Annotated in this window: 78 protein-coding genes, 1 tRNA gene and 5 pseudogenes; 32 read left to right on the top strand and 52 right to left on the bottom strand. The window is 68.7% G+C overall.

Annotation, left to right across the window (positions count from 1 at the left end):
- The 4 genes from ACZ6CV_RS35275 to ACZ6CV_RS35260 all read right to left on the bottom strand — a co-directional run.
- A partial coding sequence (locus tag ACZ6CV_RS35275) for a leucine-rich repeat domain-containing protein (RefSeq protein WP_469255735.1) occupies positions 1-499 on the bottom strand: 499 nt, incomplete at its 3' end.
- Positions 496-1863 carry an SDR family oxidoreductase gene (locus ACZ6CV_RS35270; RefSeq protein WP_469255733.1) on the bottom strand — a complete coding sequence of 456 codons (1368 nt, stop codon included), beginning with the start codon at positions 1861-1863 and terminating at the stop codon, positions 496-498. The genes ACZ6CV_RS35270 and ACZ6CV_RS35275, both read right to left, overlap by 4 nt.
- 106 nt (positions 1864-1969) lie before the next feature.
- A tRNA-Glu gene (locus ACZ6CV_RS35265) sits at positions 1970-2041 on the bottom strand.
- A gap of 110 nt (positions 2042-2151) precedes the next feature.
- On the bottom strand, positions 2152-2559 hold the full coding sequence (locus ACZ6CV_RS35260; RefSeq protein WP_469255731.1) for a VOC family protein: 408 nt from the start codon (positions 2557-2559) through the stop codon (positions 2152-2154).
- Positions 2560-2641: 82 nt separating this feature from the next.
- Between ACZ6CV_RS35260 and ACZ6CV_RS35255 the strand changes: the two genes are divergently transcribed.
- The gene (locus ACZ6CV_RS35255; protein ID WP_469255729.1) at positions 2642-3232 is read left to right on the top strand and encodes an SMI1/KNR4 family protein; all 591 of its coding nucleotides are present in this window, start codon (positions 2642-2644) and stop codon (positions 3230-3232) included.
- On the opposite strand, the pseudogene ACZ6CV_RS35250 reads toward ACZ6CV_RS35255, so the two are convergent.
- The 3 genes and pseudogenes from ACZ6CV_RS35250 to ACZ6CV_RS35240 form a co-directional block, all read right to left on the bottom strand.
- Positions 3222-3389: pseudogene (locus ACZ6CV_RS35250) on the bottom strand (IS5/IS1182 family transposase); the annotation flags it as partial. The gene ACZ6CV_RS35255 and the pseudogene ACZ6CV_RS35250 sit on opposite strands and share 11 nt — an antisense overlap.
- Before the next feature lie 67 nt (positions 3390-3456).
- Entirely contained in the window at positions 3457-4440 is a 984-nt protein-coding gene (locus ACZ6CV_RS35245) for an alpha-ketoacid dehydrogenase subunit beta (RefSeq protein ID WP_469255727.1), read from the bottom strand.
- Positions 4433-5419, bottom strand: a complete 987-nt coding sequence (locus tag ACZ6CV_RS35240) for a thiamine pyrophosphate-dependent dehydrogenase E1 component subunit alpha (protein WP_469255725.1) — start codon at positions 5417-5419, stop codon at positions 4433-4435. The genes ACZ6CV_RS35245 and ACZ6CV_RS35240 overlap by 8 nt, the downstream gene beginning before the upstream one ends.
- 598 nt (positions 5420-6017) lie before the next feature.
- Between ACZ6CV_RS35240 and ACZ6CV_RS35235 the strand changes: the two genes are divergently transcribed.
- The gene (locus ACZ6CV_RS35235; RefSeq protein ID WP_469255723.1) at positions 6018-9998 is read left to right on the top strand and encodes an amino acid adenylation domain-containing protein; all 3981 of its coding nucleotides are present in this window, start codon (positions 6018-6020) and stop codon (positions 9996-9998) included.
- A gap of 89 nt (positions 9999-10087) precedes the next feature.
- Here the strand turns inward: ACZ6CV_RS35235 and ACZ6CV_RS35230 are convergent, their stop codons facing one another.
- Positions 10088-11389: an aminotransferase family protein gene (locus ACZ6CV_RS35230; RefSeq protein ID WP_469255721.1), complete on the bottom strand. Its 1302-nt coding sequence runs from the start codon at positions 11387-11389 to the stop codon at positions 10088-10090.
- 43 nt (positions 11390-11432) lie between these two features.
- The gene (locus tag ACZ6CV_RS35225) at positions 11433-12464 is read right to left on the bottom strand and encodes a methyltransferase (protein WP_469255719.1); all 1032 of its coding nucleotides are present in this window, start codon (positions 12462-12464) and stop codon (positions 11433-11435) included.
- Positions 12465-13013: 549 nt separating this feature from the next.
- On the opposite strand from ACZ6CV_RS35225, the gene ACZ6CV_RS35220 reads away from it, so the two are divergent.
- The 7 genes from ACZ6CV_RS35220 to ACZ6CV_RS35190 all read left to right on the top strand — a co-directional run bounded on the left by ACZ6CV_RS35220 (position 13014) and on the right by ACZ6CV_RS35190 (position 19992).
- The gene (locus ACZ6CV_RS35220) at positions 13014-13901 is read left to right on the top strand and encodes a fatty acid desaturase family protein (protein ID WP_469255717.1); all 888 of its coding nucleotides are present in this window, start codon (positions 13014-13016) and stop codon (positions 13899-13901) included.
- Between the two features lie 76 nt (positions 13902-13977).
- A complete protein-coding gene (locus ACZ6CV_RS35215; protein WP_469255715.1) occupies positions 13978-14643 on the top strand; it encodes a GNAT family N-acetyltransferase in 666 nt (221 codons plus the stop codon).
- Entirely contained in the window at positions 14615-16297 is a 1683-nt protein-coding gene (locus ACZ6CV_RS35210) for an aspartate aminotransferase family protein (protein WP_469255713.1), read from the top strand. The genes ACZ6CV_RS35215 and ACZ6CV_RS35210 overlap by 29 nt, the downstream gene beginning before the upstream one ends.
- 2 nt (positions 16298-16299) lie before the next feature.
- Positions 16300-17805 (top strand): AMP-binding protein, encoded by a 1506-nt coding sequence (locus tag ACZ6CV_RS35205; protein WP_469255738.1) that lies wholly within the window; start codon positions 16300-16302, stop codon positions 17803-17805.
- Positions 17802-18782, top strand: coding sequence for an amidohydrolase family protein (locus tag ACZ6CV_RS35200; RefSeq protein WP_469255711.1), 981 nt, complete (start codon positions 17802-17804; stop codon positions 18780-18782). The genes ACZ6CV_RS35205 and ACZ6CV_RS35200 overlap by 4 nt, the downstream gene beginning before the upstream one ends.
- Entirely contained in the window at positions 18779-19027 is a 249-nt protein-coding gene (locus ACZ6CV_RS35195) for an acyl carrier protein (protein WP_362362000.1), read from the top strand. Before ACZ6CV_RS35200 ends, ACZ6CV_RS35195 begins: the two co-directional genes overlap by 4 nt.
- Positions 19024-19992, top strand: coding sequence for an amidohydrolase family protein (locus ACZ6CV_RS35190; protein ID WP_469255709.1), 969 nt, complete (start codon positions 19024-19026; stop codon positions 19990-19992). Before ACZ6CV_RS35195 ends, ACZ6CV_RS35190 begins: the two co-directional genes overlap by 4 nt.
- Before the next feature lie 26 nt (positions 19993-20018).
- On the opposite strand, the gene ACZ6CV_RS35185 is transcribed toward ACZ6CV_RS35190, so the two are convergent.
- Positions 20019-20894 carry a phenylalanine 4-monooxygenase gene (locus ACZ6CV_RS35185; RefSeq protein ID WP_469255706.1) on the bottom strand — a complete coding sequence of 292 codons (876 nt, stop codon included), beginning with the start codon at positions 20892-20894 and terminating at the stop codon, positions 20019-20021.
- Positions 20895-21040: 146 nt separating this feature from the next.
- On the opposite strand from ACZ6CV_RS35185, the gene ACZ6CV_RS35180 reads away from it, so the two are divergent.
- A complete protein-coding gene (locus ACZ6CV_RS35180) occupies positions 21041-23158 on the top strand; it encodes a cytochrome P450 (RefSeq protein WP_469255704.1) in 2118 nt (705 codons plus the stop codon).
- Between the two features lie 43 nt (positions 23159-23201).
- On the opposite strand, the gene ACZ6CV_RS35175 is transcribed toward ACZ6CV_RS35180, so the two are convergent.
- Both ACZ6CV_RS35175 and ACZ6CV_RS35170 read right to left on the bottom strand, forming a co-directional pair.
- On the bottom strand, positions 23202-27164 hold the full coding sequence (locus ACZ6CV_RS35175; protein ID WP_469255702.1) for a non-ribosomal peptide synthetase: 3963 nt from the start codon (positions 27162-27164) through the stop codon (positions 23202-23204).
- Positions 27165-27189: 25 nt separating this feature from the next.
- On the bottom strand, positions 27190-28491 hold the full coding sequence (locus ACZ6CV_RS35170) for an MFS transporter (RefSeq protein ID WP_362362015.1): 1302 nt from the start codon (positions 28489-28491) through the stop codon (positions 27190-27192).
- 195 nt (positions 28492-28686) lie between these two features.
- Between ACZ6CV_RS35170 and ACZ6CV_RS35165 the strand changes: the two genes are divergently transcribed.
- The 4 genes from ACZ6CV_RS35165 to ACZ6CV_RS35150 all read left to right on the top strand — a co-directional run bounded on the left by ACZ6CV_RS35165 (position 28687) and on the right by ACZ6CV_RS35150 (position 32761).
- A complete protein-coding gene (locus ACZ6CV_RS35165; RefSeq protein WP_469255700.1) occupies positions 28687-29607 on the top strand; it encodes an EamA family transporter in 921 nt (306 codons plus the stop codon).
- A gap of 63 nt (positions 29608-29670) precedes the next feature.
- A complete protein-coding gene (locus ACZ6CV_RS35160; RefSeq protein ID WP_469255698.1) occupies positions 29671-30375 on the top strand; it encodes a helix-turn-helix transcriptional regulator in 705 nt (234 codons plus the stop codon).
- 32 nt (positions 30376-30407) lie between these two features.
- A complete protein-coding gene (locus ACZ6CV_RS35155) occupies positions 30408-30947 on the top strand; it encodes a DUF3291 domain-containing protein (protein ID WP_469255697.1) in 540 nt (179 codons plus the stop codon).
- 869 nt (positions 30948-31816) lie between these two features.
- Positions 31817-32761, top strand: coding sequence for an MBL fold metallo-hydrolase (locus tag ACZ6CV_RS35150; protein ID WP_469255695.1), 945 nt, complete (start codon positions 31817-31819; stop codon positions 32759-32761).
- Between the two features lie 277 nt (positions 32762-33038).
- On the opposite strand, the gene ACZ6CV_RS35145 is transcribed toward ACZ6CV_RS35150, so the two are convergent.
- The gene (locus ACZ6CV_RS35145) at positions 33039-34010 is read right to left on the bottom strand and encodes a helix-turn-helix domain-containing protein (protein WP_469255694.1); all 972 of its coding nucleotides are present in this window, start codon (positions 34008-34010) and stop codon (positions 33039-33041) included.
- 190 nt (positions 34011-34200) lie between these two features.
- Here ACZ6CV_RS35145 and ACZ6CV_RS35140 point away from each other — a divergent pair, with 190 nt between their 5' ends.
- The 4 genes from ACZ6CV_RS35140 to ACZ6CV_RS35125 all read left to right on the top strand — a co-directional run bounded on the left by ACZ6CV_RS35140 (position 34201) and on the right by ACZ6CV_RS35125 (position 38859).
- On the top strand, positions 34201-34992 hold the full coding sequence (locus tag ACZ6CV_RS35140; protein ID WP_469255692.1) for a helix-turn-helix domain-containing protein: 792 nt from the start codon (positions 34201-34203) through the stop codon (positions 34990-34992).
- 50 nt (positions 34993-35042) lie between these two features.
- Positions 35043-35747: a 3-oxoacyl-ACP reductase FabG gene (gene fabG / locus ACZ6CV_RS35135; RefSeq protein WP_469255690.1), complete on the top strand. Its 705-nt coding sequence runs from the start codon at positions 35043-35045 to the stop codon at positions 35745-35747.
- A 226-nt stretch (positions 35748-35973) separates the two neighbouring features.
- On the top strand, positions 35974-36576 hold the full coding sequence (locus ACZ6CV_RS35130) for an MmyB family transcriptional regulator (RefSeq protein WP_469255688.1): 603 nt from the start codon (positions 35974-35976) through the stop codon (positions 36574-36576).
- Positions 36577-37776: 1200 nt separating this feature from the next.
- Positions 37777-38859, top strand: coding sequence for a polyprenyl synthetase family protein (locus ACZ6CV_RS35125; protein ID WP_469255686.1), 1083 nt, complete (start codon positions 37777-37779; stop codon positions 38857-38859).
- A 63-nt stretch (positions 38860-38922) separates the two neighbouring features.
- Here ACZ6CV_RS35125 and ACZ6CV_RS35120 read toward each other — a convergent pair whose 3' ends face one another.
- Complete coding sequence (locus ACZ6CV_RS35120) at positions 38923-39555, bottom strand: LysE family translocator (protein ID WP_469255684.1); 633 nt, start codon at positions 39553-39555, stop codon at positions 38923-38925.
- A 162-nt stretch (positions 39556-39717) separates the two neighbouring features.
- Between ACZ6CV_RS35120 and ACZ6CV_RS35115 the strand changes: the two genes are divergently transcribed.
- The gene (locus tag ACZ6CV_RS35115) at positions 39718-40254 is read left to right on the top strand and encodes a CGNR zinc finger domain-containing protein (RefSeq protein WP_469255682.1); all 537 of its coding nucleotides are present in this window, start codon (positions 39718-39720) and stop codon (positions 40252-40254) included.
- 152 nt (positions 40255-40406) lie between these two features.
- On the opposite strand, the pseudogene ACZ6CV_RS35110 reads toward ACZ6CV_RS35115, so the two are convergent.
- Positions 40407-40571 (bottom strand): annotated as a pseudogene (locus ACZ6CV_RS35110) (pirin family protein); the annotation flags it as partial.
- Between the two features lie 265 nt (positions 40572-40836).
- On the opposite strand from ACZ6CV_RS35110, the gene ACZ6CV_RS35105 reads away from it, so the two are divergent.
- Positions 40837-41814, top strand: coding sequence for a tyrosine-type recombinase/integrase (locus ACZ6CV_RS35105; protein WP_469255681.1), 978 nt, complete (start codon positions 40837-40839; stop codon positions 41812-41814).
- Positions 41815-42046: 232 nt separating this feature from the next.
- Here the strand turns inward: ACZ6CV_RS35105 and ACZ6CV_RS35100 are convergent, their stop codons facing one another.
- A complete protein-coding gene (locus ACZ6CV_RS35100; protein ID WP_469255679.1) occupies positions 42047-43171 on the bottom strand; it encodes a tyrosine-type recombinase/integrase in 1125 nt (374 codons plus the stop codon).
- A 102-nt stretch (positions 43172-43273) separates the two neighbouring features.
- Entirely contained in the window at positions 43274-43444 is a 171-nt protein-coding gene (locus tag ACZ6CV_RS35095) for a helix-turn-helix domain-containing protein (RefSeq protein ID WP_388666047.1), read from the bottom strand.
- A 477-nt stretch (positions 43445-43921) separates the two neighbouring features.
- Between ACZ6CV_RS35095 and ACZ6CV_RS35090 the strand changes: the two are divergent.
- Positions 43922-44120, top strand: a pseudogene (locus ACZ6CV_RS35090) (mycothiol transferase); the annotation flags it as partial.
- 384 nt (positions 44121-44504) lie between these two features.
- Here ACZ6CV_RS35090 and ACZ6CV_RS35085 read toward each other — a convergent pair.
- From ACZ6CV_RS35085 to ACZ6CV_RS35000, 18 genes are all read right to left on the bottom strand, one after another.
- Complete coding sequence (locus tag ACZ6CV_RS35085) at positions 44505-46685, bottom strand: PP2C family protein-serine/threonine phosphatase (protein WP_469255677.1); 2181 nt, start codon at positions 46683-46685, stop codon at positions 44505-44507.
- Positions 46686-46757: 72 nt separating this feature from the next.
- The gene (locus ACZ6CV_RS35080) at positions 46758-47624 is read right to left on the bottom strand and encodes a phytanoyl-CoA dioxygenase family protein (protein WP_469255675.1); all 867 of its coding nucleotides are present in this window, start codon (positions 47622-47624) and stop codon (positions 46758-46760) included.
- A gap of 251 nt (positions 47625-47875) precedes the next feature.
- Positions 47876-48439, bottom strand: coding sequence for a hypothetical protein (locus ACZ6CV_RS35075; RefSeq protein ID WP_469255673.1), 564 nt, complete (start codon positions 48437-48439; stop codon positions 47876-47878).
- A 20-nt stretch (positions 48440-48459) separates the two neighbouring features.
- On the bottom strand, positions 48460-48714 hold the full coding sequence (locus tag ACZ6CV_RS35070; protein WP_469255671.1) for a hypothetical protein: 255 nt from the start codon (positions 48712-48714) through the stop codon (positions 48460-48462).
- Positions 48715-48742: 28 nt separating this feature from the next.
- Positions 48743-49522 carry a sodium:solute symporter family transporter gene (locus tag ACZ6CV_RS35065; RefSeq protein WP_469255669.1) on the bottom strand — a complete coding sequence of 260 codons (780 nt, stop codon included), beginning with the start codon at positions 49520-49522 and terminating at the stop codon, positions 48743-48745.
- Positions 49519-49674, bottom strand: coding sequence for a hypothetical protein (locus ACZ6CV_RS35060; protein ID WP_469255667.1), 156 nt, complete (start codon positions 49672-49674; stop codon positions 49519-49521). The genes ACZ6CV_RS35065 and ACZ6CV_RS35060 overlap by 4 nt, the downstream gene beginning before the upstream one ends.
- 280 nt (positions 49675-49954) lie before the next feature.
- Positions 49955-51055 carry a phosphotransferase family protein gene (locus ACZ6CV_RS35055; RefSeq protein WP_469255665.1) on the bottom strand — a complete coding sequence of 367 codons (1101 nt, stop codon included), beginning with the start codon at positions 51053-51055 and terminating at the stop codon, positions 49955-49957.
- Complete coding sequence (locus ACZ6CV_RS35050) at positions 51055-52293, bottom strand: acyl-CoA dehydrogenase family protein (protein WP_469255663.1); 1239 nt, start codon at positions 52291-52293, stop codon at positions 51055-51057. The genes ACZ6CV_RS35055 and ACZ6CV_RS35050 overlap by 1 nt, the downstream gene beginning before the upstream one ends.
- 29 nt (positions 52294-52322) lie before the next feature.
- Entirely contained in the window at positions 52323-53099 is a 777-nt protein-coding gene (locus ACZ6CV_RS35045) for an SDR family oxidoreductase (protein WP_469255661.1), read from the bottom strand.
- A 3-nt stretch (positions 53100-53102) separates the two neighbouring features.
- Positions 53103-54782 carry a class I adenylate-forming enzyme family protein gene (locus ACZ6CV_RS35040; protein WP_469255659.1) on the bottom strand — a complete coding sequence of 560 codons (1680 nt, stop codon included), beginning with the start codon at positions 54780-54782 and terminating at the stop codon, positions 53103-53105.
- Between the two features lie 41 nt (positions 54783-54823).
- Positions 54824-56380: a long-chain-fatty-acid--CoA ligase gene (locus ACZ6CV_RS35035; RefSeq protein ID WP_469255657.1), complete on the bottom strand. Its 1557-nt coding sequence runs from the start codon at positions 56378-56380 to the stop codon at positions 54824-54826.
- Between the two features lie 101 nt (positions 56381-56481).
- On the bottom strand, positions 56482-57738 hold the full coding sequence (locus tag ACZ6CV_RS35030) for an aspartate aminotransferase family protein (protein ID WP_469255655.1): 1257 nt from the start codon (positions 57736-57738) through the stop codon (positions 56482-56484).
- A 17-nt stretch (positions 57739-57755) separates the two neighbouring features.
- The gene (locus ACZ6CV_RS35025) at positions 57756-58871 is read right to left on the bottom strand and encodes a Zn-dependent alcohol dehydrogenase (RefSeq protein WP_469255653.1); all 1116 of its coding nucleotides are present in this window, start codon (positions 58869-58871) and stop codon (positions 57756-57758) included.
- A 28-nt stretch (positions 58872-58899) separates the two neighbouring features.
- Entirely contained in the window at positions 58900-60258 is a 1359-nt protein-coding gene (locus ACZ6CV_RS35020; RefSeq protein WP_469255652.1) for an NAD-dependent succinate-semialdehyde dehydrogenase, read from the bottom strand.
- A gap of 26 nt (positions 60259-60284) precedes the next feature.
- Positions 60285-60989 carry a transporter gene (locus tag ACZ6CV_RS35015; RefSeq protein WP_469255650.1) on the bottom strand — a complete coding sequence of 235 codons (705 nt, stop codon included), beginning with the start codon at positions 60987-60989 and terminating at the stop codon, positions 60285-60287.
- Entirely contained in the window at positions 60986-62380 is a 1395-nt protein-coding gene (locus ACZ6CV_RS35010; RefSeq protein ID WP_469255648.1) for a flavin monoamine oxidase family protein, read from the bottom strand. The genes ACZ6CV_RS35015 and ACZ6CV_RS35010 overlap by 4 nt, the downstream gene beginning before the upstream one ends.
- Positions 62364-63299, bottom strand: a complete 936-nt coding sequence (locus ACZ6CV_RS35005; RefSeq protein WP_469255646.1) for an alpha/beta fold hydrolase — start codon at positions 63297-63299, stop codon at positions 62364-62366. The genes ACZ6CV_RS35010 and ACZ6CV_RS35005 overlap by 17 nt, the downstream gene beginning before the upstream one ends.
- Positions 63292-64827, bottom strand: a complete 1536-nt coding sequence (locus tag ACZ6CV_RS35000; protein ID WP_469255645.1) for a flavin-containing monooxygenase — start codon at positions 64825-64827, stop codon at positions 63292-63294. Before ACZ6CV_RS35000 ends, ACZ6CV_RS35005 begins: the two co-directional genes overlap by 8 nt.
- Before the next feature lie 610 nt (positions 64828-65437).
- Between ACZ6CV_RS35000 and ACZ6CV_RS34995 the strand changes: the two genes are divergently transcribed.
- From ACZ6CV_RS34995 to ACZ6CV_RS34985, 3 genes are all read left to right on the top strand, one after another.
- A complete protein-coding gene (locus tag ACZ6CV_RS34995) occupies positions 65438-66886 on the top strand; it encodes an APC family permease (RefSeq protein ID WP_469255643.1) in 1449 nt (482 codons plus the stop codon).
- 207 nt (positions 66887-67093) lie between these two features.
- Positions 67094-68284, top strand: a complete 1191-nt coding sequence (locus ACZ6CV_RS34990) for a dihydrodipicolinate reductase (RefSeq protein ID WP_469255641.1) — start codon at positions 67094-67096, stop codon at positions 68282-68284.
- Positions 68202-69566, top strand: coding sequence for an NAD(P)/FAD-dependent oxidoreductase (locus ACZ6CV_RS34985; RefSeq protein WP_469255639.1), 1365 nt, complete (start codon positions 68202-68204; stop codon positions 69564-69566). Before ACZ6CV_RS34990 ends, ACZ6CV_RS34985 begins: the two co-directional genes overlap by 83 nt.
- Positions 69567-69652: 86 nt before the next feature.
- Here ACZ6CV_RS34985 and ACZ6CV_RS34980 read toward each other — a convergent pair whose 3' ends face one another.
- On the bottom strand, positions 69653-70261 hold the full coding sequence (locus ACZ6CV_RS34980) for a helix-turn-helix domain-containing protein (RefSeq protein WP_469255637.1): 609 nt from the start codon (positions 70259-70261) through the stop codon (positions 69653-69655).
- A 318-nt stretch (positions 70262-70579) separates the two neighbouring features.
- On the opposite strand from ACZ6CV_RS34980, the gene ACZ6CV_RS34975 reads away from it, so the two are divergent.
- Entirely contained in the window at positions 70580-71815 is a 1236-nt protein-coding gene (locus ACZ6CV_RS34975) for a PucR family transcriptional regulator (protein ID WP_469255635.1), read from the top strand.
- Positions 71816-72662: 847 nt separating this feature from the next.
- Here ACZ6CV_RS34975 and ACZ6CV_RS34970 read toward each other — a convergent pair.
- The 6 genes and pseudogenes from ACZ6CV_RS34970 to ACZ6CV_RS34945 form a co-directional block, all read right to left on the bottom strand.
- Positions 72663-73805 (bottom strand): competence protein CoiA family protein, encoded by a 1143-nt coding sequence (locus ACZ6CV_RS34970; protein ID WP_469255633.1) that lies wholly within the window; start codon positions 73803-73805, stop codon positions 72663-72665.
- Positions 73806-74048: 243 nt separating this feature from the next.
- Positions 74049-76211 (bottom strand): ATP-dependent nuclease, encoded by a 2163-nt coding sequence (locus ACZ6CV_RS34965; protein ID WP_469255631.1) that lies wholly within the window; start codon positions 76209-76211, stop codon positions 74049-74051.
- A 113-nt stretch (positions 76212-76324) separates the two neighbouring features.
- Complete coding sequence (locus ACZ6CV_RS34960) at positions 76325-77749, bottom strand: phytoene desaturase family protein (RefSeq protein ID WP_469255630.1); 1425 nt, start codon at positions 77747-77749, stop codon at positions 76325-76327.
- Positions 77746-78087 (bottom strand): AMP-binding enzyme, encoded by a 342-nt coding sequence (locus ACZ6CV_RS34955; RefSeq protein WP_469255737.1) that lies wholly within the window; start codon positions 78085-78087, stop codon positions 77746-77748. The genes ACZ6CV_RS34960 and ACZ6CV_RS34955 overlap by 4 nt, the downstream gene beginning before the upstream one ends.
- Positions 78088-78258: 171 nt before the next feature.
- Positions 78259-79241: pseudogene (locus ACZ6CV_RS34950) on the bottom strand (class I adenylate-forming enzyme family protein); the annotation flags it as partial.
- Between the two features lie 37 nt (positions 79242-79278).
- Entirely contained in the window at positions 79279-81117 is a 1839-nt protein-coding gene (locus ACZ6CV_RS34945; protein ID WP_469255628.1) for a DUF3556 domain-containing protein, read from the bottom strand.
- Positions 81118-81332: 215 nt separating this feature from the next.
- On the opposite strand from ACZ6CV_RS34945, the gene ACZ6CV_RS34940 reads away from it, so the two are divergent.
- Both ACZ6CV_RS34940 and ACZ6CV_RS34935 read left to right on the top strand, forming a co-directional pair.
- On the top strand, positions 81333-82673 hold the full coding sequence (locus tag ACZ6CV_RS34940) for a PucR family transcriptional regulator (protein ID WP_469255626.1): 1341 nt from the start codon (positions 81333-81335) through the stop codon (positions 82671-82673).
- Positions 82674-83016: 343 nt separating this feature from the next.
- Positions 83017-83958, top strand: a complete 942-nt coding sequence (locus ACZ6CV_RS34935) for an alpha/beta hydrolase (protein WP_469255625.1) — start codon at positions 83017-83019, stop codon at positions 83956-83958.
- A 27-nt stretch (positions 83959-83985) separates the two neighbouring features.
- On the opposite strand, the gene ACZ6CV_RS34930 is transcribed toward ACZ6CV_RS34935, so the two are convergent.
- Both ACZ6CV_RS34930 and ACZ6CV_RS34925 read right to left on the bottom strand, forming a co-directional pair.
- Positions 83986-84776, bottom strand: a protein-coding gene (locus tag ACZ6CV_RS34930) for an IS5 family transposase (RefSeq protein ID WP_469255624.1) whose coding sequence is annotated in 2 segments (ribosomal slippage) — positions 83986-84458 and positions 84458-84776 — 792 coding nt in all. Because the reading frame shifts where the segments join, the coding sequence is not laid out codon by codon here.
- A gap of 380 nt (positions 84777-85156) precedes the next feature.
- Positions 85157-85462: a hypothetical protein gene (locus tag ACZ6CV_RS34925; protein WP_469255623.1), complete on the bottom strand. Its 306-nt coding sequence runs from the start codon at positions 85460-85462 to the stop codon at positions 85157-85159.
- 237 nt (positions 85463-85699) lie between these two features.
- Here ACZ6CV_RS34925 and ACZ6CV_RS34920 point away from each other — a divergent pair, with 237 nt between their 5' ends.
- On the top strand, positions 85700-86596 hold the full coding sequence (locus tag ACZ6CV_RS34920; protein ID WP_469255621.1) for a DUF5655 domain-containing protein: 897 nt from the start codon (positions 85700-85702) through the stop codon (positions 86594-86596).
- 178 nt (positions 86597-86774) lie between these two features.
- Here the strand turns inward: ACZ6CV_RS34920 and ACZ6CV_RS34915 are convergent, their stop codons facing one another.
- Positions 86775-87164: a hypothetical protein gene (locus ACZ6CV_RS34915; protein WP_469255620.1), complete on the bottom strand. Its 390-nt coding sequence runs from the start codon at positions 87162-87164 to the stop codon at positions 86775-86777.
- Positions 87165-87170: 6 nt separating this feature from the next.
- Between ACZ6CV_RS34915 and ACZ6CV_RS34910 the strand changes: the two genes are divergently transcribed.
- Complete coding sequence (locus ACZ6CV_RS34910) at positions 87171-87596, top strand: STAS domain-containing protein (protein WP_469255618.1); 426 nt, start codon at positions 87171-87173, stop codon at positions 87594-87596.
- 91 nt (positions 87597-87687) lie between these two features.
- Here the strand turns inward: ACZ6CV_RS34910 and ACZ6CV_RS34905 are convergent, their stop codons facing one another.
- Complete coding sequence (locus ACZ6CV_RS34905; protein WP_469255616.1) at positions 87688-89160, bottom strand: MFS transporter; 1473 nt, start codon at positions 89158-89160, stop codon at positions 87688-87690.
- A 191-nt stretch (positions 89161-89351) separates the two neighbouring features.
- On the opposite strand from ACZ6CV_RS34905, the gene ACZ6CV_RS34900 reads away from it, so the two are divergent.
- Positions 89352-89717 carry a winged helix-turn-helix transcriptional regulator gene (locus tag ACZ6CV_RS34900; protein ID WP_469255614.1) on the top strand — a complete coding sequence of 122 codons (366 nt, stop codon included), beginning with the start codon at positions 89352-89354 and terminating at the stop codon, positions 89715-89717.
- 28 nt (positions 89718-89745) lie between these two features.
- Here the strand turns inward: ACZ6CV_RS34900 and ACZ6CV_RS34895 are convergent, their stop codons facing one another.
- The 6 genes from ACZ6CV_RS34895 to ACZ6CV_RS34870 form a co-directional block, all read right to left on the bottom strand.
- Positions 89746-90357 (bottom strand): malonic semialdehyde reductase, encoded by a 612-nt coding sequence (locus ACZ6CV_RS34895; protein WP_469255612.1) that lies wholly within the window; start codon positions 90355-90357, stop codon positions 89746-89748.
- A gap of 12 nt (positions 90358-90369) precedes the next feature.
- Positions 90370-91683, bottom strand: a complete 1314-nt coding sequence (locus ACZ6CV_RS34890) for an NtaA/DmoA family FMN-dependent monooxygenase (RefSeq protein WP_469255610.1) — start codon at positions 91681-91683, stop codon at positions 90370-90372.
- The gene (locus ACZ6CV_RS34885; protein WP_469255608.1) at positions 91680-92528 is read right to left on the bottom strand and encodes a creatininase family protein; all 849 of its coding nucleotides are present in this window, start codon (positions 92526-92528) and stop codon (positions 91680-91682) included. The genes ACZ6CV_RS34890 and ACZ6CV_RS34885 overlap by 4 nt, the downstream gene beginning before the upstream one ends.
- Positions 92525-93421 carry a beta/alpha barrel domain-containing protein gene (locus tag ACZ6CV_RS34880; protein ID WP_469255607.1) on the bottom strand — a complete coding sequence of 299 codons (897 nt, stop codon included), beginning with the start codon at positions 93419-93421 and terminating at the stop codon, positions 92525-92527. The genes ACZ6CV_RS34885 and ACZ6CV_RS34880 overlap by 4 nt, the downstream gene beginning before the upstream one ends.
- A gap of 42 nt (positions 93422-93463) precedes the next feature.
- A complete protein-coding gene (locus tag ACZ6CV_RS34875) occupies positions 93464-94030 on the bottom strand; it encodes a hypothetical protein (protein WP_469255606.1) in 567 nt (188 codons plus the stop codon).
- Between the two features lie 206 nt (positions 94031-94236).
- Positions 94237-94689 (bottom strand): flavin reductase family protein, encoded by a 453-nt coding sequence (locus tag ACZ6CV_RS34870; protein WP_469255604.1) that lies wholly within the window; start codon positions 94687-94689, stop codon positions 94237-94239.
- Between the two features lie 211 nt (positions 94690-94900).
- Between ACZ6CV_RS34870 and ACZ6CV_RS34865 the strand changes: the two genes are divergently transcribed.
- Together ACZ6CV_RS34865 and ACZ6CV_RS34860 are read left to right on the top strand one after the other, a co-directional pair.
- The gene (locus tag ACZ6CV_RS34865) at positions 94901-95893 is read left to right on the top strand and encodes an Lrp/AsnC family transcriptional regulator (protein WP_469255602.1); all 993 of its coding nucleotides are present in this window, start codon (positions 94901-94903) and stop codon (positions 95891-95893) included.
- A gap of 54 nt (positions 95894-95947) precedes the next feature.
- Positions 95948-96300, top strand: a pseudogene (locus ACZ6CV_RS34860) (CTP synthase); the annotation flags it as partial.

Raw genomic sequence — 96300 nt, 5'->3', positions numbered from 1 at the left:
GGTCCAGGGTGCGCAACTCCCGTGCGGCGTCGATCAGTTCGGCCGCCGCTCGGCCGCCCGGCGGCCCCAGCGGATTGCGCTTCAGCCAGACGCCGGACACGACCTGCGGCGAGGCTCGCAACTGGTCCGCGATGCGGCAGGCGCCGCCCGCGGTGATGCCGTTGCAGCCGAGGTAGAGGGTGGCGATGGGCGCCTCGCCCGTCACGCCCGCCACCTGGGCCGCCCCGGTGTCACCGAGGCCGTCGGTGCCGAGCAGCAGGTGGCGTACGGGCGTGGCGTCGCGGGCCTCGCGGAGCGCTCCGGCTACGAGGGCCGCGCCGCGCGCGCCCAGCGCCTGCTTGCACAGGTCGAGCCGTCCGTCGGGCAGCACCGTGCCCGCCGCGAAGTCGAGACGCTCGCCGGCCGGGACGCCGCCCCGCAACCAGTCGAGCAGCGGCGCCAGTTCGGCGACGGGCCGGGGGACGACGTGGGGCACCCCGGCCGACGGCGCCTCGCTCACCACTGCGCCTCCCGGTAGTCCTTGAGGAAGACGCCGGAGAGCGGTGACCCGGCCTCGCCCCGCACGATGGGGTCGTAGATCCGGGCGGCGCCGTCCACGATGTCGAGCGGCGTCCGGAAACCGGCGCCGGCGATGCGGTCCTTCTTGGGCGCGGGGTTCTCGTCCGTGATCCAGCCCGTGTCGACGGCGCACATGTGCACGCCCTGCTCGGCGAGTTCGGCGGCGCTGGTGCGGGTGAGCATGTTCAGGGCGGCTTTGGCCATGTTGGTGTGGGGGTGGCCGCCGGTCTTGTTGCGCACGGCGAAGCGGCCCTCGACCGCCGTGACGTTCACGATGTACCTGCGCGGGCGGGGCGATGCGAGGAGCAGGGGCAGCAGCCGGTCGCAGAGCAGCGCCGGGGCGAGCGCGTTGACGAGCTGGGTCTCCAGGAGCTCGGCGGGGTCGAGGGCGCCGAGCCGGGCGGACCAGGAGTTCTCCGGGGACGGGTCGGGGAGCAGGCCCGCCTCGTCGGCCCCGCTCGGCAGGCCCGGCCCGCCGGCGTCGCGGAGGACCAGGTCGAGCGCGGCCTGCCCGGCGGGGTCCGCCGTCGTCCGCATCGGCCGGAATCCCGGGGCGCTCCGGGCGAGTGCGGGCAGCCGCGCCGACTCGCCGGCCGCGAGCGCCGCGTACGAGGCGGGGGGCCGCCGGACCGTCTGGGCGGCGTTGTTGACCAGGATGTCGAGCGGCTCGCCCGTCCGGCGCAACTCCTCGCAGAGGCCGAGCACTTGGCGTGGGTCGCGCAGGTCGACGGCGAGCACGGTGAGGCGGTCGAGCCACTCCCCGCTGCCGGGCACCGCGCGGAAGCGGCGCTCGGTGTCGTGCGGGAAGCGGCTGGTGACCAGGAGCTCGGCGCCGTCCCGCAGCAGCATCAGGGCGAGCTGGAAGCCGATCTTCACCCGGCCTCCGGTGAGCAGCGCGCGCCGTCCGCGCAGATCTGTGGTGAGCGCGCGCCGGGCGCGGTTGTCGGCCGCGCAGTCCGGACAGAGCCGGTGATAGAAGGAGTCGACCTGTCGATACGACGCCTTGCAGACGTAACAGGGGCGCGGGCGCAGGAAGACCCCGCCCGTGCCGTCGGCGGTCAGCGGAGCGTCCTCGCGCCGGTCGCCCGCGCCGGTCGCGGTGGCGGCCATGGCGGCGGCGTCGGCCGCGGAGAGTTCGGCGCCGCGCACCTTGCGTCTGCGCAGCCGCCCGTCGCGGGCGAAGGACGCGGCGACCTGCTCGGCGCGCAACCGCACCGGGTCGTCGACCGGCAACTCCCGAAGTCTGCCGATCACATCGTGGAAGGCCAGGAGGTCCGTCTCACTGATCCCGCCGCTCGCACCCATACGTTCCCGCCCGCGTGTCCGTGCCCATGCTCGGGCCGGTTCCCGCCCCGCGAGTCTGTCCGTGCCCATGGCTCCGGCCGGAACTGGCCCCGCGCGTCCGTGCCCGTGGTCCCGGCCGGATTCGAACCGGCGTATCCGCCTTGAGAGGGCGGCGAGTCTGCCTCTGCTCTACAGGACCCACTGCGCACGCCCCGCGTGCGACCCCCGGATGGTAGCCAGGTCAGCGCGCCGCTGTCGCATCGATTTACGAACGGTGGGCCCTGCGGACACCGATCAGCTCCTCCTGAACTACCGGTCCCGGCTGGGTGACTCGGACAGTTGGATGAGATCCCACCGGTTCCCGTACAGGTCCTCGAAGACGGCGACCGTCCCGTACGGCTCCTGCCGTGGCGGCCCTTCGAAGACGACCCCGGCTGCCCGCATGCGCTCGTAGTCGCGGTCGAACGCCTCGGTGTTCAGGAACCAGCCGACACGGCCGCCGGTCTGGTCGCCGACACGGAGCTCCTGCTCACCGGAGGCGGCCCGAGCCAGGAGCACCGCCGCTTCCCTCGCTCCGGGCGGAGCCACGACGACCCAGCGTTTGGCGTCGTCGATCCGCGTGTCCTCCCGGAGTTCGAACCCCAGGACGCCCACATAGAAGGCGATGGCCTCGTCGTAGTCACGAACGACCACGGTCACCAGTCCGAGATAGGTCATACGCCAATCCTCCACCACGTCGGCGAACGTCAATGTCTGTGCGAGGGGTCCGATGGTCTACTCACACCCTTAGGCTCGTCCCATGACAGAGCCGCCCCTCACCGAAGCAGAGATCATCGAGGCCGAAAGGGAACTCGGTGTTTCCTTTCCCGATGCGTACCGGGTGTATCTGCGCGAGGTGAGCGCCGGCGGGGCACTCTTCCGGCTTGAGCGGACCGGGCGTGGTTGGTGGTGGGGCGGGAACGATGAGGGGCGGCGCGAGCTGCTGGCTACTCCTTTTCCGCATCCCGACTCCTACGTCGAGGCGGACGACGAGCTGATGGCGCGTGAGCCACAGCCTGATGCGTTCGAGGACGTTGCCGCGTATCGGGAGGCTTGGCGTGCCTGGGACGACGAGGCCGGGAGGTTCGAGGACCTGAAGACGGCCGGTGCGGTCGTCATCCAGGAGCACGGCTGCGGCTTCTCCACCTTGCTGGCTCTGACCGGTTCTCTGGCCGGCACGGTCTGGTGGGATGGACGGGCTACCTGTGACTTGATCGTCCCGCTGTCCTTGGATCATGTCGGCGGCGCCCGGCCCGTTCAATTCGGGCAGTGGTTGGGCTACGGTTCCTGGGCGCTGTTGCCGCCGGACTGGGGGCCATCCTTTCCACCGAGTCCTGTTGTCCAGTACTAAGTGTTGACTGCGGTCGGCGTCGGCTCCAGATGAGGATGCCCGCGAGTTGGAGTGCGGCCTGGTAGGCGATCACGAGTTCGTCGGTTCGTGTGGCCAGGCCGCATCACTGTTTCAGGCGGTTGATGCAGCGCTCCACTGTGTTGCGCTGCTTGTATGCGCATCAACTGATCACTGATCGGACGGACGCATCCGCTCAACTGACCAACCCGGCAAAGAGACACGCGTTAGCCGGACGCCCCCGCCACCCCACACACCCCCCGCACAGCCGCCACCAGTTGGTCCCGTTGCGGCTGGGCCGCGCGGTCGAGTTCCAGGGCGAACGGGAGCACCGTGCCGTCGGGGCGGGTGACGCGTCGGGGTGGTGCGGTGAGCGTGAGTTCCTCCGCGGCGGTGCTGACGACCTCGGCCGCGAAGCCGCAGAATCGGTTGGTGTCGTCGATGACGATCAGTCGGCCCGTGCGGCCCACGGAAGCGGCGAGTCCGGCCCAGTCGAACGGATACACCGTGCGCGGGTCGAAGACCTCGACGGAGATGTCGGACGCCAGCTCGTCGGCGACCGCGACCGCCTCCGGGACCAGATGGCCGACCGCCACCACCGTGACGTCCGAGCCCGGCCGCACCACATTGCCCACGCCGAGCGGGAGCGGGCCGAGTGCGGCGAGGTCCACGTCCTCACGGTCCGTGGAGGAGGCGGCCGGGGTGAGGACCACCACCGGGTCGTCGTCCCGGATCGCCGAGACGAGCAGACCGTAGGCGTCGGACGGGGTGCTGGGCACGACGGTCTTCAGGCCGACGTGGGCGAACAGGCCGTAGGGCTGGTCGGAGTGCTGACCCGCCCAGCCCACGCGGGAGCCGGAACCCGGTACCAAATAGGTGACAGGGACCTTCGCCTGACCGCCCGTCATGAGCGAGAACTTGTGCGCCTGGTTGGCGATCTGCTCGAAGACCAGGAACAGCAGTGACGGGATCTGGAACTCGATCACCGGACGCTGTCCGACCAGGGCCGCACCGGTGGCGAAACTGGTGAACGCCTGCTCCGAGAGCGGCATGTCGACGATCCGCTCCGGGCCGTACCGGTCCACGAGACCCTTGGTGATGTTGGCGACGCCCACGCGCACGTCCTCGCCGAAGATGCAGACGTCGGGGTCGCGGGCGAGCTCGTCGGAGAGGGCCCGGGAGAGCGCGCCGAGGTAGGAGAGCTTAGGCATGGGACGCCACCCCCGCCCGCGGACGCAGCCCCGTCGCGTACAGGTGGTCGAGCGCGTCGGCGGGGTCGGGCTTGGGGCTTTCCAGGGCGAACTCCCGTGCGGACTCCAGCACTTCTTCCACCTCGCGGTCGATGCGGTCGCGGGCCTCGGGCGGGATGAGCTGCGCCTGGATGAGCAGCGGGTCACGTGAGCGCCCTTCGGCCACTTCCTCTTGCGTCCGGTATCTGACGAACGACCGGTGTTCCCAGGTGTGATGGGCGTCGAAGCGGTACGCGGTGCACTCCAGGAGTACGGGGCCGCCGCCCGAGCGGGCCCGGTCGGCGTGTTCGCGTGTGGCGGCCATGACGGCCTCGGCGTCCGCGCCGTCGAGCTGTACGGCGGGGATGCCGAAGGCGGCGGCCCGGCCGACGATGGTGCCGGCCACCGCGTTGTCCACGGTGAGGGTGGAGGCGTACCCGTTGTTCTCGCAGACGAAGAGCACCGGAAGCCGCCACAGCGCTGCCAGGTTGAACGTTTCCAGGACCACGCCCTGGCTGACCGCGCCGTCCCCGAAAAAGCTGACCGCGACGCGGTCCTCGCCGGCCCGCAGTGCGGCCCAGGCGGCGCCGGCCGCGATCGGGGCCCCGGCCCCCACGATGCCGTTGGCGCCGAGGATGCCGAGGCTGACGTCGGCCGCGTGCATGGAGCCGCCGCGACCCTTGTTGAGACCGGTGACCCGGCCCGTCAACTCGGCCATCATGGCGGCCGGATCGGCCCCCTTGGCCAGGACGTGGCCGTGCCCCCGGTGCGTACTGGTGATGTAGTCGTCGGGACGCAGCGCCGCGCACACCCCGGCCGCGATGGCCTCCTGGCCGATGTAGGGGTGGATGCCGCCCGCGATCTCCCCGGACCGCACCAACTTGATGCAGTACTCCTCGAAGCGGCGGATCAACCGCATGGTCCGGTACAGCCGTTCGCTGGTCGAGTACTGCTCACTCAAGGCGTGCTCCTCGTGGTCGAACCCGACGCCCGAAGACATCGAGGCGGAAAGGACGAGCGCTGCCGCGGAGGCCGCGGCCGGCACGGCGGCCGGAGCGGAGAAGAGAGTGACGGGGAAACAGAGACGGTCCCGAGATTCCACATCGGTCTGATTCCGTGGATGCGCTCCGCCTCGCGGTAAGGAAACCGCCTCATCCGGTCGACGTCATTCCGGTCCGAAGATGCAGGGTGCAGACATACCTGTCTCAGCTGTGGAACTCCGGGATCGTAACCCGCTCTCCGGAACGGCAGCAAGCATCCTTCCGACCGGCGGCGTAAGCACATGGCAGGGGTCAAATGCTGTCGACTGTCACTAAAGCCCGATATGCCCGGCGGGTCGGTCTTTGCCGTGATCCAGCACTCTTCCCAGGTGGTGAGCGTGCTTGCTAGAGTCCCCATTCGCTCGCCCGAAGCTCGCCATGACTTCGCCCGCCACGACTTCGCGCCACGACTTCGAAATCAGGGCCCGTCGGCCGGGTTTATCTCTCCCGTCGGCTGCCGCATCGCCCGAGCAGAGCTTCTGGTTCCCAGGAAACGTGCCACATGTTTCTCATGACCGCATGACGACGAATGCGAGGGACTTCATGCCGGGGCCGCAGGACACAGTAACTCCGGACCGTTCGAGCGAGTTGTTGCCCCTGTTGGCCGCACAACGGGGAATCTGGTTCGCGCAGGCTCTGGCACCCACCGTCACCCACCACAGCATCGCCGACTGCCTCGACATCGAGGGGCCCTTGGACCCCGCCCTCCTCCAGGAGGCCCACCGCCGGGTGGTCGCGGAGATGGAGGCGCTGCGCCTGCGCTTCGTGGAGTCCGCCGACGGCCCCGCGCAGTACGTCGACGACCTGGCGGAGCCACCGGCCCACTACTTCGACGTCAGCTCCGACGCCGACCCCGGAGCCTCGGCGGAGACGTGGATGCGCGCCGACATGGCCAAGGAGGTGAAACTGTCGGAACCGCCGCCGTTCACCACGGCCTTGTTCAAGCTGGCGCCCGACCGGTTCACGCTCTACCGCCGCGTCCACCACCTGCTCCTCGACGGCGGCAGCCTGGGCATGCTCCACCACCGCACGGCGCAGGTCTACACCCAGCTCGCCGCGGGCCGGACCGTCGACGACACCCCCTTTCGGCCCTTCCGCATGCTCGTGGAGAGCGAGACGGCCTACCTCGCGTCGACGCGCCGCGAGCGGGACCGCAAGTACTGGCTGGAGCGGCTGTCCGGCCGGGCCGAACCGGTACGCCTGACCACCCGGCGCACGGCCTGCGGCGAGAACGTACTGCTCCGCAGGGCCGCCATGGAACCGGCGCTGCTGGCGAGGCTGCGCGCGGCCGCCGAGCGATACGCCGTCAGCTGGGTCGAGTTGACCACCGGGCTCACCGCCGCCTACACCGCACGGATGACCAACTCGCCCGAGGTCACCGTCGGCATGCCGGTCGCGGCGCGGCTGACCCGGGTCGAGCGCGACACCCCCGGCATGCTGACCAACCCCGTGCCGCTGCGGATCGCCACCGGCGCGCGGACCTCGCTGTCGGACTTCTTCCGGGAGACCCGGGCCGAGGCGCGCGCCGCGTTCCAGCGCAGCAGGTACCCCTCGGAGGAACTCTCCCGGGAACTGGGGCTGCTCGGCACCGAACGCCGCCTGTGGGGGCCCGCGTTGAACGTCATGGGCTTCTCCCACGACCTCGACTTCGCCGGGTCCCCGGCGCGCGTGCGGGCGCTCTCCCACTCGCACGTCGCCGACCTGATGTTCACCTTCTTCCAGACCTCCGCCGACGGGTCGGTCGAGCTCATCGCCGCCGGCAACGCCGATCTCCACACGTCGGCGGAGATCGGCGCCCACCTCGACCGATTCCTGCACTTCGCGGACGGCCTCGCCGCCGCGGACACCGAGTCGTCGTTGGGCGACCTCCCGCTGCTGCGGGCGCAGGAGCGGGAACAGCTGCTCACCTGGGGCGCCGGGCCCGTACGGGACATCCCGGAGGCAGGGGTGCACACCCTGGTCGAGCAGTGGGCGCAGCGGACTCCGGACGCGCCGGCGGTCGAGCTGCACGGCGACGTCACCTACAGCTACGGCGAACTCAACGCGCAGGCAAGCAGGTTGGCGCGATATCTGGTGTCCCGCGGCATCGGCCCCGGCAGTGTGGTGGGCCTCTCCCTGCCCAGGTCCGCGGAGGTGGTGGCCGCGGTGCTCGGCGTGCTGAAGACCGGCGCCGCCTTCCTGCCGCTCGACTCGGCCTACCCCGTGGAACGCCTCGCCTTCATGGTCGGCGACGCCTCGCCCGCACTGTTGCTGCTGCACTCGTCGACCGCGCACCTCGCCGAAGCCCTCGGCACCGAGAGTGTCCTGCTGGACGACCTGAGCCTGCGACGGACGCTCTCCGACCTGCCGGGGCACGACCTCACCGACGCCGAACGGACCGGCGCGTTCGACCCCGGGCTCCCCGCGTATCTGATCTACACCTCGGGCTCCACCGGACGCCCCAAGGGAGTCGTGGTGCCCCACCGCGGCGTCGTCAACATCACCGGCGCCATGCTCGACCGGCTCGGCTCCGGGCCCGGGAGCCGCACCCTGCAGTTCGCCTCCGCGAGCTTCGACGCGTCGGTGGGGGAGATGACGCAGTCGGTGCTGGTCGGCGGCACGCTGGTAGTGGCAGCGAGCGACCGCCTGGCGCCCGGCCCGGACCTCGCCCGGCTCATCGACGAGGCGGACATCAACGACCTGGTCCTCGCCCCTTCGGTGCTCGAAGTGATGTCGCCGGACGACCTGCCGTCCGGAGTCACCATCACCATCGTGGGTGAGGCGTCCTCCCCGGACGTCGTCAGGCGCTGGTCGCCGGTTTGCCGGCTGATCAACGGTTACGGCCCCACCGAGGCCACCATCTCCACCGCGATGAGCCTCCCGCTCTCACCGGCCGACGCCGAGGCGCCGCCGATCGGCACACCCCTGCGCAACGTCCGCGTCCGCGTACTCGACGAGCGGCTGCGACTGGTGCCCGTCGGAGCCGTGGGCGAGCTGTACGTGGCAGGGGCCGGTGTGACGCAGGGCTACCGGGGGCGCGACGAACTGACCGCGGAACGCTTCGTGCGCGACCCCTACGGGCCCGAGGGCACCCGGATGTACCGCACGGGGGACCTGGTCCGCTGGACGGCCGACGGCGAGCTGGTCTTCGTCGGCCGCAACGACGACCAGGTCTCGCTGCGCGGCCACCGCATCGAGCTCGGCGAGGTCGAGGCCGGGATCAGGGCCGTGCCGGGGGTCGCGAGGGTCGCGGCCACCGTGCTGGAGGACGAGGCCGGCGAACGGCGGCTGATCGGGTACGCCGTGCCCGAACCCGGCCGGCGTCTCGATCCGGCCGCCGTACGCTCCGACGTCGGCGACCGACTGCCCGGCTATATGACACCGAGCCGTCTTGTGATCCTGGACGAACTGCCGCTGACCGCCAGCGGCAAACTGGACCGCAACGCCCTGCCCCCGCCGACCGCGGCAGTCGTCGACCGTGACCAGGTGCCGCGCACCGCGGTCGAGGAGATCCTGGCCGGGCTCTTCGCCCGCATCCTCAAAGTGCCCCAGGTCGACATCGACGACAACTTCTTCGACCTGGGCGGGCATTCGCTCTCCGCCACCCGTCTCCTCGGCCGGATCCGGTCGACGCTGGGCCGGGAACTGTCGGTCGGCGAGCTGTTCGCCAACCCCACCGTGGCCGGCCTCGCGGGACAACTGGGCGACGGCTCCGTGCGGAACCGCGACGCCGTGCTGGTCCCGTTGCGGGCGACGGGCAAGAAGCCGCCCCTGTTCTGCGTCCACCCCGCCGACGGACAGAGCTGGGTGTACCTGCGCCTCGCGGGTCATCTCCCCGCCGACGTGCCCCTGTACGGACTGCAGGCGCGCAGCCTGACCGAGGAGGCCGGGCTACCGGCCACCCTGGAGGAGCTGGCCGACGAGTACCTGGACGCCGTGCGCGGCGTCCAACCAACCGGCCCGTACCGCCTGTTGGGGTGGTCCTTCGGTGCGCGGGCCGCTCACGCCATGGCCGTACGACTGCGGGAACAGGGCGAGGAAGTGGAGTTGCTGGCCCTGTTGGACGGCGACCCCGCCGGGGGAGCGGCGGAGGGGGCGGATAACGGCATGTCGGAGCAGGAGGCGCTCCGCGCGCTCCTCGACCGCTTCGACTGCCCGGTGCCGGACACCTCGGGCGAGCCCCTGACGGTCGCGCGGGTCACCGCCGCCGTGCGGGAGTTCTCCGCCGAACTGGCCGACCTGGCGGAGCTCGACGAGAGCAGGACCGCGGCACTCGTCCGGACGCTCCGGCACACCAGCGCGCTGCTGGGCGGCCGCCGGCCCGAACCCTTCGACGGGGACGCGGTGTTGTTCACGGCCACGCGGGGCGGGCGGCCGGGGGACGCGCCGGTCGAGTCCTGGCGCCCGTTCGTACGAGGCCGGCTGGAGAACCATGACATCGACTGCACCCCCGAGGCGTTGCTGCACGCCGCGCCGCTGGCGGAGGTGGCTCAGGTGCTGGGCGCGCGGCGGGACGCCTGACGGTCCTCAGAAAGCAGCCCGCCCCCAAGCCTCGTGGCCAGGGGCGGGCTGCTGTGGCTGCCGCTGGGAGCCGATGTGGCGCGTAGCGGTCAGTACCGGATGTCCGCCAGCGCCTTGTCCAGCGTCGTGACGATCTCCTCCACGTCGGACGCGGTGACGACGAGGGGCGGGATGATCATGATTGCGGGGACCATGGCGAGCGAGGAGACCAGGACACCCCGCTCCTCCATGGCCAGCCGCAGATGGTCCGCCACGGCGCCCCCCGCGGTGGCCCCGTCCTCGCCCACCGCCATCTCGACCGCCTGCATCAGGCCGGTGCCGCGGACCGCGGCCACCTGGGGATGGCGCGCCGCCACCTCCAGGAGGCCCTCCCGCAGCAGCGCGCCCATGGCCTCGACGTTCTCGAGCACCCCGCCGTCGGCGAGGGTCTCGATGACGGCCATCGACGCGGCGAGGGCGAGGGGGTGGCCGTCGTTGGTCGAGCCGACCAGGAACTTCTGCTCGAAGTCGAGGTCGAAGAGGCGGGCAGAGACCTCGTCGGACAGCACCACGGCTGACAGCGGCGCGTATCCGGCGCTCAGTCCCTTGCCCAGGGTCAGGATGTCGGGGCGGATGCCGACCTGCTCGGTACGGGTGAACGCGCCCGTCCGCCCCATGCCGGTGCTGACCTCGTCGACGATCAGATGGATGCCGTGGCCGCGGCAGAACCGCTCCAGCGAATGCAGATACGCGTCGGACAGGACGTGCCCGCCCTCACCGACGACGAGTTCGAGGACCACAGCGGCGACCCGCTCGGGACCGTAGTCGGTGATGGTCTGCTCGAGCCCGTCACCGGGAGCGGCCGCACCCTCGAACGGGCCGACGACGTGATGGACCTGAGGCAGCAGGGGCCCCGACTGGTCGTGTACGTACGACATGCCGGTCACGGCGCCCGCGCCCGAACCGAGGCCGTGGTAGCCGCGCCACATGCCGAAGACCGCGAGCCGTTCCCGGTCGCCGCCGCTGTGGTGCAGGAAGCGCGAGAGCAGCATGGTCGTCTCCACCGCCTGGGAGCCGTTGCTGCAGTAGCGGATCTTGTTCATGTGCACCGGGAGGTGCGGGAGCAGCGCCTCGGCCGCCTCCACGGCGATCGCGCCCGGGCGGCCGTAGCCGACCAGGTTGGCGAACGGCAGGGTGTGCAGCTGCCGTTCGACGGCTTCCGTCACCGCCGGGTGGTCGTATCCCAGCGTGACGTTCCACAGCCCAGAGCGGGCGTCGAGGAACCACCGTCCCGCGGCGTCGCGCACCCGCACGCCGCGCCCCTCCACCAGCATGTTCTCGCTGGACAAGGTGGTGAGGTAGGCACCCATGCTCGGGCTGTTCCACAGCGGATAGGTGTCTCGATCGATCACGGCCTTGCTCCTTGTCTGCGGTCCGCTGACGCTGGTCTCCCGATCACCGCGCTCCGGCGGCGGGGATCGGACGTGCTTCGATGACACACATCCCGGGCGGCCCCTGGACCACACGCTCGAACCGCCAGCTGGCACGCTCCAGGAGCCGCCGGAACTCCGGCAGCGTCCGTTCCCTGGCGCGGTGGTAGAGGGCGAGCATGGCGACGTCGGCCCAGCCCTGGAGGGCCGACGGAACGGCGTCGTCCGGCAGGACGTCCTCGAAGATCCGCAGCACGGCCGTGCCGTCCCCGCCACGCCGCACGGCGTCGAGGATCGCGGCCACGCTGTCGTCGTCCCAGTCGTGCAGGACACGGGAGAGCACGTAGACGTCGGCCGGGGGCGGCGGGGCGAACAGGTCGCCGGTGCGCACCGTGCAGCGGTCGTCGACACCCTGTTCCGCGAGGTAGGCGCGGGCGCGCCCGAGCACCTCCGGCTGGTCGACGAGGATGCCCCGGGCGCCCGGCGCTTCGTCCAGGATGTCGGCGAGCAGCACCCCGATGCCGCCGGCGACGTCGGCCACCGTGCCGTCGGCGGGCCAGTCCAGGAGCGGCACGCACGGCAGCGTCAGCAGGCGCGCCTGCTCCGCCATCGCCTCGCCGAAGAGCAGTTGTTGGTCGGGGTGCTTCGCCAGGTGCTCCCAGAAGTCGACCCCGAGGGCGTGCCGGGTGGCGGGCCCACCGTCCTTGAGGGTCGCGGTGAGCGCGTTGCCGACGTCCGGGATGCCGAAGGTGGCGAACGTCGCCCACAGCGACAACGGGTGACGGCGGGTCAACACCCTGCCCTGATCGGTGAGTTCCGCGCTGCTTCGGTCCGCGTCGATGTCGACGACCCCGCTGCCCGCGAGGAGCACGAGCACCCGTCGCAGGGCGTCCTCGTCCGTACCGGTCTCCGCGGCGAGTTCGGCGATGCCACGTCTGCCGTCCGCCATGCGGTCGGGGATGGACAGCCGACTGACGGCACTGAGGCAGTGAAAGACGAGGCCCTGCCGATAGACGTCCAACAACGCGGCGACATCGCGTAATGGTTCAGCAGCCAAGAATCCTCCAGCAAGCCGTTGACGTCTGCTTTCGCCGCGATGCGGTGCAGGTCGTCCGTGATGCGGCACAGGATGTTCCGCGGATGCGCTTTGCGTGGGGAGAGCCGGGACCGTACGAGCACCCTTGAGGGGTGATCCGATTACGTCCGGTATACCGAGAGTGACGAATCCGGCTCGGGCAATCGTAGACTATACATGCCGAGTTGAAGGAAAGGGGGCCTTGACTGTGGGCGCCGCCCGCAATGAAGATGGCATGCGGGTGCGCCACTGGTGCACCGGAGATACAGCTGTCCTGGCCGTAGAGATTCCCGACGCACCACGATTTGAGCGTATTCGGAACGCCGGAGAGATGAAGCACATCTCCGTGACCGGACCCTGCCCCGAGGCAGTGGCGATTTCCATGCAGGCGGCTGCAGTCGTCCACCGCAGCCCCGCACTTCACTGCTCCCGACAGTGGTCGGTCGAGAAGGGGGACCAATGGGACGCCCAGCGGACGGAGGGGCGAGAAGTGATGCCCCACCACCGATGGATGCAGTAGCCATTCGTGAAGTGCGAAACGCAATTCGTGGCGAGATCAACGGCCGATTATTCACGTTTAAAGTGCTGGTCTGCGCCGTGATCACGGTGGCGGGATGCTGGCTCGCGCTCCAGTCGCAGGTGCCCCTCCGAGTGATCGGGATCCTGCTGATCGGGCTCATGTTCGCGCACGCCGCGGAGCTGCAGCACGAGACCCTGCACGGTCTCGCCTACCGCGGCCGGCGTGCCAACCGCGTGGTGGGCGTGGCGCTCGGACTGCCGATGCTCATCTCGTTCACCGCGTACCGCGTGGCCCACATGCGCCACCACCGAGACCTCGGCACGCCGGGCAACCGTGAGTTCTTCGACTACGGGGACCAGTACGGCAAGAGCGAGCACCCCAGCCGGTTGGGGACCGCGCTGACCTGGCTCGTCCGCTTCACCATGGCGTACCACTACTGGCAGTTCGCGCTCGGCGTCGGCAGGGCGCTGCGGGGTGGCCCCTTCGACGGGGAGAGTGCCCGCAACACCCGCCGCATCCGCGTCGAGCACCTGCTGGCCCTGGCCGCACTCGTCGCCGCGGTCGCGCTCTCCGTGGCGTACGCGGACACCGCCGCCGTGTGGATCTGGCTGCTTCCGCTGGTCCTGGTGGCGGCACCGGTGCACGCCCTGATCGAACTGCCCGAGCACTTCCGCTGCGACACGCTCGACCGCTCGCCGTTCGCCAACACCCGGACCATCAAGTCCAACGTGCTGCTGACCTGGTACACGAACGGAAACAACTTCCATGTCGAGCACCATCTGATGCCCAACCTTCCCATCGAGCGGCTGCCGGACCTCCATGTCGAGGTGCGCGACCGCCTGCGCCACTACCACTCCGGCTACTTCGCCTACTTCAAGAGCTTCGTCGGCAGCAAGTAGCCCCTCCCCGCGATCCGGACGGCGGAGCTGGACCGTAGACGGACGGACGACGGACGACGGACGGAAGGAAGGGACCATGCTCGACGACATCACCTTCCGCAGGGCGCGCACCCCGGCGGAGGCCGCGGACGTGCTGAGACTGCGGGAAGCGGTGTACGTGCAGGACCAGGAGCGGCTGACCGACACCGCCCAGACCGCCGACACCTTCGACAAGTTCGACGCCCAGGCCTACTACCTCCTCGCGTACGCCGGAACCGAAGCGGTCGGCACGATAAAGATCGTCCCCGACTCACCGGCAGGTCTGCCCTGCGAGGACGTCGCCGACCTCGGCGGGTGGCGCACCGGACACCGGCTCGTGGAGTTCGGCCACCTGATGACGCTGCCGGACGTGCGCCACCACAAGGTGGGCATGCGGCTCATGCGCGAGGCACTGGTGCACAGCGTTCGGACACACCAAGTCACCTGCATCCTGGGCGACTTCTTCGTCGACGACCTCGACGGCCGGCTGCGCGACTTCTACACCGACATCGGCTTCGTACCGGTCCACGGCCCCTACAAGGACCCCCGCTTCACCGGTGCGCCGCTGAGCATGGTGGCCGCGCTCGACGTGCCGGAGGCGGTGCGCCGCTGCAAGGAGCCGGGGGCCGAGGCCAACCGGGTGCTCGGCTATTTCTTCCGGGACTTCGACGGTTACGCGAGGGGGTCCTCCGAGTATGCGGACATACCGGCAGGTACTGGCTGAGGCCAAGGCGGCGCACAACCACCCCACCTATTCGAAGATGGCCTTCGTCATGGGGTGCGGTGTCCAGGGCGTGGGCACCGGGTCCAGCGTCCTCGACGACGCGGGGCGCTCCTTCCTGGCCCTGTTCGACCAGTACGGGAACCAGTCCCTGGGCTACTCCCACCCCCGGATCGTCGCCGCGATCCGCGACCAGCTCGACTCCGGTGTCCTCAACAGCAGCAAGATCATGTTCGAGGAGGTGCAGATCCGCCTCACCGAACGGCTGGCCGAACTCACGGGCCAGCAGCTGCCGTTCGCCTACCTCGCCAACGGCGGCGGCGAGACGGTCGACAACGCCCTGAAGCTGGCCAGGGCTGCCACCGGCCGGCCGCGGTTCATCAGCGCGCTCGGCTGTTTCCACGGCAAGACCTTCGCCACGCTCGGCGCGGCGGCCCGGCCCGAGCACCAGGAGCGTCTCGGCCCGCTCATGTCCGAGTTCCAGCAGGTGCCCTTCGGGGACATCGACGCGCTGGCCGCGGCCCTGGACGGCTCCGTGGCGGCCGTGCTGCTCGAACCCATCCAGGCGGAGGCCGGCGTCGTCCCGCCACCACCGGGCTATCTGCGCGAGGTCCGACGGCTGTGCACCGAGGCCGGCGCGCTGCTCGTGCTCGACGAGATGCAGACCGCGTTCGGCCGGTGCGGCACCTTCTTCGCGTACCAGCGGTACGACATCACCCCGGACCTCGTCTGTGTCGGCAAGGCGTTCGGCGGCGGCATGCTCGCGCTGTCCGCGGTTTTGGGCACCGAGGCCGTCTGGGACGTCCTGCGCGAGCTGCCCTCCACCTTCGGCTCCAGCCTCGGCGGCAACCCCCTGGCGTGCCGGGCCGGCCTGGAGACCATCGCCATCGCCTCCGACGAGGAGTTCCTGGCCGGTGTCCGCGCCAAGGGAGAGCGGATCACCGCCCGGCTGACCGCCGCCGCAGAGCGCTACCCGGAGGTGATCGCGGAACACCGCGGCGTCGGCATGATGCACGGCCTGGAACTCCGCGACGACGCGCTGACCGGTCTTGTCCTCGGGCGCCTCATCGAGGAGGGCGTGACGTCCACGTACTCCCTCTACAACCCCCGAGTACTGCGGGTCCAGCCGCCCCTGGTCATCTCCGACGCCGACCTGGAACGCGGCCTGAGCGTCCTGGAGGGCGTCCTGGCCGAGGCCGACGCGGCCCGGGGGAGCGTACGGACGACGGTGACACCGTCCCCGCTCACCCGCGGCGCCACGCTGGCCCGGCCCGCCGACGCCGTCATCGAGCTCCTGCACGCCCGGCCGCGGCTCCTCGACCCGTTCGCCCGGGACAACCGGGCCGAGCGACCGGGCCCGGAGGAGGAGTTCAGCGGCCGACTCGGACAGGACGAGGTGGTCTGGGCCGACCGCGTCGAACTCCGCGACGACGGCCTCGCGTTGCGAGCGGACCCGTGCTGGCTGTGGCAGGAACTGGACCGCACCACGGTGGTGCGACCGGTGCCCGGCGGCGGCTGCGCCGTCGAGGTCCGCGTCGCCTGGGACACCGGCAGCGGCGGCTACGAGGAGATGCTCGGAGGCCGGGTCGCCCTGTTCGTCGAGGACCGCCTCACCCACCTGCTGGCCCGTCTGGAAAAGGAGTTGGAGAACGCGTGAGCATGAACATCGCGGAGCTCGGCGACCGGTACCGCAAGCACACCGACGCACAGCTGACCGAGATCGACATCTCGGGCGGGCGACGCGTCGTCACGTACAGCCGGCTCCACGAACTCGCCGCGGAGCGCGCGGAACAGCTGGCGGCGGCCGGCGTACGGCCGGGGCAGCTGATCGGCATCCGCGCGCCCGGTTCCATCGACTGGATCACCTGGGACCTCGCGACGCTGATGCACGGCGCGGTGCTCAAGGCGTTACCCGAGGACACCGAGGTGTCCGACCCGGCCGAGTTCGTGGCCCGGCACGAACTCGCCCTGCTGATCGCCGAAGGCCTCGACTCCGACTGCCCCGCGGTGATCGCGCCGGGCGGACGGCCCGGCCCCGGCGTGGTGCCGGCCACGGCAGGACGGGTGGACCGCGAGCAGGTCCACAGCCTCGTCTACTCCTCGGGCACCTCGGGAAAGCTGAAGGGGCTGAACATCAGCGCCAAGGGCACCGAGTACGTCATCAACCGGTTCATCGAGGCGTTCCACCTCACCCCGGACGACCGCCATCTGATCTTCCTGCCGCTCTCCAACTACCAGCAGCGGCTCTCCCTCTACTGCTGCCTGTGGCTCGGCGCCGACCTGACGCTCGCCCCCTACCAGCGTGTCTTCCAGGCCGTCAGAAGCGAACGGCCCACCTTCCTGATCGGCCCCCCGGTCTTCTACGACACGGTGCTGCAGCTGCACCGCAAGTCTCCCGACGCGGGCACGCTCGGTGACTTCCTGGGCGGCGCGATCCGCTTCCTGATCACCGGCATGGCCCCCATCAGGAGGGAGACGCTGGACGCGTTCTGGGACAGGGGCGTCAAGCTCCTGGAGGCCTACGGTCTGACCGAGACCGGAATGGTCGCCTGGAACACCGAGGACCGGCACCGGCTCGGCTCCGTCGGCAGGCTCCTCGACCCGAGCCACGTCCGCCTCCTCGACGACGGCGAGGTGATCCTGGACCGGCCCGCCCCGCTAAGCAGTGGCTACTTCGAAGCTCCCGACGAGGGGGCCGACGAGACCTTCCGCTCCGACGGCACCATCGCCACGGGCGACTACGGCGCGCTCGACGCCGACGGGTTCCTCACCCTCCTCGGCCGCAAGAAGGACGTGATCGCCCTCGGCAACGGGCGCAAGGTGCACCCCGCCCAGATCGAGGAGGCCTTCGCCTCGGTGGACGGGATCGCGGAGATCATCGTCGTGCCCACCCCGGAATCCGGCCGGCTCGGTGCCGTGGTCACCACCACCGACCCCGCGGACCACGACCTGCCGGCCACGGTGCGCACCCGCATCGACCAGGTCAACCGCCGCCTCGACCCGCACCAGCGGATCGTCTCCGTGATCTTCTCCGAACGTCAACTCCGTTCGGACGCACGGTTCATGACCGGAAACCTGAAGCTGAGCAGGGCCAGTGTCGCGCGGCACTTCGCCGACACGGTGCGCGGCGAGGGCGCGGCCGGCGAGGGGGCGGACCCCCGGTGACCCCGCCACCGGAGACGGCACCCGGCGCCCACCGGATCGTCGACGCGCAGGTCAACCTGGCCAGCCTGCTCGCCATCCCCCGGGCCTTCATCGAGCACCAGGCCACCAACGTCCACCACCGGCTCGACGCCTACGGGGTGGGCGGCCGGCCCGACCGCGTACGCAACCAGGTCTTCTCGCTGTACGCGGACGACGACGCGGACCAACTCGTCGCGGAGATGGACGAGGCGGGGGTGGACCAGGCCTTCCTCATCGCGCCCGACTACTCGCACGTGGCGGAGTGCGCGCTGAGCCAGCCCGAACTGGCCGCTCTGCACGACCGGGTGAACCGACGCCACCCCGGAAGGTTCCACGTCTTCTGGGGAGTGGACCCACGCGGCGGACAGGACGGCATCGACCTGTTCGAGCGGTGCGTGAGCGAGTACGGGTTCGCCGGCCTCAAGCTCTATCCGCCCTGCGGGTACGAGCCCAGTGACCCGCGCCTGTACCCGTACTTCGAGCGCTGCGCCCACTACGGCGTCCCGGTGCTCACCCACACCGGCCCCGGCTGGGGGCCGCTGGACTTCACCTTCGGCAGGCCGCTCCTCGTGGACCGGGCGGCCCGCGACTTCCCCGGGGTCGACTTCATCCTCGGGCACGGCGGGGTCACCCATGTCGAGGAGGCCGCGTACCTCTGCGCCCACCGGCCCAACGTCCACCTCGACATCAGCCAGTTCCACTCGGTGCTCAGCGCCGACGGCTGGCAGACCCACGTCAACCGGCTCTTCCGGGCCGGGATAGCGCACAAGATCCTCTTCGGCACCTGCTGGCCGTCCTTCCGCATGTCGGAGTCGCTCGGCGGCCTGCTGAAGGAGTTCGCCCGGGGAGCGCCGGCCGTGGCCGGACTGCGGGAGGCGGAACGCAAGATGATCATGAGCGGCAACAGCCTCCGCCTCGTGGGGCGGAAACCTGCGGAGCAAAGGGGTGGTCGGCCGTGAGCGACGACGTCTCGGCGGTGGAGAAGGATCTCATCGCGTGGGTGGAGAACTGGAACGAGGGGGAGGCGGAGGCCGACGTCGACGCCGAGACGGAGCTCACCCACTCCGGCCTGCTCGACTCGATGGCGCTGGTCGGCCTCATCTCCTATCTGGAGGAGCGCAGCGACCGGGAGTTCGACTACTCGACCTACGACCCGGGTGAGGGCGTCAGCGTCCGCGGTCTGGTGGAGCACTGCTTGCGGTGATCGTCTACGACGGCCACTGCCACGTGGCATCCACCGACTTCGTCCCGTCGGCCTTCGTCGAGGGGGTGTCCCGGAACGTCCACAGCCGGCTCTCCGCGCGAGGCCCGGCCCCGGCTCCGGAGCGGATCGCCGACGGCTATCAGGCGCAGCACCAGGACCACCTCGCCGACGGCCTGGTCGCCGAGATGGACCGGGCAGGGGTCGACCGCTCGGTGCTCCTGGTACCCGACTTCAGCCATCGGATGGCCTGCCCGCTCACTCCGCAGGAGATGGCCGAGCGGCACCACCGGATCCGGCTCAGGCACCCCGGCCGGTTCTGGGTCTACATGGGGGTCGACCCCCGCCACGGCCCCGAGAACCTCCGGTTCTGCGAGACGGTGCTCGACGACTACGGCTTCGACGGCATCAAGCTCTACCCGCCGTGCGGCTACTCGCCGTCGGACCGGAGCCTGTACCCGTATTACGAGACGTGCGCCGCCCGCTCGCTGCCGGTCTTCGTGCACACCGGCCCCAGCGTGCCCTCCCTGGACACGGAGCCGGCCCACCCGCTCAACATCGACCGAGCGGCCCGGGACTTCCCCGGCGTCGACTTCGTCCTCGGCCACGCCGGGGTGACCGATGTGGAGACGGCGGCCTACCTCGCGGCGCACCGGCCCAACGTGTACCTGGACATCGGCGGGTTCGCCAGCTCCGCCACCCTGCCGAGCTGGCCGGACCACCTCAACCGGCTGTTCCGGATGGGCATCAACCACAAGGTGATCTTCGGAACGGACTGGCCGCTCGGACGGATGTCGGGAGGCCTGCGCCGCGCGGTGCACGAGGTGGTGGAGGGGCCGACCGTCTTCGCCGGGGTGCCCCGGCGCGACCGCGAGCTGCTGCTGCACGAGAACCTGCTCCGCGTCCTCGCCCCCTCCAGCCGCCCGACGAGCGGCGCGCCGGAACCGCAGGGCCGGAGCCGGACGTGAACCGGCCGGCCCGGGCCCGCGACGCGCTAGCTCGCGACGAGCTCGCTGTCGTCGTCGACACTGGTCAGGAATTCGCTGAGGAAGTCCTCGAAGTGATTGAAGGACTCGGCGCGGAACAACACCGGCTGGTATTTCTCCACCAGATATCCCTGACGTCCCATGGCCGCCGAGTCGAACGGGAAGATGTCCGCGCCGAGGAAGTAGTCCATCTCGCCGCAGGAGGACAGCAGACTCGCCCCGCAGGCCTTCGTCCGGCCGTCTTCCTTCACGAGTCCGTATTCGATGGTGAACCAGAAGACCCGGGACACGAGACCGACGGCAGCGTCGGACTCCAGGCGGCGCACGGTCTTCCCGAGAAGTTCGTACAACGTCGCCCACCGATTACTCGAAAGGTGCGTACCGTGCCCCACCACCTCATGAATCATGTCCGGTTCCGGCGAAAATCGCGGAAATGAAGGATGGCGTATGTACTGAGTCGCCTGAAACCTTCGATCGGCCAGCGACCCATAGAAATCGCGCTGCGCCACGAGGCCCGCGGCAGGGCCGAAACTGAAGCCGGTGAGCGGATGTACCCGGGCTGAGACCTCGCTGAGCTGCGGGAGTCGGTCGCGTCGCAGGTCGAGCAGGTCCGACGCGTCGAGGAATTCACGGCAGGCATGCACGCGGTGCTTGGCGGACAATTCCTCGCTCACCGTGCGCCACGTCTCGTGCTCGGCCTCCGTGTAAGGAATGTCGGGTGCCGGCTCGCCGGGCCTGTGTCGTAATGCCAGATCGGCTATGCGTGCCCGGTGCTCCTGATACGGCCGGTCCTCGTAACCGGGGTGGTCCTTGGCGAAGATCACGGATACCCGGCCGTGGTCATTCTTGATGACCGGAGAGTAGAGGGTGGCTTCCTTGAACATCAGAACCGCCTGGTGGATGACGATGATTGAAGCGCTCGACGTACCCTAACGGGTCGTCGAGTGAGTGTCACCCCTGGAGGGTTACAGGGAGGCGGCGCCTATTGCGGAAAGCCGGATCCCGCGATATGCGGGCCAGAAAGGAAACCATGAACATTCGGACTCCCCGATGGACGGCCGGTCGGGACGGTGCGGACCTCGCCGACCCTTACTTGTACACCGACGAGACGCATCTGGAAATGTGGCGGCAGGCGCGCGACGCGCATCCGGTGGCATGGGCGGAGTCGGAGCTGGCCGGCGGCTTCTGGTCGGTCGTCACCCACGCCGAAGGCTCCGAGGTGATCCGCCGCCCGACGAGCTTCGTCTCCGTCCAGGGGATGCGGCTGCAGGCCAACCCCGCCGGGGTGCGGGCCGCAGCGGGGCGCATGCTCGTCGTCTCCGACGGCGCCGAGCATCGCCGCTTGCGGGGCGTGCACCAGGCGTGGTTCAACGCGCGCTCCGTGGCCGCCCTCGTCCCCACGCTCGGCGCCCGCATCGAGGAGCGCCTCGACGCCCTGCTGGAGCGCGGCACGTCCTTCGACGCGATCGCCGAACTCACCGCCGAGGTACCGCGGTGGGCGCTCTTCGACCTCTTGGGCGTCCCCGAGGAGGACCAGGAGGGCCTGGCCCGCACCATGGAGGCCGCCTTCGACGACTCCGACCCCGGCCCCGCGGGCGAGGCCGCCCGTACCGCCGCGCACACACAGATCTTCGGCCACTTCGGGGACCTGCTCGACCTGCGTAGGGAGGAACCGGGCGACGACATCGTCTCCGCGCTCGCCGAAGCCGCCCCGGACGGCGTCCCGTTGACCGACGACGAGATCCTGCTCAACTGCGACGGCCTGATGAACGGCGGCCTGGAGACCACCTCGCACGCGCTCGCCGGGGCCCTGCTCGTCTTCGCCCGCCGACCCGAGGTGTGGCGCAGGCTGAGGGAGGACCCGGGATCGATCGACGCGGCGGTCGAGGAGATCCTGCGGTGGACCTCACCGGCCCTGCACGCCCTGCGCACCGCCGCCGAGGACACCGTTCTCGGCGACGTCAGGATCGCCGCGGGCGACCGGATCGCGGTCTGGTACCCCTCCTGCAACCGCGACGAACGAGTCTTCCCCGACCCCGACACCTTCCGTCTGGACCGTCGCCCCAATCCGCACATCGCCTTCGGCGGCGGGCCCCACTACTGCATCGGTGCCACCCTGACGCGCCTGGAGATGCGGTGCGTGCTGGCGGCCGCGGTCGAACGGATCGCGGAGATCGAGCTCGCCGGCGAGCCCGTCCGGCGCCCGTCCAACTTCCTCCAGGGCCTCTCCCACCTCCGGATCGGCCTGACGCCGGCCCGCCGCCCTGGGCCGCGACGTCCGCCGGCCGATGCGGCAGCCGGGTCCAAAGACCCGGCGCCCGGGTCCAAGGACACAGCACCCGGGCCTAAGGACGCGACGCCCGGACCCGAGGACGGGACTTCGGCCGACCTCCGCATCGCGCTGCCCGGCACGGATGCGGACGGCGGGACCGTCGAGGTGCGCAGCAACCAAGAGGTCACCTTCGGCCGAGGGCCGATTGACGCTCCGACCGACGCGCTGGATGGTGCCCAGGTCGACATCCGAGTCGAGGACCCCGCCGGTGAACCCGTCGCCGGACGGATCCGGGCCGCCGAGGACGGACTGTGGTTCATCACCAACCTCAGCCGGTCCCGCACCTATGTCGTGGAGAACGAGGAGGGCGGCGGCGAGTACGTCTGCGTGCCCCCGGGCCGGCTCGACATGCCCGTCCCGTTCACGCACGCCAGGATCAGCCTGCCGTCCTCCTCCGGCCCGGCGCAGCTGTCCGTCCGCGCGCCGTCCCCGGCCAACGCGTACGCCGCGGACGCGGACCCCGAAGAAGAGCCGAGCCCGGCGTTCGCGCTCGACCCCCGGGCCAAGTACTTCCTGGTCCTTGTCGCGCTGTGCGAGCCTCAACTGCGCACCCCCGCCACGGTGGCTATCCCCAGCACCGCCGAGATCGTGCGCAGGCTGAGCCCGCTCGCGTCCTGGCACGGGATCAGCCCGGCGGCGGTCAACTTCCACATCGAATACATAGCCCGGCACAAGCTCGGCGTACGCAACCAGCAACCCCCGGCGGGTCGTTCGGGCGGGAACTGGCTGCGCCAGGCGGTCGTCTCCACCGCGCTGCGGTTCCGGCTGGTGTGGACCGAACACCTGGCGCTCCTGCCGGCCGCGGAAGCAGGGTGACGGCACACCTGGCGCTCCTGCCGGCGCCGAAGCAGGGTGACGGTCAGCGGACCTCGCCCAGTCGCCGGGAGACCAGCTCACCCACCGACTCGGCGAACGCGCCGGCCAGCACCTGGTGGTGGGTGCAGTCGAGCGCCACATCGTCGACGGTTCCGTCCACATACGGGCCCCAGGCCTCGGCGGCGGACGGCAGGGCGTCGCCCCGGTCGAGGGCCGCGGTCACGAAGAGCATCGAACCGTGGAACGGCTTGGGGTGGAAGGTCCGGGCGAGTTCGTTGTCGTTCTCGAAGACCTTGACCATCGCCTCAAGCCGGTCCTCGGTCAGGCCGAGCGCGGCGGCGCGCTCCACGGCGTCCGGCGCTCCTCCGTCCACCCCCAAGGATTCGTAGATGGCGGCGAGCGCGTCCCCCGAGTCGTCGCCCGGCCCGTCGTCCGCGTCCCGTGCAGCCAGGTCACCGGGGTAGCCGTCGAGAACGCACAACAGCGGCACCTCTTCGCCCTGCTCCTGGAGCAGTACTGCCATCGCGTGGGCGACGAGGCCGCCGAACGACCAGCCCAGCAAGTGATAGGGGCCGGCCGGCTGGACCTCGCGCAGCCGCTCCACGTACTCGGCCGCCATCTCCTCGATGCTCGCGGGGAGTTCGCCCGAAGGCGCCATGCCGCGCGCCTGCACGCCATGGATCGGGTGGGCGGGAGCGATGTGGGGGAGCAGGGCGGCGTAGCACCAGGCGAGGCCGCCGCCGGGGTGTACACAGAACAGCGCGGGGCCCGAACCCGACGGGCGCAGCGGCAGCAGGACCCGGAAGCCGTCGTCCTCCGGTATCTCCGGACGGCCGGGCCGGTCCGTGAGGCGCAGCGCGAGCTCCGCCACGGTCGGCGCCTCGAACAGCGCCCCGAGCCCCAGCTGCCGGCCGGTGGCCGTCCGGATCCGGGCCACCAGCCGGGCCGCGAGGAGGGAGTGACCGCCGAGCCGGAAGAAGTCGTCGTCGGCCCCCACGGCGTCCACCCCCAACTCCGCCGCGAAGAGTGCGGCCAGCTGCCCTTCCGTGGCTCCGCGTGGCGCGCGGCCCGTGGCGGAGGCGCCGAACTCCTGTCGTGGCAGCGCCTCACGGTCCACCTTGCCGTTGCCGGTCAGCGGCACTTCGTCGATCGTGGCCAGGGCGGCGGGCACCATATGAGCGGGCAGGGTGCGCTCCGCGAACCGGCGCAGCTCGGCCGGGTCGGGGCGGGCGCCCGCGGCGGGCACGACGTACCCGACGAGGCGTACGTCCCCGGCGGGTGCGGCGTGCGTGGTGACCACCGCCCGGGTCACGGCGGGATGACTCGTCAACGCCGTTTCCACATCGCCGAGTTCGACGCGGAACCCCCGGATCTTGACCTGGTCGTCGGCCCGGCCGAGGAACACCAGGTTTCCGTCGGGGCGCCACCGAACCACATCTCCGGTGCGGTACATCCGGGAACCCGGCGGCCCCCACGGATCGGCCACGAACCGTTCCGCGGTCAAGCCCGGACGACCCAGGTAGCCGCGGGCCACACCGGTGCCGCCCACGTACAACTCGCCCTGCACACCGACCGGGACGGGCCGCAGCCGTTCGTCGAGCACGTAGAGGCGGTTGCCGGGCTGCCGGGCGCCGATCGGCAACTGGCCGGGCGGCGGCTGCTGTCCCGGTTCGACCCGGAACTCCGTGCAGGTGACCGTGGTCTCGGTGGGGCCGTAGAGGTTGTGGGTGCGGAGTCCGGGGCGCCTGCGGCGTGACAGTTCCAGCGCTTGTGCGGTGAGCGGCTCACCGCCGAGCATCAGGTCGCCCGTGGGCACGAACGCCCGGGGCAGGGCGTCGAGCAGCGTCAGATGGCTCGGGGTCACGTTGAGCAGGGTGCAGGGGTGGTCCGTCAGCCATGCTTCAAGCTGCGGGTCGTGCCGGAGCGGCGCGATGAGGACGCAGCCGCCCACGGCCAGGGGCGCGAACAGGGTCGTGACGGAGATGTCGAAGGAGACCGACGAGCTGAGCATGGCGACGCCGCGCGTGCCCGGGTACTCCTGGCCCACCCAGGAGACGTAGTCGATCACGGCCCGGTGGGTGACGACGACGCCTTTGGGCCTGCCGGTGGAGCCGGAGGTGTAGATGACGTACGCCGGGTGGAGGTCGCGCAGCGGGGCGCGGCGGTCCTCGTCCGTGAGGTCGCGGTCGGCGCCCGGTGACATCGGTTCCGGCCGGTCGAAGTCCCAGACGGGCAGATCGGTGTCCGGTAGGGCCGCCCGTACGGAAGCGGTGGTGAGCAGCAGCGCCGCGCGGGAGTCCGCCAGCATGAACGAGACGCGTTCGGCCGGATAGTCGGCGTCCACGGGCAGATAGGCGCCGCCTGCCTTGACCACCGCGAGCAGGGCGACCAGCAGGTCGACGGAGCCCTCCACGGCGACGGCCACCACGTCCTCGGGCCCGATCCCGAAGGCCACCAGGCGGCGGGCGAGCCGGTTCGCCCGCGCGTTGAGTTCGGCGTAGCCGAGTACGTCGCCCCGGCACCGGACCGCGGGCCCGCCGGGAGTGAGGGCGGCCTGCCGCTCCACGAGGTCGGCCACCGAGGAAGCGTCCGCACCGCCGGCGCGGGTCTCGTCCCCGGCGCCGCCCCAGTCGGTCAGCAGTCGGCGGCGTTCGGCGGCGTCCAGCAGGTCGATGCCGTGGACAGGGACATCGGGGTCGGCCACCACCGTGTTGACCAGCCGGACGAGACGGGAGGCCATGGACTCGACCGTGGCGCGGTCGAACAGTTCGGCGTCATAGTCGACCACGCAGCGGATGCCGTGCGGCTCACCGGCGGGCCCGTACTCCTCCTCCAGCTGGAAGAGCAGGTCGAACTTGGTCGCGCTGGTGTCGGTCTCCACCGGCACGGCCCGTGCGGCACCGAGGTGCCACGGCGCGGTGGACCGCACCTCGAAGGTCAGCATCGTCTGGAAGAGCGGGTGCCGGTTGAGCGAGCGGTCGGGGTTGACCGCCTCCACCAGCCTTTCGAACGGCAGGTCCTGGTGCTGGTAGGCCGCCAGGTCGGTGTCGCGCACCCGGCCGATCAGTTCCCGGAACGTCGGATCCCCGGAGAGGTCGGCACGGAGCACCAGGGTGTTCACGAAGAAGCCGACGAGGTCCTCGAACTCCTCCTCGGAGCGGCCCGCGACAGCCGAGCCCAGCGGGATGTCCGTGCCCGCCCCGAGGCGGGAGAGCAGCGCGGCGACCGCGGCCTGCAGCACCATGAAGACCGTCGCCCGGCTCTCCTTCGCCAGGGCGACGAGCCGGCCTTGTACGGCGGTGCCGAGCCGGAACTGCAGGGTGCCCGCACGGTGGGCCGACACGGCGGGCCGCGGGCGGTCGTACGGCAGGTCCAGTTCGGGCGGCAACCCGGCCAGGGCGGTCGTCCAGTAGCGCAACTGCCGTGCCTGCACGCTGTTCTGGTCGTCCGGGTCGCCCAGGAAGTCGCGTTGCCAGGCCACGTAGTCCGCGTACTGCGCGGGCAAAGGCTCTTCCCAGTCCGGTGCGCCTCCCGAACTCCGTGCCTCGTACGCCGTGCCGAGATCCCGGGTCAGCGGCCCGACCGACCAGCCGTCGGCCGCGATGTGGTGGGCGAGGATCAACAGGACGTGGTCGGTCTCGCCGAGCACGAACAGGTGGCACCGGACGGGGAGTTCGGCGACGAGGTCGAAGACGTGGCGTGCGGCGGCATCGAGGTCCTCCGTCAGCCGCTCCGGATGGCTCTCCTGCACGACGAAAACCGGCCGAGCCTCCTCGCCCCGCCGCACCTGCTGGTAAGGCTCGCCGTCGACCTCCCCATAGCCGGTGCGCAGCATCTCGTGTCGCTCGACGACGTCGCCGAAGGCCTGGAGCAGCGCCTCCCGGTCCAGGGGCCCGGTCAGCCGGAGGGCCAGCGGCACGTTGTAGGCGGCGCCGTGCTCTTCGATGCGGGACAGAAACCACAGCCGGCGTTGGGCATAGGAGAGCGGGATCATGGGTTCCCTCATCCGATGACGGTGTGACGCGGTGGTCCTACGGCTTCTCGGCCACGGACTCGGCTTCCGGTCCGGGCTTGCGTGCGGGTTCGTTCAGAGGAATGTCGCGCATGCCGCGCAGGGGCGAGAAGAACAGCCACAGGCCCGCGCAGCAACCGCCGACGACGGCGATCCACAAGGTGGTCCGGACGCCGAGGAGGGTGGCGAGCCCGCCGCCGACCAGTCCGCCGACCGGCAGGGTGCCCCAGGTGATCCAGCGGGCGGCGGCGCTGACCCGGCCGAGCAGTTCCGGCGGGCAGGCGGCCTGCCGGTAACTGGTCAGCGAGATGCCCGCGACGGTCGAGGAGAAGGTCCACGAGATCCAGCCGAAGCCGAACAACAGCACCCACCAGCCGGAGCCGGCCATCGGAATCAGCAGGCCCGGCAGCGAGAGCACGGTCATCGAGATCCAGCTGATCCGCGCGGAACCGAACCTCCCGGCGAGATGCCGCGCCGCCACGCCGCCCGCCACCCCGCCGACGGCCCCCAGCGCGAGGAGCAGCCCGACCAGGCCGGGGCGCAGATCGAGCGTACGGATGAGGAAGACCGGGCCCAGGGTCTCCACCATGATGACGAAGAAGTTGGCGGTGCCGTTGAACGCCACCGAGTTCCGCAGGATGCGGTCGCGCAGGACGTAGTCGAGCCCTTCCCGGATCTGCGACCGCAGCGTCGGCCGCGGGCCGGGTTCGGTCTGACGGCGCGGCTCGGGGGAGCGGATCGCGGTCAGCGCGCTCGCCGACAGCACGAAGGAGACCGCGTCGGCCGCCATCGCCCCCGCGGCCCCGACCAGGGTCACGAGCCCCGCGCCCGAACTGGGCCCCGCGACCTGCGCGACCGACCGGGACGCGGCGAGTTTGCCGTTGCCGTCGAGGAGTTGGTGGTGTTCGAGGACCGCGGGCAGGTAGGCCTGGTAGGCGACGGCGAAGAACACGGAGAGGACGCTGGAGACCAGGGCGACGGCGTAGAGATGAGCGAGGGTCAGGGCGTCGAGGGCGTGGGCGAGCGGCACCGATCCGATAACCAGGAACAGCGAGACGTCGCACCAGATCATCAGCCGCCGTTTGGCGACGCGGTCCACGATGGCTCCCGCCGGCAAGGCGACCAGGAGGTACGCGCTGGTCTCCGCGGCGGCCAGCAGGCCGACCTGGAACGGCGTGGCGTCCAGCAGCACGACGGCGACCAACGGCAGGGCGAGAACGGTGATCTGCGTCCCCATCTCGCTGACCGTCTGACCGCCCCACAAGAGCAGGAATTCACGGTTCTTCCAGATCGAGGAATGTCTTCTGCTGTCATCGACCATCCGTCAGATGGTGTCATCGGCCCCAACGCGTGTCCATGCCATCCTCAGTCACGGGGGTCACCGAATTCACCGGCTTCCCCCTCGCGGACGCTTCGACTCACGGTTCCCCACAACGAGACGGACGTGACCATGTGCGCTGACAACGGACGTCCCTATGTGCGCTGACAACGGACCTGCCCATGTGCGCTGACAAGCGTGTCGCCGTACGCGGGCGGGGGTGAGCCGACCGTGGGCGCCGGAAACGCGAGCGCGCGCGACACACCCGTCCGGGGCAGGGCGGGCGCCCTGGCTCTCCTGCTCGGCGCCGACGCGGCGGTCCAGTTCGGGTCCGCCGCGGCCGCCCTGCTGATTCCCGAGGTGGGGGTCTGGGGCGTACTCGTCCTGCGGCTCACGGTCTCCGCGGCACTGCTGCTCGCGATCTGCCGCCCGGCCCTGCGCGGCCATGCGACGGGGGATTGGGTGGTGGCCGGCCTCCTGGGCCTGACGCTGTGCGCCTGGAACAGCTGCTTCTATCTCGCGATCGAGCGCATGTCTCTCGGGCCGACCGTCACGCTGGAACTGCTCGGTCCGCTGACGCTCACGCTGCTCGGCTCCCGGCGCGCCACCGATCCGCTGTGGGCGCTGCTGGCCCTCGCGGGCGTGTTCCTGCTGAGCAAGGACGGTTTCGACGGTCTCGCCCCCGCGGGTGTGGCCTTCGCGCTCTGCGCCGCCGGCCTGTGGGCCTGCTACATCCAGCTCAGCGTGCGCACCGGCGCGCGCTTCCGGCGGCTCGACGGTCTCGCGGTCGCGATGGCCGTCGCCGCCGCGGCGAGCGTCCCGGTGGGTCTCGCCTTCGGGCGGGTCACCTTTCCCGAGCCGGGCGACATCGGGCTCGTCGTCGCCGTGGCCGTGCTGTCCTCGGTCGTACCCACCGCGTCGGAACTCATCGCCCTGCGCACGCTTCCCCCCGTGGTCTTCTCGGTCCTGATGAGCCTGGCCCCTCCGGCAGCGGCACTGGCCGGACTGCTGGTCCTGGACCAGGCGCTGACCCACCTCCAGTGGCTGGCCATGGTGCTGGTGGTCCTCGCGTGCGGCGGAGCGCTTCTCACCCCGGCTCCCGCGCGCCGGGGGCGGTGAGAGCGGGTGGCCCGGAGTCCGGCAAGAACGATCTCCCGTTGCGGGTGTTCTTAGACTGGCCGGGTGGAGGACATCGATGCGATCGCGGCCCTGCAGGATTCGGTGCGGCGTCGCCTGTACGAGTACGTGGCGGCGCAGGGCCGCGAGGTGGGCCGCAACGAGGCGGCCGAGGCGGTCGGGGTGGCGCGCACCCTCGCCGCCCACCATCTGGACAAGCTGACGGAGGTTGGGCTGCTGGAGAGCGGCAGCCGACGTCTGACGGGCCGTTCGGGGCCGGGTGCGGGCCGCCCCGCCAAGGTGTACACGCCGACCAGGACCGAACGATCGGTGTCGCTGCCGGCCCGCGACTACCGCACGGCCGCCGAACTGCTCGCCGAAGCCGCCGAGCAAGCGGGCCTCGACGCCCGTCTCTTTGCGACAGCACGTCGCCGCGGTGAGGCCGACCGCGGATCGGCTGCGCCCTGCGAGGGCCTGGAAGACGCCATGGAGATGCTGGCCGCGCGGGGCTACGCGCCGCACCTGGAAGACGCCGACACCGAGAGCGCCGTCGGCGCCGTCGGCGTGGACGGGACCGACGGCCCGCGCGTCGTACGCATGCGCAACTGCCCTTTCCACGTGGTGGCCGAACGCTTCCCGCCGCTCGTCTGCGGAATGAACCTCGCGCTCTTGGAGGGGCTGCTCGGCGGTGGCTCCGTCACGGCCCGGATGGATGCCCGGCCGGGGGAGTGCTGCGTGGTGCTCGAAGACTCTAAAAACGATACTGATTGACATAGAAAAGCGGGCCGTGCTGGGATGAGGGCATGACCTCTCCACAACACGCCTTCCACCTGGCAGAGTTGAACGTCGTCACACTGCGCCACCCCTTCGACGACCCGCACATGGCGGACTTCGTCGAGCAGCTCAACCCGATCAACGCCGCCGCCGACAGCGCGCCCGGCTTCGTGTGGCGGCTCGTGGCGGACGGCGAGGTCGACGCCACCGGCCTGCGCCCGGCGGGCGAGGACGTCGTCGTCAACCTCTCCGTATGGCAGACACGGGAAGCCCTGTGGGAGTTCACGTACCGCAGCGGGCACCTGGAAGTGATGCGCCGCCGACGCGAGTGGTTCGACCGGCACGTCGAGGCGCACCTGGTGCTGTGGTGGGTGCCCGCGGGGCACATCCCCACGATCGAGGAGGCCCTGGACCGACTGGCGAGCCTGCGGACCGAGGGCCCGTCCCCGCGGGCGTTCACCTTCACCAACTCCTACACGGCGGCGGAGGCGGCCGAGCTCCTTCCGGCGACCGCGCTGCTTCCGGCGGCGCCGATGAGCGAGCCGCGGGAGCTCGGTCGGGTCGGTTAGCGGGCCAGGGCTGCTGAGGCCGTTTGGCTTGGCCTCGTCAGGCTGTGGGGGGAGTACGCGCAGGAACGCGGCCCGGGTGAGGCCGGTGACGTTCTCGTCGCGCCCTCGTCCGGGATGGGCAGCCACTGCTCTGGCGCGGCAAGTACCGCTGATGGCAGGATGGCCGCCATGATGATCACCAGAAAGGCTCATGCCGCGTAAGCGCCCGGGTGCCATCCGCGCCATGCGCGAGCGCCGACCTCCCGAATGGGCGCGTGAACTGCCCACCATCGACCGCCTGTCGGCCGACACGAGTGCCGCGATTCACTTGGTGGAACACAGCTCTCACAGCTACGAGGTCCAGCCTGGCCGAACCTCGCAATGCCTCCACAGCTACCGGAATTTTCTGCGCCGGCCAGGTCGGAGGCTGAGGTTGACTGCCTCGGAGTGCCCGGCCTGCCCTGGGTGCCAGTACGACGATGTCGCCGTGGTCAGGGACGCGTTGGAGGACATAGTGGGCCTGCTCCCCCTTCCGGCACGCACCGAATTGCGACGGCTACTTGCCGGTCTGGATGCGGAATTCAGAAGCAGGACACTGCACGATCCCGACCCAAGCCACTGGGTGGACTGGAGCGGGCGCCCGTACCGATGGTGGCACCGACGGGTTTACGCGGGTGTCTAGGGCGAGGGGCTGCCCCTCCCGGCGATGCTGAGCGATGCGAAGACGACGTTACGAGATTCGGGTTCTGCCGCTGGACTCGTCCTCGTCAAAGAGGCTCAGCCCAGGGGCCGTTGGGTGTCGGCCCGTTCCTGGGTGGGCCTGATGGCACCGGCCAGCATGTGCCAGACGCCACGTGCAGCGGAGCGCTGGCATCGGTCACAATTCGCCCATGACACTCCCAGCACAACTCACTGCGGTACCCGGCACCGACAGCCTCTATCTGTGGGAGCCCGAGGGCACAGGTCTCTGGGGCTACGCCAACTGTCTGTGGGTCATATCCGGCCCCGACGCAGCAGTGATCGATACCCCTTACGACGGGCCGATGACCGAAGCGATGATTACTGCGGCCCGGCCCCTGCTCGGCAGCCGCACCGTAGGGACGGTCGTCAACACACACGCCAATGGCGATCACACGTTTGGCAACTACCTGTTCCCCGGGGCGGAGATCATCGCCACCCGTGCAGCGCACGACCACCTTCATCATGAGCCGACCCCGCAGGAGATGCATGCGTTGGTGCACCAGTCACCAGTTGAAGCCCCCCTGGGCCGGTACCTGCGTGACCATTTCGGCGTTTTCGACTTCTCCTCGGCGCAGCTCACCGAGCCCACGCTGACTTTCTCCGGCCGCCACACGTTCCCCGTAGGGGATGTCGAGGTGGAGTTGCACGAGGTGGGGCCCGCCCATCACGTCGGCGATCTGGTGGCCCGCATCGGAGATGTGGTGTGCACCGGCGACGTCTTCTTCCACGGTGATCACCCCTCCCACTGGGCCGGGCCCTTGCAGAACGTCATCGACGCCTGCGAGCTCGTCCTCGCCCTTGACCCCCGGGTCGTCATACCCGGCCACGGACGGCCGACGGACCAGGCCGGACTCGAGGAGCACCTCGTCTACCTACGTACGGTGCAGCGCGAGATCCGACTGCGTTTCGAGGCCGGACTGACCGCGGAGAAGGCGATGGACGACCTGTCCAGCCGGGCCTTCTATCCCCACCTGGGGCTGCCGGAACGCCTCATGATCCTGATCGCGGTGGAGTACAGCCACCTCAGTGGCGCCTCCTCGGCGCCGACCGTACTCAGTCTCGCCGGCCAGGCGGCCGTCTGGTCGTATCGGTAGCCCCGACCCACTCATACACGCATACACGGCGACACTTCGCGGTCTCTCTGTATGGAAGAGCGGTGTGAGGTCTGGTGTCGCCTGCACTCCCGTACAGGCGACACCAGACGGAACAGCGGTCGGGGGAGACCGCGTTCGGTTCCTGGAGCTCACGCTCCCCTCCCCCGCGGGGAGCGGCGCTGCAGGTCCCCAGAGCAAACGACAACGGGAGGCATCGGCGCAAGAGCATTCGTGCGCTGTGCCCCCTCTGATTCCGGCCGGTGGAATAAGTCGCTTCCTAATTCGGCTCGACGGGATGCTGCGGCCCGCTAGGCCGCAGCATCCTTCCGTGGTCGCTCGTCCCATACATCGGCCCGGCGGCGGTGACGGTTCCCCGCCGCGGGGGCCCCGGACTGAAGACCAGCACGAAGAACCGGGCCCCGGGCGAGCCCAGCGGCATGGCAGCGCACATGGTGACGTCGCCTTCCTGAGAGCGGGCGTGAGACGCGCAACAGCGGCTCAGTTGTGCGGGCTCGTGAACGGGGCCGGACCACGGATAGCGCATACGGCGGGTGTCGCCGTTGGGGTGAACGTATGCCACATGGTTGGCGCGGTAGATGGGGCCGGCCACTGGGTCTGCGCTGACCTCTTCGTCGAGCCTTTGCAGGTCGTCGTTCTCCGGATGCTGGGCGACGGCGTTGCGGAGTTGGGCGCTGAGAGGTACGGCCCAGTCGGTTTCCCAGTTCACCAAGTGGTGCTCGCGCGCTGCTTCGTTGAGCAGCATGTAGCGCATGAGGTTCCCGTCGGGAATGGCCGGTTCCGCGTCGCAGGCGCGAGGAAACATGCGGACGAACTCGTCGTTGTAGGCCACAACGTTCCAGGCGACGTCGTTGACATAGCTCGCATTGCCCACGACGCTACGCACGGCCTCAGACCAGGCGGCGGGCACCTTCGCGCCGGCCAGCGGGTCCTGTGGGTGAGGCGGCTCGTGGCCAAGCGAGTAGACGTAGAGGGCTATGCGCTCGCGTTCCTCCAATCGAAGGACGTCAGCGACCCGGTCGAGGAACTCACCTGCGGGAGAGGGCATCTCGCCGCGCTCGAGCTGGGCGTAGGTGCGTTCTGTGACGTAGAGGAGCTGGGCGACCTGCGCCTGGGAGAGGCCAGGAGCACGACGGCCTCGGCCGCTTCGCGGAGGCCAGCCCAGATCAGTGGGGTCGAGTTGCTTCCGCTTCCACTGCAGGAGCTCGCGCAGGGCCGCCTTATTGTCCACCGTGCGCTCCCTCCATGGTGAACTCGAGCAACTGAGGGCCGTATAGGGGTCCATATACAGGAACAGGGTTTTCCTGAAACTCCGCGGACGGAAAAAAGCGTTCCTGGTGGCTTCCGGGCGGGGGCGGCGACAATGACCGCTCGGATCTGCACATGCAACGGGAGACGCGCAGGTCCTCAACCATGAGGGGATGTTCGCGATGCTGCATGATGCCGCCGCACTGCCGCCGGAGGCCGGCGGAGCCGTGGGGCGCACGCTCGCCGTCCTGCGGGGGCTGCGGCACTTGGGCCCCGGGGCGCATCCACTGGCAGCCATTGCCCTCCGAGCCTCTTTGCCCGCGGCGACGGCTCACCGCTACCTGCAGGCGCTTCTGGGTGAGGGTGCAGTGCAACGGCAAGGCCCACGTGGCCATTACGCCTTGGTGGAGACAAGACATCTCGTATCCGACTTCCCCCTCGATACGGCCAACGATCCGCCAACTGGCCTGAGTTCGCTCACAGTTCGTGCTGAGCTGATCACTTTACAGTCACGGACCGGTCAAATCGCACTGGCATACGCGGCGATTCTCTTGGGCAGTCCGCTACGTGTGCACGCGGAAAGGGCTCTTGGGGCTCACGCGGGGCTGTTGAGTTCCGCCCCGCGTGCGTCGCTGCACGCCCTGTGGCACGCGCCGTTGGAGACCGATGCATCCGGTTGGGTCATCCAGGCCTGCCTGGGAGACTCCACTTCGGCTCGACCACCGCTCCATCGCATCCGCCAGGACGGCTATGCCATAGGGGCTTCTCCCATCGCAGGCCGGGACGTCGTCGCGGCCCCGGTCTGGCGGGGATCTACCGTGGCGGGAGCCGTCAGTCTCCTTGTCTCACACCGGCAGATGCGCGGCACTGTGGTGCGAGACCGCTTCGTGACCGCCGTGATGGACTCCGCCGGCGTGATCAGTCGACAGTTGACCCGCGGCGGGGCGCCGGTTTCTCCACGCTGACCCCCGCTCCCCACTTCCCCCTTTCCCAGGGCTAAAAGAGGACTTGCTCCGTGAACCGTTCCGTTCTTGTCATCGGCGGCAGCCGCGGCATCGGCCTGGCCACCGCCCGGGCTATGCAGAGCGCAGGCGACCGCGTCGCCGTGACCCACCGCACCTCCGAACCGCCGGCGGACCTCCTCTCGATCCACTGCGACGTCACCGACACCACCGACATCGAGGCCACATTCAAGGAAGTGGAGGAGCAACAGGGACAGGTCGAAGTCCTGGTGTACTGCGCGGGCATCGCCAAGGACCAGTTGCTCATGCGGATGAGTGAGGACGAATTCACCTCGGTCCTCGACACCAATCTCACCGGGGCCTTTCGCGCGGTCAAACGGGCCAGCAAGGGCATGCTCCGCGCCCGAGCCGGGCGGGTGGTCCTGGTCTCCTCCGCGGTGGCGCTGCGAGGAGAGGCAGGACAGGCCAACTATGCGGCGGCCAAGGCCGCGTTGGTCGGCTTCTCCCGTTCGATGGCGCGGGAACTCGGCTCCCGCAACATCACCTTCAATGTGGTCGCGCCCGGCCTCACCCACACGCAGATGTCCGATGACCTCACTGAGGACCAACGGGCGCGCCTCGTCAGCCAGATACCGCTGGGGCGTCTGGCGCAGCCGGAGGAGATAGCCGCCACGATCGCCTTCCTCGCCTCACCACAGGCCGGCTATATCACTGGAGCCGTCATTCCCGTCGACGGCGGTGCGGGCATGGGGCACTGACTCCGTACGCGGCGCCAGGAGAAAGGCGACCGACGACCAAATGATCCCATCGCTGAGTTCAGGCTCAGCGAGGGGATCGGCGTGTGAGCTCCACACTTGCGCGCGCCGCACCTCAGTTCACCGCTGCCGTTGGCGACGGCTAGCCCGCCTCGTCCCCTGAGCGCCGTGCATGGGCCGGGCCGCCGGAAGCAGACCCTCCGGGTTGGTTAGGCTTGTTGTACGCACCGTGATCGCCCTCGGACCAAGGGCGACCAACGAGGGGAGCGCACACGTGGAGCCGGGTACGGAGAACTTGGTTAGGGGGGACGCCTTGCAACAGGCCTGGCGGACGGTCGTCGAGGGTGTCACGGGCTCGATGGCCTACATAGCCGACGGACACTGGAACGTGGTGGCACACAACGCCGCGTTCGAAGCTCTCTTCCCGAACGGGCGGGCACCCGACAACATCATGCGGTGGATACTGCTGGACGATCAGGCCCGCGAAGCAACCCTGCTGAACTGGGCCGAGGATTGGGCGCGGGGCGCCTGCCCGGCGCTCAGGCAGGCGGTCACCGATCACCCGGCGGACCCCGAACTCATCAACCTGGCCAGCGACGTCCGGTCCGACCCCGTCGCGGGGCCCATCTACCGGGCAGCTGCCACCACACGCGCCGTACATCCCGACGGGGCGGTTCTCCAGGTCAATCACGCCGTGAACGGACCGGGCTGGGTCATGGCCACCGCCGCAAATCCCCTGCCTCATACCGACGCCCGCTTCATGATGTTGCAGTACCGGCCGGGCTCTACTCGCCCTCATCAACCACCCCCCTTGAGCAGGCGAACCATCTGACGGAAACCGGCGCTCCGGTTCAATAACCCTCGCGGAACCTGGGGGCCAGACCGGGGTGTGCCATCTGCGGACCAAGCGGGTTCCCTCCGCGTGAGGGCGTCTGCAGTGCACACCTCGAACGTCCAGGTCAGTTACAGATTGGCGTCGACAGGAACTCCGCGCTGCTGCATCCGGGCCTTGAGGAATCCCACCTCCGACGACGTCCCCACCAGACCCTCGTGGCTCAGCAAAGTGTCGTACCGCCGGCTGCCGAGCGAAAACGCACTTTCACTTACCGCCACCGCGGCGCAACCGCAGCAGGAAGAGAGTGCCTAGGACGACCACTACGACGATGAACGCGACTTGCCCCCAAACCGGCAGGCCAGGGCCGCCGCCAGGAGCAGCCAACTCCATGATTGCCATCTCGCTTCCTTCCTCCTGCCAGGTGTACCTCAACCTTGCTGTGCATCCTGGGTTTTGCGCACGTACTCAAATTCAGCGTCGACAGATGTACCCCCTCACTGTTGGTGAATGCTTGGGGGCTGGGTACCGGAACCGCGCTCGAGACGCTTTCAGGATCGGGGCCCTAGGAGGTAAGCGGACAGCAGCAGACCTCCACCGGCTATACCGATTCCGCCGGCGGTGACGCTCCACCAATCCGTGGGGTCACTCAATGCGAATCCTTTAACGACTGCGAAGACGCAGATGGCGACACCGATCACCGAGAGAGCCAGCAGCTTCTTACGGGTCATTCGCATCACATCCGGAGGTTCGCTCGATACTGGCTTGCCCAGTTGCCCGGTTTGGTTTCTTGCCGCGTTAACCGTAGGTATAGATTGCTCCGCCCTGGTCGAGTTCAAAGTGCCCCCGGGTTCACGGTTGAAGCCCGTCTCCACACCGGCAGTTGAGGTGCCGGGGGCAGGCTGAGTGGGCCCTCGTGGAAGTACGTCTCACCCAGCTTGATGCGCCCACTCTGATCTGTGGAGCCGTTCTTGGCGGTGATCTGCCGGGCCTCGTTGCTCGTGTAGGTGGTGCGATGTGTCGCCCGGTCGAATCCGTCCGGTCGTCGACCCTCCCGCGCCGTCCCGCAGCTACGCCCCGTGCTCGAACGCAACCAGGACCCTCCCCCCCCGTGCTCGTCGCCCCCCGCAGTCCAATCACCTCGCACAGCGATGGCAGGCTGTTCGCAGACATTCATCAGGAAGGCCGGTCCCAACGCAGATGAACAGCAGCAGTGCCCCGAACGCCCTGGACCGTGCCGCCGGGCACCAGCAGCGCTTCGACGCGTCGTTCGAAAAGTACTTCGCCGAGCTTGCCGGTGACCTCAACGGTGCGAGGCTGGGCCGCTTCACGCCCCGGTGTCTGGAACTGCTGGCGGAGTTGTCGTTGCGCGGAGGGAAGCGGATTCGGGTCGTCCTGATGTACGAGGCGGCGCGCCTCGTCACGGAGGAGGAGGCACCGGGGCTGCTGGAGGCCGCGTTGAGCCTTGAGCTGCTGCACAGCCACGCGCTCATCCTCGACGACATCATGGACGACTCGCCCATGCGCCGCGGTGGCCCCTCGACGTACTACGCGTGCCGCGCGGACCTCCCCGAGAACCCCCAGTCGGCGATGGGGCTTGCCATGATGGCGGGTGACCTCGCCGGCTTCCTCGCCCTGCGCGTTCTGCACCGCGCGGACCTGCCCGCCGATCGCAAGCAGGCCCTGCTCGACGTCCAGCTCGGCGTGACGACGGACACCGTCATCGGCCAGATACTCGACCTCGAACGCGACGTCACCTCCTCGGCGGACGAGGAGCTGCTGGAGACCGTGTGCGAGTACAAGACCTCCCGGTACTCCATCCTCGCCCCGCTGCGCCTGGGTCTGCTGGCCGCGGGCGAGGACTTGACCGCGCATGAGGAGAGTCTGCGCCGCTACGCCCTGCCGGCCGGCATCAGTGGCCAGATGCGTGACGACTACCTCGACCTCTTCGGCGACCCGGACGTCACCGGCAAGCCCATCGGTGCGGATCTGCGGGCCGGCCGCCTCAGCTATCTGGTGCGCGACCTGCTCGCCGCCACCGACGGGGACGACCACAGCACCGTCAAGGCCGCACTTGGGAGTCCCGAGTGCACACCGCGGACCATCGACCGTATCCGCGAAATCGCCTACCGGTGCGACGTGCACAGCCGCCTGCAGTCGGCCATCGAGCGCCACGCGGACGCCGCCTCCGCCGAAGCGTCGTCCTGGCGTCGGCACTGGCGCGGCGAGGCCGTGAGCTTCTTCGAACAACTGCCCTCGTGGAATGCGAAGAGGGTCCGGTAGTCCTCCCCTGAAGCCCGGTGCACGTCGCCTTCCCCGACGGCCGGGGGTGCGGCGCGCAGGCGCTCACAGCGCGGTGACCACGTCCTTCAGCAGGAGCCCTGCGAGCGTGGCGAAGGTCAGTCCTGCCGCGACGTTGACCGCCAGGGCCGCCGTGGGGCCGCGCAGCAGTCCCTGCCCCAGCCGGCCCGCACACAGGCCGATGGTGCTGTCCCAGACCAGGCCCACCACGAGGAAGATCAGCCCGAGGGTGAGCAGCTGCGGCCAGAGCGCTCCCCGGTCCGGGTTGGTGAAGCGCGGCAGGAAGGCGGCGAAGAAGAGCACCGTTTTCGGGTTGAGCAGATTGGTGACCGCCGCCCGGCGCAGGATGTCGCGGTCGGGGGGTGTCGCCGTGGCGTGGGCGAGGGGTTTCCGCGCGGTACGCAAGGTGTTCACGGCCATTCCGCCGAGGTAGAGGCCGCCCGCCAACTCCAGCGCCATCAGCGCCAGGGGGGTGGACTTCAGCAGGACGGCCAGGCCCAGTGCCGCCGCGGTCACGTGGACGACCATGCCCAGAGCCATCCCGGTGGCGGAAAGCAGGCCCGCCCGCGGTCCGCGCTCGACGGCGACCGCCACGATGTACGCGGCATCCGGTCCTGGAGCGACGGTGACGAGCGTTACGGCCACCAGATAGGCCGGCAACAGTGTGAGGTCGAGCATGGTCTCCTCCAAGTTCTGCACGGACGTCTCTGCGTAGCGCCGTCTACGTAACGTATTAGAGCCACTCATGACGTTACCGGGAAGGAGTGCGTCCTTGCAACGTGAAGAGGCATCTCAATGCGTTACGGTGTAGGCATGGGCTGTGGAGGTAGTTCCGTCACCGTGTCCGTGCTGACTCCGGACGTACTCGTCGATCTGGTCAACGGCTGGGGCGCCCGGCCCCGTAAGGAAGGCCTGCGGACCGATGAGCCGCTGCCCTCCCTGGATTCCCTCGGTGACCTCGCGTTGCCCGGTGCGGTCCGGGACGCGCTCGACGCGGACGCCGTGGCCCGCGTGGCGGACGCGGTTCATCCGGTGTTCGCCGCCGCGGACGCGCCCGAGTGCGCCGACCGGCTCACGGGGCTGCTCTCCGCCGCCAGAGTGCATCCGGTGCTGGCGGCCGCGCCTGACAGCACGTTCCACGCCCTCTGGTCCGTGGCCGCGCCCGCCGACGCCCTGCTCGCCGCCGTCGCCGTCACGCTGCGCGCCTACCTGGCCGAGCACGGATGGGGGCGCATCGGGTTGTGCGCGGGCGCCCACTGCGCCGACGTGTACATCGACCAGTCGCCCGGCGGCCGCCGCCGCTTCTGCTCGGTCACCTGCCAGAACCGGACTCGGGTGGCCGCCTTCCGCAGCCGCCGGGCGGCCGCCACCGGGTGACCGGATCAGCTCGTGCCCACCCGGCGCGGAGGCCGCGCCGACTTAGTTGCCCACGGGACACGGGACACGAGCGCTGCCGACGTTCACGATCGCCCCCAGGGTCTACTTCACGAACTGCCCAGATCCTGGAGGTGGGTGACTGTTCGCGCAGGTCAGCGCACACGTCCTCGAGGCTTGAGCGGCAGGTCCGGCAGTTCCGGGGCGCGCAGCGGCGCCCCGTCGTAACCCTTCACCTCGCCGAATCGCGCCCCCTTCATCCAGTCCTCGCGGGCCCGTTCGATCTCCTCCTGGGTGCGGCCGACGAAGTTCCACCACATATCGGAGTCCTTCGTTGTTTGCGCAGGTTGACGCCGTGCGTGATTGCTCCTGGTCAGCAAAAGGTCAGCATCAGTCACGAGGGGTCGATCCGCGGTGGCGAAAGATTCGTTGGCTCGAGGGATGGGTTCGTTCTTCAAGGAGTGCGAGCATCCGCGGTCTCGGTGGTCGAGGTGCCCGCACCCCTACAAGATCCGTTACCGTGGGGCGGCCGGGAATCAGCTAGAGGAGTCGGGGTTTACGGATCGCGACGAGGCCATCGACCGTTTGACGGAAGTCTACAAGGAGAAGAAGGCGCCGCGTTCTGCAAAGGCGGTACGCATCCAGAAGTACGGGACGATGCGGTTCCAGGAGTACACCGAGGAGTGGAAGGCCGGGCAGCGGCACTTGGCCGCCTCATCGGTGCGGCACCTTGACTCGCTTCTGCAGCACCATCTGTATCCGGCGTTCGCCAGTCGACGAATGGGCTCCTTCGACCACAAGGTGGTTGACGGGTTCATCCGCACCATGGAGCGCAACGGCGTCGGGCTGGCTACCCAGGCCAATGCCTTCGACAAACTGCGTTCCATCCTTCTCGACGCACACCGGCTCGGCGTCTTCCCTGACAGCCCCATAGCCGGCGTCAAGCCCCCGCACTACGCCCCCGATCGGGCCGTGATTCCCTCGCGTGAGCAGTTGCGCGAGATACGAATGGCAGGGGACGACGCCTTCACGCTGATCGTCGACGTGATGAGCGGGTGTGGACTGCGTAACGGCGAAGCGTTTGCGGTCAACCTACGAAATATCGTGGCCGACGACGTGTACCGGGTCAGCGAGCAGGTGATCCTGTCCACCCGGCGGTATGGGCCGCTCAAGCACAGGAAAGCGGGGGAGTACCGCGATGTTCCCCTTCCCGCTCGGGTCAAGGAGACGATCGAGTGGTATGCCGAGACACACGGAACAGTCGAGGGCTACCTGTTGCGTCAGTCGACCGACGCGAGTAGGCCATATCCGCACTGGGGCATGGATAATCAGTGGCGGCGGGTGAGAGCGGCGGGAGAAGTGGGTATTCCGGAAGGGATGGTGATTTACGGTTTCCGGCATTTCTTCGCTTCTAACTGCCTGAGCAACGGCATACCCATCACGGATGTCGCCGAGTGGATGGGGCACAAGAGTATCGATGTGACGTTCAAGATCTACCGACACTTGATGCCTGGATCGATCAGTTCAGCCGCCAAGATGCTCAACCTCTGCCTTGTCCCTTGAGTGAAGGTGTGCTTGCTATCGAGGGGCCGGCCCTGACCAAACTCCACGCCAGATCACTCCATATCGGCGATGAACTCATGGGAACTTTAAGGCGGCTTCATTTTCTAGCGTCGGTGTCCAGTCTGATGTGCCGCGCGCTGAGCGGAGAGCCTGGCGGACGACGGTAGACGAGAGAAAAAGTATCCCGGGCCCCCCGAGTGGGTAGAGCTCGCGTTCCACAGGAGGGTAGTGCCTACGCCGCTAGGTCTAGGATCCGCGCGGCTCTGCTGACCGACCCCGGCATGAGATGGCGGTAAGTTTTGAAGGTAATGGCTATGTTTCTGTGTCCCATCCATTCGGCAACGTCAGTGATGGGAATGCCGTGGGTCAGGCAGTTTGATGCGAAGAAGTGCCGGAAGCTGTAGATCGACATCCCGGTGGGGATGTGAATCTGAGCGTCCCTCTTAATGCGTCGCCACTGGTTGCTGAGGCAGTAGTGCGGGAAGGCGCGGGCGGGGTCGCTTGGGTGGCGAAGCAGGTATCCATTGGTCGTGCCGTGTTTGGTGGCGTACCACTCGATGGTCTCCCTGGCTCGGACTGGAAGTGGGACATCACGATATTCGTTCTTCTTGCGGTGCTTGAGTGGTGCGTATTGACCGGTCGTTTGATTGACCTGCTCGGTGACCCGGTAGACGTCGTCTGCCACGATGTTGTGGAGATTGGCGGCAGCTGCCTCACCATTCCGCAGCCCGCAGCCACTCATCAAGTCCGCGATCAACAAGAAGTGATCGTCGCCCGCAGCTCGTATCTGCCGCAACTGGTCCGGTGAGGGAATGACAGCTCGTTGCGGGTCGTATTGCGGGGCCTTTACGCCTCGGAGAGGGTTCTCTTGGAACAGACCCAAACGGTTGGCGTCAAGGAGGACCGCTTTCAGCTTGTCGAAAGCGTTGGACTGTGTAGCAGAGCCCACCCCATTTCGCTCCATGCTCTGGATGAAACCTTCTACAACCTTGTGATCGAACGTGTTCATTCGCCTGCTGCCCAACACTGGAAACAGGTGATGCTGAAGTAGGGAGTCCAGATGCCGGAGCGAGGAAGGCCCCAAGTGACGCTGGCCAAGCCTCCAGTCGGTTGCGTACTCGTCAAATCGCATCGACCCGTAGCTCGCGCGTTGCTGTACCTTGGCCTGCGCTTGCGGACCCGCGGCCTTCTTGTCGTTGTAAATCTCCGTCAGGCGCCCGATTGCATTTTCCTGGGTGGTGAAGCCCGATTCCTGCACCTGCTTCCCGGACATGGAACGGTATCGGATCTTATAGGTGTGTGGGCACTTTGACCACCGGGCTTGAGGGTGTTCACAATCCTTGAAGAAGGATCCCATCCCGCGAATCAGTGAACGAGGCACAGAAGAATATTCCGATCGTTTGTGTAAATGCCTTTAGGGGTGTGACGGGAGATCTTGAAAAGATTGAATGGATTAGGCTCATTGGGTGCAGTGATGGCTGAGCCAAGCCTCGACGTCGGACCTCCTAAACCGAATCTTTGCATTGGCGCCTGACCCGAATCTGTAAAGGGTGAGACCGGACCGATTGGCATTTTTATAAATCCACGATGCGGACACATTGAGGTACTCGGCTACTTCTCGCACACTCATGAATTGACCTGTCATTTTCCCTCGGGAGTCTGGTGAAAATACTTCGAAGGCCGGGCCGCACGCGGTATCTCGGCGGCCACTGCAGGTCAATGGTCCGGCACATCCCCGGTTTGGCTAACCGGGGATGCTCGGCTATGTTGCGGGCTGCCGATCTCTCCGGGGGAAAGATCGGATTGCTGACCGAACGCCGCGTCAGCCTGCATGGCACCCGGTCGGGATCAGCTCCCGCGGTGCTTGTTTGTCACACTGTCGACGTGGTGTCCCTTCGTGTGTGGGGTTCTCCCGCGGCGCTCCCTAAGGCGATCTCTACGAGTCGTCTGCAGAAGACGTCGTCTCCCCGCGAGCTTCTTGAATAACTCGGGGCGGAAGCCACGGCCAGGCTTCGGTCCTGCCGTCGTTGCCGTCGACGTGCAGGGCCTTGAGGCCACAAGTGGCCGTGGCAGGCTCATGCCGCACGATCGATGAAGTCGCGAAGGACTGCACGGGGGCCCACGACGGGACCGCGAGGCGCTGCTCTGGAAACTCGACGGCGTGTCCGGATACAACGCCCGCCTTCCCCTGACCGTGCCCGGGTCCGACCTCCCCGGCTTGATCAAACACGTGGCCACTGTCGAGGCCAGGTATTTCGGCGAGGGCTTCGACCGGCCGCCCCGAACTGCTGCGCAGGTGGCAGGACCACGGCGAAGGTGCGCGCGGTGAGCAGCGTCGTGTCACCTCCGGGCCGTACCCATGCCGGATCGTTATCGGCCGCAGAGCGGTCGCCGTCCTGGACTCTCGCTTGGCCACTGCGCGCCAGTGCAACTATCTGACAGCTTCGGGCAGGTCCACCCGAGGGCCTGTTTCATCAGCCTGAAGAGGTGCTCGATGCGTGCAGCTGTTCCCTATGACCCATCATGTGGAATGCGTCGCGATCCTTGAGCCTGCCGAAAAAGGCCGCTGACCTGCTGCTTTAGCGAGTGTGCATTATGTGCGTTGTGTGCGTTACGGGCGATATCTTGACGCATGTTCGACGCATATTTGACGCACGTGACGCACGTTTGACGCATAAACTGATGGGCCGTCAGGACTCTCTTAAATCGACTGACGTCTCATCAGTTCTGGTTTGGAGGTCTCTGACTTCCTGTCTTTGAGGGCTGCGGGAGACCTCGGTTCGCGAGGGCCTCAGGGCGGCGAGGTACGGCTCAAGATCCGTGCTGCTGGGTGCCGGCGGCGAGGGCAGCCTCGGCGCTGAGGCGGCCTTGGTGAGCTGCTGAAGATGGGCGTCTGCGAACGCGAGCCACTCCTCGATCTCGGTCCTTTCCTGCCCGGGTGGCAGGGATGCGGCGTGGTTGTGTACTGCTGTGACGAATTCGGCTAGGCGCCTGGCTTCGTGCCACGTGTCTGTCTGTTTTCCGAGGCGTTGGACGCGATAGGCGTGGGTGTAGGCGGCGTGGGCTTTGTGTAGGGCGCTTTCCCGGTTCTGCCGTGCCGCCTCCTGGGCTTGCTCGTCTGCGTGACGGCTTTGTTCCGCGGCTTCGCCACGAAGATCGATTTCCTGCGCGATTTCGGCGAGCTGGTCTTCCAGGGGGCGGCTGTCGGGGTCGGCCCATTCGCTGCCGTGGTGTGTGGGGGGGGCGCCCCGGAGGATGAAACGCAGCCGGTTGGCGGGGGTGTAGTCGAAGCGAGGGATACGCATCCAGGTGTGCTTTTCGGCGTCGGCGCGTTCCTTGTCGGTGGGGATGTGTTTGCTGTGGTCTTGTTCCTGTAGGACGAGGACGTCGATGGATTCGGCTTGGGCGGTGATGGTGAAGTGGGGTGCTGCCTGTCGGCGGTGGCGGGGCGGGGGAGCGCCAGGAGTGGGGCCGAGTGCGGTCGTGTGGCCCTTTGATTCGGCGGCGCCCTCGTCCGCCGACTCCTCGCGCTGCATGCGGATGACCACGTCGTCCAGATGGGTGAGGAGTTCATCGGGCATGAGGTCGATGTCGGCGAAGGCGCGGACGGCTGTGCGGAGGCGGCCCATGGTGGCGGCGGCATGCAGGCCGTGACCGACCACGTCGCCGACGACCAGCGCGACGCGGGCCCCGGACAAGGGAATGACGTCGTACCAGTCGCCGCCCACGCCGGCTCGGGACCCGGCGGGCAGGTAGCGCGAGGCCGTTTCGACGGCCGCGTGTTTCACCGCGTTCCGCGGCAGCAGGGTCCGCTGGAGGGCGAGCGCGGTGGAACGCTCATGGGTGTACCGGCGGGCGTTGTCGACGAACACCGCCGCCCTGGAGACGATCTCCTGCGCCAGCAGGAAATCGTCGTCGTCGAAGGGGGCCGAGGTGCGATGGCGTACGAACTGCACCAGACCGAGGGTGTCTCCACGGGCGTGCAGAGGCACGAGGAGTACGTAGTGGAGACCGAGGTCGCGCAGTGCTCGGCCGTGGGACTCCGACGGCGCCACCCACGTGGGCATCTGGGTCCCCGCGATGTGGTGCAGGACGGACCGTCCGGTGGTCAGCGCGCGAACCGGTTCCGAGTCGTCGGGGTAGGTGTGGGTCCCACCGACGCGGAGCAGGGACTCCGGACAGTCGTCGAGGACGGAGCGCTGGGCGACGCGGCGCTGCGTCAGGGCCTCCGGCGGACCGGTGCCGGTCTCGTCGAGTGCGGAGTCGAAGAGGTCGACGGTGACGAGGTCGGCGAAGTCCTCGGTGCAGACCTCCGTCAGCTCCTCCGCGGTGCGGAAGATGTCGAGCGTGGTCCCGATCCGCTTGCTCGCCCTGTCGGTGAGGGCGAGCCGACGCTGCAGCAGACGGTCGCGTTCCTCCTGGTAGGCGGCGACGACCTCTTCCGAGGAACGGTCCACGTAGTCGAAACCGATCGCGACCAGCCTCACCGTGGCGAGGTTGATCACGCGCCAGTCGTCGGTGAGGCGGGGAGCCTCGGCCTGCATCTGTTCGAGCAGGCTGAGATGGCCGAGGCGGTAGGCACGGAGGAGCCGGCTCACCGGGATCCCCCGACGGGCGTAGAGGCGGGCGATATCCAAGGCGGCCGGAGGAGCTTCCGGCGCGCTCGCGCCGGGGCGGGCCTCCAGGAGATCCAGCAGGGCGGTGACGTGCTGGGCCGTCTCCTCCAGGATCAGGACCTCGATGTCCGCGTTCTCCCACAGCTCGGGGAACTCGCCGTTCAGACGCTGGAGCAGCAGGCCGGCCAGCTTCTTCACCTCAGGTCTGAGGTGGCGGGCCAGCTGACCAAGGAACGCACCGACCTCGGTTCCCATAGCGCGAATGTACGGGAAAGCCATGGTGTGCGCTCCTCGGACAGTTGCGGCAGCCTCTGGTTGGCTCGGTTCTCAGAGGCCGAGGTGGTCGCCCAGGTCGGCGTAGTCGACCTGCCACAGACCGGGAGAGCCCGTGGGGTACTGGGAGCGGAAGCCGAGCATGCGCTGGACACGCGGCGAGAGCGTCTTGGCGAGCTCCCTGTCGACCAGGAAGGGGTACGCCTCCTCACCGGTGAGGAAGCCCGCGTTGAACGCGAAGGCGAGGCCGCGCCGGTACTCGTCGCCGGTCCGGTTCGCTCCGCCGCCGTGCGCGGTCTTGCCGCTGAAGAGAAGGACGTCTCCGGCGTTCATGACGGCGGGGATCGTCTGCTCGGGGGTCCCGCGGTCCTCGAAGTCGCTCCAGTGGTTGCTTCCGGGGATGACGCGGGTGGCGCCGTTCTCCTCCGTGAAGTCGGTCAGGGCGACCAGGAAGTTGATGGTGACTTCCGGCCCGCTGGGCCCCATGCCGATGAACGGGAACCAGTTCTCCAGGTCACGGTGGAGCATCTGCGCCTTGTTGCCGGGGCCGATCTCGATCACCTGGGCGGTGGTCATCCAGTACGTGCCCGACTCCTGGAGGAAGACCAGGTCGCTGATCTCGTGGACCAGGGGGTGGTCGATGACCTCGCTGCGGAACGTGGCGCTGTGCGTCACCAGGTTCGTGAGGCGCTTGGTGTTGCTGCCGTGGAACGCGGCCACGATCTCGTCCTCGTGGAGGGACCCCGGGGCGAGCGTCCGCAGTGGCTGCTCGATCTCGGCGTTGAAACGGACGATCTGCTCCTGCGTCAGGAAGTCCTTGATGATGACGCCGCCGTCACGCGTCACGATCTCGAGGATCTCCTCCGCAGGCGTGTCGTTCGCCACGGACGTCAGCGCCTGGGTCTTCTTCTGGGTCGTCATGCGTGTCCTCTTCCTCGATCCGAAGCGCGGTTGATCGGCCGTTCGATCAGCTGCGGACGTTCCGTCGCCCGGGACTCCCACGCGGCGTCCTCGCGACGATCAGGTGGGTCCGGTGGTCAGGCGTTTCCGCGCTGTTCCTGTGGTGGTCGTCTCACTGTCGCCAGCCGGTACCGCAGGCGAGAACGACAGCGGGCACCTGCTTCGCCCGGGCCCGGTGCACGATGCACAGTCCGGTCGCGGGCACGGCGGCGCTATCCGCTCACGGCGTCCTTGCCGGAGTCGACGCGAGCTGCGGGGACGCTACGGGCAGAAGCGGGTCCCGGCACCGTGTGCCGGCGGTGTGTGGTCCGCTCCCAGGGACGCGTGCTGCCGAGCCATCCGAGGAGGAAGGCCGCCGGTACGGAGATCAGGCCGGGGGTGTGGAGCGGGAACAGGTTGAAGTCCTGCTCCGGCAGCAGCGCGTACTTCGTCCCGGACACAGCGGGGGAGGCGAGGGTCAGGAGGGTGCACAGAGACAGCCCTCCGTAGACGAGCCACAGCAGCCCGTGGCGGTTGAAGCCGGTCCAGAGGAACGAGTAGACGACCGCGGGGAACACGCACGTGGCCGCGAGGCTCAGCGAGAAGGCGAGGAGGAACTCGATGGGATAGCGGTGTACGGCGGTGGTGAGGAGAAGACTCACGACGCAGAGCGCGACAACGGACAGCCGCAGGACTGCCGGCTCTCCGATCCCGATCCGGGTACGGCCCTTCTGCCCGAGCAGGTCGCGGGTCACGGAGACGGCGGCGAAGGTCACGCTCGCCGCGGCCGTGAGCACGGCGAGGAAGGCGACACAGGCTACGAGGGTGTGAGCACGACCCGGCCGGTGGAGTGGTGGGCGAGGACCTCCGACGCGAGGAGGATAGGGGCTTCCTGCCCCTTCGCGTCGACCGCTCCGATCCGTCCGCTGCCCACCACCGCAGCCGCGGCGAAGCCGGTCGTGATCAGCAGCAGGTAGAAGAGGCCGGTCAGCCCGACGGCGACGCTCAGTGAGCGCCGGGCGGCGGGCACGTCCCGGCTGGCGCTGACCCGCAGGAGCAGGTGGGGCATCATCGCGGTTCCGAGGATGACGACGATGTGGTCACTGAGCGTGCCGAGCGGTCCCCTCCGGCGGAGTGCTGCCACAGCCGGGGCTGAGGTATCCGCCCGGTGACACGCTCTTGTCCATGGCCGCCGACAGCAGGGATCCGGGACTCCAGTCGAAAAAGCGGAGCGCCAGCAGGGTCACCGTGGCGAGCGTCACCAGGGCCACGGGCACTTTGGCGACCTGCACGAAACTGGTGCCGCGCAGATCGGCCGCCCCTGCGAAGCACGTGACCAGGAATCCCGTCAGCGCCGTGCAAACCACCTGGGCCCGCTCGCTCGGCATGCCGATCAACAGGGCGGTGGTGATGCCGCCGGCGCGTAGTTGCACCATGAGTAGGGGTACGGCGATGCACAGTGTCACCACGGCGCCGGCGATCCGTACTCCTGGCCCCTCGGCGCGCAGGGAGAACAGCTCGCCCAGGGTGTAGCGGCGGGTCGCGCGAATCCTGGAGGCGAGGAGCAGGAAGACGCCGACTGCGAGGGCGCTGTCGACGGCGGTCGAGACCCCGTCATAGCCGAAGAGGGCGATCGCTCCTGGTAGCGAGACCAGGATGATGACCGTGATCTGTTCTCCCGCCATCGCGACGCCGTTGAAGACGGGCGGGAGGGACCGGCCGGCGACGTAGAGGCATTCCGGGTCGTCGTCCTGCGTGGCGAGCGTGAAAACCCACAGCAGGCAGAGGCCGATGAAGACGAGGAAGGCGCTGATGACCGCGCCCCTCGCGGCGGTGCCGATGAGATCGGGCGAGCCGACGCTCAGGAGGTGCGTCGTCACCACGCGCCCCCGGCCGAACGGGAGGCGGCAGTCGTCGCCGAGGCCGGTTCGAAGGAGGACGCGGCCCGGTTCTCGTACCACCAGGTCCCGCCGACGAGGACGACCAACTGGGTGAATGCCCACGTGATGGCGAGGGTGAGACGGCCGTACACGGAGATCTCTCCGAGAGTCGTGGAGCAGGAGAGCAGGAGAGCAGGAGAGCAGGAGAGCAGGAGAGCAGGACGCCGACGGCGAGCGGCAGCGCGTTGGCGGTGACCAGCATCCGTGTGTCGCGGGGGGGGGAATGCTGGGAGGAATTGGAGGGCACGGGACCTCTCTCGGGGAGGACAGGGAAGACGGACTCGGTGCGAGGGGGCGCGGGAAGGGTCGCAGCCGTGGCGACGGGCGAGGGAGTCGGCTGCAGCGGTGAGGCTGGTGAACGGGCGTGGGGCGTCAGCGGCGGCCGGTCGCCGTCAGGCCGGCGTAGTGCCCGGCCCGCTCCAGGAGCCGGGGGACGCCTGTTTCGAGGGACGGTCCGAAGGTGGTGTCGTGGGGACGCTCGCCGCGGAGCCAGCGGGTGTGGATGGCCTCGCAGAAGATCGCCGCCTTCCAGAGGGCGAGGGTCTGGTACCAGGGGAGCGAGGTGAGATCGAGCCCAGTGCGGCGCTGGTAGCGCTCTGCCAGTTGACACCGGGTGAGGTAGCCGGGTGAACGGGTCACCTTGGTGAGTTCGAGCGGGGTGGCAGGGCTACCGGCCTCGGACCACGTGGCGGTGAGGTACCCCAGGTCCGCGAGCGGGTCGCCGAGCGTGGCCATCTCCCAGTCGAGGATCGCGAGGACCTCGGCCGGGGCCCGCGGGGCGAACATGAGGTTGCCCATGCGGTAGTCGCCGTGCACCACCGAAGCCGACTGGCTCGGCGGCAGGTTCTGGGCGAGCCAGTCCGCGATGCGCTCCACCGCGGGCAGGCTGCGGCTGGTGTTGACCTCCCAGAGGCCGCGGAACCGCTCGACCTGCCGCCGCAGATACCCCTCGGGTCGGCCCAGGGAGGCGAGTTCACCTCCGGTCACGTCGATGCCGTGCAGGGCGACGAGGGTGTCGACGACCGCCTCGCTGGTCAGCCGGCGCTGTTCGGCGGCGGAGAGGTGGGGCGGGATCGTGTCGGTGACGATCGTGCCGTCGAGCCGGGACATGAGGTAGAACGGCACGCCCAGAACGTCCTCGTCCTCGCAGACGGCGAGGATCTCCGGCACCGGCACCCCGTGCCCGTGGAGGAGCTTCTGGATGCGTGCCTCGCGCACCATGTCGTGCGTCGACTTCGGCAGCGGCGGGCGCGGGCCGCGGCGCAGGACGACGGACTCGCCGCCGCGTTCGATCAGGTAGGTGACGTTGGAGTGGCCGTCGCCGATGCGTTGCCACGCGATCGGTCCGCTGCCGATGCCGTGTGCGTCGAGGAAGCCGGTGACCGCGTCGAGGACCAGGAGGGGAGGGCTGTCGAGGTGACGGGCCCGCTCGCGGCTCGCGACGACCTCCACGCCGTCGGGGACGGTGTGCATCACGCGCCCCCGTTCCGGCCGACGACGGCGTCGCCCAGGTATCGCTCACCGGCCTGGACAGTGGCCCGCCGACCGGCCGAGGCACGGCGTGCGATGGCCCACCGGTGGGTCTCGTTGGAGCCGTCGTAGATGCGGAACGGACGCACCTCGTTCAGGTACTGGGCCAGCGGGAGTCCGTCGGAGACGCCGTCGCCGCCGCATATCTGGACGGCACGGTCGATCACCCGGTAGATCGCCTCGGAGCAGTGGACCTTCGCGACCGAGGACATTGCCGAGCCCGCCTTCGGGTCGCTGTGCAGCAGGGCCGCGGTCTTGGTGATGATCGCGTCGGATGTCTCGATGTCGATCACGGACTCGGCGATCAGGTGCTGGGCCAGGCCGAGCGAGTCGATCGGACCGCCGAACAGCTCCCTCTTCGCAGCCCGGTCGAGGGCGATGTGGTGTGCCCGGCGCGCCAGCCCCAGCCACCGCATGCAGTGCGTGAGCCGCGCGGGGCCGAGCCGTACCTGCGCGTACCGGAAGCCGAGTCCGATCTCGCCGAGGACCGCGGCGTCGGGGACGAAGCAGTTCTCGATGTACAGATGCGGGTGGCCGCCGTCGATGGAACGGTCGACCGTGTGGATCGCCTCGCCGACCCGGATCCCGGGGTTCGTCATGTCGACGAGGAACATGGTGGCTCCCTCGGGGGAGCCGTCGACGGCAGGGGTGCGCGCCATGACGATGCAGAACCCGGCACCGACGGCGCCGCTGGTGAACCGTTTGTGGCCGTCGATGATCCAGCCGCCGTCGGCGCGCACGGCCGTAGTCCGCAGCGCGGCCGGGTCGGATCCCGCTCCGGGGTGAGGCTCGGTCATGCCGAAGCAGGACCGGACCTCCCCCGCCGCCAGAGGCGCGAGATACAGCTTCTTCTGCTCCTCGGTGGCGATGAGGTTGAGCATGTGCATGTTGCCCTCGTCGGGAGCCATGCAATTGAGCGCGACGGGACCGATCGGCGAGTAACCGGCCTCCTGCAGGATGGGCGACCAGCGCTCGATGGGCAGTCCCTGCCCGCCGTACTCCTTCGGCACGAGGGGCGCGAAGACGCCGGCCTCCTTCGCCGCGGCCTGCAGCCGGTCGCGAGTGGCCTGGTCGAGACGTCCGCCGGGGGCGGGTTCGGCGTCGATGACGGTCTCGCGGATGAACCGGCGGGTGCGCTCCGCGAGTTCTGCGACCTCGGGCGGAAGGTCAGGGGTAGTCATGGCTGTCCTTTGTGGGATGGGTGCGGTCGTTACGCGGTGCCGCCGGCGACCGTGAGGCCGCCGTCGACGGTGAGAACGCGCCCGGTGACCCAGGAGGCGTCCTGCGAGGCCAGGAAGGCCACGGCGGAGGCAACGTCCGACGGCTCGCCCAGGCGGCGCAGCGGGTAGTCGGCGGCGACCTCGGCCTCCTTGCCCTCGTACAGGGCTTCGGCGAACCGGGTCTTCACCACGGCGGGGGCCACCGCGTTGACGCGGATCTCCGGGCCGAGTTCGGCGGCCAGGGTCCGGGTCAGATGGGACACCGCCGCCTTGCTCACGCCGTAGAGGCCGACGCCGGGTGACGGGGTGTCGCCGGTGATGGAGGAGAGGTTCACGACAGCGCCGCCGCGCTCGGTGAAACCGAGCTTCGGGTGGGCCACGGCGTTTTGCACCCAGGCGAGGGTGGCCAGGACATTGACCTCCAGCACCTTGCGGGCGACGTCGAGTTCCAGGCCGACGACGGGACCGTAGGCAGGGTTGATGCCCGCGTTGTTCACGAGGACGTCGAGCCCGCCGAACTCGCGCGCGACGGTGTCCAGGACCTCGCGGCGGTGGTCGGGATCGTCCGCCCTGCCGGCGACGGTGATGACGCTGCCCGGGGGGAGGGAGGCCGCCGCCTCTTCGAGGGGACCGGCCTTGCGCGCGGTCAGGCACAAGCGCGCCCCTTCGGCGATGAGCCGTTCGGCGACGGCGAGACCGATGCCCCGGCTCGCTCCCGTCACGACGGCGGTGCGGCCCGAGAATCGGCCGGTGTGGTTCTTGCTCATGGATCAGTCCTTCGGGAGGCGCGCCGGCGCGGTGCCGTCCGTGTCGCGGAGTTCGGCGCGCCGGATCTTGCCGCTCTGGGTCTTGGGAAGGTCGGTGAGGAAATGGATCGTGCGGGGGCACTTGTAGGCCGCCAGCCGCTCGCGGGAGAAGGCGATCAGCTCCTCCGCGGATGCGGTCAGGTCCGCCTTGAGGGAGACGTAGGCGACGACGGTCTCGCCGCGGTACTCGTCCGGCCGGCCGACGACCGCGGCCTCCAGGACCGACGGATGCTCGTACAGCGCGTCCTCGACCTCGCGCGGCCAGACCTTGTACCCGGACACGTTGATCTGGTCCTTGAGCCGGTCCACCAGGTAGACCCAGCCCTCCTCGTCGATCACCGCGACGTCACCGGTACGCAGCCGGCCCTCCGGCATCGTCCGACGAGTGGCCTCGGGCTTGCCCCAGTACCCGGGCACCACCTGCGGCCCGCTCAACTCCAGCTCACCCTGCTCACCGGGGGGCACCGGGTCGCCGTGCAGGTCGACGACGCGGGCGGTGAGATGCGGCAGCGGCTTGCCGACGGACAGCGTCCCGCTCGGCAGATGCACCGGTGCCCGCTCACCCGGCGGCACGGCGATGACGGCGGACGTCGTCTCGGTCATCCCGTAGCCGTTGTGGAGGTAGACGCCGAACCGCTCCCGGAACCGCTCGACGGTCGCCAGCGGGATCGGCGCGCCCCCGGAGTAGAGGGCCTTCACCGACGCGAAGTGGCCCGGTCCGGCCTGCGGGAGCTGGAAGATCGCGTTGTACGCGGTGATGGAACCGATCGTGTAGGTCACCCCGTGCTCGGCGAACGCCTCCAGGACGACCTCGGGGTGGAAGCGGCCCGTGAAGACGAGCGTGGTGTCGGTGAGCAGGGAGATCGTCGCGTTGACCACGGCGCCGGTGATGTGGAACAGCGGGGCCATGGCGAACACGACGTCCCCGTCGTCCACGCCCATCCATGACGCGCAGGTCCCCACCACGCTCAGGACGTTGCCGTGGGTGTTCATGGCGCCCTTCGGCGGGCCCGTCGTCCCCGACGTGTACGTCAGGAACGCGACGTCGTCGCGGGTCGGCTCCACGCGCGAGGGACCGCGGCCCTCGAACTCGCCGATCAGGGCCACCAGGTCGCCGTCCGGCGCGGGGGCCAGGCGTTCCGTCGTCGCGAAGACCCGCGGATCGTTCTTCGACTGGTAGTCCAGCGCCGAGGTGCTGATCAGCCACCGCACCGAACTCCCCGCTAGGGTGCCGAGCGTCTCGTGGACATCCTCGTCCGCGCAGACGACGCCGACCGCCCCGGAGTCGTCGACGATCCGGCGGAGTTCCTGGCGCCGGTACATCGGATTGAGTCCCAGCGCCGTGGCCCCCAGCTTCCACAGGGCCAGCAGCACCAGCGCGTACTGCGGGACGTTCTGCAGGTACACCCCGACACGATCACCCCGGCCGGTTCCGCGGGCCTCGAACGCGGCGGCCAGGGCGTCCGACGCCGCGTCCACCTCCCGCGCGGACAGAGCGCCGTCGAAGAAGCGGAGCGCCGTGCCCTCCGGGTTCTTCGCCACGCGTGCCTTCCAGGCGACCACGAGCGAGCCGGGGCCTGCGTCCGGCCCCGTACGGGACCCGTCGGGAAACGAGTCCCGCCGCCGACCCTCGTCCACTGTCATCTGCCGTCCTTCCCACCCATGTCCATGCCTTGGCGCGCCGGTCACGTGAGCTCGCGCTTGAGGATCTTTCCGGTGGACGTCATCGGGAGGGTCTGCACGACCTCCACGATGCGCGGGTACTTGTAGGCGGCCATCTGCTCCTTGCCCCAGGCGACAAGCTCGTCGGGGCGGGCCTCGGCGCCGCGCTCGAGGATGACGAACGCCTTGATCTCCTCGCCGTGACTCTCGTGCGGCACGCCGACGACCGCGGCCAGGCTGATCGCCGGGTGTGTCATCAGGACCTCCTCGATCTCGCGTGGGTACACGTTGAAGCCACCGCGGATGATCAGGTCCTTCGCCCGGTCGATGATGTAGTAGAAGCCGTCCTTGTCCCTGCGGGCCAGGTCGCCGGTGCGGAACCAACCGTCCCGGATCGCTTCCGCGGTGGCCTCGGGGCGGCCGTGGTACCCCTTCATCACGTTGTGGCCCTTGACCGCGATCTCGCCGACGGCGCTGCCCGTGCCGTCGTCCTCGACCTCCGACCAGTCCGAGTCGACGAGTTTGACCTCGACGCCCCAGATCGGTACGCCGATCGACCCGGGACGGGGCTCCCGCGCCGGGTCGCTGAAGGTCACCACCGGCGAGGTCTCGGAGAGGCCGTAGCCCTCCAGGACCTGGACGCCCAGTCGCTCCCTGACCTGCTTGATGAGTTCCGCGGGGAGCGCGGCGCCGCCGGAGACTCCGACGCGCAGGTTCCTCGCGATCCTCTCGACGTCGACGTCCTCGGTGAGCGCCTGCAACAGGCCCCACCACATGGTGGGGACACCCGCGAAGACGGTGATGTCCTCCCGCTGCATCAGGGACACCGCCTGCCGGGCGTCGAACCGCGGCAGCAGCACCAGCGTGCTCGCCCTCGAGAAGCCGGCGTTCAACTGCACGGTCGCGCCGAAGGAGTGGAACAGCGGCAGCACGACCAGATGGGTGTCCAGCGCCGGCCGGTTCTCCAACAACTGGTTGACCGCGAGGGCGTTGAGCACCAGGTTGGCGTGGCTGAGTTCGGCGCCCTTCGCCTGCCCTGTCGTACCGCTCGTGTAGAGCAGCATGGCCGGGTCGTCCCCCGATGTCCCGATGCTGTCGAAGGTCGTCGCAGTCCCCCGCAGTGCGGCGCCCACGGTCTCGACGCCCTCGATCGGACTCTCCGCCGCGGGATCGGCGGTGATGAGGAAGAAGCGCTCGCAGCCCGGGGTCCCGGTGAACCCGGCGTATCCCTCCGCACCCATCGGCAGGCCCTCGCCGCCCTCGAAGCAGAAGTACGCCTTCGCCTCCGAGTCGGCGAGGTGGTAGGCGACCTCCCGGCCCTTGAGCAGGACGTTGAGCGGGACGACGACGGCGCCGGCCTTGAGGATCCCGTAGTAGACGATCGGGAACCAGGGCACGTTCGGACAACTGAGCGCGACCTTGTCGCCGGGCCAGATGCCGCGGTCGACCAGGAGGTTGGCGACCTGATTGGCGGCGGCGTCGATCTGGGCGTAGGTGAGACGCGTCGTGCCGAGGACGACCGCGTCCCGGTCCGGGTGCGTACGGGCGGAGTCCTCGAGCAGGACCGAGAGGTTCAGCATGGTGCCATTTCCGGAAAGGTGGACCGGGCCAGGCCGCGGAGGAACAGAACACGCGGCCTGGCTCGGAGCGGGTGGGGGTAACGCGTGACTCGACGCGGGTGTCACAACGTCCGCAGGAACCGGTCGAGGGCCTCGGCCGTCGCCTCGATGTCGGCGGTGGTGTGAGCCGTGCTGAGGAAGACCTTGCCGGACGGCATGAACAGGAAGCCCTGCCGCAGCATCCCTGCGAGGATCACCGCCCAGAGCCCGCTCGTTCCGTGAAGCCCCGTGGTGCCCCCGGCGGGGACGTACTGGAGGAGCGAGCCGACCCGGTTGAAGCTGCCGAAGTCGGGCGACGAACGGAGAACGGCGCCGACGAGGGCTTCGAACTCGGACGAGGTCCGTTCGAGTTGCTCGTAGACCGCGGGATCGGCCAGGACGCGCATCGTCGCCGCGACGGCCGCCAGTGCGATCGGGTTGGCGTTGAAGGTGCCGGCGTGAACGACTCCGGACGTCACCTGGTCGATCAGATCGGACCGGCCTACGACGGCGCTCTGGGTGAAGCCGCCGGCCATCGCCTTCCCAAAGACGGACAGGTCGGGAAGGACGCCGTACTTCTCGGCCGCCCCGCCCCGGGCGATCCGGAACCCGGCGATCACCTCGTCGAAGACGAGGACGACGCCGTGCCGGTCGCAGAGGGTCCACAGGGTCGACAGGAACCGCGGTGAGGGTGCTTCGACGCCCGCGTTGCTCATCACCGGATCGACGAGCACCGCCGCGATGTCGCGCTCGACGGCCTCGCCCAGCAGGCGCTCGGCCAGCCGTACGTCGTTGAAGCGCGCCACGACCAGGTCGTCGAGGACGCTGGCCGACTGTCCTGCCCCACCGGGGGTGGCGGGGCGGTCGCAGTCGTCCTCGGACATCCCGGCGTACACGGTGTCGTGCCAGCCGTGGTAGCTCTTGGCGAACTTGAGGACGCGGCGCCGCCCGGTGGCGGCGCGCGCGAGGCGCAGCGCCACCTGCACCGCCTCGGTCCCCGTGTTGCTCCACAGCAGCCGCTCGCCGTGCGGCACGGCCTCGAGGACCGCTTCCGCCGCGAGGTACTCCAGCGGATGGCCGGTGCCGACGACCTGCATCTTCGTCGCGACCTCGGACACCGCGGACAGCACACGCGGGTCACCGTGACCGAGGACGAGCGGCCCCCAGGCCATCACGTAGTCGACGTACCGGTCGCCGTCCAGGTCCCAGACGTGCGCGCCCCGGGCCTCGCGTATGAAGAGCGGATGGGGTGGCATCGCGGCGCGCAGGCCCGACCCCACGCCCCCGCCGACGCTGCGGCGGGCTCGCTCGAAGGCCGAGCGGGATGATTCCAGGGCCATAAGATCGCCCCTGCCTTTCAGTACGTGATCACCGAGCGGATGCCGATGCCGCGCTTCATCTGGTCGAACGCCTCGTTGACGTCCTGCAGACCGATCACGCTCGTCACCAGGGAGTCGAGATCGATGCGGTCGTTCATGTAGTGGTCGATCAGCAGCGGGAAGTCGGAAGCAGGCTTGCTGGAGCCGTAGTTCGAACCGATGAGCGAGAGCTCCTGATCGGACATCACGAAGGGGTCGATGGATATCCGCATGCCGTCCGCCACCTGCCCGGCCACCACCGCCGTGCCGCCCCGGGCCAGGACCTCGTAGGCCGCCTCGATGGTGCGGGGCAGCCCGATGGCCTCGATGGCGATCTCCACACCGCGCCCGTCGGTGAGCTGTCGCACCCGGTCCGCGAAGTCCTCGCGGCCGTTGTTGATCAGGTCGGTCGCGCCGAAGACGCGCGCTTGCTCCAACTTCTCGTCGGAGATGTCCGCGGCGATGATCTTCCGCGCGCCGGTGAGCCGGGCCCCCTGGATCGCGTTCAGGCCGACGCCGCCGCAGCCGAGGACCAGCACGGTGTCGCTCGGCCGCACGTTGGCGGTGTTGACGGCCGCGCCGACACCGGTCGTGACGGCGCATCCGACCAGAGCCGCCTGCGGGAACGGGGCGTCGTCCCGGACGGCGATCGCCCCCGACTCGGGCACGAGGGCGTACTCGCCGAACGCTCCGAGGCCCGCGAAGCTGAGCACGTCGTCCCCGCCGGCGGACGTGATCCTGGACCGGCCGTCGAACGACAGGTGGTTCGCCGAGTGCTGGCTGACCATGTCACAGAGGACGGGCCTGCCGCTGATGCAGTAGCGGCAGCGGCGACACGAGGGCGTCCAGGACAGCACGACGTGGTCGCCCTTCTTGAGCGTCGTGACGCCCTCGCCGACGCTCTCGACGATCCCAGCTCCCTCATGGCCGAGGATCATCGGCGTAGGAACCTCCCATTCGCCCAGGAGGACGTGGAGGTCGCTGTGGCACACCCCGCCCGCCCGGAGCCGCACGAGCACCTCGCCGGGCGGAGGCGTCGAGGGGATCGTCACCCGCTCGATGGTCAGAGGTTCGTTCGGCGTCCTGAAGACGGCGGCGTCGAACTCGATCGTCATGAAGGTCTTCCTTCCGTGTTGGGGGCGGTCACGTCCGAGCGGTGCGGATGAGCTTCTTGTTGGCGAACTCGTCGATTCCCGCCCGTCCCAGCTCGCGGCCGAAGCCGGACAACTTGACGCCGCCGAAGGGGAGTTCCGCGCCTTCGAGGCCGACGCCGTTGATGAAGGCCATGCCAGCGTCGATCCTGTCGGCGACGCGCAGCGCCTGCTCGGCGTCCGTCGTGAACACGTAGGAGCCAAGGCCGTACGGGGTGTCGTTGGCCAGCTCGACGGCCTCGTCCTCGGAGGCGACCCGGTAGACGGTCGCGACGGGACCGAAGAGCTCCTCGGCAGCCGACGGCGACGCCGGGGAGAGGCCCGTCAGCACGCCGGGCGGGAAGTACGCCCCCTCGCGCTGCCGTGCGGAGACGAAGGTCGCCCCCTCGTCGACGGCTTGCCCGACCTGTTCCTCGACGTACTCGGCGGCGGCGACCGAGGAGAGCGGCGCCAGTCCGTCGGTTAGCGCGAGCACCTTCTCGGTGAACGTGGCGAGGAAGGCGTCGTAGACGTCATCGGCGACGATGAAGCGCTTCCCGGCGTTGCACGCCTGCCCGGCGTTCTCGAACCGCGCCTCGACCGCCGCCTGGACCGTGGCGTCGAGGTCGTCGGTCGACAGCACGATGAACGGGTCCGAGCCGCCCAGTTCGAGCACCACCTTCTTGAGGCTGCGTCCGGCCTGCTCGGCGACCTCCGCGCCGGCCCGCTCCGAACCGGTGAAGGAGACGCCCTGCACGCGGGGGTCCGCGATGGCGCGACCGATCTGCTCGCGGGTGGCGTGGACGTTGACGTAGCAGCCCTGGGGGAAGCCCGCGTCCGTGAACAGTTGCTGGAGAGCCGCGGACGACTCCGGACACTGCGACGCGTGCTTGAGCACGATGGTGTTGCCCAGTGCGAGGTTGGGCGCGGCGAACCGGGCCACCTGGTAGTACGGGTAGTTCCAGGGCATGATCCCGAGCAGCACGCCGACCGGCTGGCGGCGGACGAAGGCGGTTCCCTCTCCCTCCAGGAGCTCGATCGGCTCGTCGGTGAGGAACTTCTCCGCGTACTCGGCGTAGTACCGGTAGATCGAGGCGCTGAACTCGACCTCCCCGACGGCCTCGTCCACGGGCTTGCCCATCTCCCGGTGGATGATCTCGGCGAGCTGCCGGCGGCGCTCCTCGTGCAGGGTGGCGACAGTGTTCAACAGTTGGGCGCGCTGTTCCACGGAGGTCTGCCTCGACCAGTGCGCGTAGGCGTTCGCCGCCGCGTCGAGCGCCCCGTCGACGACCTCGTCCGTCGCGGTGGGGTACTCCTTGACCAACTTGCCGCTGGCGGGATCCACCACCGCGTACACGTGCCGCTTCGCCATACTGACTCCTTCGTCGTGATTCGGGTTCATGCGGGGGCCCCGGCCGTGCGGGCCGGGTACGGGTCCAGAGCCGCGTCGCGGTCGTGCAGCGCGCGGTAGGCGCGGAAGTAGACGAATCCCTGGGTGCCCCAGGTCGCCAGCGCGGCGGTGTAGAAGATCGTGCGGTTCGCGTCGTCGAACGTCAGGGGGAAGAAGTCGTACGTGATCGCGATGGTGGTCCCGGCGGCCGTGACCAGTCCGGCCCAGACCGCGGACCACCTCGCGCTCGCGCTCCAGAGCCGTTTGACGAAGTAGCAGAGGAACGCGGCCGTGAGCAGGTTGACGACGACGTAGAACACGGAGACCCAGAACGCACCACGGTCGGTGTCGAGATCCGCGCCGTGGAAGGGGCGGAGGAACAGGGCGGCCACGATCGCGACCCCGAACACGGCGACGTCGACGCTGCGGCTCGGCTTGTAGCGATGGGTGACCTTCATCAGGCCCAGGGCCAGGATGAGCGTGATGCCGACCGACCTGGAGAACGCGTCGAAGAAGTACGCCAGGTCGTACAGCACGCTGTCGCTCTTGGCCCCGAGCAGCGACCAGAGCAGGAAGTTGGTGCCTGACGTAGCGACGACCATCCATTCGAGGCCCAAGAGGTAGTTGCCGTAGCGGCGGATGAATTTCCAGCCGTAGAAGTAACCGGCGAAGATCATCCATAGGTCGGCCAGCAGGAACAGCGTCTCCTTCATCGGGACGCCCCCTCTCGGACGTCGCGGGTCAGCAGGGTGAGGACGCTCTCGGCGGTGCGCTGGCCCGTCAGAACCGCGCCGTTCATGGTTCCGGCCCATTCGCCGGCGGTTTCGGAGCCCGCCCAGTGGACGCGCCCGTCGGGCTCGCTCAGCGCCTTGCCGAAGCTCGTGGTCGCGTAAGGAGCGACGGCGGGGTTGGGGCCGCCCGGGGCGAAGGGCTCCGCTCCCCAGCAGTGGTCCACGTAGTCGATCGGGGCGAGCGCCTGCGGACCGTAGAGGTCGGCGAGCTGCCGGACCACCCGGTCGCGCCGTGTCTCGGGGCTGAAGCCGTCGAAGACGCGCGGATCGCAGAAGGCCATCAGGACGCCCGGTCCGCCGGGGGCGGGGGACACGTCGAAGGTGATGAACACGGTCCCGGTGTCGGTCACCGCCTCACCGGAACAGCCCTCCGCCCTCCAGAACGGCCTCTCGTAGGCCACGAACGCCTTGCTCAGCACGCCCATGTGCCAGGTCCGCGTGAGCCCTTCGCCCTGCTCGGACAGAGCGGGCTCGAAGGCGATGGCGGCGCGGTGCGCCGGCGAGGCGGTGACGATGGCGTAGCGGGCGCGGATTTCGCCGGAGTCGGTGCGGACGGTGACGCCGTCGTCGTCCTGTGCGATGCGGCGCACCGGTGTCTCCAGGCGCACGCGGTCGCCGAGCCGCTCCGCCACCCGCTTGGCGATCTCCTGGGTGGTCTCGACGATCCGGTCCTGCTGCTGGCCGCCCTCGACGTCCAGCATGTGGTCGAGTCCGCCCGCCGAACGGATGTAGCGCAGTGCGTGCAGCAGGGAGACGTCTCCCGGGGTGCAGCCCCACTGCACCTTGCTGATGACGGTCATCAGCGCGCGGGTGCCGGGCAGCGCGTTCTTCCGGTCGAGCCACTCACCGAACGAGAGGGTGTCGAGTCGGCCGGCCCCGGGCGTCTCCCACGCGGCGTCCACGTCGACGGTCGCGACCAGCTTGTTCACCGCCGCTTGCATGCGGGCCATGTCCACCAGGGCCGCGGGGGAGACCTTGGGAATGGTGCCGCTGTAGGTGCGGCGCCGGCCTGCCATCCACAGCACGTTGCGGCCCTGGGCGAACTGGTCGGTGGTGGTACACCCCACCCGGCTCGCGAGGTCCCGGACGGCGGTGTGGCGCCGGGCCACCCAGGTCGCTCCGAGGTCGACCTTCACACCGGCCACCTCGCCGGAGAGCGAGCGGCCTCCGACCCGGTCGCGGCCTTCCACGACCAGGACGGACCGCCCCGTGCTCACCAGTCGCTCCGCCGCGCTCAGACCGGCGAAACCGGCACCGACGACCACGACGTCGACCGTGGTGCTCGCGGAGCGGGGCTCACGAGATCCGGACATGGCTGCCTCCTTCACCCACGCGGTTCGCGTGCTGCGCGATGTAGGTCGTGATGGGGTCGACGAGGGACTCGGGGAGGTGATGGCCCATGCCGGGGATGACCACGTGCTGGGCCGAGCGGATCGCCCGTGCCGTCGCGGCGCCGCCGCTCGGGCTCACCAGCGGGTCACGGTCGCCGTGGATGACCAGCGTCGGGGCGGTGATCCGGCTCAGCTGGGCCGTCCGGTCCCCGGAGCGCTGGATGGCCTGGATCTGGCGCGCCGTGCCGGCCGCCGGGTCGCCGGCGCTGCGGTCCCAGCCGCGCGCCGCGATGGCCGCCTCGGCCGCGTCGTCGATGGGATGTTCCGTTCCCGCGATGTGACGGGTGAGCCTCAGATGAGCACGGACCGCCGCGGTCCTGTTCCTCGCCGGCGGGGCGGCGAGGAGCCGGATCGTCGACAGGGCCGGCTGACCGACCTTGCGCGCCCCGGTCGTGGAATAGAGGGAGGCCAGCGACAGCACCCGCTCGGGCGCCATGGCCGCGATCGTCTGCGCGATCATCCCTCCCATCGACCGCCCGACCAGGTGCACCCGCGCGATCCCGAGATGGTCGAGTACGCCGACGGCGTCCTGCCCCATGTCGGCCAGCGTGTACGCGTCGCCGCGCGGACGCGCGGCGATCTGACGCCAGAGCCCGGGAGGGGGCGAGGCGACGAACGTCGACTGGCCGACGTCACGGTTGTCGATCGCGACGACCCGGAAACCGCGGGCGACGAGGGAGCCGACGAACGAGTCGGTCCAGAAGGTGAGGTCTTCGCCCAGTCCCGCGATGAGCAGCATCGCGGGGGCGTCCTTGTCGCCGTGGTCCCGGAAGCAGATCGTCATCCCGGACGGCAGGGTCGCGTACTGTTCGCCGCCCTCGGCGGCGCTCGTCTCAGACACGGGTGCCTCGCCTCCCGCCGGGTGCCGGCGCGGCTGCCCGGCGGGCGCCGAACCGGAGGTTCTCGTCGGACACCGGGCCGCGCAGCGCCCTGGCGTCCTCGGGGTAGGACATCGCCATCCGCCAGGGCTTCTCGGGCCCCTGCTTGGGCAGGAACTTCTCGCCGCGCTTGGCGTATCCGGCCTGAAGGTCCATGACGGGCCTGCGGTTCGTTCCCGGCGGTGCGACCGGAACCACCGTGTCGTATCCGCGGGCGTCCATGTGCCTGACCAGGTCGATGAAGTAACGGCACATCAGGCTCACCTTGAGCGTCCAGGACGAGGTGGTGTAGCCGATCGCCATCGCCCAGTTCGGCATCCCGCTCAGCAGCATGCCGCGGTAACAGAGCGCGTCCGCGATGTCGACCTGGTGCCCGTCGACCACGATGGGCATGCCGTCGAAGAGCCGAAGGGTCAGCCCCGTCGCGGTGACGATGATGTCGGCTTCCAGCTCCTCACCCGACGCAAGGACGATGCCGCGCTTGCTGAACCTCGCCACCGCGTCGGTGACGACGGAAGCCCTTCCTTGCTTGATCGCGTCGAAGAAGTCGCCGTTCGGCGCCACGCACACCCGCTGATCCCACGGGTCGTAGGGCGGGTTGAAGTGCTTGTCGACGTCGAACCCCTTGGGAAGGCGCTTGACGTTCTCGCGCCGGATGAAAGCCCGTCCTGCCTTGGGGAAGGTCCGCAGGCCCTTCACAACGGCGTGTTCGGTCCAGATGTTCTTGAACCGCGTCACGGCATACCCGCGCTCTTCCCCGAGCAGCTTCGTGAGCGCCAGGGCGACCTTGTCGACGCGGGGGAGCGCCATGACGTAGGTGGGGGTGCGCTGCAGCATCGTCACGTGCCGGGCGGCGCCCGCCCCGGTGGTCATGGCCGGCACCAAAGTGATCGCGGTCGCGCCGCTGCCGATGACGACGACCTTCTTGTCGCTGTAGTCGAGTCCCTCGGGCCAGTGCTGCGGATGGACGATCTGGCCCTCGAAGTCCTCCCGTCCCTGGAACTCCGGGGAGAACCCCTCGTCGTACCGGTAGTAGCCGGTGGCGGCGAAGACCCACCCCGCGTGGATCGTCCTGGTCCGGGTCGCTCCTGTGGCGGAGTCTGACGTCTGGACGATGAGGGTCCACCGTGAGTCCGCCGTGGACCACTCCGCGCGGACGACCCGGTGGCCGAGCCTGAGGAAGCGCTCCAGACCGTTCTCCTCGACGGTCTCGTGGAGGTACTCCTTGATGAGGGGAGCGTCGGCGATCGCGGCTTCGTGGCGCCAGGGCTTGAACGCGTATCCGAACGTGTGGAGGTCGGAGTCCGAGCGGATGCCGGGATAGCGGAACAGGTCCCACGTGCCTCCGATGTCGTCGCGCGCTTCCAGTACGGCGAGCGACTTGTCGGGCAGCTCCCGGCTGAAATAGGTGGCCGCGCCGATCCCGGAGATCCCGGCTCCGATGATCACCACGTCGAATTCCTCGACGGCGTCCAACACCTCAGCTGTCATGGCGTTTCCTCGCTGTTCCTGTGGCGGTTGCCTCACTGTCGCCAGCCAGGACCGCCTGCGAGAACGACAGCGGGCACCTCCTTCGCCGGGGCTCGGTGCACGATGCACAGGCGGACCGGGCCGCTGCGCCCATACGGTGTCCGACGTTCGGGCGGAGGCCCCGGTGGAGCCAGGGGCCCGACCCTTCCGGGAGTGCGGTCGGAGACGGCGTCCAGCAGCGTCTTGCTGGCGCACCATTGCGGGAGCGAGACCGAGGGGGTCGAGGTTTGCCCCCACCGTTTAGTGGTACTAAACAGCGGGGTCGAGGTCGTGTGCAGAGGTCGAACCCGCTTTCGTCACGGCCTCGCCGCGTAGCGGGGCCCACAGGCGTATCGAGCCGCAGAAGGATCGCCGCCGTTACTCCCCCGATCGCGGCCGAGCGGAAGCGGCCGGCGACCCGGAACCCGCACGGGGCCACGTCTTCTCGGGCGGGAGGAGTCACCTCCCGCCGCTCCGGCCCAGCCACCGCGAGGGACCCGCACCCGTTCGTTCGCAATGCGCACCGCTCCACGCACTCCTTCACCCACCCATGACGAGCCGGTACCGGCCCGTGAGCCGAAAGGTGATCGCGATGACCGACCTCTCCAAGACAGGGCACGCCGAAGCACCCGGCGGTGAAGCGGGATCGGGCAACCCGCTCCACCGTGGGCTCGGCGTGTCGCAGATCGTGTTCATGGTCGTCGCCGCGGCGGCACCGCTCGGCCTTGTGGCCGGCGGGGTGCCGCTCGCCTTCGCCGTGAGCGGCAGCCCGGGGATGCCGCTGTACTTCGTGCTGTCCACCGTGCTGCTGCTGGTCTTCGCGGTCGGCTTCACGCTGATGGCCGGACGGGTACGCGACGCGGGGGCCTTCTACGCCTACGTCCAGGCGGGGCTGGGCCGGATCCCCGGTCTCTCGGCAGCGACCCTCGCGCTCTTCTCCTACACGCTGCTTCTCGTCGGGGTGAACGCCTACGTCGGTGTCGCGACGAGCAACGTCATCGAGCGGTACGCCGACGTCGGCTCCCCGTCGTGGGCCTGGGCGCTCGTCTCGCTCGGCGTCATCGCCTTCCTCGGCTACCGCGACATCGAACTGAGCGCCAAGGTGCTCGGTGCCGTGCTGGTGCTGGAATCCCTGCTGCTCCTGGTCCTGGACCTCGGCATCGTGGGCCGCGGGGGCGCCCACGGCCTGACGGCCGAGCCGTTGTCGCCCTCGATCGTGGGGACCGGTTCCCTGGGGCTCGGCGTCATGTTCGCCCTCTTCGGGTTCATCGGCTTCGAGGCGACGGCCGTGTTCCGCAACGAGGCGAAGGACCCCGACGTCACGGTCCCGCGGGCGACATACGTCGCGATCCTGGTGATCGGAGCCTTCTACTCGTTCACCGTATGGGCGATCGTGGTGGGGGCCGACGTCGACTCGGTGGTCGGAGCCGCGCAGGCCGACCCCGAGGGCCTGGTCCTCACGCTGACGCGGAGCTACGTGGGGTCAGTCTGGGCCGACGCCACGCAACTCCTGCTGATCACAAGCCAGTTCGCTTGCGTACTGGCCTTCCACAACGTCGTGACGCGCTACCAGTTCGCGCTGTCCCGGGCCGGCGCGCTTCCGGCGTCGCTGAGCGTCGTCCACCCTCGGCACCGCGCACCGTCGGCGTCCTCGGCCGTTGCCTCGGCGGTCGCGTTCGTCACCACGCTCGTCGTCGCCTCGCTCGGCCTCGACCCGATCGGGGACCTCTACGCCTGGTTCTCCGGCGCCGCCACGCTCGGCATCGTCCTGCTGATGGCGGCCACCAGCCTCGCCGTCATCGGCTTCTTCCGGCGCGCCGACGGGCGGCCGTCGGTGTGGCGGACGGTCGTGGCCCCGGGCGTCGCCTTCCTCGGCCTGGCCTGTGTGGTCTGCCTGATGGTCGCCAACTTCGCGCTCCTCGTCGGCACCACCACGGGCGCCTGGGTGATCGGCGGCCTCGTCGCCCTCTCGGCCGTGGCCGGCGCGGTGCAGGCCCTCGTCCTGCGAGCGCGCCGACCGGCTGTCTACGAGCGACTCTGAGGGACGTGCCGGTCGGCTCATGAGCCGCAAGGGCGAGGCCGGTCTGTGCACCGTGCACCGCCCTCGGAGGAAGCCGGTGCCCGGTGTCGTTCTCACCCCGGCCGTGGCCTGTGACAGTGGGGTACCAGGCAACCGCCACCGGCGGAGTCCGGTTTCGCCGAGCACTGTGTCGTGGGCGGGCCGACCGAGGCGCCCGAGGGAGTGACGTTGAAGAATCGGACTGTCGTGGTGGGGCTCGGTGCCACTGGCCGGGCCATCGCCTCTTCCTTGCTGCGACGCGCGGACGTGGAGATCGTGGGAGCGGCGGACCGGGACCCCCGCGTGGTCGGTCAAGACCTCGGAGTGCTCCTCGGCGGCGTCGCGAACGGTGTCGTCGTCGTGAGCGACCCGGCCGAGCTGCCCGCCGCCGCCCTCGCGATCGTGGCGACCGTCTCGGATCTGCGCAGGGCGGCCGACGTCCTGCTGCCGCTGCTGGAACGTTCGTACAACGTCCTGAGCATCTGCGAGGAACTGGCCCATCCATGGCGGAGCCACCCCGATCTGGCCCGGCGGCTCGACGACACGGCGAAGCCGCACGGCGTGACCGTCCTGGGCAGCGGGGCGAACCCGGGCGTCCTGATGGACACCCTTCCCCTCCTCCTGACCGCACTGACCCAGCGTGTGGAGAGCGTGCGGATCCGCCGGCGGACGAACATGTCACGCTACGGCGCGATCCTGTCGAAGTTCGGCCTCGGTCTGACCATGCGCGAGTTCGCGACGGCTCGCGGCCGGGGCGAGGTCGTCGGGCACCACGGCTTCGAGCAGGCCATCGGGGCGCTCGCGGCCGGGCTCGGATGGGATCTCGACTCGGTGTACGTGGGAGAGGTCGAACCCGCTGTCGTGACGACTTCGCCGCGCGTCGGGGACCACATGCGCATCGAACCGGGGCAGATCGCGGCGGTCACTCACGCCGCCCGGGGCGTGCTCAAGGGCGAGGTGGTGATCGATCTGGAGATCACGTTCGGGTTCTTCGAGCCGGCCGACGAGTTGGCCGCGGGCGACGACTACCGGATCGTCGGAGAGGAGCAGGTCGTCGACCTCCGTTCCTCCGTGGGCTTCGATTCCTTCCTCAGTACCGTCGCGGCGGCGGTCAACGCCTCCACCGCGGTCGTCGAGGCGCGTCCCGGTCTCCTGTCGATGGGGGACCTGCCCGCCGTTCGGTCGCGGCCAAGGGAGAGCGGCGAGCGGGCCGGGCCTCACTCGGGGCCACGACTTCTCAGGACTGAGAGAGCACGAAGTGGGGCGGACGCCCCACCGGGAAGGAGATCGGGACAACATGAGGACCGACAGTACGAAGTACACCAGCTTCACCGGCTGGATCGACCCGCCGGACGACGTGCAGCCCGCGCTGGACGGTGATGTCACCTGCGACATCGCCGTCATCGGCGGCGGGATGGGTGGCATGGCGGCCGCCCTGCGCCTCGCGGAGCGCGACCAGGATGTGGTCCTGCTGGAGGCCGAGTTCTGCGGCTACGGCTCGGCCTCGCGCAACGGCGGTCAGATCGCCGGGGCGCCGGGTGGCGACCTGCGGATGCTCAGCCTCCAGTCCCCGAAGAAGATGCCGGTCATGGCCAAACTGGCGGAGCACGCGGGCCGCTATGTGGAAGACCTCATCAAGAGGCACGACATCGACTGCGACTACGTGGCCAACGGCCTGGTGTGGGGTGCGGTCTCACCTCTCATGATGCTCAGGGTGCGTACCCAGGCGGCGATCCTGCGCGCCTTCGGTGGGGGCGGGACCGTCGGCAGCAGAGAGGAGCTCGGCCTCCCCGCCGGCTTCGTGGGCGGGATGAGGGAATCCATCGGGGGGATGCTGAACCCGGGCAAGCTCGCCCGTGGTGTGCGTCGCGCACTGCTCGACTCCTCGGCCAAGGTCTTCGAGCGGACGCGGGTGAGAGATGTCCGGCGCACAGGCGGCATCGTCGAGATCACGACACCGCGCGGCACCGTTCGGGCCAACAAGGTGCTGCTCGCGACCAGCGTCTACGGCGGCGAGTGGGACATCACGCCCAAGAACCTCGCGACGCCGCTGTACGTCATCGAGATCGAGTCGGAACCCATCGCGCCGGAGAGGCTCGCCGCGCTCAACTGGACCAGTCGGTCCGGCATCATCACCCAGCACCAGTTGATGACCCACTACCGGCTCACCGAGCGCAACACCATCGTCTGCGGGGTCCGCAAAGCGCAGCGAGGCCAGACCTATCCGCTCCCGGACCGGGTTCCGGACCCCTATGTCGTGCGGGACATGGGGAAGGACCTGGCCAACCGGTTCCCGTCGCTGTCCGACGTGGCCATCGAGCGGGCCTGGGGCGGTTGGATCGGCATCAGCCCGGACTGGCTGGCGGTCGCCGGGCAGGTGGGTGACAACGTCTTCTACGCGATGGCCTGCAACGGCCACGGCCTCTGCCAGGTGCCGTACGTGACCCATCAGCTCGCCGACTACATCGTCGACGGCGAGATGCCGGAGGACCTCGCCGGCATCTGGTCGGACGCCTCGAAGTACTCGCCGTCGATGTCGCTGCTGTTGCAGCCGTTCGTCCTCCGAGCCGTCTGGGGGCTGGACCGGTTCAACGACTTCTTCAACGGCAGCAGGACACGGGCCCGGCGGGCGCTCCGCCGTGGCAGGCGCGGGGGTTCCTGAGGGTTCGGGCAAGACCGCCGGGTTCTGCGAAACAGCCGCCGCCCTGGCATCACTCCTGATGCGGGCCCGGCATGCGACGACAGGATCTAGGCGGGCCCTCGCGCGGCGCGCCGTAGGGGAGGCGACAGGACCCAGAGGACCTCGCTCACCGTCGTACCCGGATTGTCGAACTGGTGAAGCGTCTGGCCGGAGAACGACGTGGACGCCCCTTCCGACAGCATCCGGGTCTCGCCCCCGACGATCAGACGGGTCGAACCGCTCAACCCCATCGTGAAGACCGTGGCGGTGTCGAGCCGATAGGGCCCTCCGGTACCCCCGCCCGGCTCGATCACGGAGCGGAAGACCTGGAACGCCGTGGTGTCAGCGGGCGTGAGCAGGTACTCGGCCACGCCCTCACCGCCCATGTCGATCCGGCTTCCGCCGTCCACGACGTGCTCGTCGGGGTACGCGAACAGCTCCCCGACCCCGATCCGCAGCACCTCGCAGACGCGCAGCAGCGTCGGGACGGACACGCTGGTGAGCCCACGCTCCCACTGGCTCAGAAAGCCCTTGGTGACCTCTGCCCGGTGGGCGACCTCCGTCAACGACAACCCGCGGTCGAGCCTGATCTTCCGCAGCCGCGCACCCGTGGACGCTTCGAGGGCGGCGGCGCCCCTCTCCGCTCCGCCTGCTGTCCCGCCGTCACCGATGGACATGGTGTGCTCACCGTCCGTCCCGAGGCCGAGGTCGTGCGCCCGTCAGGTGACGGGCCGACCCGGACGAGTCCTCTCCGTGACATGAGGCTAAGGCATGCGTGTCAGGGGCATTCGGTGCGCCCCTGCGGAGGGTGCGACGGCGTCGAACCACTTGTGGCGCCAGTGAGGGCGTGGTACACCTGCCGCCGTTTAGTGGTAGCAAACAGCAGTCGAGGGTCCGCGCCTGTGTCGGCGGTCAGGTCGGACGAGCCCCTCGCCTGTCCGGGACACGGCATGTCGGGAGCGTCGGCTCCCCGAGAGCAGAGGGACACTGAGAACATGGAAGAGCTGTGGCCCCCGCCCTCGCGTGAGGTCGCCGATGCGATCAGGTCCCTGTGTCAGCGCCTGCTGACGCAAACGGACGCCCTGATCGACGCCTTCGCAAGGCCCTCTCTCGTGGCCCAGAACGATCCCGCACTCCTCGCGGACGCATCGCTGGTCGAGGAGGATCGCGCGCTCAACCGCTCCGAGGTGGTCCAATGGCTAACCGCAAACGTTCAGCAACCGGGGCGGAGGGTAGAGCCCTACGTCAGTCCGAGGACCACGGCGTACATCAACGACCTCGTCTCCCGGGGCATCGCGCCCGACTTCGCCGGTGCCTGGCGCGTGGCCTTGGGGATCGGCTGGCGGCGATGGCTGGAGGAATGCGTGGCGGACTGCGCGGACCCCGATCTTCTCGTGGGGGCCCTGGACGTGACGGCGCAGTCGCTGGTGCAGTACGCCCTCGACTCCGTCGCGGCCCTGCGGCAAGCCGGCCTCGCCGCGGCGATGGGGAACACGGATGCCGAGGGGATCGCACTGATCCAGCTCATCGCCAGTGGCGCGCCGATGGCGGAGGACCTTGCCGAAGGACGCCTGCGCTACCGGATGGCGCGGTGGCACGTGGGCCTCGTCCTCTGGGTCGACGATCCCCAGGAGGCCGACGCCCTGGACGAGGCGATCGCCGCCGTGCGCTGCTCCGCCGGAGGTCGAAGCGCCCTGGTGGCGCGCGCCAGCGCCACGTCGCGGTGGATCTGGCTCTCGGGGGAAGCCGTCCCGGACCTTCACCACGTGGAGAAGGACCTCGCGGCGACCGACGCGGTCCGCGCGGCGGTGGGAAGGCCGGGGCGCGGTCTCGAAGGATTCCGCTCCAGCCACCAGGACGCCCTCGCGGCGCAGGCGCTCGTGATCCGGCTGGGTTCCGACCGGCGGTTCACCGCCTACGCCGACGTCGAGCTGATCGACGCGCTCACGAAGGACCGGCCCGGCGCGCGTCGGTTCGTCATCAACACCCTCGGGCCGTTGGCCGAAGCCGACACAGCCCTGCGACAGGCACTGCTCACCTACGTGCAGTGCGGCTTCAGTACGACCCGGGCGGCCGCCAACCTCTACGCGCACCGCAACACCGTCGAACGGCGCGTCTCACGCGCCAACGAGCTCTCGGCCGTCAAGGTGGAGGACAACCCGACCCATGTGGCGGCGGCGCTCCTGGTGCTGGACATCGCCCCTGACATCGTGACGGTCATTCCGAGCTGAGCTCACACCACGCATCCGCGGTGCTCGAGCTTCCTTGCTCAGGGAAGAGCCCGGAAGGGCGAGACGGGGAAAGGCGGGCAGAACCGCGCGGGCGCCCGGACGGTGCCTGGACGGCCTGGCCTTCGCCAGTGGCATTCCTTCCGGAACGTCTGCGATCGACGGCGAGGGCGGCGGTGACACCGCCGCCCAGAGGCCGACGTCGCACGTCGGCATGCGGGCGCAGAGCGCCCCGGTGCCCTCCGCGCGTGCGTCAGGGGTCGCACGTAGCGCCCACGATGCACGTAATGCACATTGGCCTTGAGTCCGTTTTGCGTCTCGCGCGCCTCTGACCTGCGGTTCTCTTTAACCTGTTTTGGCTCTACATGTTTGGCGATGACGCATCATGTGGAGTGTGTCGCCATCCTCGAACCGGCCGCGAAGGGCTCCTGACCTGCGGTTTTGCCCGTGCTCATTATGTGCGGTGTGGGCGTTACGGGTGATATCTTGACGCTGAAATGACGCTCATTTGACGCTCGTTCTGATGGGTTGTCAGGTGCTGGTGATGACTGGTCAGGGTTCGGTGGCCATGCCGGTGTGGCCGGGGCCCTGGAGGGTGTGACGCTGAGCGGCCTTGCTGATCCGCTTGCGCCGAACAGCAGCAGGTTCTTCGTCTGCTGGTAGTACAACAGCTGCACCCAGGCTGACCTGGGAAAACGATGCTTTGTAAGCCTTTCGCTCGGGGGCTGGTCCGGTAATGGCCCGGATCTTGGTAGCTCCTGGCATGGGCGGCAGGGGTCGGTCAATAGTGGGAAGTCGTGGGAGCGATCGGGAGCAGGGGGGCGCTCCCGTGGGCAGCCCGTGCAATCGACTACGGCCGGTGATCGTCGCAGAGCCATCCGGCGGGATAGAAACGAGCGGGTGCTCCGCATGGCCGTACCCCAGCCCCGCACTTGCCCCGGTAGGCGATCGGTGGCGTCCCCGGCACCGCAGGCGGCCTTGTGCTCGGGGCGGGCTCTACTGCGCGGGGTGCCGGGATGTAGGGGAGCGGCGCAGTCTCGTGGTTCGGCGCAGCCGGCGGCCGGACGCGGCACGTCGGGTCGCCGTCCTCCATAGGACGCCGGACCTGACGTGGCCGCGACGCGACGGCGGGCGGTTCGCCCGATGTCGCGTCGAGGTACGCAGTGTGATCGGTAGTGAGGGTCCAGAACTCAAACGCAGTCCGCTTCACTTTGACGATTGCTCGTACGTAAAGTCCGGAGGCGGCATCTCGGATGAAATCGTCGAAGGGGCGTTCCGCAGGTCGCGTGGTCGGATGCCAGCCTCCGCATTTCCCTGTCCGTTTCTTTGGACACGGCCCCGGGAACCGCTCGTCGCACTTGCCGAGTTCGATGCGCCGGATACCACCGCGGAACGGGATGGGGGAGTCGCGCTTCATGATCAGTTCCAGGGGAACGCGGTCGGTACGCAGCCACGGCACCGTCGTGTCCCGCGCCATGTTCTGGCTGTCCGTCTGCCATGCGTCGAGCACGCCAGCCCGTCGGGCCGCCACGTCCCGTGCTTGAATCTCACGCGGGTTGCGCGGGGACAGTTGCGACTCGAACCCGAGTAGTACACCGTCCGCACTGCGGATCAGGACGTCATTGCGGACTGTGCGGTCCTTGCTCGATTGTTCCTGGACGGCACTGTGACCGCCTTCCTCTGCTGCCCGGACCGCCCGGTCTTTGTACGCCTTGTGTTCGTCAGACTCTCCACCGCTGTAGTGCCGGTCCTCGGCGTCGCTTCGCATGTGGGCAGCGACGACTTTGCCCAGCCGTCGGTACACCGACATTGGCTCGATGAAGCCCCATTTTTCGCATACCTCCGCGCACGTGAGGCCGCGGCGTGCTAAGGGCAATCGGCGGTCATTGAGCAGCTGTTCGAGCAGTGCGGTACCGCCGGCCACGCCGAGGTCCGGTTTCGTCAAATCCAGTCGTTGGTCGAATCCTGCCAGTCGCACGTACCGGTTGGGCATTCTGACCTCCGCTCGCCACGCGGCCCCGATGGACGCCGCTTCGATCGTGACAGGGACCACTGAAAACCGCACGAGCTTCAGTAGTCTCTGGGCTGCTGCTGGCTGGCCCTGCGCAAGGGCGAGAGTCGCGTGCGGTGCGAACCGGGGGCGCGGGACCGTGTCAAGTCAGTCGAAGTACCTGACACGTCCCGCGTCGGCGTTGCGCTCTCACGTGAGGGCGAGAGCGCAACGCCGCACTTCTCGTCACGCCAGTTCGGGTACGCCTTGATGGGACTGGTGGGGAATCTCCATGATCTCGGCCTGCGGCGGTGCCGACCGGAAGAAGGCCTCAAAGATGAGATCGAACTCGCACGCGGCCGAATCGCGGAAGACCGGCAGTCCTCGGATCGAGTCTGCGCTGGTGTAGCGCTCACAGAACCCTCGGGCCCGGTCGTTCTTGTTGTTCGACTCATTCTTCTCAAGGTCGGGGTAGTACGCCTCGATCGCTCCCCGCTCCCACACATAGATGTCCTCTAGCCGGAGTTTCTGCAGCAGCTCCGACTTCATCTTCTCCAGCTCCGGATCCTTGGCCTCGGCCAGGATCCGGCGTGCTGCCCCAGACATGGAACGAGCGAAGAACGCGTTGACCGCGGCGTTCAACTCCGCGAAAGTGCACAGGCCCTGGGAATGCTCATCGTTCTTGAGCCGTGCCTGCTCCCACAGCATGCGTGCACTGCCACTTCTGCTGATGCCTTTCAGGGTGCTGCTGGAAGGCTCAGCATCCTCGGCTGCCACGAGTTCGTGCACCTTGGAGACGACCCTGTCCCTCAGCTTCCGGCAGGCTTCGCTGGCGCCCAGCTTGTCGAAGCCGTCAAGGAGAGCATCGAGATCGGCGACGACCGCGACCCGCATCTCGAAGCGCTGAAAGAAGCTGCGGTACCGCTCGATACTGCCCTTACCCTCGACCTTGGCGATGGCGGCACCGCGTTTGTCGAAGTCCCACTGCGGATTGAGCGTGCGGGCGATGTGCGCGATGAGAGTGCGATCACTCGGCCCCTCGACAAGGAGCACAGAACTGGCGAAGAAAGCTGCTTCGTTGTTCTCGTGCGTGATGATCTCGAACTGGTCCCGGGCGTCCATCTCGGACAGGTCGACCACACACGTCCTGCTGGCCGGCGGATCCAACGAGTGGTCCTTCACGACCTTCACGAACGTCCTGGTCGCCCCCGGGGCGCAGAAGGCCGACGCGTGTGTGCTGACGAGGACATCGTTGTAGTCGGAGAAAATGGTCAAGGCTTCGAACAGTTTGCGCTGGGCCTGCGGGTGCAGAAACACTTCGGGCTCCTCAAAGAGGAGCAGGCAGGGCTGCTGTGAGCTGTTGGCTCGCTTGGGCCGTGCAGTTTTGAGGTCCACATAGGCCCGCAGGATGGCGAACGCCACGGATCGGCGCAGGCCGTCGCCCTTAGTATTGAACGGGCCGCTGATCCCGTCGTTCACGGAGATCTGAGCCTCGTCCAGCAGGCTGCGCAACCTGGGCGGTGGAATCTCCAGGCGTACCTGCGCGCGAGGAAAGGACTCCTGCAGATTCCTCTGGATCAGCGACTCGATCTCCTGCACTTCCTGCAGCCGCTCATCCGATGCCTCGCCGTCGTCCTTGATGACCACGTTGAGCTGGGTGCGCAGCTGGCTGAAGGAAGCCTCCAACTGCGGGAGCTGATGCTCGATGTCCTCGAAGAGGATGGACAACAACTGCCCGAACGTCGCGGTCTTGCTGGTCTTCAGATCGTCGTTGAGTTCTTTCACCGCGGGGATGTAGATCGGCTCGGGCAGGAGAGCGGACACCGACTTGTCCATGCCGGTCGGCAACGGCTCGTCGCCGGTCGTGAGGTCCTCATCCTGCAAAGCCGCGACGGTCTTCTCCCAGGCCCTCCTAACTGCCGCGCGCGTGATCTTCCCCGAGATGGTGGCGGAGATCTCGGGGAAGAGGTGCCTCACTCCCTCTGCGACTTCCTCGTCGGAAATCCCGGGCTTGATGACTCCACTGAGCGCACTGCGGTGGTAACGCGGGTCGCTGGGAACCTTTTTGACCAGAAACGTGGTGCCCCTGCCTGGCGCGTTGTAGGTCCGAGCGAGAGTGAGACGCCCGCCAACGATCTCCGGCCCTATCCGATCCCGATGATTCTCTTGGAGGCGTTGCAGGTCGGAGTCACCGATCTCCCCGAATGTCCCCTGGATTCGGATGGCGCGCCCGGGGTGCAGGAAGTCCGTTGCCACGGCGGCGCCAGAGCCCAAGAACATGTTGAGGGCCTGGAACACCGACGACTTGCCCGCGTTGTTCTCGCCGATCAGGCAGCCGAAGCGGGAGAAGGGTATATCTACTTGGCGGAGGCCGCGGAAGTTGTCGATTTTGATGTGTTCGAGACGCATGGTGCTCCAGAGGATGCTGCGGACGAACACACATCTTAGAACGGCTAACACAATGACGTGGGTCGGCTCTGGTGGCCGTGTCTCGTAGACGAGTTCAGCGTCAGTTCGCGCCTCTACTTGGCGGCGGTGATCTTTCGTAGGGCGGCCTGCGCGGCCCAGTAGCCTGACATGCCGTGTGCACCGGCTCCTGGAGGCGTGGCAGCCGAGCAGATGAAGACCTCGTCGACCCCGGTGGCGTAGGGGTGCAGCGTGACGCGGGGGCGGAACACGAGCTGCAGCGGGTCGTTGGAGCCCGACACGATGTCGCCGCCGACGTAGTTGGCGTTCTTGCGGGACATTTCGGTGGTGCTGCACACGGCTGTGCCGCGGATGCGGTCGCGGAAGCCGGGCGCGAAGCGCTCGATCTGGGCGACGATTGCCTCCGTCGCGTCCCCGGTGTAGCGGGCCGGCACGTGGGCGTAGGTGTAGAACGGGTGCACGTCGTCGACGGACCGCGACGGGTCGGCGATGTACTGCTGCGCTGCCAGGACGAATGGCCGGTCCGGCATGCGGCCGTGGGCGATGGTCGCCTCGGCTGTCGCGATCTCCTCGAATGTCCCTCCGACGTGCACCGTGCCGGCGTGTCGGCTCGGCTCGTGCGTCCATGGCACACCGCCCTCGACGGCGAAGTCGACTTTGAAGGCGCCCGGGCCGTGGCGGTAGGCGCGGTACGCGCGTGCGACATGCCGTGGGAGTCGGTCGCCGATGATTTCGGCCGCGGCGCCGGGGGCGGTGTCGAGCATGACGAGGTCGATGGGTCCGAGCTCTTCGAGGCTGGTGACTGTGCGTCCGGTCTCGAACAGCACGCCCCGCTGCTTCGCTGCGGCGATCATCGCCGTGGAGATGGCGGCCGAGCCGCCGACGGCGGCACCCCAGCCGTACCGGTGGGCGGCTGTGCCGAGCGCCACGCCGATGGCCGAGGACGCGAGGGCGCCGAGCGGGCGGAAGGCGTGAGCGGCGAGCCCGGCGAGCAGGGCGCGGGGCTCGTCCCCGTGCCAGCGTCGGGCCAGGAGCGAGGCGGGTTGCCCGGCGTACAGTCCGAAACGGCCGAGGTGGAGCGGATGCCTTGGAATGTGGAGCACCGGCTGCAGGAACTCGTCGGCGATCGTGTCGAAACGGTCGTTCAGCGAGCCGAACACGCGGGTCCAGGCGCGGCCGTCGCGCCCGCCGAGGTGACGGCCGGTCTCCTCGACCGAGCGGTAGGCTGCGGCGCCGCGTCCGTGGTCGAGCGGGTGGGCGTACTGCACGGGCGGTTCCACCCACGACAAGCCGTGTTCGGCGAGGTCGAACGCCTTCGAGAACCGCGTGGCGATCGCCAGTGGGTGGATCGCCGCGCACACGTCGTGCACAAGTCCCGGAAGCGTCAGTTCCGCCGAGCGCGTGCCGCCACCCAGGGTGTCGGCGGCCTCGATGACGCGCACCCGGACCCCGGCGTCGGCCAGTACGAGCGCGGCCGCGAGGCCGTTGGGGCCGCTGCCGACGACGATAGCGGTCGTCACGATGTCTCCTCGTCCGAGCTCACGGCTGATGCACTCTTCGACGTGACGGTGGTGCGCAGTCGTGGCTTGTCGAACTTGCCGACGGGGTTCTTCGGTACCTCGTCGATGCAGGTCACCGAGGTCGGCAGCTTGAACTTCGCGATCCGCTGCGTCAGGAACGCGACGAGTTCGTCCTCGTCGAGGGACGCGCCTTCCTTCAGGACGACGAACGCGACGGGTTCCTCACCCATGACGGGGTGGGGGCGGCCGACGACCGCGGCCTCGAGGACGGCGGAGTGTGCGTGGATGGCTTGCTCGATCTCTTGGGGGTAGATGTTCTCGCCACCGCGGATGATCATGTCCTTCACCCGGTCGACGATCCGCAGGTAGCCGTCCTCGTCAAGGACGCCTACGTCTCCGGTGTGCAGCCAGCCGTCTTTGAGGGTCGTGGCGGTCTCCTCGGGCCTGTTGAGGTAGCCGCGCATCACCGTGGGGCCCTGGATGACGACCTCACCGCGCTCGCCCCGCGGCACCAGGGTGCCGTCCGGGGCCATGACGGCGACCGTCTGGCCGGGGAGGGCGACGCCGACCGTACCGGCCCGCGGACACCGTCGAGCGGGTTGCTCGTCGAGGCGCAGGTGCCCTCGGAGAGCCCATAGCCCTCGACGAGCACCACACCGAAGCGTTCCTCGATCCGACCGATGAGATCGGCCGGCATCGGAGCCGCTCCGCAGGCGACGAAGCGCAGCGAGCTGGTGTCCGGCTCGATCTCCGCGGGCAGGTTCGCGAGCATCGTGTAGATCGCCGGGACTCCCGAGAAGTAGGTGGGACGAGCGGTCTCGAGGGTTGCGAAGAAGGTCTGAGGGTTGAAGCGCCCGGCGATGGTCGCCTGCCCGCCCGCGCGCAGGGGTGACAGGACGCTGACCACGATGCCGTTCACGTGGAAGAGCGGCAGGATCAGCAGGCTGTGGTCGTCCTCGTCAAGCGACAGCGCTTCGACCATCGCTGCTGTCATCGCGTCGAGGTTGGCGTGGGTGAGCCCGACGCCCTTGGGACGTCCGGTAGTGCCGCTCGTGTAGACGAGCAGGGCCAGATCGTCGAGGTCCGGCTCGGCCGGGCCCACGTCGACTCCTGCGTCGGTCGCGGTGAGGTCCTCGGGTGTGAGTGTCGTGACGTCCTCCAGCGAAAGGCCATCGTGGGTGACAAGTACGCGCGAGCCGGAGTCGGCGACCTGGTACTCGACCTCGCCGTGGGCCAGGGCGGGGTTCACCGGCGTGACGGCGGCGCCGAGGCGCCAGGCGCCGAAGAGCGCGACCACAAGGTCCGTCCGGTTCGGCAGTCGGACCGCGACCACCGTGCCGCGCGCCACCCCGTGGGCCGCGAACACGCGGGTCGCTGCCTCAACCCGTGCCGCGAAGGCGTCGTTGGTGAGCGTGCCGACGGTCTCGTCGGAGAGGCACGGGCTGTCGGGCCGGGCGCCGGCGCGCCTTGAGGGAAGAGATGCGAAGTGCATGGGGCGTCCTTTGAGGAAGGGGGCAGCCAGCGAGGGGTCAGACGGGTGTCTCGTCGGGACGGTTTGGGTTCGCGCCGAGGGTCTGCCGACGGTGGTAGTCGTCGGCGGTCCAGGTGACGTTCAGCGGGACGGGTCCGTTGGGCAGCCACGGCTGCTGCGCCACGCAGTCGGCGACCTTCCACGTCCCCCGCTCGACGACGCCCAGGGCGGCGTCGATCACCTGATACTGCTGGGTGCGCCGGTGGATGGGCTGGGACTCGACCCAGACCACGACCAGGTCGCCGGGCTCGAGGTTGAGGCGTTTTTGCACGGCCGCGACGAGGCGGGCGTCATGCATGTGGCCGTCGCCGAAGTTGAAGCCGAGGATGGTGTTGCACACGAACTCACCCTCGCGGACGGTGCGGGTCTCGATGTCGGCGAGGTGCGTGTACAGAAGCGAGAACAAGCCGCGCCCCTGGCTGTGCATCGAGCGCCAGGCGAGTGCCTTCTGCAACGTCATCTCGGCATCGTCGCGCTCGTACGGTGTCGGGAGCATGCGCTGCAGTTGGTCGATCTGGTTCTCCACGCCGGGCAGTTCGTTGAGCCGTTTCTCCACGCCGGGCTTCATCGCCCACACGGCCGAGGCCCAATTCCCCGCGTACTGGCGCATGGAGGGCAGGAAGGAGACGAGGTCGGGACGCAGGTTGCCCAGGACCGGCCCCAACATCAGCAGTGCGAAGACCGGGGTAAGCAGCAGCGGCTCGGAGAAGCTCCAGATGTTGTAGGTGCCGGGATCGAACCCGACCCACAGGACGATCGCGATGAACCCGAAGAAGACATTCCACTCCAGTGGGACGGCGATCGGGAAGGTCGAGGCGATGAAGATGTGGAAGGCCAGCATGCACACCGCGCCAATCAGCGCCACAGTCGCGCTCGTGGTGAGCAGCAGGGTGATCGGGACGATGATCTCGACGGCGGTGCCGCCGACGTGCGCCATGAAGTAGGCGACGCGGGAGGGGCGCAGATCATTCGGGGCGTCGCGGTAGTGCAGACGCTTGACGGTTCGTCCCGGCATGGCCGGGCTGTTGGAGACCATCGGCGGCACGACGTTCTCGAAGTGGGCACCGAACTTGGACACGCCGGCGCCGATCCACACGACGCAGATGACGATCTTGAACACCACGACGAGGTCGACGAAGTCCGCAGTGCCGCTGATGGTCCCCAGCAGCGCGGAGAACAGCATGATCGGCAGGTACTGCTCGGACCGGCCGGCCAGGAAGACGACCTTGTCGCGCAGGCCCATCAGGGGCATGAGGACGAGAACGGGGATGAAGTACTGCGGCGCGATGAGTTCCTGCGTGCCGGTGCGCGCGGGAAGGAACTCGCTCGGCACGGGCTCGGCGTGCGCGGCCAGCGGATAGACGAGGCTGGCGAGCACGCCGACGTAGAGCGCGACGTCGAACCAGGTGCGCTCGTCGCCGCCGGTGAGCGGCACGCGGCTGCCCCAGGGTGCCATGCGGATGGTGCCGGGACGGATCCAGTACCGAATGTTGCCGATCATCGGACGGAAGTGGCCGCACAGCGGGCCGAACGCGCCGCCGAGTCCGATGACCTCCAGCAGCATCAGCCACACGGCCAGCTTCTGGTACACCACGATGTTGTGGTACCAGGAGCCGACGTCGGTGAACTCGATCCCGGACGTAGCCGACGCGATCCAGATGCCGACGCCGAAGTAGAGGCCGAACATCTTGATGATGTAGACGATGTTCAGCACACGCGGTGTACCGAACCCGTCGTCGACCCAGTGTGTGCTGAGGATGCGGACGCGCTCGCGCAGGGGAAGCCTGAGGAAGGTCGCCGGCTTGACCGGCTGCGGCGACGGGTTGATGAAGCCCATGAGTGCTCCTCGTGGTGGTGGCCAGTGCAGCACGCATCGGTCGCTGCCCCGCAGGCGTTGGCGCGCCGACGGCTTCCGAGGCCGCGTCACGCGATCCGGCCGCACGGACTTTAAGGAGTCGGTGAGACCTGGGACACTGTGCTCGCGAACCAAAAGACTTGCTCGGGATTGGTCTCCGTACGGTCTTCTAGCTGCGGCTCGAGGAGTGACAATCCATGAGCCCGCCGCGCACCTGTGCCCGGGGACCGACACACGACGAAAGGCCGACCATGGATCCCTCGGCGGACCGCGACGAGATCGCCCGCCGCGCGGCCGCCCGCGTCGCGGACGTCGCCGCGGCCACGAGCGCGCAGCTCGACGACGTCGCGCGCGTGCTGCAGGTCGAGCTAGCCGAGTCGATCTCGGAGCTTCGCGGAGACCAGCTGATGCTCGACCTCCTCTACGCGAGCGTGGAAAGCAACGTGAAGACTTTCTTCCACGTCACGCAGTACGGGGTCCCGGTCGACACGGTGGAGGCGCCGTGGCCGGCCGTCGAGTACGCGCGGCGTCTTGCGCAGCGCGAGATCTCCTCGAACGCCCTGCTGCGCGCATACCGACTCGGTCACCGGCGCGCCCTTGACTGGGTGGCCGGTGAGCTGGCCGGCGTCGAGCCGGACGGCAGGGTCTCCTTCGCGGCGTTGCAGATGCTCCAGGACGCCGCCTTCGCCTACATCGACCGGGTTTCCGAGCAGGTCGTGGAGGAGTACGAGACCGAGCGGGAGCGTTGGCTGACGAATCGCAACACGATCCGCACGGCCACGCTCAGCGCGCTCCTGGCCGGAGACGAGGTGGACGTGGCCACGGCGGAGCAGGTCCTTGGCTACCGACTCCGCCAGGAACACCTCGGGCTCGTCCTGTGGGCGGATGAACGGACGGCCTCGACGGGGCCGCTGCAGCGTCTCGGGCAGCTGACCAGCGCGATTGCCCAGGAGGTTGGTTCGGAGTCAGCGCCGCTGTGCGTCCCGCAGGACCGCTCGCTCAGCTGGGGCTGGGTGCCGCTGCACGCAGGGGCGAGCATCGACCTCGATCGCTTGGCCCGAGTCCTTGGTGAGGCGGGGGATGAGGTGAAGGCGGCGATCGGCGCGGTCGGGACGGGACTCGCGGGCTTCCGTGCGACACATCGCCAGGCAGTGCAGGCTCACCGGGTCGCCGTCATCGGGGCTGACCGGGCCCACCAGGTCACGTCGTTCACCGCCCCCGGCGTCCAGGCAGCCGCGGTCCTCGCAGGCGACCTCACCCTTGCCCGCGACATCGTCGCATCGATGCTCGGGAGCCTTGCACAGGACGACGCAGGTGCCGAGCGGCTGCGTGAGACCCTCACCGTCTTCCTCCAGCAGAACCAGAGCTTCGTCGCGACCGCCGCGAAGGTCCACCTTCACAAGAACACGGTCAAGTACCGGGTGGATAAGGCAATGCAGCTGAGGGGGCGGCCGATCGACGAGGACCGGTTCGACCTCGAGCTCGCGCTCGCCGCATGTCGCTGGCTTGGACCCGCCGTACTGCCCCGATCTCCGTGATCTCCACCAGATCCCCGCACGGCAGAGAACGCATTGGTCCACGACCACGGCACGAGCCGCACTTTTTGGTGTGTCCGACCGAGGACTTCTTCGTCTGCACCAACGAGTCTGGGCGCCTCGCCACGACGGCGACCACGCCGTGCACCACGAGGATCACCAGCACACCGGCGTGTTTCACGGGCCCCCTGGCGACGTGACGATCACCGCACCGTCTATGACGCGGTGACGGCGCGGCGACTGCGGGAGCGGCGCGCGAGGGCGGCGAGGACCGGCGTCCGCAGCAAAGAACCATCTATCGCCTTGAACGTCATTCAAGGCGATATGCCGAGACGAGGAGTGCACCATGGCCGAGCCGTGCAACGGCACGTTCACGACGGCGGAGGAGTGGTTCGACTCCAGCGGCACCCGCTGCGCTGCGCGCCTCTACCGACCCACCACTGCAGACCGGCCGCTGCCCGTCGTCGTGATGGCCCACGGCTTCGGCTCGGTACGTGCGCTGCGGCTCTACACCTACGCCGAACGCTTCGCCGCCGCCGGATACGCCGTCATGGTCTTCGACTACCGCAACTTCGGGGACAGCGAGGGCGAGCCGCGCCAGGTCCTAGACATCGCGATGCAGCACGAGGACTGGCGCGCCGCCCTCAGCTACGCCAGGTCGCTCGAGGGGGTCGACCACACCCGAGTCGTGGCATGGGGGACGTCGTTCGCCGGCGGTCACGTCATCACCATCGCCGGCCAAGGAGAGCCCCTCGCCGCCGTCATCGCTCAGGTCCCGCACGTCAGCGGCCCGGCAGCGGTGAGGTCGACCGGCCTGCGGGCCGCTATCAGGGTCGCCGTGCCGGGGATTCGTGACGCGATAGCGGCTCTGCTCGGTCGCGAACCTGTGTACGTCAAGAGCGTCGACCTTCCCGGCCGCACTGCGATGATGACCTCGCCGGACGCCTATCCAGGCATGCACACTCTCCTGCGTGAATCGGGGCTGAAGGAGGACGCCTACCCCCACACCGTGGCAGCCCGCATCGCGCTCAGGATCGGCCTCTACTCGCCCCAGCGCTGGGCCGGGAACATCAAGTGCCCGGTCCTCGTCCAGATCGTCGCGCAGGACGCGATCACTCCTCGGCGCGTCGCCGAACACGCAGCAAGCAAGATGCGGCACCCCACCGTCCGTGTCTACGAGGGTGGTCACTTCGATCCATATGTCGAGCCCCTGTTCGACACCGTCATCACGGACCAGATCGAGTTCCTGCGCCACCACGTCCCTTCTCTGCCAACGGAGGGCGCATAAGCGCCATCCCGAACCGCTCTAGAACGGCTAACACACCGACTGGAGTCGCCGGTGGGCGATGAGGCAGCAGGCCAGTTTGAGGAAGGCTTCATGGATGTCGGCCCGGCGTTCCCAGCGCACGCGAAGTCGTCGGAAGCCGTGGAGCCAGGCGAAGGTGCGCTCTACCACCCACCGGTAGACGCCGAGTCCGGTGCCGTGGCGGGTGTTTCGGCGGGCGATGGCGGGCACGATGCCGCGGGCTCGGACCTGGTCACGGTAGATGTCGTGGTCGTAGCCGCGGTCCGCGAACAGCGAGTCCGGTCTGCGTCGCGGGTGGCCGACCCGGCCGCGGACGGGCGGGATCGCGTCCAGCAGGGGCAACAGCTGGGTGACATCGTTGCGGTTGCCGCCGGTGAGGATGACGGCGAGCGGGGTGCCGTGCCCGTCGGTGATCACGTGGTGCTTGGAGCCTGCCCGGCCCCGGTCGACTGGCGAGGGGCCCGTGTGGATCCCCCTTTTAGGGCCCTGACGTGGGAGGAGTCGACCGCGCAGCGGGACCAGTCGAGCCGTGCGGCCGCGTTCAGTTCGGCCAGCAGGACTTCGTGGAGCCGCTGCCAGACACCGGCTTGGTTCCAGTCCCGCAGCCGGCGCCAGCATGTTATCCCGGAGCCGAAGCCGAGCTCCTGGGGAAGGTGTTCCCACTGGATGCCGGTGTGCAGCACGTACAAGATCCCACACAGGACCTGTCGGTCCGGGACCGGTAGGCGACCGGGGTAGCGAAACCGTCGTTCCTTCTTCGGCAGCAGCGGCTCGATCCGCTCCCACAAGTCGTCCGGCATGATCCACGGCGATGTCCCCACGTCGCAGACAACGCCCAACTCGCCTATCAGGCACGGCTACCAGGGCCGATGCACTTCATTGTGTTAGCCGTTCTTAGGGCGCGTCGACCTGGCGGTCGTGCCACCACCGGTCTGGAGCAGCCAGCTCGCTCACGCCTCAACAGTCCCGTCCTCCGTCCACACCCCTTCCGCACCCTGTGCAGTGTGCGATCGGCGCCCGCCCCTCACCCCGTGGACGTCGATTGCCCTCTCGCCTGCGGCGGCGTGGCGGGCGCGGGTCTCCGAGGCGCGGCACCTGGGTGCCGGGTCTCCGAGGCCCGGCACCTGGGTGTGATCCGCCTTGAGCGCCGCCGGCTGTGCAAGGACTCGGTCGGCGAGAGCTACGGCGCGATGGCGGAGGTGCTGGCCGGCCTGACCTGACCGTTGGCCGGTTCGACGCGGATGTGGACCCGCCGCAGGAGCGCGTCGGCCTGCTCTTCGACCTCGTCGGCGTCCGGGCCGGTGACGACGAATGATCCCAGCCGGTGGCCGTTGGCGCACGGCCTGTGGACGGTGGAGCCGATCGCAGCCCGCCAGCGGGCGAACGGAACGCCCGGCCCGGTCTTCGGGAAGCCGTAGAGAGATGTCAGCCGTCCGGCGTGCGGGCAGGTCACGAACCGCGGGGCCGCCAAGCGCTTAGAAGGCACGTGCTCTATCCACTGAGCTACGGGGGGCTGACCTGCGTAAACGCAGCTTCCGGGCGCTGTCCCCCGGGGCGTGGGGGACGCATGGGGGAATCGCGGATTCCCGGTGACCGAGGGACGCGAGCGCTCCTCGATCAGGCCGTACGTAGGGTCTCACATTATCTTCACGCCCCCGAAGCCTCTCGCGGAAACAATCCCGCACCTCATTGGCGTTGGTGATCTCCGAGCCGAGGAGGGAAGGTGTCGGGCCTGAAGCTGTTCCGCACGGACACGACGAATAGCGGCATGACGGAGGTCATGCCGCGTCTTGCTGAGATCGAGGCAGATGTGCAGGATCTCGTTGAGGCGCACATGGAGACGCTGCTGGGGGTGCGGTTCCTGGCGAGCGAGTACAGCACCGGACCGGTGCACGGGGGCCGGATCGACTCGCTCGGGGTGGACGAGAACGGCTCGCCGGTCATCGTTGAGTACAAGCGCGGCACGGATGCCGGCGTGATCAATCAGGGCCTGTTCTACCTGGCCTGGCTGATGGACCACCGTGCCGAGTTCGAGTGCCTGGTCCGCGACCGGCTCGGGACGACGGCCGCGTCCCAGGTCCCGTGGAGCGGCCCACGCCTGATCTGTGTCGCCGGCGACTTCACCCGCTACGACGTGCACGCCGTGCGTGAGCACCGGCGTTCGATCGACCTGGTCCGCTACCGACTCTTCGGCAGCGACCTGCTCGGCCTTGAGACCGTGGCCTCCGTGAGCGGCGGCATGCAGGTGACCCGCCGGGCGCGGCGCCAGTCTGTTGCCCAGGCATCGGCCGACGTCCAGGGCGCCGCGATGGCGGAGCTGGCCGGCGCGGTCGACGAGGTCCTGCTCGGGCTCGGGGACGGCGTGAACCGTGTGGAGCGCAAGCAGTACCGGGCATACCAGCGACTGCGGAACTTCGCCTGCCTGTGCCCGCCGCAGCGGACCAAGCTGCTGGTTTACCTGAAGGTCAACCCGAAGGACGTAACCCTCGTTCCGGGCTTCACCCGAGACGTGTCCGGCCTCGGGCACCACGGGACGGGCGATCTAGAGGTCCAGCTCCGTACGCCGAGGGACGTGGAGCGGGCGCAGGATCTGTTCCGGGCAAGCTACGCGGCGGCATGATCGCCTATCGGCTGGCCTCCGGGCTGAGGCCGCTTCTTAGCTGCAACTGTGGTCGTGGAGTAACGCCCTTCGACGGGTGGATGGGACGTGGCGGTGGACTATCAATGATGCGCGGGATCGCCGGTTTGGCTAACCGGCGATCCCGCGCTATGTTGCGCGGCCGTGCCCCGATCTACAGCTAGCGGCCCGCGCCAGCGCGTCTGTTCGCGAGGTGGCTGGGGATGCGCTGGAAGATCTGTCGGCGTGCTTCGTAGTCGTCCAGGTTGTCCTTGTAGAGCTGCGCTCTGTCGCCATAGCGGTGGGAGAAGCGGACCTGAAGTGCGCCGGGCTGTCCGATGCTGCTGCGGGCGTAAAGGCGGCATCCACAGTAGAACGCGGCTGGGTTGCCGCAGTAGCAGTCCAGGTCTGTGCCCGCGATCGGCAGTCCGCATTCCGGGTCCGTCAGCAGGTTGGCGAAGCCCTGGTGGTAGCACGCGGTTTCAGCCACGGGTTCGTTGATGTATTCGATGATCCATTCCGTGCCGCCGTCTTTGGTGAGGTTGGTCCAAGCCGTAGTGCTCAGGGGCACGCCGACATGGTTTTCGACAGACAGAGCATCGACGTCACCCGACAGGACCGGGTCACCGTCGTCTGCTTCCGCAACGAGCTGGACCTCGAAGACACCACCGAGGCGACGCTCGCGTTGTCCCGTGCCCTCGCCGATGGGCCTACCGACGGGACGCTACTCGACCTGTCCGGCCTCACCTTCGCCGACAGCACCCAGCTCAACGTGATCCTGCGTGCCCACGGAGAGCACCTGAACGCCCAACGGCCCTTCGTTCTCGCCGGCCCGTACCACCCCGGTATCGCGCGGCTCTTCGAGGTCACCGGTGTCACCGACGTCCTGAACCTGGCCGACACCCGCGACGAGGGCATCCGGCGCGTCCATCGGCTTCTCGACACCGGCAACGCCTCCGCACCGGCCTCCGATCAGAGGCACCCGCCGTCCGCCTCCATGTGAGCGCGCTGTACACGTAGATGGCCCTGCACACTTTGATGAAGGGGTGGGTCCCGCCGTTCGCGGCGGGGCCCACCCCTTTCCCGTCACTGGCCTAGATTTTCGAGCTGCTTCGCTTCGGGGGACGCAGCAGGACGGCTGCCATGGCGGCTGTGGCGGCCAGACCGACGGAGGCGAGGGCCAGCACGGTGGTGAAGCCCCGGTCGTAGACCTGTCGTGCTGCACGCAGCAGCGCCTCTGCGGTGTGGGGCGGGAGGCCGGGAGCAACATTCTCGGCGCCTGAGAACGATTGGCCCGCTTCTGCTCGTTGATGGGGAGAGAGGCCTGGCACCTGGGGCAGACCGGTCCGGTACACGGCGGCAAGGACGGTGCCGAGGACGGCGACGCCGAGGCCGGCGCCCAGTTCGAAGGAGGTCTCCTGGATCGCGGCCGCCTCTCCGGAGCGCTCCGGCTGGGCGGCGCTCATGATGGAGTCGGCGCCGAGCGTCATCACGATGCCGGCGCCGTATCCCGCGCTGAGCAGTGGTGGGAGCAGTACGCCGTAGTGGTGTGTGTCGCCGGTGATGGCCATGACGGCGAGAGCGGTGGCGAAAAGGGTGAGTGCCGCGGTGAGCGCCCACCGGTTGCCCCATCGATGGGAGACCCAGGGCGCTGTGACGGCGCCGACGGCATTGGCGGCGGCCAGGGGCATCAGGGCGAGTCCGGCGCGCAAGGGTGTGTACTGACCTACTTGCTGGAGCCACTGGGTGAGGAAGAACAGCAGGGCGACGTATGAGCCGAAGCAGCCGATGACGCACAGGGTGGCGGTGGTGAAGCGTCGCTCGCGGAAGAGGGAGAAGTCCAGGAGCGGCTCGTCGATGCGTCGCTGGCGGCGTACGAAGCGGTGGAGCATGATGCCGCCGATGGCGGCCGTGGTGACGATGAGCCAGTTCACCCCTGCGTGTTCGCCTGCCTGCTTGAGCGCATACACCAGGCAGGCCAGACCTGTTACGGACAGTGCCACGCTGGCCAGGTCCCAACGGCGGGGAACGGGATTCCTGGACTCGGGGATGACCCGGGCACCGACGGCCAGGAGAACGACGATGACGGGGACGTTGATCAGGAACACCGCGCCCCAGCCCCACCGCGCGGTGACCAGACCGCCTACCAGGGGGCCGACGGTGGCACCGACGCTGTGAGCGGAGGTCCAGATCCCGATGGCGAGGGCGCGCTCACGGTCGTCGGTGAAGACGACTCGGATGATGGCGACCGTGGATGCCATGATCATGGCTGCGCCGATTCCGAGCGCAGACCTCGCCGCGATGAGTTGTGCCGTCGAGGTGGAGAAGGCCGCCCCTGCCGAGGCCATGCCGAAGACGGCGAAGCCGCTGAGCACCATGCGGCGCCGACCGATGCGGTCGCCGAGGGTGCCGCAGGTCACGAGCATGGCCGCGAGCGTGAGCGAGTAGACGTCGACGATCCACAACAGCCCCGCGGGAGTGGGGTCGAGTTCCCGGCTCATGCTGGGTACGGCGACGTGCAGCACGGTGAGGTCGATGCCACACAGCAGCAGGCTTCCCGACACCACGGCCAGCACCAGCCACCGCCGCCCGGAGGAGGCCTCTGAAGGCCTCGCACGTTCCGTCGCCTCGGTTGTCCGCACCGGTGCAGGTGCCTCCTTGTTTGACATACGCTCACTTTCGGGGAGTACTGACACGAGCCACAAGTACGGTCTTTGTTGTCCCCTACGCACACTCCGTATACCGATGGAGGTCAGCAATGCGTTCCAGCACCGAGGGCGCCCCGGACCAGTGCGCGGTCGAGTTCGCCATGGAACTACTCGGGGGCCGCTGGAAGCTGGCCATCCTCAAGCAGCTGGTCGCGCGCAGCCACCGCTTCGGGGAACTGAGGCGCGCCCTGCCCGGCGTCACCCCGCGCATGCTGACCCGCCAGCTGCGGGAGCTGGAGACCGACGGCCTGGTGATACGGACCGTGTATGCCGAGGTGCCGCCGCGGGTCGAGTACGCCCTCACCGAGATCGGGCACAGTCTGGACTCCATCACCGACGAGCTGGACAAGTGGGGCCGCTGGTACCGCGAGACGGTACGCCGCGATGCGGCCTCCGGCCTCCGCTCCCCGGCGTGACCAGGGGCGAAGGCCGGACAGGCCGGCATCACAGCGTCGTACAGACCTCGTCGTAGGCGAGTCGGGGTGCCCGTGGCCCCTCGTGCCCGGGCTCAGGCCGTCCGAGGTTGATCACGAGCAGTGCAGAAAGGCCGCCGGCCGGGAAGAACTCCCGGTTGACGCCGTCCTCGTCGAAGCCGCTCATAGGCCCCGCGGCGAGACCGGCCGCCCGTACCCCGATGATGAAGTAGGCGGCCTGCAGAGCACCGTTGAACCGTGCGGACCTCTCCCGGGAGGGCAGATCCCCGGCGTACAGATCCGCGGCCCCGGGGAAAGCTGGGAACAGCTCAGGAAGCCTGCGATGGAATTCGGTGTCCACCGCAAGCAGTGCGGTCAGGGGCGCGCGCAGAGTTTTCTCCCGGTTCCCTCGTGAGAGATGACGGGCCAGCCGCATTCGGCTGTCCGACGAGCGGAGCAGAAGAAATCTGAGGGGTTGCTGATTGAAAGCGGTCGGACCGTCGCGGATGAGGTCGTACACCGCGCGGACCGTTTCATCGTCGACGGGTTCGCCCGTGAAGCGGTCCGCGCTGTGTGCCTGCCTGAACAGCTGGTCCTGAGCACGAGTGTCCAGGACCAGCCGGGGTGCGGTGGGGATCTTCATCTGGTACCGGTCTCAGAATTCCGCGAGATTCTGCCGCAGAGTGTTGCCGGGTGTATACGCCGACCGGGTCAGGCCGCGGCGCTGCAGTGCGGGTACCAGGCCGTCGGTGATATCGGCGATCCAGCGCCGGTTCAGCCGCAGCACCGGAGTCGTCAGCATGAAGCCGTCGCCACCGACTTCCTCCATCGCTTCGCCCATTTTCTCGGCTACGTGGTCCGGCGTACCGATCAATTCCAGCGAGGAGACGAGTCCTCCGGCGCCGTCGATGACGAGTTCCCGCAAGGTCTTGCCGCTGCCCCATTGCTGCAGTTGGTCCAAGGAGCCTTGTTCGCCGTTGGTCTCGAGGCGGTACGGCAGCGGCTTGTCGAGGTCGAACTTGGCGAAGTCGATCTCTGTGAGCGCGGATGTTTCGGCGAGGATGTCGTGGATGAACTGAGGGGAGGAGACCATCCGCTGGTACTTGTCCCTGGCGTCCTGTTCGGTTTCGCCGACGGTCGGCGTCACGCAGAACAGCACCTTGACTTCATCGGGATCGCGTCCTGCAGCCTCGGCGTGTTTGCGCACGTCGTCGCGGAACTGCTTCATGCCGGACACGCCATTGGCTATGGCAATGAGGGAGTCCGCGTTGCGGGCCGCGAACCTTCTGCCCCGGGGGGAGGCGCCGGCCTGCACGAAGGCGGGCCGGTGTTGCGGGGAGGGCACGGTGTTCAGCGGGCCACGCACACTGAAGTGCTCACCTTTGAAGTGGATCGGCCGGACCTTGGTGTGGTCGGCGTAGATCCCGTTCTCCCGGTCGAGTACGACGGCATCTGCGTCCCAGGAGGCGAACAGTTGCCGCACCACGTCGACGTACTCGTCGGCCGCCGCGTAACGGACGTCGCGCGGTGGCAGCTCCTTCAGGCCGAAATTCTGGGCGGCCAGATTCTCGGCGCTGGTGACGATGTTCCAGCCGAACCGGCCACCGAGCATGCTGTCCAACGTCGAGGAGAGCCGCGCCGTGATGAATGGCGGGTACGCCATGGTCGACAGAGTAGCGACGATGCCCAGGTGAGAGGTGGCCAGCCCCATCGCGGTGGCGAGCGGGACCGGATCGTGCTTGGGCGCGACCATCCCCTGGCGCAGGGCCCGCTCGGAGGAACCACCGTAGCTCTCGGGGACCATGAGCTTGTCCTCGATGATCACGTAGTCGAAGCAGGCGCGTTCCAGGGCCTGGGCGACCTCCGTGTAGAACTTGCCGTCCCACGGGGAGCCGCCGGTGCCGAACGGGCCCTGCCAGTCATCGGGGGTGAAGTTGAAGATGAAGGAGAGATGGAACTGCCGCGTCATTGGTCTTTCCCTCCGGACTGTGCGGTGGATTGGCGCTCCGGTGCGGTTCGACGTCGGTCGGGCTGCACCCATGCGAACAACAGCCCCTCACCCGCCCGCACCAGGGTTGTCGCCTCATCGACGACGTGGCGCAAGAGCTTCTCGCCAAGCGCGGCACTCGAACCTGACGTTGTTGAGAGAATGCCGTGGGTGGTGGTCTTCTCCACGTCGACAGGGTGGAGATAGACGCCCGCCCGGGGCGGTTGATCGTGATCCGGCCGCTGCTCGGTGACGAGGTGCGGACGCAGGTGGAGCATCAGGCTGGTCTCGGTGACCCCGGCGTGCTCGGCGTGCCAGCCGGGGAATCGGGGAATCTCTGCGTCGGTAAAGGATTCACGCACCAAGCTCCACCAGCTGAACGCGAAGACCTCCGTTCTGTCCAGCAGGCCCTGCTCGCGTACCTGGTCCAGCGCCTCGAAGAGGAACGGCTCGTTCTCGTAATGGCCGTTGACCACGATGAGCCGGGTCATGGGGAGAGCAGCCAGGGAGCTGATGGTTTCTCGCAGAAAGCGGATCAGTGTCTCTCCGGTCACGTGCACGGTTCCGGGGAAGTTCATGCCGCCGCCGCTCTGCGGCAGCGACCGTGCACCGATGGCCTGCGCGGGGAGAGTGAGGGCATCCAGATCCCGCGCGATCTCGTCGGCGAATGCCTCTGCGAGCAGCAGGTCGACGGAGAGCGGCAGGTGCGGGCCGTGCTGCTCGATGGCTCCAATGGGCCAGATGACGGTACGTCCGCGTACAGCGTCGGTGACCTGGCTGCTGGTCAGGTCGGTGAGCCGAAGAACGTCCGAATGTGCGCTGCTCATATGGCGGCGCCCTCGGACTCACGGTCGGTCGGCACCGGAGGCTCACTTTGTGCGGCAGCCAGTGCCCGGCTCTCCGTCAGGATGCGGTTCAACGTCTGATACATGTCGGTGTGCAGGGCCGTGTAAACCTGGACCGCGTCGGCGCCGACGTTGAGGTAGTCGGCCACGTCACGGCCGCTGGTGACGCCGCCGCACCCTAGGACGGGCAAGTCGATGCCACGCCGCCGCAGTTGCCAGATGGCGGCCAGTACCAGAGGCTTGATGCCGGGGCCCGAGTAGCCGAAGACGCCGTTCAGTTCCAGGTCCCCGGTGGCAGGGGAGATGGCAGCACCCGAGATCGTGTCGCTGATCGTGACGGCGTCGGCACCGCCGGCGATGGCGGCGCGCACCCGGTCCTGCATGCCCTCACCGATGGCCAGCTTGACCGACATCGGAAGGCTGGTGTTGTTGCGGGTTTCGGAGGTGTAGGCGTAGACCCGGTCGGGGTTGTCATCCTCCAGGCCGTCCTCTTCGTTGAGGCACGAGATGCCTAGTTCCAGTGCCCGGCAGCCGGCCCTCTCGACGTCTTTGGCCAGTGCGGCCAGTTCGGCCGGGGAGTCGGCATGGAGGGAGGCGATGACGGGGAGTTGGTCACCGGCGAACGAGCGCAGCACCTGAAGCCAGTGGTTGACCGGGCGCTTGGAGTAGGTGGTGCTGTTCAGCATGCCGACGGGTAATCGCAATATCCGCTCGTCCAGCCCCTGGGGCGGGTTGGGGTGGATGGTCTTGGTGACTACGGCTCCGGCTCCTTTTTCTATGAGTTTGCGGATGTTGCGTTCCTGGTCCGTCAGCAGTCCGGATCCCACGATCACCGGCGTACTGATCGGCAGGTCCAGAATGGTCGTGTCGGGCACTGAGTGACTCCGTCCGGGGGCGTTATGGGAAGAGGGGGCTTCCTAGGCGACCAGACTCGCGCCGACTGCCTCGCGCTGCTGTTCGGTCGCGGCGAGCACGGCGTCGATGACACGACCCGGCTTCTCGGCGAACTCCTCGAAGTCGATGACCTGGACGAAGCCCACCCGGTGCAAACCCTTGAGGAGGTGGCTCGCGGAATCGGCGAACGGCTGCTTGGTGATCAGCACGATGGGGCGACCCATGGCCGTGGCCCAGCCGAGTTCGACGTGGGTGCCGTCCGTACGCCGCAGTATGCCGTCATCCAGAACGGGCAGGACGGGGACGAACACGTCGCACTTCTTCATCCACCGGAAGTCACGCACGGAAACCTGATCGGGTGTGAAGGCCGCGGTCTCGGCGCCGAACCTCTCGACGACGTGCGCCGAGAAGACGTTGCCGCCGTGCTCCTTGACTGTCCCGATCACCGTGGTGATGGCGGTCTCCAGGTCGTTGGCGAAACCGTTCTCCAGGATGGCGTGCTGGATCGGCCCGCCGACGAAGACATCGAGGCCTGCGAGAAGGCCCGCCTTCTGCGTAGGCGTCGCTTCCCTGGTGGTGGTCTCAGTCATGGCGTACTGGTCCTTTCAACGAAGGTGGAGGCCCACTGCCAATGGGCCGATCAAGGAGGGATGCCAAGGTGGCAGCCGCGTTTCCCGGCGTCAGCCAAGGGGCTGACGCGCACGCAGGGGTGGGCTGCTGTCATCCGGGCGGCAGAGTGTGTGGCGCGCCTCGGCCCTCGACGGCGGTGCCGAGAGCAGCACGAAGGCAGAAGAGGTCAGCGGGAGGCGGCGATCCGCGCGTAGCGGCTGCGGTGGTACAGCAAGGGCTCTTGCACGGCATTCGGCTCGCCGAGTCGGCACACGTCGCCGACCACCAGGAGGTGGTCGCCGCCGTCGTGTTCGGTGTGCAGGCGGCAGTCGATCCACGCGGCAGCGCCGACCAGATGAGGCGATCCGTCTGGTGAAGCGGCCCAATCGATCTCGCTGAACTTGTCACCGCCGGAACGAGCGAACCGCTCGCTGAGCTGGCGCTGGCTGTGCGCCAGCACGTTCACGCAGAAGCGCGCGCGCTCCCTGATGGTGGGCCAACTCGTCGAAGTGCGGCCGACCGACAGCACGATGCGCGGTGGATCGAGGGAGAGGGAGGAGAACGCCTGACAGGTGAACCCCACGGGCCCCTGCGGCCCCATGGCAGTGACCACCGTGACGCCGGAACAGAAGTTCCCCATAACCGAGCGGTATGCACTAGAGGTGACAGGGGAGCGCACTGCTGTGGGGGTGCTCTCGCTTAACAAGGTCGGTCCTCTCGGCCTGGGCGGCCGCATGGTTACGGCGTATGCACTGTCCGTCACGACCGTGACGGAGTAACAGTCTGCACCAGGTGATCGATGGAGACAACACCCATATCTTTTTCGTTAAAGAACCTGCAATCATGCCTCCATGGAGAAGGATTCAGACAGCCTTGAGCTGATTGATCAACGTATCGTGGCTGCCCTCCAGATCAGTCCGCGGGCAGGCGTCGCGGAGATGGGGCGCATCTTGGGCGAACACGAACGTTCGGTGGCGCGACGGGTACAGCGGCTCACCGCTGAGGGTGTCGTTCACTGCACGGCGGAGTACGACCTGTCACGGTGCGGGCTCGGCCGTACCGTGCAGGTCTACCTCAACGTTCCCGGGGCCGGCCTGGAAGAGGTCGCCGGCGGGTTGGCGAAGCACAGCGACGTGCTCAACATCGCCGCCGTCAGCGGGAGCGGTGGCCATCTGTGGTGCGAGGTCCTGGTCCCTTCCCTGCCACTTCTGCATTCCCTGACAGCGGAGCGGATTTCGAGCCTCTACGACGTGGAGACACTCGGCCATCACATCACTTTGCGCTCCTTCAAGACCGAGGCGCAGTGGCACGCTCCCGTCCTGACCGAGGAAGAACAAACGCGCTTGCGGGCCAGTATGGCCCGGCCCCTGGCCGTCGCCTCAGGCCCGTACGAACTAACGCCTACCGACGAACGCGTGGCCGCGTCTCTGGTCAGCGACGCCCGCATCAGCCTGACCGACCTTGCCAAGCACCTGGATTTCTCCACTGCCACGGCCGGACGGCGTCTGGCCGCGCTGCTGGAGCGCCGAGTTCTTCGCCTGCACACGATCGTGGATCCGGCTCTGCTGGGCTACCCGGTCGAGGCCCGGATCTGGCTGAAGACCCACCCTGGAGAGACTGGCACGGTAGGCGAAGCCATGGCGGCCTGCCCCCGCGTGCGCCGCTGTGCCGCCATGACCGGACAGTACAACTTGCTGGTAGATGTGGCTCTCGAACACGAGGCCAGCTTGTACGACTTCCTCGTCCGCGAGCTGGGGCCGTTCCCTCAGATTTTCGGCATCGATACAGAGATCTTGACCAAAAGATACAAACGCGGACCAGTCGCCGGCTACGGAAACCGGTAGCACCGTAGGCCCGTTCCGCATCCATGCCGCAACTACGGAAGGCCTCTCTCAGTCGTGCATCTGAAGCCCGCCATCATCAAGCACATCTTCGTCACCGGGGGTGTCGCCTCTTCCCTCGGCAAGGGTCTGACTGCCTCCAGCCTGGGTGCGCTCCTCAAGGCGCGTGGCCTGCGCGTCACGATGCAGAAGCTCGACCCGTACCTGAACGTCGACCCCGGCACGATGAACCCCTTCCAGCACGGTGAGGTGTTCGTCACCAACGACGGCGCCGAGACCGACCTGGACATCGGCCACTACGAGCGCTTCCTCGACGTCGACCTCGACGGCTCGGCCAACGTCACCACCGGCCAGGTCTACTCGCAGGTGATCGCCAAGGAGCGGCGCGGCGAGTACCTCGGCGACACCGT

It is taken from the genome of Streptomyces sp. NPDC041713 (assembly GCF_055591085.1).
The sequence above is the reverse complement of the archived record's forward strand: the minus strand, read 5'-3'. Positions and strand labels throughout refer to the sequence as shown.

Bases quoted from the DNA above. Each gene is read 5' to 3' on its own strand.
- ACZ6CV_RS35270 (WP_469255733.1), bottom strand. From the start codon at position 1,863: ATGGGTGCGAGCGGCGGGATCAGTGAGACGGACCTCCTGGCCTTCCAC.
- ACZ6CV_RS35260 (WP_469255731.1), bottom strand. From the start codon at position 2,559: ATGACCTATCTCGGACTGGTGACCGTGGTCGTTCGTGACTACGACGAG.
- ACZ6CV_RS35255 (WP_469255729.1), top strand. From the start codon at position 2,642: ATGACAGAGCCGCCCCTCACCGAAGCAGAGATCATCGAGGCCGAAAGG.
- ACZ6CV_RS35245 (WP_469255727.1), bottom strand. From the start codon at position 4,440: ATGCCTAAGCTCTCCTACCTCGGCGCGCTCTCCCGGGCCCTCTCCGAC.
- ACZ6CV_RS35235 (WP_469255723.1), top strand. From the start codon at position 6,018: ATGACGACGAATGCGAGGGACTTCATGCCGGGGCCGCAGGACACAGTA.
- ACZ6CV_RS35215 (WP_469255715.1), top strand. From the start codon at position 13,978: ATGCTCGACGACATCACCTTCCGCAGGGCGCGCACCCCGGCGGAGGCC.
- ACZ6CV_RS35210 (WP_469255713.1), top strand. From the start codon at position 14,615: ATGCGGACATACCGGCAGGTACTGGCTGAGGCCAAGGCGGCGCACAAC.
- ACZ6CV_RS35205 (WP_469255738.1), top strand. From the start codon at position 16,300: ATGAACATCGCGGAGCTCGGCGACCGGTACCGCAAGCACACCGACGCA.
- ACZ6CV_RS35185 (WP_469255706.1), bottom strand. From the start codon at position 20,894: ATGTTCAAGGAAGCCACCCTCTACTCTCCGGTCATCAAGAATGACCAC.
- ACZ6CV_RS35180 (WP_469255704.1), top strand. From the start codon at position 21,041: ATGAACATTCGGACTCCCCGATGGACGGCCGGTCGGGACGGTGCGGAC.
- ACZ6CV_RS35175 (WP_469255702.1), bottom strand. From the start codon at position 27,164: ATGAGGGAACCCATGATCCCGCTCTCCTATGCCCAACGCCGGCTGTGG.
- ACZ6CV_RS35170 (WP_362362015.1), bottom strand. From the start codon at position 28,491: ATGGTCGATGACAGCAGAAGACATTCCTCGATCTGGAAGAACCGTGAA.
- ACZ6CV_RS35155 (WP_469255697.1), top strand. From the start codon at position 30,408: ATGACCTCTCCACAACACGCCTTCCACCTGGCAGAGTTGAACGTCGTC.
- ACZ6CV_RS35150 (WP_469255695.1), top strand. From the start codon at position 31,817: ATGACACTCCCAGCACAACTCACTGCGGTACCCGGCACCGACAGCCTC.
- ACZ6CV_RS35140 (WP_469255692.1), top strand. From the start codon at position 34,201: ATGTTCGCGATGCTGCATGATGCCGCCGCACTGCCGCCGGAGGCCGGC.
- ACZ6CV_RS35125 (WP_469255686.1), top strand. From the start codon at position 37,777: ATGAACAGCAGCAGTGCCCCGAACGCCCTGGACCGTGCCGCCGGGCAC.
- ACZ6CV_RS35120 (WP_469255684.1), bottom strand. From the start codon at position 39,555: ATGCTCGACCTCACACTGTTGCCGGCCTATCTGGTGGCCGTAACGCTC.
- ACZ6CV_RS35100 (WP_469255679.1), bottom strand. From the start codon at position 43,171: ATGGGATCCTTCTTCAAGGATTGTGAACACCCTCAAGCCCGGTGGTCA.
- ACZ6CV_RS35095 (WP_388666047.1), bottom strand. From the start codon at position 43,444: ATGAGTGTGCGAGAAGTAGCCGAGTACCTCAATGTGTCCGCATCGTGG.
- ACZ6CV_RS35085 (WP_469255677.1), bottom strand. From the start codon at position 46,685: ATGGGAACCGAGGTCGGTGCGTTCCTTGGTCAGCTGGCCCGCCACCTC.
- ACZ6CV_RS35080 (WP_469255675.1), bottom strand. From the start codon at position 47,624: ATGACGACCCAGAAGAAGACCCAGGCGCTGACGTCCGTGGCGAACGAC.
- ACZ6CV_RS35070 (WP_469255671.1), bottom strand. From the start codon at position 48,714: ATGATGCCCCACCTGCTCCTGCGGGTCAGCGCCAGCCGGGACGTGCCC.
- ACZ6CV_RS35055 (WP_469255665.1), bottom strand. From the start codon at position 51,055: ATGCACACCGTCCCCGACGGCGTGGAGGTCGTCGCGAGCCGCGAGCGG.
- ACZ6CV_RS35050 (WP_469255663.1), bottom strand. From the start codon at position 52,293: ATGACTACCCCTGACCTTCCGCCCGAGGTCGCAGAACTCGCGGAGCGC.
- ACZ6CV_RS35045 (WP_469255661.1), bottom strand. From the start codon at position 53,099: ATGAGCAAGAACCACACCGGCCGATTCTCGGGCCGCACCGCCGTCGTG.
- ACZ6CV_RS35040 (WP_469255659.1), bottom strand. From the start codon at position 54,782: ATGACAGTGGACGAGGGTCGGCGGCGGGACTCGTTTCCCGACGGGTCC.
- ACZ6CV_RS35035 (WP_469255657.1), bottom strand. From the start codon at position 56,380: ATGCTGAACCTCTCGGTCCTGCTCGAGGACTCCGCCCGTACGCACCCG.
- ACZ6CV_RS35030 (WP_469255655.1), bottom strand. From the start codon at position 57,738: ATGGCCCTGGAATCATCCCGCTCGGCCTTCGAGCGAGCCCGCCGCAGC.
- ACZ6CV_RS35025 (WP_469255653.1), bottom strand. From the start codon at position 58,871: ATGACGATCGAGTTCGACGCCGCCGTCTTCAGGACGCCGAACGAACCT.
- ACZ6CV_RS35020 (WP_469255652.1), bottom strand. From the start codon at position 60,258: ATGGCGAAGCGGCACGTGTACGCGGTGGTGGATCCCGCCAGCGGCAAG.
- ACZ6CV_RS35015 (WP_469255650.1), bottom strand. From the start codon at position 60,989: ATGAAGGAGACGCTGTTCCTGCTGGCCGACCTATGGATGATCTTCGCC.
- ACZ6CV_RS35010 (WP_469255648.1), bottom strand. From the start codon at position 62,380: ATGTCCGGATCTCGTGAGCCCCGCTCCGCGAGCACCACGGTCGACGTC.
- ACZ6CV_RS35000 (WP_469255645.1), bottom strand. From the start codon at position 64,827: ATGACAGCTGAGGTGTTGGACGCCGTCGAGGAATTCGACGTGGTGATC.
- ACZ6CV_RS34995 (WP_469255643.1), top strand. From the start codon at position 65,438: ATGACCGACCTCTCCAAGACAGGGCACGCCGAAGCACCCGGCGGTGAA.
- ACZ6CV_RS34985 (WP_469255639.1), top strand. From the start codon at position 68,202: ATGAGGACCGACAGTACGAAGTACACCAGCTTCACCGGCTGGATCGAC.
- ACZ6CV_RS34980 (WP_469255637.1), bottom strand. From the start codon at position 70,261: ATGTCCATCGGTGACGGCGGGACAGCAGGCGGAGCGGAGAGGGGCGCC.
- ACZ6CV_RS34975 (WP_469255635.1), top strand. From the start codon at position 70,580: ATGGAAGAGCTGTGGCCCCCGCCCTCGCGTGAGGTCGCCGATGCGATC.
- ACZ6CV_RS34970 (WP_469255633.1), bottom strand. From the start codon at position 73,805: ATGCCCAACCGGTACGTGCGACTGGCAGGATTCGACCAACGACTGGAT.
- ACZ6CV_RS34965 (WP_469255631.1), bottom strand. From the start codon at position 76,211: ATGCGTCTCGAACACATCAAAATCGACAACTTCCGCGGCCTCCGCCAA.
- ACZ6CV_RS34955 (WP_469255737.1), bottom strand. From the start codon at position 78,087: ATGATCATCCGCGGTGGCGAGAACATCTACCCCCAAGAGATCGAGCAA.
- ACZ6CV_RS34945 (WP_469255628.1), bottom strand. From the start codon at position 81,117: ATGGGCTTCATCAACCCGTCGCCGCAGCCGGTCAAGCCGGCGACCTTC.
- ACZ6CV_RS34940 (WP_469255626.1), top strand. From the start codon at position 81,333: ATGAGCCCGCCGCGCACCTGTGCCCGGGGACCGACACACGACGAAAGG.
- ACZ6CV_RS34935 (WP_469255625.1), top strand. From the start codon at position 83,017: ATGGCCGAGCCGTGCAACGGCACGTTCACGACGGCGGAGGAGTGGTTC.
- ACZ6CV_RS34910 (WP_469255618.1), top strand. From the start codon at position 87,171: ATGGTTTTCGACAGACAGAGCATCGACGTCACCCGACAGGACCGGGTC.
- ACZ6CV_RS34900 (WP_469255614.1), top strand. From the start codon at position 89,352: ATGCGTTCCAGCACCGAGGGCGCCCCGGACCAGTGCGCGGTCGAGTTC.
- ACZ6CV_RS34895 (WP_469255612.1), bottom strand. From the start codon at position 90,357: ATGAAGATCCCCACCGCACCCCGGCTGGTCCTGGACACTCGTGCTCAG.
- ACZ6CV_RS34890 (WP_469255610.1), bottom strand. From the start codon at position 91,683: ATGACGCGGCAGTTCCATCTCTCCTTCATCTTCAACTTCACCCCCGAT.
- ACZ6CV_RS34885 (WP_469255608.1), bottom strand. From the start codon at position 92,528: ATGAGCAGCGCACATTCGGACGTTCTTCGGCTCACCGACCTGACCAGC.
- ACZ6CV_RS34875 (WP_469255606.1), bottom strand. From the start codon at position 94,030: ATGACTGAGACCACCACCAGGGAAGCGACGCCTACGCAGAAGGCGGGC.
- ACZ6CV_RS34870 (WP_469255604.1), bottom strand. From the start codon at position 94,689: ATGGGGAACTTCTGTTCCGGCGTCACGGTGGTCACTGCCATGGGGCCG.
- ACZ6CV_RS34865 (WP_469255602.1), top strand. From the start codon at position 94,901: ATGGAGAAGGATTCAGACAGCCTTGAGCTGATTGATCAACGTATCGTG.